The 115,343-nt window shown below is 71.3% G+C and carries 95 protein-coding genes, 1 rRNA gene, 1 other RNA gene and 2 pseudogenes (1 of these 99 running past the window's edge); 39 read left to right on the top strand and 60 right to left on the bottom strand.

The window, feature by feature from the left end:
* The 10 genes and pseudogenes from AB0L75_RS27085 to AB0L75_RS27040 form a co-directional block, all read right to left on the bottom strand.
* A protein-coding gene (locus AB0L75_RS27085; protein WP_365185607.1) for a bifunctional DNA primase/polymerase crosses the window boundary here: on the bottom strand, positions 1–79 show its 5' portion. The gene continues 854 nt to the left of window position 1, outside the view; the window shows 79 of its 933 coding nt (coding positions 1–79); the start codon lies at positions 77–79; the stop codon falls past the left edge of the window.
* A gap of 84 nt (positions 80–163) precedes the next feature.
* Positions 164–958, bottom strand: a complete 795-nt coding sequence (locus AB0L75_RS27080) for a hypothetical protein (RefSeq protein WP_365185605.1) — start codon at positions 956–958, stop codon at positions 164–166.
* Positions 959–1,040: 82 nt separating this feature from the next.
* Complete coding sequence (ssb, locus tag AB0L75_RS27075; protein WP_365185603.1) at positions 1,041–1,487, bottom strand: single-stranded DNA-binding protein; 447 nt, start codon at positions 1,485–1,487, stop codon at positions 1,041–1,043.
* Positions 1,488–1,491: 4 nt separating this feature from the next.
* Positions 1,492–1,662: a hypothetical protein gene (locus AB0L75_RS27070; protein WP_365185601.1), complete on the bottom strand. Its 171-nt coding sequence runs from the start codon at positions 1,660–1,662 to the stop codon at positions 1,492–1,494.
* A gap of 19 nt (positions 1,663–1,681) precedes the next feature.
* On the bottom strand, positions 1,682–2,137 hold the full coding sequence (locus tag AB0L75_RS27065; protein ID WP_365185598.1) for a hypothetical protein: 456 nt from the start codon (positions 2,135–2,137) through the stop codon (positions 1,682–1,684).
* Positions 2,138–2,308: 171 nt separating this feature from the next.
* Positions 2,309–4,357, bottom strand: coding sequence for a plasmid transfer protein TraB (gene traB / locus AB0L75_RS27060; RefSeq protein WP_365185595.1), 2,049 nt, complete (start codon positions 4,355–4,357; stop codon positions 2,309–2,311).
* Positions 4,358–4,370: 13 nt separating this feature from the next.
* Positions 4,371–4,955: a plasmid transfer protein TraA gene (traA, locus tag AB0L75_RS27055; protein WP_365185592.1), complete on the bottom strand. Its 585-nt coding sequence runs from the start codon at positions 4,953–4,955 to the stop codon at positions 4,371–4,373.
* Positions 4,956–4,972: 17 nt separating this feature from the next.
* On the bottom strand, positions 4,973–5,470 hold the full coding sequence (locus AB0L75_RS27050; protein WP_365185590.1) for a hypothetical protein: 498 nt from the start codon (positions 5,468–5,470) through the stop codon (positions 4,973–4,975).
* Positions 5,471–5,692: 222 nt separating this feature from the next.
* Entirely contained in the window at positions 5,693–6,748 is a 1,056-nt protein-coding gene (locus AB0L75_RS27045; RefSeq protein ID WP_365185588.1) for a hypothetical protein, read from the bottom strand.
* A 23-nt stretch (positions 6,749–6,771) separates the two neighbouring features.
* Positions 6,772–7,096: pseudogene (locus AB0L75_RS27040) on the bottom strand (RRQRL motif-containing zinc-binding protein).
* Between the two features lie 134 nt (positions 7,097–7,230).
* On the opposite strand from AB0L75_RS27040, the gene AB0L75_RS27035 reads away from it, so the two are divergent.
* Positions 7,231–7,701 carry a hypothetical protein gene (locus tag AB0L75_RS27035; RefSeq protein ID WP_365185586.1) on the top strand — a complete coding sequence of 157 codons (471 nt, stop codon included), beginning with the start codon at positions 7,231–7,233 and terminating at the stop codon, positions 7,699–7,701.
* A gap of 231 nt (positions 7,702–7,932) precedes the next feature.
* On the opposite strand, the gene AB0L75_RS27030 is transcribed toward AB0L75_RS27035, so the two are convergent.
* Positions 7,933–8,262 carry a hypothetical protein gene (locus tag AB0L75_RS27030; protein ID WP_365185583.1) on the bottom strand — a complete coding sequence of 110 codons (330 nt, stop codon included), beginning with the start codon at positions 8,260–8,262 and terminating at the stop codon, positions 7,933–7,935.
* Positions 8,259–8,552: a hypothetical protein gene (locus AB0L75_RS27025; RefSeq protein WP_365185581.1), complete on the bottom strand. Its 294-nt coding sequence runs from the start codon at positions 8,550–8,552 to the stop codon at positions 8,259–8,261. Before AB0L75_RS27025 ends, AB0L75_RS27030 begins: the two co-directional genes overlap by 4 nt.
* Positions 8,553–9,148: 596 nt before the next feature.
* On the opposite strand from AB0L75_RS27025, the gene AB0L75_RS27020 reads away from it, so the two are divergent.
* Together AB0L75_RS27020 and AB0L75_RS27015 are read left to right on the top strand one after the other, a co-directional pair.
* Positions 9,149–9,916 (top strand): helix-turn-helix transcriptional regulator, encoded by a 768-nt coding sequence (locus AB0L75_RS27020; protein WP_365185578.1) that lies wholly within the window; start codon positions 9,149–9,151, stop codon positions 9,914–9,916.
* The gene (locus tag AB0L75_RS27015; RefSeq protein WP_365185576.1) at positions 9,916–10,389 is read left to right on the top strand and encodes an NUDIX domain-containing protein; all 474 of its coding nucleotides are present in this window, start codon (positions 9,916–9,918) and stop codon (positions 10,387–10,389) included. The genes AB0L75_RS27020 and AB0L75_RS27015 overlap by 1 nt, the downstream gene beginning before the upstream one ends.
* Here AB0L75_RS27015 and AB0L75_RS27010 read toward each other — a convergent pair.
* From AB0L75_RS27010 to AB0L75_RS26960, 11 genes are all read right to left on the bottom strand, one after another.
* Positions 10,377–10,946, bottom strand: coding sequence for an HD domain-containing protein (locus AB0L75_RS27010; RefSeq protein ID WP_365185573.1), 570 nt, complete (start codon positions 10,944–10,946; stop codon positions 10,377–10,379). The genes AB0L75_RS27015 and AB0L75_RS27010 overlap by 13 nt on opposite strands.
* A gap of 11 nt (positions 10,947–10,957) precedes the next feature.
* Positions 10,958–11,395, bottom strand: a complete 438-nt coding sequence (locus tag AB0L75_RS27005) for a GntR family transcriptional regulator (RefSeq protein WP_365185571.1) — start codon at positions 11,393–11,395, stop codon at positions 10,958–10,960.
* A gap of 57 nt (positions 11,396–11,452) precedes the next feature.
* The gene (locus AB0L75_RS27000) at positions 11,453–12,154 is read right to left on the bottom strand and encodes a hypothetical protein (protein ID WP_365185569.1); all 702 of its coding nucleotides are present in this window, start codon (positions 12,152–12,154) and stop codon (positions 11,453–11,455) included.
* Positions 12,130–12,552, bottom strand: a complete 423-nt coding sequence (locus AB0L75_RS26995; protein ID WP_365185567.1) for a RusA family crossover junction endodeoxyribonuclease — start codon at positions 12,550–12,552, stop codon at positions 12,130–12,132. The genes AB0L75_RS27000 and AB0L75_RS26995 overlap by 25 nt, the downstream gene beginning before the upstream one ends.
* 358 nt (positions 12,553–12,910) lie before the next feature.
* Positions 12,911–14,071 carry an SUKH-4 family immunity protein gene (locus AB0L75_RS26990; protein ID WP_365185564.1) on the bottom strand — a complete coding sequence of 387 codons (1,161 nt, stop codon included), beginning with the start codon at positions 14,069–14,071 and terminating at the stop codon, positions 12,911–12,913.
* Between the two features lie 234 nt (positions 14,072–14,305).
* Positions 14,306–16,615: a molybdopterin cofactor-binding domain-containing protein gene (locus tag AB0L75_RS26985; protein WP_365185562.1), complete on the bottom strand. Its 2,310-nt coding sequence runs from the start codon at positions 16,613–16,615 to the stop codon at positions 14,306–14,308.
* Complete coding sequence (locus tag AB0L75_RS26980) at positions 16,612–18,696, bottom strand: 2Fe-2S iron-sulfur cluster-binding protein (RefSeq protein WP_365185560.1); 2,085 nt, start codon at positions 18,694–18,696, stop codon at positions 16,612–16,614. Before AB0L75_RS26980 ends, AB0L75_RS26985 begins: the two co-directional genes overlap by 4 nt.
* A complete protein-coding gene (locus AB0L75_RS26975; RefSeq protein ID WP_365185557.1) occupies positions 18,693–19,586 on the bottom strand; it encodes an FAD binding domain-containing protein in 894 nt (297 codons plus the stop codon). The genes AB0L75_RS26980 and AB0L75_RS26975 overlap by 4 nt, the downstream gene beginning before the upstream one ends.
* Before the next feature lie 258 nt (positions 19,587–19,844).
* Positions 19,845–21,515, bottom strand: coding sequence for a beta-N-acetylhexosaminidase (locus tag AB0L75_RS26970; RefSeq protein ID WP_365185556.1), 1,671 nt, complete (start codon positions 21,513–21,515; stop codon positions 19,845–19,847).
* A 191-nt stretch (positions 21,516–21,706) separates the two neighbouring features.
* Complete coding sequence (locus tag AB0L75_RS26965; protein WP_031225798.1) at positions 21,707–21,994, bottom strand: DUF3039 domain-containing protein; 288 nt, start codon at positions 21,992–21,994, stop codon at positions 21,707–21,709.
* Between the two features lie 29 nt (positions 21,995–22,023).
* Positions 22,024–22,596 (bottom strand): YqgE/AlgH family protein, encoded by a 573-nt coding sequence (locus AB0L75_RS26960; protein ID WP_365185553.1) that lies wholly within the window; start codon positions 22,594–22,596, stop codon positions 22,024–22,026.
* A gap of 276 nt (positions 22,597–22,872) precedes the next feature.
* Here AB0L75_RS26960 and murA point away from each other — a divergent pair, with 276 nt between their 5' ends.
* A complete protein-coding gene (gene murA, locus AB0L75_RS26955; RefSeq protein WP_365185550.1) occupies positions 22,873–24,213 on the top strand; it encodes a UDP-N-acetylglucosamine 1-carboxyvinyltransferase in 1,341 nt (446 codons plus the stop codon).
* A gap of 111 nt (positions 24,214–24,324) precedes the next feature.
* On the opposite strand, the gene AB0L75_RS26950 is transcribed toward murA, so the two are convergent.
* The 6 genes from AB0L75_RS26950 to AB0L75_RS26925 all read right to left on the bottom strand — a co-directional run bounded on the left by AB0L75_RS26950 (position 24,325) and on the right by AB0L75_RS26925 (position 31,686).
* On the bottom strand, positions 24,325–24,606 hold the full coding sequence (locus tag AB0L75_RS26950; RefSeq protein ID WP_014673024.1) for an HU family DNA-binding protein: 282 nt from the start codon (positions 24,604–24,606) through the stop codon (positions 24,325–24,327).
* Between the two features lie 350 nt (positions 24,607–24,956).
* On the bottom strand, positions 24,957–26,381 hold the full coding sequence (locus tag AB0L75_RS26945; protein ID WP_365185548.1) for an NAD-dependent malic enzyme: 1,425 nt from the start codon (positions 26,379–26,381) through the stop codon (positions 24,957–24,959).
* Positions 26,382–26,759: 378 nt separating this feature from the next.
* A complete protein-coding gene (locus tag AB0L75_RS26940; protein ID WP_365185547.1) occupies positions 26,760–29,114 on the bottom strand; it encodes a UvrD-helicase domain-containing protein in 2,355 nt (784 codons plus the stop codon).
* A 294-nt stretch (positions 29,115–29,408) separates the two neighbouring features.
* A complete protein-coding gene (locus AB0L75_RS26935) occupies positions 29,409–30,152 on the bottom strand; it encodes a zf-HC2 domain-containing protein (RefSeq protein WP_365185545.1) in 744 nt (247 codons plus the stop codon).
* Positions 30,153–30,238: 86 nt separating this feature from the next.
* Positions 30,239–30,823: a sigma-70 family RNA polymerase sigma factor gene (locus AB0L75_RS26930; protein ID WP_030167252.1), complete on the bottom strand. Its 585-nt coding sequence runs from the start codon at positions 30,821–30,823 to the stop codon at positions 30,239–30,241.
* A gap of 269 nt (positions 30,824–31,092) precedes the next feature.
* Positions 31,093–31,686: an ABATE domain-containing protein gene (locus AB0L75_RS26925; RefSeq protein ID WP_365185541.1), complete on the bottom strand. Its 594-nt coding sequence runs from the start codon at positions 31,684–31,686 to the stop codon at positions 31,093–31,095.
* 157 nt (positions 31,687–31,843) lie between these two features.
* Between AB0L75_RS26925 and AB0L75_RS26920 the strand changes: the two genes are divergently transcribed.
* The 4 genes from AB0L75_RS26920 to AB0L75_RS26905 all read left to right on the top strand — a co-directional run bounded on the left by AB0L75_RS26920 (position 31,844) and on the right by AB0L75_RS26905 (position 34,039).
* Complete coding sequence (locus AB0L75_RS26920; protein ID WP_365185539.1) at positions 31,844–32,374, top strand: anthrone oxygenase family protein; 531 nt, start codon at positions 31,844–31,846, stop codon at positions 32,372–32,374.
* Between the two features lie 61 nt (positions 32,375–32,435).
* The gene (locus tag AB0L75_RS26915) at positions 32,436–32,870 is read left to right on the top strand and encodes an SRPBCC domain-containing protein (protein WP_365185537.1); all 435 of its coding nucleotides are present in this window, start codon (positions 32,436–32,438) and stop codon (positions 32,868–32,870) included.
* Complete coding sequence (locus tag AB0L75_RS26910) at positions 32,857–33,207, top strand: metalloregulator ArsR/SmtB family transcription factor (protein WP_365185536.1); 351 nt, start codon at positions 32,857–32,859, stop codon at positions 33,205–33,207. The genes AB0L75_RS26915 and AB0L75_RS26910 overlap by 14 nt, the downstream gene beginning before the upstream one ends.
* 64 nt (positions 33,208–33,271) lie before the next feature.
* Complete coding sequence (locus tag AB0L75_RS26905; protein ID WP_365185534.1) at positions 33,272–34,039, top strand: DUF899 domain-containing protein; 768 nt, start codon at positions 33,272–33,274, stop codon at positions 34,037–34,039.
* Positions 34,040–34,067: 28 nt separating this feature from the next.
* Here the strand turns inward: AB0L75_RS26905 and AB0L75_RS26900 are convergent, their stop codons facing one another.
* The 4 genes from AB0L75_RS26900 to AB0L75_RS26885 form a co-directional block, all read right to left on the bottom strand.
* Positions 34,068–35,228, bottom strand: a complete 1,161-nt coding sequence (locus AB0L75_RS26900; protein ID WP_365185532.1) for a uroporphyrinogen-III synthase — start codon at positions 35,226–35,228, stop codon at positions 34,068–34,070.
* 86 nt (positions 35,229–35,314) lie between these two features.
* Positions 35,315–36,706: a nitrate/nitrite transporter gene (locus tag AB0L75_RS26895; protein WP_365185529.1), complete on the bottom strand. Its 1,392-nt coding sequence runs from the start codon at positions 36,704–36,706 to the stop codon at positions 35,315–35,317.
* Between the two features lie 168 nt (positions 36,707–36,874).
* Positions 36,875–37,564 carry a response regulator gene (locus tag AB0L75_RS26890; protein WP_365185527.1) on the bottom strand — a complete coding sequence of 230 codons (690 nt, stop codon included), beginning with the start codon at positions 37,562–37,564 and terminating at the stop codon, positions 36,875–36,877.
* The gene (locus AB0L75_RS26885) at positions 37,564–39,216 is read right to left on the bottom strand and encodes a sensor histidine kinase (protein WP_365185524.1); all 1,653 of its coding nucleotides are present in this window, start codon (positions 39,214–39,216) and stop codon (positions 37,564–37,566) included. The genes AB0L75_RS26890 and AB0L75_RS26885 overlap by 1 nt, the downstream gene beginning before the upstream one ends.
* A gap of 236 nt (positions 39,217–39,452) precedes the next feature.
* Between AB0L75_RS26885 and AB0L75_RS26880 the strand changes: the two genes are divergently transcribed.
* From AB0L75_RS26880 to AB0L75_RS26870, 3 genes are all read left to right on the top strand, one after another.
* Positions 39,453–40,313, top strand: coding sequence for an ABC transporter ATP-binding protein (locus tag AB0L75_RS26880; protein WP_365185522.1), 861 nt, complete (start codon positions 39,453–39,455; stop codon positions 40,311–40,313).
* Entirely contained in the window at positions 40,310–41,188 is an 879-nt protein-coding gene (locus AB0L75_RS26875; RefSeq protein WP_365185520.1) for an ABC transporter permease, read from the top strand. Before AB0L75_RS26880 ends, AB0L75_RS26875 begins: the two co-directional genes overlap by 4 nt.
* Positions 41,189–41,258: 70 nt before the next feature.
* Positions 41,259–42,344, top strand: a complete 1,086-nt coding sequence (locus AB0L75_RS26870) for an ABC transporter substrate-binding protein (RefSeq protein ID WP_365185517.1) — start codon at positions 41,259–41,261, stop codon at positions 42,342–42,344.
* 83 nt (positions 42,345–42,427) lie between these two features.
* Here AB0L75_RS26870 and AB0L75_RS26865 read toward each other — a convergent pair whose 3' ends face one another.
* Positions 42,428–43,399, bottom strand: coding sequence for a LysR family transcriptional regulator (locus AB0L75_RS26865; protein ID WP_365185514.1), 972 nt, complete (start codon positions 43,397–43,399; stop codon positions 42,428–42,430).
* A gap of 84 nt (positions 43,400–43,483) precedes the next feature.
* Between AB0L75_RS26865 and AB0L75_RS26860 the strand changes: the two genes are divergently transcribed.
* Entirely contained in the window at positions 43,484–44,740 is a 1,257-nt protein-coding gene (locus tag AB0L75_RS26860; protein ID WP_365185512.1) for an MFS transporter, read from the top strand.
* A gap of 43 nt (positions 44,741–44,783) precedes the next feature.
* Here the strand turns inward: AB0L75_RS26860 and ssrA are convergent.
* From ssrA to ftsE, 5 genes are all read right to left on the bottom strand, one after another.
* Positions 44,784–45,152: a transfer-messenger RNA gene (ssrA, locus tag AB0L75_RS26855) on the bottom strand.
* A 90-nt stretch (positions 45,153–45,242) separates the two neighbouring features.
* Positions 45,243–45,785: an SsrA-binding protein SmpB gene (smpB, locus tag AB0L75_RS26850; protein WP_365185895.1), complete on the bottom strand. Its 543-nt coding sequence runs from the start codon at positions 45,783–45,785 to the stop codon at positions 45,243–45,245.
* 57 nt (positions 45,786–45,842) lie between these two features.
* Entirely contained in the window at positions 45,843–47,039 is a 1,197-nt protein-coding gene (locus tag AB0L75_RS26845) for a S41 family peptidase (protein ID WP_365185510.1), read from the bottom strand.
* A 67-nt stretch (positions 47,040–47,106) separates the two neighbouring features.
* Positions 47,107–48,024, bottom strand: a complete 918-nt coding sequence (gene ftsX, locus AB0L75_RS26840) for a permease-like cell division protein FtsX (protein ID WP_365185507.1) — start codon at positions 48,022–48,024, stop codon at positions 47,107–47,109.
* 34 nt (positions 48,025–48,058) lie between these two features.
* On the bottom strand, positions 48,059–48,748 hold the full coding sequence (gene ftsE / locus AB0L75_RS26835; protein ID WP_158921335.1) for a cell division ATP-binding protein FtsE: 690 nt from the start codon (positions 48,746–48,748) through the stop codon (positions 48,059–48,061).
* A gap of 237 nt (positions 48,749–48,985) precedes the next feature.
* Here ftsE and AB0L75_RS26830 point away from each other — a divergent pair, with 237 nt between their 5' ends.
* Complete coding sequence (locus AB0L75_RS26830; RefSeq protein ID WP_067048083.1) at positions 48,986–49,177, top strand: hypothetical protein; 192 nt, start codon at positions 48,986–48,988, stop codon at positions 49,175–49,177.
* 93 nt (positions 49,178–49,270) lie between these two features.
* Here the strand turns inward: AB0L75_RS26830 and AB0L75_RS26825 are convergent, their stop codons facing one another.
* The 4 genes from AB0L75_RS26825 to AB0L75_RS26810 form a co-directional block, all read right to left on the bottom strand.
* Positions 49,271–50,269, bottom strand: coding sequence for a hypothetical protein (locus AB0L75_RS26825; RefSeq protein WP_365185503.1), 999 nt, complete (start codon positions 50,267–50,269; stop codon positions 49,271–49,273).
* A 300-nt stretch (positions 50,270–50,569) separates the two neighbouring features.
* Positions 50,570–51,676 (bottom strand): peptide chain release factor 2, encoded by a 1,107-nt coding sequence (gene prfB, locus AB0L75_RS26820; RefSeq protein WP_365185500.1) that lies wholly within the window; start codon positions 51,674–51,676, stop codon positions 50,570–50,572.
* Between the two features lie 76 nt (positions 51,677–51,752).
* A complete protein-coding gene (locus AB0L75_RS26815; RefSeq protein WP_365185498.1) occupies positions 51,753–52,979 on the bottom strand; it encodes a serine/threonine-protein kinase in 1,227 nt (408 codons plus the stop codon).
* Between the two features lie 134 nt (positions 52,980–53,113).
* Positions 53,114–54,817, bottom strand: coding sequence for a serine/threonine-protein kinase (locus AB0L75_RS26810; protein ID WP_365185495.1), 1,704 nt, complete (start codon positions 54,815–54,817; stop codon positions 53,114–53,116).
* Between the two features lie 365 nt (positions 54,818–55,182).
* On the opposite strand from AB0L75_RS26810, the gene AB0L75_RS26805 reads away from it, so the two are divergent.
* From AB0L75_RS26805 to AB0L75_RS26775, 7 genes are all read left to right on the top strand, one after another.
* Positions 55,183–58,749, top strand: coding sequence for an FHA domain-containing protein (locus tag AB0L75_RS26805; protein WP_365185492.1), 3,567 nt, complete (start codon positions 55,183–55,185; stop codon positions 58,747–58,749).
* Between the two features lie 175 nt (positions 58,750–58,924).
* Complete coding sequence (locus AB0L75_RS26800) at positions 58,925–60,304, top strand: ABC transporter substrate-binding protein (protein ID WP_365185490.1); 1,380 nt, start codon at positions 58,925–58,927, stop codon at positions 60,302–60,304.
* A gap of 7 nt (positions 60,305–60,311) precedes the next feature.
* Complete coding sequence (locus AB0L75_RS26795; RefSeq protein ID WP_365185487.1) at positions 60,312–61,655, top strand: sugar ABC transporter permease; 1,344 nt, start codon at positions 60,312–60,314, stop codon at positions 61,653–61,655.
* Positions 61,652–62,491, top strand: a complete 840-nt coding sequence (locus AB0L75_RS26790; protein WP_365185485.1) for a carbohydrate ABC transporter permease — start codon at positions 61,652–61,654, stop codon at positions 62,489–62,491. Before AB0L75_RS26795 ends, AB0L75_RS26790 begins: the two co-directional genes overlap by 4 nt.
* A gap of 156 nt (positions 62,492–62,647) precedes the next feature.
* Positions 62,648–64,885: a bifunctional glycosyltransferase family 2 protein/CDP-glycerol:glycerophosphate glycerophosphotransferase gene (locus AB0L75_RS26785; protein ID WP_365185483.1), complete on the top strand. Its 2,238-nt coding sequence runs from the start codon at positions 62,648–62,650 to the stop codon at positions 64,883–64,885.
* Between the two features lie 152 nt (positions 64,886–65,037).
* A complete protein-coding gene (locus tag AB0L75_RS26780) occupies positions 65,038–67,239 on the top strand; it encodes a CDP-glycerol glycerophosphotransferase family protein (RefSeq protein WP_365185480.1) in 2,202 nt (733 codons plus the stop codon).
* Between the two features lie 6 nt (positions 67,240–67,245).
* Positions 67,246–69,453, top strand: a complete 2,208-nt coding sequence (locus AB0L75_RS26775) for a CDP-glycerol glycerophosphotransferase family protein (RefSeq protein WP_365185478.1) — start codon at positions 67,246–67,248, stop codon at positions 69,451–69,453.
* A 73-nt stretch (positions 69,454–69,526) separates the two neighbouring features.
* Here the strand turns inward: AB0L75_RS26775 and AB0L75_RS26770 are convergent, their stop codons facing one another.
* Positions 69,527–69,940 (bottom strand): organic hydroperoxide resistance protein, encoded by a 414-nt coding sequence (locus tag AB0L75_RS26770; RefSeq protein ID WP_365185476.1) that lies wholly within the window; start codon positions 69,938–69,940, stop codon positions 69,527–69,529.
* Between the two features lie 119 nt (positions 69,941–70,059).
* Between AB0L75_RS26770 and AB0L75_RS26765 the strand changes: the two genes are divergently transcribed.
* Positions 70,060–70,638, top strand: coding sequence for a MarR family transcriptional regulator (locus tag AB0L75_RS26765; protein WP_365185474.1), 579 nt, complete (start codon positions 70,060–70,062; stop codon positions 70,636–70,638).
* Here AB0L75_RS26765 and AB0L75_RS26760 read toward each other — a convergent pair.
* Positions 70,583–72,166, bottom strand: a pseudogene (locus AB0L75_RS26760) (glycosyltransferase family 39 protein); the annotation flags it as partial. The gene AB0L75_RS26765 and the pseudogene AB0L75_RS26760 overlap by 56 nt on opposite strands.
* A 101-nt stretch (positions 72,167–72,267) precedes the next feature.
* On the opposite strand from AB0L75_RS26760, the gene AB0L75_RS26755 reads away from it, so the two are divergent.
* The 4 genes from AB0L75_RS26755 to AB0L75_RS26740 all read left to right on the top strand — a co-directional run bounded on the left by AB0L75_RS26755 (position 72,268) and on the right by AB0L75_RS26740 (position 77,292).
* Positions 72,268–73,536 carry a glycosyltransferase 87 family protein gene (locus AB0L75_RS26755; RefSeq protein ID WP_365185471.1) on the top strand — a complete coding sequence of 423 codons (1,269 nt, stop codon included), beginning with the start codon at positions 72,268–72,270 and terminating at the stop codon, positions 73,534–73,536.
* 44 nt (positions 73,537–73,580) lie between these two features.
* Positions 73,581–75,269, top strand: coding sequence for a glycosyltransferase family 2 protein (locus AB0L75_RS26750; RefSeq protein WP_365185469.1), 1,689 nt, complete (start codon positions 73,581–73,583; stop codon positions 75,267–75,269).
* Between the two features lie 79 nt (positions 75,270–75,348).
* Entirely contained in the window at positions 75,349–76,329 is a 981-nt protein-coding gene (galE, locus tag AB0L75_RS26745) for a UDP-glucose 4-epimerase GalE (RefSeq protein ID WP_365185467.1), read from the top strand.
* A 9-nt stretch (positions 76,330–76,338) separates the two neighbouring features.
* Entirely contained in the window at positions 76,339–77,292 is a 954-nt protein-coding gene (locus AB0L75_RS26740; protein ID WP_365185465.1) for an ADP-ribosylglycohydrolase family protein, read from the top strand.
* Between the two features lie 91 nt (positions 77,293–77,383).
* Here AB0L75_RS26740 and AB0L75_RS26735 read toward each other — a convergent pair whose 3' ends face one another.
* Entirely contained in the window at positions 77,384–78,010 is a 627-nt protein-coding gene (locus AB0L75_RS26735; protein ID WP_365185462.1) for a TetR/AcrR family transcriptional regulator, read from the bottom strand.
* A 210-nt stretch (positions 78,011–78,220) separates the two neighbouring features.
* Here AB0L75_RS26735 and AB0L75_RS26730 point away from each other — a divergent pair, with 210 nt between their 5' ends.
* The 4 genes from AB0L75_RS26730 (at position 78,221) to AB0L75_RS26715 (ending at position 84,026) form a co-directional block, all read left to right on the top strand.
* On the top strand, positions 78,221–79,135 hold the full coding sequence (locus AB0L75_RS26730; protein WP_365185460.1) for an ABC transporter permease: 915 nt from the start codon (positions 78,221–78,223) through the stop codon (positions 79,133–79,135).
* Positions 79,128–79,964: an ABC transporter ATP-binding protein gene (locus tag AB0L75_RS26725; protein WP_365185458.1), complete on the top strand. Its 837-nt coding sequence runs from the start codon at positions 79,128–79,130 to the stop codon at positions 79,962–79,964. Before AB0L75_RS26730 ends, AB0L75_RS26725 begins: the two co-directional genes overlap by 8 nt.
* Positions 79,965–80,118: 154 nt before the next feature.
* Positions 80,119–82,350 carry a CDP-glycerol glycerophosphotransferase family protein gene (locus AB0L75_RS26720; RefSeq protein WP_365185456.1) on the top strand — a complete coding sequence of 744 codons (2,232 nt, stop codon included), beginning with the start codon at positions 80,119–80,121 and terminating at the stop codon, positions 82,348–82,350.
* Entirely contained in the window at positions 82,347–84,026 is a 1,680-nt protein-coding gene (locus AB0L75_RS26715; protein ID WP_365185453.1) for a glycosyltransferase family 2 protein, read from the top strand. Before AB0L75_RS26720 ends, AB0L75_RS26715 begins: the two co-directional genes overlap by 4 nt.
* Before the next feature lie 362 nt (positions 84,027–84,388).
* On the opposite strand, the gene AB0L75_RS26710 is transcribed toward AB0L75_RS26715, so the two are convergent.
* From AB0L75_RS26710 to AB0L75_RS26700, 3 genes are all read right to left on the bottom strand, one after another.
* On the bottom strand, positions 84,389–85,870 hold the full coding sequence (locus tag AB0L75_RS26710) for a hypothetical protein (RefSeq protein WP_365185452.1): 1,482 nt from the start codon (positions 85,868–85,870) through the stop codon (positions 84,389–84,391).
* Positions 85,871–85,880: 10 nt separating this feature from the next.
* A complete protein-coding gene (locus AB0L75_RS26705) occupies positions 85,881–86,372 on the bottom strand; it encodes a GtrA family protein (protein ID WP_365185449.1) in 492 nt (163 codons plus the stop codon).
* A gap of 136 nt (positions 86,373–86,508) precedes the next feature.
* On the bottom strand, positions 86,509–91,446 hold the full coding sequence (locus tag AB0L75_RS26700; RefSeq protein WP_365185448.1) for an NAD-glutamate dehydrogenase: 4,938 nt from the start codon (positions 91,444–91,446) through the stop codon (positions 86,509–86,511).
* Between the two features lie 672 nt (positions 91,447–92,118).
* Between AB0L75_RS26700 and AB0L75_RS26695 the strand changes: the two genes are divergently transcribed.
* Positions 92,119–92,685: a DJ-1/PfpI family protein gene (locus AB0L75_RS26695; RefSeq protein ID WP_365185445.1), complete on the top strand. Its 567-nt coding sequence runs from the start codon at positions 92,119–92,121 to the stop codon at positions 92,683–92,685.
* A 111-nt stretch (positions 92,686–92,796) separates the two neighbouring features.
* Here the strand turns inward: AB0L75_RS26695 and AB0L75_RS26690 are convergent, their stop codons facing one another.
* Together AB0L75_RS26690 and AB0L75_RS26685 are read right to left on the bottom strand one after the other, a co-directional pair.
* A complete protein-coding gene (locus tag AB0L75_RS26690; protein WP_365185443.1) occupies positions 92,797–93,465 on the bottom strand; it encodes an HAD hydrolase-like protein in 669 nt (222 codons plus the stop codon).
* 141 nt (positions 93,466–93,606) lie between these two features.
* Positions 93,607–94,119, bottom strand: a complete 513-nt coding sequence (locus AB0L75_RS26685; protein WP_365185440.1) for a hypothetical protein — start codon at positions 94,117–94,119, stop codon at positions 93,607–93,609.
* Positions 94,120–94,449: 330 nt separating this feature from the next.
* Between AB0L75_RS26685 and AB0L75_RS26680 the strand changes: the two genes are divergently transcribed.
* The gene (locus tag AB0L75_RS26680; protein WP_365185437.1) at positions 94,450–94,959 is read left to right on the top strand and encodes an Rv3235 family protein; all 510 of its coding nucleotides are present in this window, start codon (positions 94,450–94,452) and stop codon (positions 94,957–94,959) included.
* A 79-nt stretch (positions 94,960–95,038) separates the two neighbouring features.
* On the opposite strand, the gene secA is transcribed toward AB0L75_RS26680, so the two are convergent.
* A complete protein-coding gene (secA, locus tag AB0L75_RS26675) occupies positions 95,039–97,849 on the bottom strand; it encodes a preprotein translocase subunit SecA (RefSeq protein WP_365185434.1) in 2,811 nt (936 codons plus the stop codon).
* Positions 97,850–98,101: 252 nt separating this feature from the next.
* On the opposite strand from secA, the gene AB0L75_RS26670 reads away from it, so the two are divergent.
* Positions 98,102–98,671 (top strand): GNAT family protein, encoded by a 570-nt coding sequence (locus AB0L75_RS26670; RefSeq protein WP_365185432.1) that lies wholly within the window; start codon positions 98,102–98,104, stop codon positions 98,669–98,671.
* Positions 98,672–98,733: 62 nt separating this feature from the next.
* Positions 98,734–99,936, top strand: coding sequence for a crosslink repair DNA glycosylase YcaQ family protein (locus tag AB0L75_RS26665; RefSeq protein WP_365185430.1), 1,203 nt, complete (start codon positions 98,734–98,736; stop codon positions 99,934–99,936).
* A gap of 27 nt (positions 99,937–99,963) precedes the next feature.
* On the opposite strand, the gene AB0L75_RS26660 is transcribed toward AB0L75_RS26665, so the two are convergent.
* The 6 genes from AB0L75_RS26660 to mtrA form a co-directional block, all read right to left on the bottom strand.
* A complete protein-coding gene (locus AB0L75_RS26660; RefSeq protein WP_023550070.1) occupies positions 99,964–100,710 on the bottom strand; it encodes a response regulator transcription factor in 747 nt (248 codons plus the stop codon).
* Positions 100,711–100,915: 205 nt separating this feature from the next.
* A complete protein-coding gene (gene raiA / locus AB0L75_RS26655; RefSeq protein ID WP_365185892.1) occupies positions 100,916–101,641 on the bottom strand; it encodes a ribosome-associated translation inhibitor RaiA in 726 nt (241 codons plus the stop codon).
* 279 nt (positions 101,642–101,920) lie between these two features.
* Positions 101,921–102,823, bottom strand: a complete 903-nt coding sequence (locus AB0L75_RS26650) for a ComF family protein (RefSeq protein WP_365185427.1) — start codon at positions 102,821–102,823, stop codon at positions 101,921–101,923.
* Positions 102,824–102,981: 158 nt separating this feature from the next.
* The gene (locus tag AB0L75_RS26645) at positions 102,982–104,820 is read right to left on the bottom strand and encodes an LpqB family beta-propeller domain-containing protein (RefSeq protein ID WP_365185424.1); all 1,839 of its coding nucleotides are present in this window, start codon (positions 104,818–104,820) and stop codon (positions 102,982–102,984) included.
* Positions 104,810–106,924 (bottom strand): MtrAB system histidine kinase MtrB, encoded by a 2,115-nt coding sequence (gene mtrB / locus AB0L75_RS26640; protein ID WP_365185421.1) that lies wholly within the window; start codon positions 106,922–106,924, stop codon positions 104,810–104,812. Before mtrB ends, AB0L75_RS26645 begins: the two co-directional genes overlap by 11 nt.
* A gap of 1 nt (position 106,925) precedes the next feature.
* Positions 106,926–107,615 (bottom strand): two-component system response regulator MtrA, encoded by a 690-nt coding sequence (mtrA, locus tag AB0L75_RS26635; protein ID WP_191870552.1) that lies wholly within the window; start codon positions 107,613–107,615, stop codon positions 106,926–106,928.
* A 248-nt stretch (positions 107,616–107,863) separates the two neighbouring features.
* Here mtrA and AB0L75_RS26630 point away from each other — a divergent pair, with 248 nt between their 5' ends.
* Positions 107,864–108,112: an SCO4226 family nickel-binding protein gene (locus tag AB0L75_RS26630; protein ID WP_365185418.1), complete on the top strand. Its 249-nt coding sequence runs from the start codon at positions 107,864–107,866 to the stop codon at positions 108,110–108,112.
* 112 nt (positions 108,113–108,224) lie between these two features.
* On the opposite strand, the gene mtnA is transcribed toward AB0L75_RS26630, so the two are convergent.
* Positions 108,225–109,367, bottom strand: a complete 1,143-nt coding sequence (gene mtnA / locus AB0L75_RS26625; protein WP_365185416.1) for an S-methyl-5-thioribose-1-phosphate isomerase — start codon at positions 109,365–109,367, stop codon at positions 108,225–108,227.
* 140 nt (positions 109,368–109,507) lie between these two features.
* On the opposite strand from mtnA, the gene AB0L75_RS26620 reads away from it, so the two are divergent.
* The 5 genes from AB0L75_RS26620 (at position 109,508) to AB0L75_RS26600 (ending at position 115,175) form a co-directional block, all read left to right on the top strand.
* A complete protein-coding gene (locus tag AB0L75_RS26620; RefSeq protein ID WP_365185413.1) occupies positions 109,508–110,866 on the top strand; it encodes a glycerophosphoryl diester phosphodiesterase membrane domain-containing protein in 1,359 nt (452 codons plus the stop codon).
* A gap of 73 nt (positions 110,867–110,939) precedes the next feature.
* Complete coding sequence (locus AB0L75_RS26615; protein WP_365185889.1) at positions 110,940–111,683, top strand: DUF4129 domain-containing protein; 744 nt, start codon at positions 110,940–110,942, stop codon at positions 111,681–111,683.
* Entirely contained in the window at positions 111,680–112,876 is a 1,197-nt protein-coding gene (locus AB0L75_RS26610) for a DUF4350 domain-containing protein (protein WP_365185410.1), read from the top strand. Before AB0L75_RS26615 ends, AB0L75_RS26610 begins: the two co-directional genes overlap by 4 nt.
* Positions 112,876–113,865 (top strand): MoxR family ATPase, encoded by a 990-nt coding sequence (locus AB0L75_RS26605; RefSeq protein ID WP_365185886.1) that lies wholly within the window; start codon positions 112,876–112,878, stop codon positions 113,863–113,865. The genes AB0L75_RS26610 and AB0L75_RS26605 overlap by 1 nt, the downstream gene beginning before the upstream one ends.
* A complete protein-coding gene (locus tag AB0L75_RS26600) occupies positions 113,865–115,175 on the top strand; it encodes a DUF58 domain-containing protein (RefSeq protein ID WP_365185407.1) in 1,311 nt (436 codons plus the stop codon). Before AB0L75_RS26605 ends, AB0L75_RS26600 begins: the two co-directional genes overlap by 1 nt.
* An 86-nt stretch (positions 115,176–115,261) precedes the next feature.
* On the opposite strand, the gene rrf is transcribed toward AB0L75_RS26600, so the two are convergent.
* A 5S ribosomal RNA gene (gene rrf / locus AB0L75_RS26595) occupies positions 115,262–115,343 on the bottom strand; the annotation flags it as partial.

Here is a 115,343-nt window from a genome sequence, read left to right as displayed (position 1 = left end):
CGCGCGCGGCAGCGTTGAGGGCGGCGTCCAGCAGGGGCGGACGGCCGCGGACTCGCCGGATGGGGATGGGGTGGGTCATGCTGGGTGGTCTCCTGTTCTGTGGTCAGGACAAGGGAGCCGGGGCGGCCACGGACTTTGGCGAGACGGTGGCCGCCCCGGGCGATCAGGCCGCGTCGAGGGCGGGTTGCTGCCAGGTGGGCAGGGCATCCAGGACGCGGGAGCGCCAGCGCAGTGCGTAGGGCAGGCAGTTGGCGCAGTTCTTGTGCGGGTGGCCGTCCAGCGGCGGTCTGCGGCGGGCGTGGTAGCTCCAGGCCGCGGAGTCGGCGGAGGTCAGCAGGTGGCCGACGCGTTCCAGGCCCAGGGTCTTGAAGCCGAAACCGTGCAGCCGCAGGCCGTGTGCGGCCATGGCGGTGACGATCGCGGCGCCTTCGCGGGTGGACTGCAACCGGCACACCGAGCCGAGACCCACGGTGGGCTCCGGGGCCAGGTCGACGCCGGCGCGCTCGTAAAGCGTCACGCACCGCTCGTAGTCGGCGAGCGTGCGGCCTTGCAGGACCGGCACGATGGGCAGGTCCGGAGCGAGGGAGCGAAGTTCCAGGTAGTTGGCGACGGTGCGGCGCTGGTGGTCGCCCACGCTCAGGTGGGTGCCGACGAAGCGCTGTCCGCCGACGGTGCCGCCGTGGATGATGACGTCCTCGCACATCCAGTCCTGCGGCGCGGCCCAGTCGAACGGGCCCACGCCCTCCCAGATGCGGCGCAGGTCGCCGATGTACTGCCGCGGGGTGCGCGTCCAGCGGCCGTGCCGCTGGAGCTCCGAGAACCCGCCGGAGTCGACCGCGTAGCGGCCCAGCGCGACGGGCAGCGTGCGCGCTGCGGCGAAGTGCTCGGACTTGAGGAACAGCGGCACTCGGGTGCGCGTGACCCAGTGCCGTTTGTGGGTGGTCAGGTAGAACAGCACCGGCTCTCCTGCTTCTGTGGTCAGGACAAGGAAGCCGGGGCGGCCATGGACTTTGGCGAGACGGTGGCCGCCCCGGGCGCATCTAGAACGGCGGTTCGTTGCCCGGCTCGGGTCGGTTGTCGCCGGTGTTCCACGGGTCGCTGGACGGGGCGGCGCCGCTGGTGCGCTTGCCGTTGATCTGAACGGTGGTGAAGCGCAGGGACGCGCCGATCTCGTCGACCTCGACGGCGAGCATCGAGCGGTTCTCGCCCTCCGGGGTCTGCCAGTCGTGCTGACGGATCCGGCCGGACAGCACCACCCGCGAGCCCTTGCCCAGCGACTCGGCGACGTGTTCCGCGAGGGTGCGCCAGGCGGCGCAGCGGAAGAACGTGGACGTGCCGTCCTTCCACTGATTCGACTCGCGGTCGAAGGTGCGCGGGGTCGAGGCGACGGTGAAGCGCGCGAGTGCCTGGCCGGACGTGGTGAACTTCAACTCGGGGTCGGCGGTCAGGTTGCCCATGATGGTGATCGGGGTCTCTCCGAATGACATGTGATCACTCGCTTTCAGGTGTGGCGGGCCGGTGGTCGGCGGTGAAGTAGAGGCGGGTGCGCTTGCCGTCGCGGGTGGGGTACTGGCGTGCCGGGCCGGTGTCGAACGCGGCGACCAGGGCCCGGCTGACGCGGTCGGCGTCGTCCGGCTCGCAGATGACGCGGATCTCGAACACGGGTCACCTGTCTGCGTGGTCAGCCGTGGAAGTGGCTGCGCTTGATGACGGCCTTGCGGATGTTGACCGTGGTCCCGCCGTGGTCGTGGTGGCCGGTGGCGCCGAAGATCTGCACGGCGATCCAGCCGCCGAAGATGACGGCGGCCAGGATGATGAGCTGGGTGATGAACGCGGTCAGGGCGGCGATGAACGAGGTGAGCAGGAACAGGCCGCCGCACACCGCGCCGAACCCGATGCCTCCGAGCGCGATGTTGACCGCCGTCCGCGAGACGGCCGGCCGTGTGTCGACCGGCACCGGGGCGGGCACGGGGGTGAGGGCGTAGCCGGTGACAACGCGGCCGTCGGGCAGGACGATGCTCTGCACGGCCGGCGGAGGGCCAGGCTGCACCGGCACCAGGGGCGCGGTGGGCGGGTGCACGGTGATCGGCTGGGGGTGGTGGACTTCGACGGCCGCGGGCCGCTCGGGGTGGCTCACGGGAACTCCCTTCGGGATGGCCGCGGGCCCGCGCCACCAGGGGTGAGCGCGGGCCCGCGGGAGGGTGTTACGAGCAGGTGTTAGGCCGCGCGACCGGCCGCTGTTAGGGCGGGTAACACGCGTGCCTGCCTAGGGGTTTGGGTGTTAGGCGGCCGTAACGCGTTACGGGTGTCAGGCGGCTGTGAGGGCGGGGATGATGCGCCACCGGCCGGTGGTGTTGGTCGCCTCCAACCGGCCCTCCTGCGCCGCTTCCTTCAGCCGGAGGGAGACCCAGGAGCGGGAGAGGTTGTGCCGGTCGCACCAGTCGGTGAAGTCCTTCGGGCCCACGATCATCCGACCCTCACTCTCGAACTCCGCCAGCGCGTCCGCGAACAGCCGGCGCGCTTCCTCCGGTGACGGCTTACGGCCCGTCTCCTGCCCGAAGATCGGGGCGTCGTCGCCCTCCTGCGACGCGGGGAGATCGGCCTCCGGGTCGATGTCCCGGTCCTCCGGGTCCACCAGCAAGCCGCCCTGCTCCATGTCGTCCTCCTCCTGCTCGACGGCCCGAAGCGCCGTCGGCTGCTCGGTACCGGACGTGGCCCGGCCGGTGTAGGCGCGTCCGGCGACGCTGGAGGCGGCGCCGGCGGTGACGGGGTCGGCGTGCGCGCCGTTGCGCTGTGCCCAGGTGGCGAGCAGTTCCATGACCGGCACCGCCCGGTGCGTGAAGCGCCGGGTGCGGCCCGGGGAGGGGTAGCGGTCCTCCGGGATGCCGGGCGAGACGACGTAGCAGTAGCCCGGACGCCGGTTGCCCCACGCGCCTGGGTGGGCGCCCGCGGCCAAGACCTCGTCCGGCAGTGAGAACCCCTCGTCGCGTGCGTCGCAGCCCAGCGCGATCACCGACGGCAGTGAAGCGCGGGTGCTGGTGGACATCTGGTCGTACGACGGCCGCTGAAGCGACACGATCAGCGAGATACCGGCGGAGCGGGCTTCCTGCGCGATGCCGGTGAACGCGTCGTCCCCCAGCGTGCGCAGGGTGTTGGCGGCCTCCTCGAACCAGGCCACCAGGAACGGCATACCCGCACAGCCACACGGCCGCCCGTCCGCGCGGCAGGTGTGCTCCGGGCTGTTCTGCGCCTGCGCCGCCTCGGGTACCCACTGCCGGTAGCCGTGGGCACCCAGCCAGCGCGTACGCGCCGGGATCGCCGCCTCGACGGACGCCACCATGACTTCGGTGGGCGTGCCGCCCTCGACGCCCCAGTCCAGCCCGGGGCGCAGGGCGGCGAAGTCCTGGAACGCCTTCGGGTCGGAGAACCACACGATCACGTCCCGGCGGGACAGGATCTCGGTCAGCAGGTTCAGGGCAGTGTCGCCCTTGCCGGAGCCGGTCCCGCCTGCCACCAGGACGTGTGTGGAGTTGCGGCCCGCCTCAGGGTCGCCCGGAAGCCAGATCACCAGCGGGGCGCCGTCGTCGTACCGGCCGATGACGAGCGGCTCAGCAATCGAGCCGCCCAGGTTCGATGGCCCCTCCCACTCGACGACTTCGGCCAGCATGTCTTCCGGCACGATGACCAGTTCCCCGCGCCGGGCAGAGCCCGGATCCGGGGTATAGCGGACGGCCGACGTCGGCAGGTCCAGGGCGGAGGCGATGTTCCCCAGTGCCTTGGTCATGTCGTTGTTGGTCTGCACACCGGCTTGCAGCGCGACCGGCGCCGTGACGCGGTTCGGCTCCACCTTCGCATTGCCGATCTGCGCCCTGGCCAGCCCCACCTTCTCCAACAGCCCCTTGTCCGAGCCTTCGCCGGACGCGTCCGGACTGTGCCGCAGCACCATCCGAACGTTCCAGGACAGGGCCAGGGCGGGCCCGCCCATCAGGTACAGGTCTCCGACCGGACTCGCCGTCGGGCCCGCCAGGCATGCCGCGGTCAGCCAGGCGGAGCCCGCGGCCACGGTAATGGCTGAGTGCAGGCGCCGCTGCTGACTGGTGTTCTTGCCGATCAGCCAGGTGGCGCCGGTCAGCACCACCGACCCCAGCGTGAGGCCCACGGCCGCCGGTGCGCTGTCGGCCCACCGCAGATGACCCAGCACCCCGGCCAGGCCGGTCCCGGCCCACCCGAGCCACGGCGGGATGTGCGGCTTGGCCCGGTGCAGCAGGTACTTGCCCACCCCGCCGGCGTCCGAGCCACCCCGGAGCTGAAGTTCCAGCAGCTCAGCAAGCTGATGTTGCGCGTCGCGCTCAACCATCGATGAGACCTCCTTACTGCTGAGCCCAGTTCATGACCGGCTGCTGCGGCCTGCGGGCACGGTGACGGACGCGGTTGATCTCTTCCTCGTACTGCTGCTGAAAGGTCGAGTAGCAGGCCGCGGCGTTCTTCGCGGCATCCCGCAGCGCATCGGCGGACTTCTGCAACTTGCGGGCCACCTTCGCCGCGCGGGCCCGGGAGCCGAACGGGCGCCCCTCCGGGTCCGGGACCGCGGCCAGCACGCCCTTCATGATCTCCGCCCCCATGGCCACCTCGATGGACAGCGTCACGGCGGCCGCGCGCAGGGTGTTGCAGTACTGCCGCACCTGCGCAGGCGAGCCGAACTCCGGAGCCGGGAGCAGGGATTCAGCGCGCGAGCCACCGCCGCGACCACCGGGCGCGCCCGTGCCATTGGTGGTCTTGTTGCCCGCGTTGATGTTGAGGGTGAAGCCCGGAGCGAACGACGCGCCGAAGTTCTTGCTGTTCACTGCACCCTTGGCGTAGGAGCCGTTGGCTCCGTCGATGAGCGGCCGGCCTGCGTGCTGAGCCTCCCGGTAGCGCCGGTTCGCGGCCCGGTTGGCGGATCCGTTGTCTGCCATCTGACAATCTCCTCAGGTCAGTGTGAGCGGACGATGAGCCACGCGGTCTGAGCGACCAGCCAGGCCAGGAGCCAGATCAAGGGCAGCGGGCCAGCGAGCGGCCCGAACCCGGCCGCCAGCGCCAGCCAGACGAACCCGGCCGTGGAGAGCAGAGCCAGACCGGCCCGCCAGACGACCGCAGCGGCGCGCGCCGGTCGGCGAATCTGGACGAAGCCGAGCCACAGCGCCGGGACGGCGGCCAAGGGCGCGATCAGCAGACCGGACCACCAGGCGAGCGCGTGAAGGATCGCGGTCAGCGGCCACGCCAGCAGGGCCAGGAAGGTGGGGGCGAGCGCGCCACGGAAGCGCCACAGCATGCGCCCGAGGAAGCCGAGCGCTTCACGGGTCAGGGAGGGGTGCTCCGGGACGACGACCACGAACGGCTGAGCGCGCCGGCGCCCGCGCTGGCGCGGGATGTGGACGGTGTGGACACCCGCGGCCGTCTTCACCGCGCGGGCGCGTGTACGGCTGGACACAGTGAAACTCCTTGGTCGGAGGGGTGATGGGGGCGGTGCGCTGTTCCCCGGGCGGATGCCGGGGCGGAGCTCACCGGGTCTGCTCGCCGGGTCTGCGAAGGTGCCGCTCGCCGGGGCTCACCGGGTCTGCTTCACTGGTGCGGTCGACTGCTTCCGGCAGTCGCAACGAGGGCCAGCCCACTTCCACTGGGCTGGTCCTCATTGGTGTGTGCCGGAGGCTGATCAGGCTTCGGATTCTTCGTGGGACATCAGCGAGCCCCATGCCTTGCGCACGCGCTGTTCCCCGCCGACGAACCCGCCCTCACGGAAGGCGGTCACGGCCTGGCGGTAGGACAGCGGCGGGTCGTCGGTGTAGCGCAGGTGCCGCAGGACGACGACGAGCTGAGCGTCGGTCAGCGGCTCGCCGGCCTGCGGGGTGGGCACCCCGGCCACGGCCGCGATTTCTTCCAGCGTCACGGGCGGTTCCGCGGGAGGCGTCACGGGCGTGACGGGCTCCGGCGGAACGGTCTCGAATTCGGCCGTGACCTGCGTGTCTTCCGCCGTCACGGAGGGCGTGACGCCCTCCTCCTCCGCGCCCTCGACGGCGGGCAGCTTAGGCGCGGCCGTCACGCCCGTGACGGGGGCCGTGACGGGCAGGGCGAACATGCCCGCGAGCGCGGCGTCCGCGCCGTCCGTCATCCGCTCGCGCTGCACGTCGACCAGACGCGCTCCGAGCAGAGCGTCACCGGTGCCCACCTTCTTGGCGAGCTTCCACGACTCCCGCTCGGAGTCATTGCGGGCGCCCTCGTCGGGGTGGTTCGCGGCGCGGGCCCGGTGGTAGGCGAGCCGCTGCATGACGGCCGCGTTGCGGCGCTGTGCTTCGGCGTCCACGCCGGTGCGGTAGACCACGATGCGGCGGGCCAGCAGGCCCATGCCCTCCGCCGATACGCACATGGCCATCGGGGTGACGGCGAACACCACCGCTTCCGTGGTCGTCGTGGCGACGGCCGCACCGGTCAGGGAGGCCACGGCGGGCAGCGTCCACAGCCCGACCCGCACGGCCGCCGGGGAGGACTGTCCCAGCATGGTCAGCCCCACCAGGACCAGGGCCAGAACGAGCGTCGCGCCCTCACCGGCCGCGACCACACCCAGTGCGGTGGCCGACCGGTGGAACACGGAGGTGATGTTGCTGTAGGTGCCGACCGCGCCCAAGCCGCCGAAGGCGACCATGGGCACTGCGGCGGCACTCAGTACGAGTGCCTGGCCCCTACTCAGGGACCGTTCTCGGGTGTCGTTCATCGGGCCTTCCTGTCTCGATCAGGTCAGGTGGTGCGCTGTTCCTCGGTGACGATGCACATCCCGCAGATGCCGTAGGAGCGCGGGATGCAGTAGCCGACAGCGGGGGCAGGTGCGCCGCGCGAGCATGGCCAGCGCGAGCGCGCCCCACTTGCGGGAGGTCATCGGCCGCACGGGCTTGGCGCGGTCGACGCGGTAGAGGTAGCCGACCCGCACGCCTCCGGCCCGCCGGTTGACCCGCATGACCTGCGCCGCGATCGGCTGACCACCCGGCCGTAAGCCCCGCTCGCGAAGCTGCCGGCGGGTGGCCAAGCCGTCCGGGGCCAGCCGCCACGGGTAGGTGGAAACCAGCGGGTTCGGGGGATCTGGACGGTGGACCGGTGAGAACCCGCTGGGGGTGTGGTGGTTCTGGACGGGGGTACCGCGCGGGTTCCGCTTCGCTGTGTGGGACAAGATGGGGCCTCCGATCTGGAGGGGGCTTTGGGATGGGTTACGACCTGCGAGCAGTGATCGCTGATGGGGAGGCGTTGCGTGGTGCGGCGCGGGACCTGCCTGCCGCTCGGCTGGCGTCGATCGGACAGGGCCTGTCGCTGATGCCGATGACGGACGCCCTGTTCGATTCCGTCGCAGACGGCAGCGGCGTTGGCGCGTTGGGGTTCTGGGGGTTGCCAGGAGGGTTCGAGAAGGCCCTCGCTGCCTGGTCAGCCGGTGGGCCGGTGGCCTACGTGGAAGCTGAGTACTTCGGCGGCGTGGGCGAGCAGCGGGCTGCCGTGTGGGATGGCGGCACCATCGTGCTGGGCCCGCTCCATGTGGAGGAGGGCCAGCCCTTCCCGCCAGCTGGCAGTCCGATCTCTCAAGCGCTGCGGCGGTTGGGCGTAGTGGCAAGCGCCGGCGAGGATGAGTTCTCAGCGGTGGGGTTGGACCGGCATCGACACGGCGAGGCGTGGATTGACTGACGCGCGACTTCCGGATTCCCGCGCTCACGGGCAAGTTCTCGGCTCAGCTCGCGGAATCTGCCCGTAAGCGCGAGAACCTCGTGCGCTCGCTGGTTCGCCCGGTGCAGGGTGCTCACCTGCGTACTTGCACAGATGCGACCGCGGTACGTCTCAAGGAACCCGCGTGAACTCCAGTTGGGATGCCATAGCGGGCGCCGGTCGGGTCGAAGCACTTGCCGAACGCCCCCGACATCAGGCCACCGCTCCCACCAGCGCCTCAGCCGGAATGGGGGCGTAGGCCACCAGCTCCAGCCCAGCGCCCGCGTACTCGACGGACGACCGCAGCACGCGCGTACGGCCGCCGCTCTGCGTGCCGTGGGTCACCGCGTCCGGCGCGATGCCCAGCGCGTCCCGCCAGCCCTCGAACCCGGCCAGGTCGTCATGGAACGCCAGCTCCAGCCGCTCCGGGTAGATCGGGGTCACCCGCACGGCCGGTGCCGACAGGTGCCCGAAGTCCGCGGCCAGCAGGCGCAGCGCCCGCAGCGGCGCGGCCACGTCGTCCAACGTCAGACCCTCGTTCATGCAGCAACCTCCTTGCGCGCCGGGCGACGGCGAGTGGGGCGGACCAGCGGGACCACGTTGAACAGCTCCGGGTTGTCGTCGACGACCCGCGCGGCCAGGCGGATCAGGTCGTCGGGCAGGTCGCGGAACTGGGGGTCGGAGAGGATGTCGCGCGCCGCATCCAGGCGGGCCGCGCGTTCCTCGGCCGTCTCGCCCTCGACACCCAGCCACAGCTCAACCGGGGTGCCCAACGCCAGTTCCGCGAACTCCGCGTCGGTGACGGCCTCATGACCAGCAACGATGTACTTCATCGACGTCTCTCCTCACAGTTGAACGGCCCGAACGGCGGCCCCGGGAGCTCCCCCCGGGGAAGGCGCGAGCCGTGTGCGTCGGCGTCTCGTGTACGAGCGCTCACGGCCACCCGGCACCCACCGCCGCGTACGGCGCCGGTGTCGGGGACCGTGAGCACTGGTGCTCAGCGCGAGCCCGTACGGCCCGCGGAAGGTTCTGTGGTGTCAGATCACGCAATGCCGTCACCGCTCCGGTGAGCGGATCCGGGCAGGTCACCCGGCCCGACATGGGCGGTCGGGGTGGTGACCCGCACCCATCGACCGCCCGTGTTCAGGCGGCTGGGTCGGCACTCTGTTGAGTTCTTCGCAGGACGGAATCCGGGCCTAGCCATCCGGGTCCTGCATGAGGAACATGTATTACGTGTTCCTCATCTTGCAGAGGAAGGTTCGCCCCGTCAAGCCCTTCGGCTTTGTGGAGTTCAGCGAGACCCTCGCGCTCGATGTACCTACAGACTGGCCTCGGCGCCGACGACGAGCGACCCCGTACCTGTACGGCTTGGGTCGCTCTTAGCTAGCGTGAAGTCGTACCAAGTCGTCCCAGTGAGGCGGAGGTTGGCGTGGCGAACGAGCGACTGAGGGGCGCCATAGTGGACTTGGGCCTCACCCTCGATGAGGTGGCCCAACGGCTCGGAGTGGCACCCAAGACGGTCGAACGGTGGATCAACGATCCCGAGCGCAAGCCGTACCGCCGCTTCCAGTACGCGACCGCCTCACTGCTGAAGTGCGAGGTCTCGTACCTGTGGCCGGACGAACGGACGTCCGCAGAGGTCACAGCCTCCGGCAACGCGGAGTTGGTCAGGCTCTATCCGCACCGCTCCGTGGTGATGCAGACCCTTTGGACCGACCTGTACTCCAAGGCGAGGCGACAGTTCGATGTGCTGGTGTACTCCGGGTTCTGGCTAACCGAAGACGCGACGTTCCACCGCATCGTCAAGGAGAAGTCAGCCGAGGGAGTACCGATCCGCTTCCTGCTGGGGGAGCCGGCGTCGCCAGCGGTGGCCGTACGCGGAGACGACGAGGGGATCGGTCCAGCGATGGCGGCGAAGGTCCGGAACGCCCTCGTCAACTACGGCCCGCTCTTCGGCCTTCCCGGCGTCGAGTTCCGCCTGCACGACACGACCCTCTACAACTCGATCTACCGAGCCGACGACGAGATGCTGGCGAACGGCCACATCTACGGCGTTGGCGCCTACATGGCACCGGTGCTGCACCTACGACGCGTGCCGGGTGGCGAACTGTTCGACGCCTACGCTGAGAGCGTGGAACGGGTCTGGGAATCTGCCCGGCCTATCTCCTCGCCCGCCGACTGGGAAGGCAAGCACTGATGAGCCGTATCGACTACTTCCGCGACCCGAACGCCCCGAAGGCCAACTCAGTCGTGCCCTCGGTGACAGCGGTTGTCCGGGACGACTCGGGACGACTTCTTCTCATCCACAAGACCGACAACGATCTGTGGGCGCTGCCCGGCGGAGGCCACGACATCGGCGAGCGCATCCGTGACACGGTCGTCCGGGAGGTCTTGGAGGAGACCGGCATTCAGGTCGAGGTCGACAACATCGTCGGGCTCTACACCGACCCTGAACACGTGCTCGCCTATGACGACGGAGAGGTCCGGCAACAGTTCTCCATCTGCTTCCGGGCCCACCGCGTGGGCGGTTCCCTACGTACGAGCAACGAATCGAAAGAGGTCCGCTGGGTCGACCCAGCGGACCTCGATGGATTGGACATCCACCCGTCGATGATGCTTCGCATCAGGCACGGGCTAGACGAGACGCGGCGAGAGCCCTACATCGGCTGATCGCTCGTAGAGGCTTGCGCCAACCGCTTCCCAACCCGGTCGGCCGCCGCGTGGATCTCCGGGGCGGCACGTTGGATGAACCGCCCCACGATCGTGTCCGGGCCGTATCGCCGCACGATCTCGTCCAGCCGTTCGGTCGGCGTGGTCTGCGTCCCGTCCGGCGTCGTCGTCATGTCGCAGTAGAGGAGTGCGTCGACCAGGTCCGGACGCTCTAGCTGGAACTCGTCCTCCAGCTCCTGCCTCAGTCCCCGTTCTTCTGCTTCCAGGAGAGCGCAAGAGTGATGGGCGACGAGACGCACTACCCGTTCGTCTGCTCGCTCCTGATCCCGAAGGAACCGCGCGCCGTCCAATGGGTGAAAGCCAGTGGTGGCGATGGCCGGCGAGTACCCGACGTCATGCAGCACGGCGGCGGCCTCCAGCAGCTCCGCGTCGTCGCCAAGGATGGGGCTCAGGGAGCGAGCACGCTTGGCGACCCCGAGCGAATGTGCCCAGCGGCGTGGCAGCGGTTCGGACAGCATCGTCTCGGAGAGCCCGTAAGCCCACTCAGTCAGTCCCATGTCGGCCAAGACTACGGCCGCGCGGTGGGAGTCGGGAGGGCACGTACTGTGCGCCCCTTCCCGTGAACGGTAGCGAGCAAGCCGTTCCCTTCCATCTGCGCCAGGACGCGCCGTACAGCGGTCCGGGACGCACCGAACCGCTCGCACAGTTTCGCCTCCGACGGGTACGCGTCGCCCACCGACAATGAATCCTCCGTGATCACATCCACCATGCGTTCATCGAGAGATCGCCGATCGCCGCTCCGTGCCGGGCGCCACCCGATGCCGGGCGCGGACTCAACCACGCCGTCAGCTTCGAGGACCTTGAGCGCGCGACGGATCGTGTTCCGCGAGACGCTGTGCGAACGCATGAGTGCCGCCTCAGACGGCAGGGGCTCGCCCTCCTTGATCTCTTTCCGTAGCGCTTCCGCAATGACCAGAAAGGTTCCGCGCGGACTGGCCTCCGGCACTTCAACTCCTCTCGCGTTGCTCCATCGCTCGATGCCAAGGTTGCCACAGCAGCTTAACTACTCAGCCCCGTTCGCGGATGTCTGCGCCTGGGAAATCTCCGCATTTACCGCCTGTGTCATTTGCATGACGTGACGAATGGTGTCACCGTCGACGACAGCCCCCACTGAAAGCCCGTGGACAATTCCGTTCCTGATAGGCTGGAGTTCACGAATATCGCGATAGATACCCTCCGAGATAAGACCTTCGGAAACCATCTTCTCGGCCATCTGACGGACGCCCATGCGATACAAATTGGAGTCCCCCTCCAAGTGTCGAGCCAGAGTCCATTCCAGCACGGAAAAAGCTAGAACGAACGCAGCCCGCAAAAGTTCCTGGCTCCCAGAAGACTCGGCGGACTCCAGGAGGTCAGAAACCGCTTGGAGCCTCTCCTTGATCTCGGCCGCGTTGGCCAGATGAGGAGCGGGAGGGAGAACAATGACCTCGACATCCCAACCTTTGAACCTATGAAGCAGCTTACGGATCCTGTCAATGCGAGCCACTTTCACCTGAGAGTTGAGAGCCCTCTGGTGAATGACCTCAAAAACGATACCGCTACCGTCTGGCCCCACCGCTACCGCGTCAAACTCCTGCGGACCATCGGCCGGAAAATCATCAGGGAGGAGGTCAGTGCCGACCACCCCGATATACATCACCCATCCAGGAGGAAGCTTTTCCTGGCGTTCGCGCAGCGCCCTCACTGTTGCATCTTGCCAATCCACGGCAACTCCTCCTGCGGCATAGCGCCATATATCGTCACGTAAACAAACGGCTCGCCAGAGACCAGATATGGAAGAATAATCGATGGTGGATTCTTGAACCAGCCGTCCAACATATCTCTTCTAGATGCCGACACGTCTTGAATCTGCGCATCATCCATCATAACTTCCGGATACAGCCCATCGATGATGCGCTTCAAAATGTTGTCGATATCCACATCGGTTGACCCAGTATGGAAGTACGTAACCGATACAGAAACATCACTCAGCAGCGGAAATCCGTCTACTGGAAGCTTCTCAGTGGCGCACGTGCGAACATGCTCGATCCACCGCTGTTTCTTCTTCGCATCTTTCGAGTTAACCGAAAGCGGGATTCCGGGAACCACAAATTCCCATATCATCCAACCATTTCCCCTCCCTGGCTACACATCGTCTCGGCGTCAGCCTACGGGGCCAGCCGCAGCGTCCGCAGCCGTGCCGACTCACGGGCGTGCGAACCACGCACTCTGCGGCGCCGTGAAGGGTAGTGCCCGTCTCAGTTTCCGTCTCGTTCATCGCCGTACGCGGCCGTGCAGAGCCGTCCACCGTATCCCTGCGAAGGCAACTACCGCACGCGTCTGAACACCAGCGAACGACTCCGGATCACACCCCGACCAGCCCGGACAAACCTGCAAAGCGAGTTACGTGGGTTCGAATCCCGCCACGGCCTCTGGCAAGGGCGGTACCCCTCCGGAAGGGACGGGTGCCGCCCTTCGGTGTCTAGAGTGCCCCGCCCGTCTCGTCACGGAGCTGTTCCGTCCAGTAGTGCCAGGGGGTGTCCGGGAGGGTGGCGGTGGGGTCGAGGGTGGTCAGGGTGTGGAGCATGGCCGCGGCCAGTTGGTCGTAGGCGCGGGTCGTCAGTTCACGGCCGAGGTGCTCGTCGATGGTGCGCTCGTGGTGCAGGAGCCAGAGCGTGAAGGCGAGGGTGGAGACGTCGGTGTTGAGGGGGTGGAGCGTCGCCTGCGGCTCGCTGAAGGTCAGCACCGCGCCCGTTCTGCCGTCGACCACCAGGCTGGTGTCCTCGATGAGGCGGCCGAGGCGGATCAAGTGGTCGGCGTGGGCCGGGAGTTCGCCGAGGGGGTGGTCGCCGGCGTACTCGTCGGTGGCGTACTCCCGCAGTGTCGGCAGCGGGACGTCCGTGTCGGCGTGGAAGAGGACCGTCTCCTCCGGCAGGCCGGTCTCGCGCAGGAAGCGCCGGGTCGGCTCGTGCGTGAGCGTCGGCGGGAAGTCGACCTCCTCGAAGCGGGCCACCCGGCCGTGCCCGAACTCCTGGTCCAGCAGGCGGGCCGGGACGTCCAGGGTGAGCCCGGACGCCGGGCCGGGACCCGTGGCGAGGGCGAGCGGGCGGATCAGGGCCGCCGCCTTCCAGTACGGCGGGATCTCGCCGCCCGTGCGCTCCTCGAAGAGGGAGAGCAGCCGGCGGGTCGCCTCGGCCGCCGTCCTTGGGCCGTACTGCCCGGCGAGCGAGGCGAAACGGCCGCGCAGACCGGCCAGTTCCTCGGTGACCGCGGCGAAGCGCAGCAGCGTGTCCAGGCAGGGCGCGAAGGGGCGGGCGCCGGACGGGTCGGAGAGGTAGGCCGTCGTCAGCTCGCCGGTGCCGCCGTCGAGCAGGATGGACTCGCGCGCCATGCCCGCCGGGTTGAGCAGTTCGCCTATCACCAGCCGGTCCCGCAGCTCCTCCGCCACGCGGAACGGGCCGTCCGCGGCGTCGGCGAGCGTGCGCAGGCCGTGCCTGCGGAGCGGGGAGAAGGTCAGCAGGTCGGTGTCCGCGGGCAGTCCGGAGCCGCTGAGCAGGCCGCGCGTCGGCGCGTGCGTGACATAGCGGTCCAGCTCCGCCTCGGTCAGCGTGATCGCCGGAACCCCGGCGTCGGTCGTGCTCATCGCTCCCCCGCGATCTTCCCCGTCGGTGCACACATCAGTCGGTTCGTGTGCGAGTCCATGCGTGGGCGTGCCCCCACTGCTCAGCACACTACGCCGCCCCACTGACAACGGCCCTCACCAGGAAGGACGTCAGGCGCCCCGGGCCCGTTGCGCGTCGGCGGGAATCGCCCGCGCCGTACCTGCGCCGTACCCGGTCCGTACGTGGTCAGCGGTGCCGACGGTGGTGTCGGGGGTTCACTGGGGTGTCACCACCGCTGCCTGCGGGCGGATCGGGAGCCGGTTGACCGGGCGGCCGGTGGCCGCGCGGACCGCGGAGGCGATCGCGGCCGGTGCCGTCACGACCGGGACCGCGCTGACGGACTTGGCACCGAAGGGGGCCACGACGTCGCGTTCCTCGACCAGTTTGACGATCCGGATGTCCGGGGCGTCCAGCGCGGTCGGCAGGGCGTACCCGGTCAGGTCGGGGTGGCGGATCAGACCGCGGGGCGTACGGAGGTTCTCCGTCAGGGCGATGCCCACGCCCTGGGTCACGCCCGCCTCGATCCGGGCGGCCAGCTGGGTCGGGTTGAGGATCCGGCCCACGTCCTGGGCGACCGCCAGCTCCACCACGCGGACCGAGCCCAGCTCGATGTCGACGTCGACCACCGCGCGGATCGCGCAGAAGGCCAGGCCCACGAAGGCGTCGCCCTGGCCGGAGGCGTTCAGCGGCTCCGTGGGATGCGGTCGGCACTGCGCCGTGGCCCACAGCTCCTTGCCGTCCATCGCCTCGGTGACCGTGGTCGACAGCACACCGTCGTACGACGTGATCTTGCCGTCCGTGATCTGGAGCAGCTCCGTCGACATGCCGAACTTGTGGGCGAGGGGTTGCAGCAGCTGGGTGCGGACCATCTTGGCCGCGCGCTCCACCGCGCCGCCCGACACCCAGGTGTGCCGGCCCCGGCAGCCCGCGCCGGCCGGCGGCTGGTCGGTGTCGACCGGGGCGACGTGGACTTCCTCGACGCCGAGGGTCTCCTGGACGATCTGCCGGGCGAGGGTGGTGAAGCCCTGGCCGGTCTCCACCGCGGCGCACAGGACGGTGGCGACTCCGTCGTGGACCTTGACCGTCGCCGTGGACACCTCGTCGGCGCCCTCCGCGCCGAGCATGTGCACCATGCCGAGGCCGTAGCCGACGCCCCGGCGCACCGCGCCCGGTTCGCCCGCGCCCTCGGGCCCGCCGGGCAGCAGCCACTCCTCCTCGGGCGTGTCCTTGGGCAGGGCGGGCAGCGGGAAGTCCCGTACCGCCTGCAGGAGTTCGGCGACCGGGGCGGGGCAGGTCACCGTCTGGCCGATGGGGAGCACGTCGCCGGTCGCCAGGACGTTGCGCAGGCGCAGTTCGGCCGGGTCCAGGCCCAGCTTCTTGGCCAGCTTGTCCATCTGCGCCTCGTAGGCGGCGCACACCTGCATCGCGCCCTCGCCGCGCACATGGCCGGAGGGCGGGTTGTTGGTGCGTACGGCCCAGCCCTCGATGAAGGCGTTCGGGACGACGTAGGGGCCGCACGCGAAGGAGACCGCGGCGGCCAGGGCGTCGGCGGAGGCGTCGGCGTACGCGCCCGCGTCCAGCAGGACCTGTGCCTCCACCTTCACCAACTTGCCGTCGGCGTCCGCGTGGTGGCGGTAGCGCAGCAGGGTCGGGTGACGGTGGGCGTGGCCGAGGAAGGACTCCTCGCGGGTCGCCGTGAGCTTCACCGGGCAGCCGGTCTTCAGCGCGAGCAGGCCGAGCGGCAGCTGGAAGCCCTGGTCCTCGCGGTCGGCGGTGGCGCCCGGCACCCCGGTGACGACGATCTTCACCCGATCCGGGGACAAGCCGTAGCAGGCCGCGGCCGTGTTGCGGTCGGCGTGCGGGTCGGTGGAGGCCAGGTACAGCTCCACGCCGCCGTCGGGACGGGGCACGGCGAGACCTGCCTCGGCACCGATGGGCGCCGGGTCCTGGCGCCCTATCCGGTACAGGCCCTCGACGACGACCTCGCCGGCGGCCTCCGGATCGCCGTGGTGCAGCGGGATGTGCCGGATCAGGTTGCCGTCGGGGTGCAGCGGCTCGGCCTCGAAGGCCTGCTCGGGGTCGGTGACGGGATCGAGTACTTCGTACTCGACGATGACGGCGGCGGCGGCCATCCGCGCGGTGTCCGGGTGGTCGGCGGCGACGGCGGCGATGGGCTCGCCGTGGTGCCGTACGACCTCGGAGGCGAACACCGGCCGGTCGGGGGTGCCCCGGCCGTGGCGCGGGGTGCCGGGCACGTCCTCGTGCGTGATGACGGCGCGTACGCCGGGCATCTCGCGCGCGTGGCTGGTGTCGACGGACAGGATGCGCGCGTGCGCGTGCGGGGAGCGCAGCACGGCCGCCCAGAGCAGGCCCTCGGCCCACAGGTCGGCCGCGTACGGGAAGGTGCCCTCGGTCTTGGCGCGGGCGTCGGCGTGCGGCAGGGAGGCGCCGATGCCGTGCGGCCACGGCTCCGCCTCGGGAGCGGGTTCCGCGGCGGTCGTCGCCGTGGCGGCTTCGTTGCTCACGCCTGGCCTCCGTCCTGGCCGTAGTGCGGGCCGTGCGGGTCGTGCGGCCCCGGGGTGCCGTGCGGCGGCGTGCCGTACGGGTCGGGCGCGCCGTACTGATCGGGCGCGTCGCCGTAGCCGACAGCACCGGCCGGGGGCGTGTCGAACGCGCCCGGCGCCTCGAACGCCGACGGGTTGACGCCGCCGGAGCCGGGGCCCGCCTGGTGGGGAATACGGACCTCGTCCGCGTCCGTCTCGGCGTCGCCGGGGCCGGCGTGGGACGCCTCGCGTTCGGCGACGACCTCCTTGACGGCGTCCAGGACGCCCCGGTAGCCGGAGCAGCGGCACAGGTTGCCGCACAGCGCCTGCCGGGTCTCCAGCTCGGTCGGCGCGGGGTTGCCCTCCAGCAGGTCGTGCACGGTCATCGCCATGCCGGGCACACAGAAACCGCACTGCACGGCACCGCACCGGGCGAGCGCGCGCTGCACGTCGGAGGACTGTCCGTCGACGGCCAGGCCCTCGACCGTACGCACCTCGCTGCCGGCCGCGGTGACCGCCGGGACCAGGCAGGAGGCCACCAGACGGCCGTCGACCTGGACGTTGCAGGCCCCGCACTCGCCCTGCGAGCAGCCGTCCTTGGCGCCCGCGAGACCGAGCCGCTCGCGCAGCACGTACAGCAGCGACTCGCCGATCCAGGCGTCGGTGACGGGCCGGTCGACGCCGTTGACGCGCAGGACGTAGGACGCGAGCGGGTGGTCGTCGTGCGGCGGCAGCGGAGCGGAGTGCTCCTCGGCGGCGGCCGGCTCCGGCCGGGGCGCGGTGGCCTCGGCGGCGTCCTCGGGCGTGTCGTCCTCCCCCGGTGCCTCAACGGCCTGGGAGGCACCCCCGTCCGGTGTGGTCGCCTCGGGCGCGTCGGGCGTGTGCTCCGGTACGGCTGCTGCGGCCGGGGTCCGGGGTGCTGCCGGGGCGGCGGTCGCCGCCGCGTCGGCCGTGACGGGCGTTGTGGCGGCCCGCGGGGCCTCGGTGGGCTCTGGTGTGCCGTCGTGGCCTGCGGGGCCGTCAGCGGGGCGCTCAGGGGCCTGCGCGAGGCCATGGCCGTCGATGTCCGGCACGGACACTCGCTCGGCACCCGGCTCGGCGACCGGCTCCGCCGGCTCGGCGAACTCGCCGGGGTGACCGGCCTCGACGTGCGCGTGCGCGGCGTCGACGGGCCCGGCATCCGGCTGACCGACCGGTTCATGCCCGGCGTCCGCCCGCCCGGGCTCTACCCGCCGGGGCGCCTCCTGACCGGGCATCTCGTGCCCGGCCGCCTCGTGACCGGGCGCCTCGTGGCCGGCGGGACTCTGCCCGTAGCGCTCGTCCGGGGCATGCTGCTCATCCGGGGCGAACTGCCCATCCGCCGCGTACCGCTCGTCCTGCGCATACCGCTCGTCCAGCGCGTACCCCTGCGCCGCCGCACCGCCCGGGGCGGCCGGCTCGGGCGAACCACCCGCGGGATGCGCGTCGGTGTGGTCGGGCAGGACGGTGTGACCGCTGTGGCCGGGGTCCGCGGGCCCGCCCCAGGCGCCGCCCGCCTCCTCGGTCGCCCAGGGCGCGGGCGCGCCGCCGGGCAGCGTGGCCGGCGGGGTGCCGCCCCACTGCTCGACCAGGGAGGACGTGGTGAACTCGCCCGATTCGTCGGGGAGATCGCCGCCGGCGACCGGGATCGACCACTGCCCGGTGACGTCGTGTCCGGGCGCGGCCGGGGCCGCGGGCTCCTCGAAGGTCCACTGCTGGGTCGCGCCGGGCTGGTAGGTGAACCGGTCGTCGGCGGCCTGCGGCTGGGGCGCGGCGTTCGGGTCGGGCCACTGCACGCCGCTCGCGGGCGCGGCCCAGGTGCCGGCCGCGGCGGGGTCGCCGGTGCCGGGGACGGCCGTTATCCGCGGCGGCACATAGCCGTGCCCGGGCGCGGCCAGCGGGCTGTCGCCGTTCAGCAGGGCGTCGATGCCGCCCTCGGGGAGCTTGACGAAGGCGGTGGCGCCGTCGTCGTAGTCGCCCTGGGGCAGCGGGTCCCAGCGTCCGCCGCCCTGGGGCGTGCCCTCTCCGTGCTGGTCGTCGGTCACGACAGCGCCCTCCCCAGTGCTCGTCGGGCCAGTGCGGCGACGGTGCGCCGCAGGTGCAGTACGGCGGGCGGAAGCGGGGGCACCGAGCCGTCGGGCTCGGGTGCCGGGTCCGGGATGCAGGCCGCGGCGACGTACTCGCCGAAGGCGTTCAGCGCCTCGGGGACCAGCGCGCGGTCGTTGTCCCAGTCGATCAGCTGGGCGACCCACTGCTCGGCCTCCAGGGGCCTGAGCGGCATCGGCGCTATGGCACCGACGGCGCACCGCACTCCGCGCCGGGCGGGGTCGAGGACGAGCGCCACGGAGGCCAGCGCGCGGCCGGGTCCGGTGCGTCCGGTCGCCTTCAGGAAGACCTGCGGGGCGTGCAGCAGCGGCACGCGCACGTAGCCGATGAGTTCGCCGCCGCGCAGCATCTCCATGCCGGCCAGCAGGTGCGACACCGGGATCTCCCGGCGGGCTCCGCCCTGGCCCGCGATGATCAGCGTCGCCTCCAGGGCGGCGAGCACCGGCAGCGCATCACCCGTCGGGGCGGCCGAGGCGATGTTGCCGCCCAGGGTGCCCGCGTTGCGGATGTGCGGCGGGCCCGCGGCGCGCGCGGCGGCGGCGAGCGCCGGGATCAGGGCCGCGAAGTCGGGGCGGCCCATGCGTGCATGCGTGAGGCCGGCGCCGAGCAGCGCGTGGCCGTCCTGGTACTGCCAGCCGCGGATCTCGCTGATCCGCCCGAGACCCACCAGGGCGGCGGGCCGGAGCTGTCCGGAGTTGACGGCGGCCATGAGATCGGTACCGCCCGCGACGGGCACGGCGGTGGGCACGGCCGCGAGGGCCGCCACCGCCTCGTCCAGCGTCGTGGGCAGCGTGACGGCCTGCGCCGCCTGCGGTGCGTGCGTGGTCAAACCGGCTGCCCCTTCCCGCTGCCCCACCTGGTCCCACCTGTGTGGCCGTACGGTACGTGCTCACAGGGCGGACGTGGCAACTCTGGCACATCTTCGCAAGGGCCGAACGCGGGGGTCCGCTAGGAGGCATTCGCCCACCTCACCGCAGAGATGGTCCGTTTTCGCCTGGCATCACCGGTGCGCGGCGATTGACACTCTTTGGTGACCCTTGGAGCGGTTTTCCAGCACTTGTTCGGGACAGTCGCCTGGACGGGACGGTCACCTGTCCGGCGGCTGCCCCTCGATCGGGCGGCCGGGAACACCGGGGCGTTTCTGCCACGGGCGGGGACCGGTGGGCGGCCGGTAGGCGACGCCGAGGGCGTCAAGTCGCGCGTAATGGGCGCCCATACGGCGCTCGAAGCCGGCGAAGTCCCGCTGTGCGGGGGCGGGCAGCCGGCTCCAGGCCACCTCGGCGAAGGCCGCGAGCCGCGGGAAGGCCTGGTAGTCCACGCGCGCGGCGTCCTCCAGCACCTCGGTCCAGACGTTGGCCTGAGTGCCCAGCACATGCCGGGCCTCCGCCTCGCTGAGGTCGGCCGGAACGGGCTCGAACCGGTAGACGTCCTCCAAGGTGCGCACGAACCCGATCGGTACCGGCTCGTCCTCGCCCGGGGCCTGACGGTGGTCCAGATACACGTACTGCTCCGGGCACATGACGACGTCGTGTCCGGCCCGCGCGGCCGCGATCCCGCCGCCGTAGCCGCGCCAGGACGACACCGCGGCGCCCTTGGCGAGCCCGCCCTCCAGGATCTCGTCCCAGCCGATGAGCCGGCGCCCCCGCGCGGCGAGCCATGCGTCGAAGTGCCCGATGAACCACGACTGCAGCTCGTCCTCGTCGGCGAGTCCGAGGTCCGCGATCCGGGTCTTGGCGGTCACCGACCCGGTCCACTGCTCCTTGCGGCACTCGTCGCCGCCGACATGGACGAACCGCGACGGGAACAGCTCCAGGACCTCCTCGAACACTCCCTCGTAGAAGCGCAGGGTGGTGTCAGTGGGGGCGAGTACGTTGGCGGAGATCCCCCAGTTGTCCCAGACGTCCAGGGTGGTGGTGTCGATGACATCGGTGTTGCCGAGTTCCGGATACGCGGCGATGGCGGCCTGCGAATGGCCCGGTACGTCGATTTCCGGGACGACGGTGATATGCCGCTCGGCGGCATAGGCGACGATTTCCCGGATGTCGTCCTGGGTGTAGTAACCCCCGTGCGGTTTCTCCTCCCACAAGGGGGACGCGCGGTGACCGAATTTCGACCGTGCCCGCCAGGAGGCGGTTTCGGCCAGTTTCGGATACCGCTTGATCTCCAGCCGCCAGCCCTGGTCATCGGTCAGATGGAAGTGGAAGACGTTGAGTTTGTGCGTGGCCATCAGGTCGAGATAGCGCAGCACACCCTCCTTGGGCATGAAGTGCCGGGCCACGTCGAGGAGAAGACCGCGCCAGCGGAATCGGGGCGCGTCGTGGACGGTGACGGCCGGGAACTCCCACTCGGTCCGCCGGGTGACCGGGGCCCGCCGGAAGGCCTGCGGCCCAAGCAGTTGCCGGAATGTCTGGGCGCCCCAGAACAGCCCGGCCTCACCGGCGCCGTCGATGCAGATGAGACAACCGTCGGCGCACAGGCGGTAGCCCTCCTCGCTGCCGAGTTCGTCCTCCAGGGCGGGGTCGATCCGCAGCAGGATGCGGGAGCCGCTGTCGCGGTGCGGGGCCAGCGGCAGGCCGGTCGCCGCGCCGACGGTCGTCCGCAGCCAGCGTGCGACCCGCTCGGTGCCCTCGGTGGCGTCGATCTCGGTGCCCGCGTCGATGACGAATCCGGTGCCGCCGCCGGGCAGCGAGGCCGACAGGCGGCTCGGCGCGGGGATCAGCGCCGCATCGGGTTCCGGGAAAAGGGGCTGGTCGCTCATGTCGCCGGTGACACCTCCGCACGCACGTTGCACAGAGTGCAACGGCAGTTCCGTTCCGCACGATCCCGTGGGGAGGCTACGGAGTCCGGGAGGCGCCGACAAGAGGTCTCGACCACTTGCGGCGGCACACCGAAGGCCCCGGCGCGCACCGAGCACGCCAGGGCCCGGAGATCAGGCCAGGTGCGGAGCCCCTACTTGTCGCCGCCCTTGCCGCCCTTGTCGTCGCCACCGCTGCCCATGGACTCGTAGATCTCCTTGCACATGGGGCACACGGGGTACTTCTTCGGGTCGCGGCCCGGCACCCAGACCTTGCCGCACAGCGCCACGACGGGGGTGCCGTCGAGGGCGCTCGCCATGATCTTGTCCTTCTGGACGTAATGCGCGAAGCGCTCGTGGTCGCCGTCGCCGTGGGACACCTGTGGCGTCGGCTCTACGAGGGTTCCCGTACCAGTCCCGCGCTCGGGCTCAAGAGTGCTCATAAGCCCCAGGGTACTGAAGCGCACACACATCAGTTGAGTGACGGGTCGTCCGGGTATGTGGCCACCATCGCCAGTTCGTTGCGCTGGCGGCGCAGGACCTCGCGCCAGAGTCTTTCCGGGGCCGGGGAGGAGACGTCCCCGGGCTCCGACTCGACCACGTACCAGGCGCCCTCGACCAGCTCGTCCTCCAGCTGGCCGGGGCCCCAGCCGGCGTATCCGGCGAAGATCCGCAGGGAGCCGAGGGCCGCGGCGAGCAGTTCCGGCGGGGCCTCCAGGTCGACCAGGCCGATCGCGCCGTGCACCTGGCGCCAGCCGAGCGGGGCGAGGTCACCGTTCGCGCCGCCGGGGATGACCGCCACGCCGAGCGCCGAGTCCAGCGAGACGGGGCCGCCCTGGAACACCACACCGGGCTCACCGGCGAGGTCGGCCCAGCCTTCCAGGATGTCGCCGACGTCCACCGGCGTGGGGCGGTTGAGGACGACGCCGAGGGAACCCTCCTCGTCGTGGTCGAGAAGGAGCACCACCGCGCGGTCGAAGTTCGGGTCCGCCAGGGCGGGAGTGGCCACGAGCAGCCGCCCTGTGAGCGAGGACACCTCGGTCATGCCAGACATGATCCCGCATCTTGCCCCGCGGTGGGGAGCCAACAGAGGGGCCGGAGTGAACGCAGCTCAGGGAGCACGGAAGCGCCCTGGGCGCACATCCCCGTCCGGTGACCCCATGTGCCCGAAAGGGAACGGTTCGTGTTGTGACACAGCTATGACGTGGCTGGGTGGCGCTTGGGCTTACGGGCGGGGGGTAATCGGCGATTACCCTGTCTTCCCGGCCCCTGCGCACAGTGATCGGCCGGCCCCTGCCCAACTCATCGGAACGCGAGATACATGACCGTCAACGACGATGTCCTGCTTGTCCACGGCGGAACCCCGCTGGAGGGCGAGATCCGTGTCCGCGGTGCGAAGAACCTCGTACCGAAGGCCATGGTCGCCGCCCTGCTGGGCAGCGCACCGAGCCGCCTGCGCAATGTTCCCGACATCCGTGACGTGCGGGTCGTCCGCGGCCTGCTCCAGCTGCACGGGGTGACGGTCCGTCCGGGCGAGGAGCCCGGCGAGCTGGTGCTCGACCCGACGCACGTCGAGAGCGCCAATGTGGCTGACATCGACGCGCATGCGGGGTCGAGTCGTATCCCGATCCTGTTCTGCGGGCCGCTGCTGCACCGTCTCGGCCACGCGTTCATTCCCGGTCTCGGTGGCTGTGACATCGGCGGCCGGCCCATCGACTTCCACTTCGACGTGCTGCGGCAGTTCGGCGCGACCATCGAGAAGCGCGCGGACGGGCAGTACCTGGAGGCCCCGAAGGGCCTGCGCGGTACGAAGATCCGGCTGCCGTACCCGTCCGTGGGCGCGACCGAGCAGGTGCTGCTGACGGCCGTACTCGCCGAGGGCGTCACGGAGTTGTCCAACGCGGCCGTCGAGCCGGAGATCGAGGACCTCATCTGCGTGCTGCAGAAGATGGGCGCGATCATCGCGATGGACACCGACCGCACGATCCGCATCACCGGTGTGGACAAGCTCGGCGGCTACACCCACCGCGCCCTCTCTGACCGCCTGGAGGCCGCGTCCTGGGCGTCGGCGGCGCTTGCGACCAACGGCAACATCTACGTCCGCGGTGCCCAGCAGCGCTCGATGATGACGTTCCTGAACACCTACCGGAAGGTGGGCGGCGCCTTCGAGATCGACGACGAGGGCATCCGCTTCTGGCACCCCGGCGGCCAGTTGAAGTCCACCGCGCTGGAGACCGACGTGCACCCCGGTTTCCAGACCGACTGGCAGCAACCGCTGGTGGTGGCCCTGACGCAGGCCACGGGCCTGTCCATCATCCACGAGACGGTGTACGAGTCCCGGCTCGGCTTCACCTCCGCGCTGAACCAGATGGGCGCGCACATCCAGCTCTACCGCGAGTGCCTGGGCGGCTCCGACTGCCGTTTCGGCCAGCTCAACTTCCTGCACTCCGCGGTCGTCTCCGGCCCCACCCGGCTGCAGGGCGCCGACCTGGTCATCCCCGACCTCCGCGGCGGCTTCTCGTACCTGATCGCGGCCCTGGCTGCCGAGGGCACGTCCCGCGTCCACGGCATCGACCTCATCAACCGCGGCTACGAGAACTTCATGGAGAAGCTCGTCGAGCTGGGCGCGAAGGTGGAGCTGCCCGGCAAGGCGCTCGGCTAGCAAGGGCCGTACGGCGCCACAACGATGGGGCGGCACCCGGAAGGATCCGGGTGCCGCCCCATCAGTGCTTCACTGCCTCCGTGCCGTCCCGTTGGCCCAGAGGCGGCAAGGTCACTTGCCCTTGGCCGCTTCCTTGAGCTTGGAGCCCGCGGTGACCTTCACGCTGAAGCCGGCGGGGATGTTGATGGGCTCGCCGGTCTGCGGGTTGCGCGCGGTGCGAGCGGCACGGTGGGTGCGCTCGAAGGTCAGGAAGCCGGGGATGGTGACCTTCTCGTCGCCCTTGGCGACGATCTCGCCGACGGTCTCGGCGAACGCGGCCAGCACGGCGTCGGCGTCCTTGCGGGTCACCTCGGCGCGGTCGGCCAGCGCGGCCACCAGCTCACTGCGGTTCATGTTGTTACTCCCGTGTTTTTCTTGCCGTTGGGGTGTGCCACGCGGCGGATCCGCCCGAGGCACTGCGATGCCGATGCGCTCGCGCCCAGGGACGCATCCTGCCCCTACCTGCGGCGGTAAAGCCAATCCGGCACCCGTAGGAGTCGTGAGAACACCCTGGGGAGTCACACGAAAAGCGCCGCTCGGCGTCACCCTAGAGCGCACCCGGCGCCAGCCGGTTCCACGACGCGCCGAATGCGGGGCTGCCGTGGTGATCCTCACAGCCCCTGCACAGTACGGCACTCCGTCACCGGACCGACGCCCGGCCGCCGCTTCTCCTTCACCCGGCCGGGCGCCGCGGTATGGGGTGTCTACTCGTCCGACGCCGACGCGCCCACGGCCTTGGCGGCCTCGCGGACCGCGCCGGCGACCGCGCCCGCGACCTTGTCGTTGAAGACGCTCGGGATGATGTAGTTCGGGTTCAGCTCGTCCTGGCTGACGACGTCGGCGAGGGCCTTCGCGGCGGCGAGCATCATCTCGGTGTTGACGGTGCGGGACTGGGCGTCCAGCAGGCCGCGGAAGACACCGGGGAAGACCAGCACGTTGTTGATCTGGTTCGGGAAGTCGGAGCGGCCGGTGGCCACGACGGCGGCCGTCTGACGTGCGATGGCCGGGTCGACCTCGGGGTCGGGGTTCGCGAGCGCGAAGACGATGGCGCCGTCGGCCATGGCGGCCACGTCGTCGCCGTCCAGCACGTTCGGGGCCGAGACGCCGATGAACACGTCCGCGCCGCGCACGGCCTCCTTCAGGGTGCCGGTGAGGCCCTCGGGGTTGGTGTTGTCGGCGATCCAGCGCAGCGGCGAGTCGGCCGGGGCGTTCACCAGGTCCTCGCGGCCGGAGTGGACGACGCCGTGGATGTCGGCGACGACGGCGTTCTTCACGCCCGCGGCGAGCAGCAGCTTGAGGATGGCGGTACCGGCCGCGCCGGCGCCGGACATGACGACCCGGATGTTCTCGATGGCCTTGTCCGCGACGCGCAGGGCGTTGGTGAGGGCGGCGAGGACGACGATGGCGGTGCCGTGCTGGTCGTCGTGGAAGACGGGGATGTCGAGGGCCTCGCGCAGGCGGGCCTCGATCTCGAAGCAGCGGGGCGCGGAGATGTCCTCGAGGTTGATGCCGGCGAACCCGGGGGCGATCGCCTTGACGATCTCCACGATCGCGTCGCTGTCCTGGGTGTCCAGGCAGATCGGCCAGGCGTCGATACCGGCGAAGCGCTTGAAGAGGGCCGCCTTGCCCTCCATGACGGGCAGCGCCGCCTTGGGGCCGATGTTGCCGAGGCCGAGCACGGCGGAACCGTCCGTCACAACCGCAACCGAGTTGCGCTTGATGGTGAGGCGGCGGGCGTCCTCGGGGTTCTCGGCGATCGCCATGCAGACGCGGGCCACGCCCGGCGTGTAGACCATGGACAGGTCGTCACGGTTGCGGATGGGGTGCTTCGACGCCATCTCGATCTTGCCGCCGAGGTGCATCAGGAACGTACGGTCGGAGACCTTGCCGAGGGTGACGCCCTCGATGCCGCGCAGCTTCTCGACGATCTCCTCGGCGTGGGCCGTGGAGGTGGCCGCGATGGTGACGTCGATACGGAGCTTCTCGTGCCCGGACGCGGTGACGTCGAGGCCGGTGACCGAGCCTCCGGAGGACTCCACGGCGGTGGTGAGCTGCGAGACGGCGGTTCCGCTCGCGGGCACCTCCAGCCGGATGGTCATCGAGTAGGAGACGCTGGGCGCCGTTGCCATGGCCGACTTCCTCTGCTTTCACCGTGTCGCGAGTTGTGCCGTCCGATCGTCGCACCTACCGCGGAGTACGCGGTAGTCGCCTGGGATTGCGGACGTTTTGTTCATGAGCGGTGCTTGATTTCGGAAAAGCACTTCCACCATACGAGAAGCGATCAGGTGGGAGAAGGGGTGCGAACACCAAAGAAAGAGACCCACATCACCTTCGTGATGTGGGTCTTCCACAAGCTCATGACACCGACCCGCCATGCTCGCCTCGCGGCAAGTGGTCCCTCGCAGGGACAAAGGTTGGGCCCGGGGGCTTGGATCGGGCCGGTGCCACACCAAGGCTAACAAACCGATGCGCCACGGCCATTCCCGTCCGGGATGTTCACAGGAAAGTCAGTCCCGCAGCAGGTCCGGCACCCCGGCCGCGTCCGGCTCGTCCCGCTCCCCCGACACCACCGTCAGCTGCTGGGTGGCCCGGGTCAGCGCCACGTACAGCACGCGCAGGCCGGCCGGGGACTCGTCGGCGATCTCCGCCGGCGAGACGACGACCGTCGCGTCGTACTCCAGGCCCTTGGCCTCCAGGCTGCCGAGCGCCACCACCCGGTCGCCGAGCCCGGCCAGCCAGCGCCGGGCCTCCTCGCGCCGGTTCATGGCGACGACCACGCCGACCGTGCCGTCCACCAGGTCCAGCAGCCGCTCGGCCTCGGCCCGCACGGTCCGCCCCAGCGACTCCCGTACGACCGTGAAGCGCGGCTCGACGCCGGTGGACCGCACCGCGCTCGGCGACTCGGAGCCGGGCATGGCCAGCGCGAGCACCTTGGCGGCCAGCTCGGCGATCTCCGCCGGGTTGCGGTAGTTCACGGTGAGCTGGAAGCGGCGCCGGGGCCGGGTGCCGAGCGCCTCGTCGCGGGCCTCGGCCGCCTCGTCCGGGTCGGACCAGGAGGACTGGGCGGGGTCGCCGACGACCGTCCAGGTGGCGTGCCGGCCCCGGCGGCCGACCATGCGCCACTGCATCGGCGTGAGGTCCTGTGCCTCGTCGACGATGACGTGCGCGTACTCGGTGCGCTCCTGCGCGAGCCGCTCGGCCCGCTCCCGCTGGCTCTCCTCGCGCACCGGCATCAGCTCCTCCAGGCCGGTGAGCTGGTCCAGCGGGTCGAGTTCGCGCCGCTTCTTCGGGCGGGCCGGGGCGCCGAGGATCGCCTGCAGCTCGTCCAGCATGGCGATGTCGTGCACGGAGTGGCCGTCCCGCTGCAGGGAGCGGGCGACCTTGCGGACCTCGCCTGGGTTGAGGATCCGGCGGGCCCAGCGGCCGAGCCGCTTCTCGTCGGCCATGGCGGCGAGCACCGCCTTGGGGGTCAGCTCGGGCCACCAGGCGTCGAGGAACGCGATGAAGGAGTCCTCGGTGGTCACGTCCTCGTCGAAGGAGGAGCGCAGCTCGGCGGCCAGCTCGGGGTCGCTGTGCCGGCCGGCCGCTCCGGACTTGGCCCACAGGGCGTCCAGGAGCAGCTTGCGGGCGCGGGGGCGGAGCAGGTTGACGGGCGCGGTGCCGCCGAGGGCGGTGCGGCGGACGCGTTCCAGCTCGGGCGCCTCCAGCTCCAGGCGGCGTCCGAAGGCGACGACACGGAGGCGGGACGGCGGCCCGGCCGGGGCTTCCCGCCCGGCGTCCTCGTCCCAAGCCGCCGGAGCGGCCGGGCCCAGTTCCAGCGCGCCCCGGGCGGCCTTGCGCAGCACCTTCAGCATCCGGTACGAGCCCTTGGCACGGGCCACGGACGGGGAGTCGTACAGCGTGGCCTCGGCGCCGTCGACGAGCGAGCCGATGGCGCGGATCGCGACCTGCCCCTCCTCGCCGAGCGAGGGGAGCACGCCCTCGGTGTAGGCGACGAGCAGGGGGGTCGGGGAGACGATGAGGATGCCGCCCGCGTATCTGCGTCTGTCCTGGTAGAGCAGATAGGCGGCGCGGTGCAGGGCGACGGCGGTCTTGCCGGTGCCGGGCCCGCCCTCGACATGGGTGATGGAGGCGGCGGGGGCGCGGATGACCAGGTCCTGCTCGGCCTGGATGGAGGAGACGATGTCCCGCATGGTGTGGCTGCGGGCCTGGCCGAGGGCGGCCATCAGGGCGCCGTCGCCGATGACGGGCAGCGTGCGGCCGTCGAGGAAGGCCGTCAGCTCGGGCCGCATCAGGTCGTCCTCGACCCCCAGCACCTGGCGCCCCTTGGACCGGATGACCCGGCGTCGTACGACCCGTCCCGGGTCCACGGGCGTGGCCCGGTAGAACGGGGCGGCGGCGGGCGCCCGCCAGTCGATGACCAGCGGCGCGTAGTCCTCGTCGAGCACGCCGATACGCCCGATGTGCAGGGTCTCGGCGATGTCTGCGGTGTTGTCGTCCCGCACGGCGCCCTCGGCCGGTTCAACGGCGGTGTAGGCCCCGTCCGGCCCCTTCTTCCCGTCCTTGCCGAGAAGGAGGTCGATCCGCCCGAAGAGGAAGTCCTCGAACTCGTTGTTGAGCCGGTTCAGGTGGATGCCGGCCCGGAAGACCTGCGCGTCCCGCTCGGCCAGCGCGCCCGGGGTGCCGACCTGGCCGCGCTTGGCCGCGTCGTTCATCAGGAACTCGGCCTCGTGGATCTTCTCTTCCAGCCGCCGGTACACCCGGTCCAGGTGTTCCTGTTCGACGCTGATCTCCCGGTCACGGACGGAATCGTGTGCGTCGTGTACCGAGCCGACCGCGGACTGCTGAACCTGAGCGGCCACCGGGCCCCCTTCTGACGTGCTGGGCAGCCGTCAACCGTACGCGAAGGAAGCCCCTCAAAGCTACGGGAACGCAGCTCCCCGGGGGGCGCGGGGCCGTGTCTGGTATGCGGCTGCCGCCGCGACGGGGGTCCCCCGGGTTCGAGCGAAGCCGAGAACTCGGGGGAGCGATCGGCCGCCACGCCCCCGCACCCGACACCGGGCGCGCCGAATCCCGCCGGGGCCTGGGGGGGCGCAGCCCCCAGGAAGCGGCACCCCCAGCCCGTCGCACCCGTCCCGGCCGGGCCGCCGCAGGCGCTATGCGTTGACCTGCACCAGCTTCTTGCCGTCGAAGGTCACGACCTCGAAGTGGTCGATCTCGTTCGGCTTGAAGGCTGCCGCGCCGCCGATGTAGAGCGGCTTCTTGGCCTCCTCGGTCTTCGCGTCCGGGATGCCGTAGCCCCAGTTCGGCACGGACCAGGAGGACATCGTCACGCGCTGGCCGTTCTTCGCGACGAGCACCAGGGAGCACTTGATCGGACCCTTGGCGTTCTTCAGCTCCAGGACCGTCTGGGTGCCCCAGTCCTTCTGCTGCATGCCGACGGTGGCGCTGATGTGGGACGAGGGGTCGACGGCCGACCTCTTGTCCTGCATGGCCTCGAAGGTGGTCTGCGCGGACGCGGTGACCTGTCCTCCGCCGCCGCCCGAGCCGCCGTTCACCGCCACCGCGGCCAGCGGTCCCGCGATGATCAGCGCGGCCGCCGCCGCGATCATGTAGAAACCGCGCCGCCGCTTCTGGGCGCGCTTCTCGGCGACCTCGTCGACCAGCTTCTCCACCAGCCGTGGGCTGGGCCTGGCGGACAGCGAGTCGCCGAGCGCCGGGGTGCTGCCGGAGCCCGGCAGGTCCGCGAGCGCGGCCAGCATGGGCTCCATTCCGGCCAGTTCGTCCAGCTGCTGGGCGCACCACTCGCAACCGGCGAGGTGCGCCTCGAAAGCGGTTGCCTCGGCATCGTCGAGAATCCCGAGGGCGTAGGCGCCGACGGTCTCGTGCTCGCTCGGCACCGAAGATCCCGAATGGGGGCTCATAGGCCCAGACATACCCGGACCACCAGCACCGAATCCCTGCATTCCTCCGTAACCACTGCTCATCACGCCGTCACCCCCCGCTCCTCCAGTGCCAGCTTCATCGATCGCAGGGCGTAGAACACCCGAGAGCGCACCGTGCCGCTGGGAATACCCAGCGTCTCGGCCGCCTCATTGACCGTACGCCCCTTGAAGTACGTCTCGACGAGCACCTCCCGGTGGGCCGGGGTCAGGTCGTCGAGCGCGTCCGACAGCGTCATCAGCCACAGCGCCTTGTCGATCTCGTCCTCCGCGGGGATGACCTCCAGCGGCGACGGATCGACCTCCTGCGGCCGGGCCTGCCGGCTGCGGTGGCCGTCGATGACGATGCGGCGCGCGACCGTCACCAGCCAGGGGCGTACCGAACCGGTCGCCCGATTGAGCTGACCGGCGTTCTTCCAGGCACGGATGAGCGTTTCCTGCACGACGTCCTCGGCGCGCTGCCGATCACCGGCGACCAGCCGCAGGACATACGCGAGCAGAGGTCCGGCGTGCTCTCGATACAGCGCACGCATCAGCTCCTCGTCTGGTTCCGAGGGCTGCGAGGACATGCGATGTCGGGCCCTCGATCCACGTTCATTGGCCACGGCCGCATCCTTGCGCACGCCCACCTCCGGTGTCCGGGGGTTCCCCCAGTCGGTCGCTCGCCCACCCGTACGGAAACGAGCGTTGAGGTGTTCAAACGGAGGTGACAGTTTTCTTCGGGGTGACGTGACGACAGGGACATGCGAGCACATTCCCCCCGCATGATCTTTACATTTCCGACACATCGGAGAGGGTCCGGCCGGGACGGCAGAGCTGCCCGGCCGGGACGGTCGAGAAACCGGGTGTTACGCAAATCACGCTCGGGCGGGTCGGGTTGAGGAGGGTCGGGGCCGGCTCAGGCCCGCGCGAGCGCGGCGCGCCGTCGGTGCCGGGCCACCCGCTCGCGGTTCCCGCAGACCTCGCTGGAGCACCAGCGCCGGCGCCGCCCCCGGGACGTGTCCAGGTACACCAGCGGGCAGTTGTCCCCTTCGCACTCCCGCACGGCCGCCCGCGCGACGGGGTCGGTGAGCAGCTCGACGGCGTCCCGGGCGACGAGCGCGAGCAGCCCCGCGCACGTCGGCGGGTCGGCGAACTGCCTGGTCAGCCCGCCGCCTTCAGCGGGCACGGCACGCGGCGCCGGGGTCGCGGCCCGGGCCAGGTCGTTGACCAGCCCGAGCGCCCGCGCGTACGACGGCACGTCCGGCACATGCGTGTGCCGCACCAACGTCCCGATGTGCGCGCGCAGTTCCCGGAACCCGACGAGCCAGGGGCCGTCGGCGTGCCCGAGCGCCGTGCCGTCCGGCACCAGCCCCGCCCCGCCGATCCACGCGCACAACGCCTCGACGGAGTCCAGCCGTTCGACCGGATGCGTGGTCGCGAGGAGATCGAGGCAGATCCGTCCGGCGTCGAAGCGCAGCTCGTACGAGGGCGTGGCCGTACCCAGTGCCATGTGCCTGTCACCGCCTAGGCAGGAAGCGTGGGGCTTTCCCTTCACAGTGCCCGCCCGGGGCCCCGGCCGGAACCCCTCGTACCGGCTGGACGCACGCGTATGCGCACGCGCGCCTCGACGATGTCGTCCGGGCGGGGTCTCCCGGTTGCCTGAAGACATGACGAACACGGCGAACACGACGCACACGACGCACACGCGGAAGGCGAGGACCGAGGCGGCCGTCCTGATCGCGGCGACCATCGCCACGGGGCTGAGCGCCGGGGTCTTCTACATCTTCGCCTGCGCGGTGATGCCGGCCCTGGCCCGCAGCGACGACCGGACGTACGTCGAGGTCATGCGGAACATCAACACCGTGATCCAGAACCCGGTGTTCCTGCTGGGCTTCATGGGGGCGCTGGTACTGACGGGGCTGTCGGCCTGGCAGCTGCGCGGGACGCCGTGCGGGAGATGGGCCGGGGCCGCGCTGCTGGCGTACGCCCTGGTCTTCCTCGTCACGACGGCGTTCAACATCCCGCTGAACAACGCCCTGGCGGCGAAGGGCACGTCGTCCGCCCTCCGCGAGCACTTCGAGGGCCCCTGGGTGGCCTGGAACATCGTCCGCGCCCTGGGCTCGACCCTGGCCCTGGGGCTTCTGGGCCGGGCACTGCTGCTGTACGACCGCCCCGACCGCGCGCGCCGGTCCATTTGACGCAACCATCGGGTTGCCATAGTGTAGCAATCAGATGGTTGCGACACTCATGGAGGCAGTGATGGCATTCCCTGATCGCATCGAGCGGACCGTGGAGATCGCGCACCCGCCGGCCAAGGTGTGGGCAGCGCTCACCACGGCCGAGGGACTGAGCGCCTGGTTCGGCGACAAGGCCGGGATCGACCTGCGCCCGGGCGGCTCGGCCTGGATGACATGGGAGGGCGGCCACTCCGCCGACATGCGGGTGGAACGGGTGGAGGAGCCGACGGTGTTCGGCTTCACCTGGCGCATGGCCGGACTGCCCGAGGACGATGCGCGACGCACCTATGTGGAGTTCACGCTCGAACCGGTCGACGGCGGCACCCGGCTGACGGTGGTCGAAACCGGTTTCGCCCAGCTGCCGGACGACGTCCACCGCGAGGAGTACGCCGGCCACACCGAGGGCTGGGCCCGCGAGCTGGGCGAACTGGTCGACCACCTCGATGCCGCGAGCTGACGTCGAGGCGATCGCCGAACAGGTCTTCGCCGCCCTGGCCGACCCGAGCCGGCGCGCCATCCTGGCCGCGCTGGCTTCAGGGGGGCCGGCGACGGCCACGGACCTGGCCGGCCGGCTGCCGATCACCCGGCAGGCGATCGCCAAGCATCTGGCCCTGCTGGCCGAGGCCGGCCTGGTGACAGCGGAACAGGGTGAGCGGCGCCGGGTGCGCTACCGGCTGCGGTCCGCGCCGATGCAGGTGGCCCAGCAGTTCCTGGCCGCGCTGGCACGCGACTGGGACAGGCCGCTCGACGCGCTGCGGGACCATCTCGACGAGCAGGCGCGCGGATCCGCGTGACGCCGGCAGGACACAGGGAGGGAAGAAGGAAGAAGAGGCCGAGAACGAGACAAGGAGGCGGACGATGACCAGTCACAAGACGGGGACGCGCGAGGAATGGCTCGCCGCGCGGCTGGAGCTGCTCGCGGCGGAGAAGGACCTGACCCGCCGCGGCGACGAGCTGGCCCGGCGACGGCAGGAACTGCCCTGGGTCCGGGTGGACAAGGACTACCGCTTCGAGACCGACGAGGGAACGGCGTCGCTCGCCGACCTGTTCCAGGGACGCTCGCAGCTGCTCGTCTACCACTTCATGTTCGGGCCCGACTACACCGCCGGATGCCCGTCCTGCTCGGCGATCGCCGACGGCTTCAACGGCTCCGTGGTCCACCTCGCCCACCACGACGTCATGTTCTGGGCGGTGTCGCGGGCCCCGCTCGCACAGCTCGACGCGTACCGGCGGCGGATGGGCTGGACCTTCCCCTGGGCGTCGTCCCACGGCAGCGACTTCAACTTCGACTTCGGCGTCGCGCACACCGAGCAGGAGTGGGAGGCGGGAGTCGTCGCGTACAACTTCGGCGAGGAGGACATGCGGCCGGCGACGGCCGACGAGAGGAGTTCCCGCGACGCCTTCACCCGGTCGATCGTCGGCACGGACTGGGAGACCTACCGCCGGGAAGGCCCCGGCATGAGCGCGTTCGCCCTGCAGGACGGCACCGTCCACCACACCTACTCGACGTACGTGCGCGGCCTGGACGCCCTGTGGGGCATGTACCAGTGGCTCGACCGCGCCCCCCTCGGCCGCAACGAGAGCGGCTTCTGGTGGCGCCGCCACGACGAGTACGACAACCGGTGAGAGACCAGCCGGTGAGAGACCCGGCGCGCTACGCGTCCGCGTACTTCGCGTCCGTCGCCGGGTCCAGGGCCAGGCGGTAGCCCCGCTTCACCACGGTCTGGATCAGCTTGGGCGCCCCCAGGGCCGTACGCAGACGAGCCATCGCCGTCTCCACCGCGTGCTCGTCACGGCCCGCGCCCGGCAGCGCGCGGAGGAGGTCCGCGCGGGGCACCACCCAGCCGGGGCGGCGGGACAGGGCCCGCAGCAGCGACATGCCCGCCGGAGGGACCGGTTTCAGGGCGCCGTCCACCAGGACCGCGTGGCCCCGGATCTCCACCCGGTGGCCGGCGATGGGCAGCGCGCGGGCCCGGGCCGGGAGTTCCTGGCACAGGAGCTGGACCAAGGGGCCGAGACGGAAGCGTTCCGGCTGGATCGTGTCCACGCCCTGCGCCTGGAGGGGGAGCGCGGTGACCGGGCCCACGCAGACCGCGAGGACGTCATGGGAGAGGGCCGAGAGCAGGTCGGGGAGCAGGCCCCGGTCCTCCGCCCGTGACAGCAGGGACGCTGCCGCCGGGGCGCTGGTGAAGGTCAGGGCGTCCAGGGAGCGGGAGACCGTCGCGTCCAGGAGGCGGTCCAGCGGGGTGATGTCCTCCGGGGGCATCCAGCGGTACACCGGCACCGGGACCACCTCCGCTCCCCCGGCCCGCAGGGACTCCACGAAGCCCGGCAGCGGCTCGCCGTGCAGCTGTACGGCGATACGGCGGCCGTCCACGCCCTCCTCCAGGAGGCGGTCCAGCACCTCGGCCAGGGACTCGGACGACGGGGACCACTCCTCCGTGAGGCCGGCCGCGCGGATCGCGCCCTTGACCTTGGGACCCCTGGCCAGCAGTTCGGCGCCGCGCAGCCGTCCGAGCAGCCGCTCGCCGAGGCCCCAGCCGTCGGCGGCCTCGATCCAGCCCCGGAAGCCGATCGCGGTGGTGGCCACGACCACGTCCGGCACCTGGTCGATGATCCCCTTCGTGGCGGCGAGGAGTTCGCCGTCGTCGGCGAGCGGCACGATGCGCAGGGCGGGTGCGTGCAGGACGGCGGCACCGCGCCGCTGCAGCAGGGCGCCCAGCTCCTCCGCCCGGCGCGCGGCGGTGACACCCACGGTGAATCCGGCGAGCGGACCGTGCTCGACCGCTCCGGGACGCTGCTCTTCGTCGTACATGGGCTCTCCTAGCTGACCGGCACGCCGAACGAGCCTGTCAACGGCGCGTGACAGGCTCGGTTCGGCTTCATTGCGCCGGTGTTACGTCACACTTCCGCGTAGCTGAGCTGCGGCTTTGTCTCCGCTGTCGCCATGGTCACAGACTGCCCCGCCGGACGGCGAAGGTATACGGCCCATGTCACCGCGAAGCACACACCGTAGAAGGCGAGGAAGGTGACGAACGCGCCGGTGCCGGAGCCGTAGGAGAGGAAGGACTGGCGGAAGGCGAGGTTGATGCCGACCCCGCCGAGCGCGCCGACCGCGCCGATGAGGCCCATGGAGGCACCGGACAGCCGGCGGCCGTGGGCCACGGCCTCCTCCCCCTCCAGCCCCTTGGCCAGGGCCTTTGCCTGGAAGATGCCGGGGATCATCTTGTACGTCGAGCCGTTGCCCAGGCCGCTGAGCACGAACAGCACCACGAAGACGCTCACGAACAGCGCCAGCGACTTCTGCTGGCTCGCGACGATCAGTACGGCGGTGGCGGCGGCCATGGCGACGTAGTTCCACAGGGTGATCCGGGCGCCGCCGTACCGGTCGGCGAGCCGGCCGCCGAGGGGCCGGATCAGGGAGCCGAGCAGCGGGCCGATGAAGGTGAGGTAGGCCGCCTGCAGCGGGGTGCGGCCGAACTGGATGGTCAGGACCTGGCCGAAGGCGAAGCTGTAGCCGATGAAGGAGCCGAAGGTGCCGACGTAGAGGAAGGACATGATCCAGGTGTGGCCGTCCCTGGCGGCGTCCTTGGCCGCGCCGGTGTCGTTCTGCACCGTCGCCAGGTTGTCCATGAAGAGGGCCGCCAGCACCGCGGCCACGACGATCAGCGGGATGTAGATGCCCAGCAGGACGCGCGGGCCGCCGCTCGCGCCGATGACCGCGAGGGCGACGAGCTGGATGACGGGCACGCCGATGTTGCCGCCGCCCGCGTTGAGGCCGAGCGCCCAGCCCTTCTTCCTCAGCGGGAAGAAGGCGTTGATGTTGGTCATGGAGGAGGCGAAGTTGCCGCCGCCGATGCCGGCCAGCAGGCCGACCAGAAGGAACGTGGTGAAGGACGTTCCCGGTTCCATGACCATGAAGGCCGCGATCGTCGGGATGAGCAGCAGGCTCGCCGAGATGATCGTCCAGTTGCGGCCGCCGAAGACGGCCACGGCGAAGGTGTAGGGGACGCGCACGACGGCGCCGACGAGGGTGACCATCGAGGTCAGCAGGAACTTGTCGGCGGGAGTAAGGCCGTACTTCGGCCCCATGAAGAGGACGAGGACCGACCACAGGGTCCAGACCGAGAAGCCGATGTGCTCGGAGAGGACGGAGAACCAGAGGTTCCGGTTGGCGATCCGTTCCCCGGTCGCCGTCCAGAACCCTTCGTCCTCCGGGTCCCAGCGCTCGATCCAACGGCCACTGCGACGGGTTGGGACTGAGGGGGCTGGGGTTGGGGCTGGGGCTGTCATCACGCCTCCACGGGGCTCCGGCTGCTCGGTCTGCCGTCGACCTGCCATCGACTGACTCAGCCCGAAGGTAGGGAGGGCGCGTTTCCTGCCTGTGGCTGTGAATGACCGGAAGGGAACGTTGCTCTCACGCACGGGGAGGCGGACCCGTGAGGGCAAGCAGCCGGGGCCTCAGGACGCGATCCGGTACCGGTGCTCCGGACGGCCCGTCGCCCCGTAGCGCAGCACCAGGCGGACCATGCCCTCCTTGACGAGGTAGGAGAGGTAGCGCTGGGCCGTGGCGCGGGAGACGCCGGTCAGTTCCGCGGCCTCGGCGGCGGACAGATCGCCGCGGGCGGCGCGCAGGGCCTGCTGGACGAGGGCGAGCGTGGGCGCGGAGTGGCCCTTGGCCGGCACCCGGGGGACGGCCGGCGGCCGGACCGCGCTGAACAGGGCGTCCACATCGGCCTGTTCGGTGTCCGTGGTCTCCCCGAGGGTGTCGACGCGGTGCTGGAGTTCGCGGTACGAGGTGAGCCGCTCGGCCAGGTCGGCGGCGCCGAAGGGCTTGACCAGGTAGCCCACGGCGCCGAGTTTCATGGCGGTGCGCACCGAGGCGATGTCCCGGTCCGCGGTGATCATGATGGCGTCGGGGCGGGCGCCGCCCGCGTCCCCGGTGAGCCGCCGCAGGACGTCCAGTCCGCTGCCGTCGGGCAGGAAGCCGTCGAGGAGGAGCAGGTCGGGGCGGAGGTCGTGGGCCGCCGCCAGTGCCTCGGCCACGCTCGCCGCCTCGCCCACCACCTCGTAGCCCCGGACCCGGGACACGTAGTCGCAGTGGATGTGGCTGACCCGGAAGTCGTCGTCCACGACCAGGGTGCGGATCATCAGCGGTCGCCTCCCACGGGCAGCGCCTTCGTGAAACGTTCCTCCCCCGCCGGCGCGGGAGCCGGCAGCTGTACCGTGAACACCGCGCCCGGCCCCTCGCTGACGGCGACCGTGCCGCCGTGCCGCGTCACCAGGCGGTGGACCAGGGCGAGGCCCAGGCCGCGCCGCGCGGTACCCCGCTCGGGCCGGGTCGACCAGCCGTCCTCGAAGATCGACTCGCCGGCGCCGGGCGGGATGCCGGGTCCGGTGTCCGCCACCCGTACGGTCGTGCCTTCCGCGTCCTCGGTCAGCGCGAGCGTGACGGCGCGTCCCCCCGGCGGGGGCGGCCCGTCGCCCGCCGCGTCGATCGCGTTGTCCAGCAGGTTTCCGGCGATCGTCAGCAGCCGGCGCAGATGCGGCGGGTCCTCGCCCAGCGCGGAGCCGTCGTCGAGGACGACCCGCACCCCGCGTTCGGCGGCGACGGTGGTCTTGGCCACGACCAGGCCGACCATCAGCGGATTGCCGATCCGCCTGCGCACGGACTCGGTGAGCGCCTGCCCGGCACCGGCCGACTCCACGGCCAGCTCGTACGCGTCGTCGTACGCCCCGATGTCCAGCAGCCCCGCGAGCGTGTGCAGACGGTTGGTGAACTCGTGCTGCTGCGCCCGCAGCGCGTCGGTCAGCCCGCGCACGGAGTCCAGCTCCCGCAGCAGTCCGACCAGTTCGGTGCGGTCGCGGACGGTCACCACCGCGCCCAGCTCGCGCCCGCGCAGGGTCACCGGCATCCGGTTGACGACCAGACAGTGCTCGTCGGTCAGCACGCTGATGTCGGTGCCGGTCACCGTCCCGTCCAGGGCCCGGCGCAGCCGTCCGTCGGGCAGCACCTCGGCCAGGGTGCTGCCGAGCGCGGTGCCGAGGCCGAGCAGCCGGCGGGCCTCGTCGTTCACCACCGTGATCCGGCCGTTCGGGGCGAAGGCGAGCACGCCCTCGCGGATGCCGTGCAGCATCGCCTCGCGGTCCTGGAGCAGCCCGGCGACCTCCTCCAGCTCCAGCCCGAACGTGATCCGCTTCAGCCGCCTGGCCAGCAGATACGCGGCCGCCGAACCGAGCGCCGTGGCGATCGCGGCGTACACGGCGAAGGTGGGCAGCTCGCGCCACAGCTCGCCGAGGACGTCGTTCTCCGGGATGCCCACCGACACCTCGCCGACCAGCTCGCCCGTCGGCCCGTACAGCGGCACCCTGCCGTTGGCGGAGCGCCCGGTGGCGCCCTGGTCGGTGCCGACGTGCGGGCGGCCGTCCCGCGCCACGATCGGCTCGGTCACCGGCGAGCCGACCAGCTGCGGCATGGGGTGCGAGTGGCGGATGCCGTGCAGGTCGATCACCACGACGTACGACGCCCCCGAGGCCCGGCGGATCCGCTCGGCGACGCTCTGCACCACGTCCCCGCCGCCGTCCTGCATGGCCCGCCGGATCTGCGGGTCCGCGGCCGTCGTCTGCGCGAGGGCCACGGCCCGCTCCTCGTAGGTGCGGTCGAGTGCGGAGCGCTGCGCGAAGGCGAACAGGCCGAATCCGATCACGCCCGTGAGCGCCAGGATGACGAGCTGGCTGGCCAGGATCCGCGCGGACAGTCTCCCCCTCCCGCCGCGCCCGATCCGTATGCGGATGGGTGTCACAGGTGCCTCATCGCCCCTGTTCTGGATGGTGCCGGGCCGGCCCTGCGCCGGACCCGTGGTGGCGTGATTGTGCCTGATGGCCGATTTTCTGCCCACCCCCGTATCGCTGAGCAGAACGAGCAGAACCCCGGTTTACGCGGCTATCGCGGGATACCTGGGAAACAGCGACGTAACAGCCGGTGGCTTCTAGCGTCTGCCTTCACCTCGATCCCCGAGGGCGAAAGGAGACGGCCCCCATGGCTTCGCGAAACGATGTCGCGACGAGCCCGATCGCCGCTGCGGCGGAGCGTGCGGACGCACGCATCGAGATCTCCGGGCTCACCAAGCGATTCCTGACTCCTGCCGGTGAGGTGTTCACGGCGCTGCAAGGCGTTTCGTTCACCGTGGAGCCGGGCCAGTTCTGCGCCGTGGTCGGCCCCACCGGCTGCGGCAAGTCGACCACGCTGGGCATGGTGTCCGGGCTCGACCGGCCCAGCGAGGGCTCGGTGAAGGTCGGCGGCCGCGAGGTGGACGGCATCACCGACGGCGTCAGCTTCATGTTCCAGGCCGATGCGCTGCTGCCCTGGAAGACCGTCCTCGGCAATGTGCTGATCGGCCCGGTCTTCCGGGGCGTGCCCAAGCAGCAGGCACAGGCCTCGGCCCGTGACTGGCTGCGCCGGGTGGGGCTCTCGGGGTTCGAGGACCGCTATCCGCACCAGCTCTCCGGCGGTATGCGCAAGCGCGTCGCGATGGCCGCCGCGCTGATCAACGAACCCAAGATCCTGATCATGGACGAGCCGTTCGGCGCCCTGGACGTGCAGACCAAGGCGATCATGTCGACCGAGCTGCTGGGCCTGTGGGAGCAGATCCGCCCGTCCGTCATCTTCATCACCCACGACCTCGACGAGGCCGTGGCGCTCGCCGACCGGGTCGTCGTGATGACCTCCGGCCCCGGCTCGGTCAAGGCGGTCTTCGACATCGACCTGCCGCGCCCGCGCGGCTCCGTGCAGGAGATCCGCTTCCAGCCCCGCTTCATCGAACTCCAGCAACAGATCTGGGAAACGCTGCGCGAAGAGGTCGAGCGCGCGTACGCACGCACCGCAGGAGGCACGGCATGAGTACGACGTCCACCGCATCCGCCGCGCCGCTCACCGGCGGCGGGCAGACCTCGGCGTCGGCCGCCGCCAAGCGGGCCGCCCGGGGGCGCGTCCTGCGGGTGTGGGCGGGCCGCATCGGCATCGCGGCCTTCGTCATCGGCGGCTGGCAGGCCTTCACCGCCTGGGGCATCGTCGACCCGTTCTTCTTCGGCCAGCCCTCCGGAATCTGGCAGCGGCTGATCGAACTCTTCCAGAACGGCACCGAGTTCGGCTCCTTCTACGCGAACATCTGGACCACCATCCAGGAGGCGCTCATCGGCTTCGCCGCCGGTTCCGTCGCCGGAGTCGTCTTCGGTGTGGCGCTGGGCCAGAGCCGCTACCTGTCCGACGTCCTCGGGCCCTACATCAAGATGGTCAACGCGATCCCGCGGATCGTCCTCGGCTCGATCTTCATCGTCGCCTTCGGCATCGGCGTGACCCCGAAGATCCTGCTCGCCGCCGTGCTGGTGTTCTTCATCGTCTTCTTCAACGCCTTCCAGGGCGTCCGCGAGGTCGACCGCAACATCCTCGCCAACGCCCGGGTGCTCGGCGCCTCCCAGCTGCAGATCATCCGGCACGTCATCGTGCCCTCCGCGCTCACCTGGATCATCGCCAGCCTGCACAGCGCGTTCGGCTTCGCCATCGTCGGCGCGCTGGTCGGCGAGGTGCTCGGCGCGCAGAGCGGCCTCGGCCTCGTCATCAAGACCGCGCAGAACAACTTCGACCCCAACGGTGTGTTCGCGACGATGCTCGTCATCGCGGTCATCGTGCTGGGCGCGGAGTGGCTGATCGGCAAGCTCGAACACCGGCTGCTGGCCTGGCGTCCGCCGGCGCCCTCCGAGGCGAACTCCCTCTGATCACCTCCCCCTTGGTCCAGCCCCTCCGCGTCCCCTCCGCTTTCCCCGTCCCGCAAACGAAAGAGCCGCCATGTTCAAGAGAACCCTCACCGCATCGCTCGTCACCGTCCTCACCCTCGGCGCGGCCACCGCGTGTTCCAGCAGCTCCGGCAGCTCCGGTTCGGGCGGTTCCGGCGGCACCCCGACCGTCAAGCTCATGGTCGGCGGCATCGACAAGCAGATCTACCTGCCGTTCCAGCTCGCCCAGAACCTCGGCTTCTACAAGAAGTACGGCGTCGACGTCGTGCTGAGCACCGAGCAGGACGGCGGCACCGGCGCCGAGGACGCCATGGCCTCGGGGCAGGTGGACATGGCGGGCGCCTGGTACAACCACACGATCGACTTCCAGGTGAAGGGCAAGGCGGTCGAGGACATCGTCCAGCTGTCCGGCGCGCCGGGCGAGCGGGAGATGTGCGCGACGAAGAGCGGGGTGCACTCGGCCGCGGACTTCAAGGGCAAGACGCTCGGCGTGACCGACCTGGGCTCCGGCACCGACACCCTCACCCAGTTCCTGGCGGCCAAGAAGGGCGTCAAGACCAGCGACTTCCACCGGATCGGGGTGGGCGCGGGCTCCACCGCCGTCGCCGCGCTGCAGAACGGCAAGGTCGCCTGTGTGATGACGACGCAGCCGACGGTCGCCGCGATCCAGAAGAAGGGCATCGGCTACTCGGCGGTCGACGTGGCCACCACCGAGGGCGCCACGGCGGCGACGGGCGGTGCCTGGCCGGCCGCCGGTGTCATCGCCCGCAGCGACTGGGTCGACTCGCACAAGGACGCGGCCCAGAAGGTCGTCGACGCGCTCGTGGCCACCCTGCACTGGATCAACACGCACAGCGCGGCCGACATCGCCGACAAGCTGCCGCAGTCGTTCGTGCAGAACCAGCTCGTGACCAAGGCCGACTACATCGCGGCCCTGAACCAGGACAAGGGGCAGTTCCTGCCGGACGGCATCATGCCGGCGGGCGGCCCGAAGAACGTCCTCGCCACGGAGGAACTGGTCGGCCACGCCACCTCGAAGGTCGACCTCGGCACCACGTTCACCAATGACTTCGCCCTCGCGGCCAACAAGAAGGAGGGCCTCACCACGAAGACGGCACCGGCGGGTTCGGCGGGCTGATCCGCGACACGCGCAGGCACAAGGCCGCCCGGGTGACCATGACCCAGGCGGCCCCGTGCCGTGAGCGCATCACCGCCGGACCGTCACCGCCGGACCGTCATCACCGTCGCGTCCGCCTCCGGGATCCAGCTCCCGCCCGGCCGCCGCAGCCAGCCCTCCGCCTCCGCGATCTCGGCCGCCGCCCTCCGCAGCGCGTCCAGTCCCGGATGCATCAGCCCCTTGCGCCACACCAGGGACACCGGTGACAGCGGGACGGGGTCGACGAGGGGCCGGCGCACCGTGCGGGGCATGGCCGGAAAGTCCACCACGGCCAGCACCGGGTGGCGGTTCTTGGCCATGATCCGCTCGAACTCCTCGTCCCCCACGGCCGGCGGAAGGGGCGGGGCCGAGCGGATGCCGCGCCCCGCGAAGAGCCGGCACGCCAGATCGGTCCACTCCGGCGTGCTCGGGTTCCCGGCACCGGCGTACACGGTCTCGCCGGCCAGCGCGGCCAGCGGCACCTCCGCACGCGCGGCCAGCGGATGATCCTCGGGCAGGACGACGGCCATGGGCTCGTAGCGCACCGGCTGCTGCGCGAGACCGGAGCGCAGCGCCGGGTCCAGGCCGGCGAAACGGCCGAAGGAGGCGTCCAGCCGGCCTGCCAGCAGCTCGGCGGCGGCACCGGTCAGACCGCTCTCGTAGCGGGCCATCAGCTCGCAGTCGGGGGCGAGTTCCCGGGCCCGGTGCAGCACGCGTCGGCCGGTGGCCGGGCCCGGGAAGTTGAGGTCCACGAGCAGGGGGCGGGCCGGACCGAAGGCGGCGAGCAGCTCGTCCTGGGCGGTGAGCACGCGGCGCGCGAGCGGCAGCAGGCGCTCGCCGTCCGCCGTCAGCGTCACCTGCCGGGTGGTACGGACGAACAGCTCGGCACCCAGCTCCCGTTCCAGCCGCCGTACGTCCCGGCTGAGCGCCTGCTGGGCGATGTATAGACGGGCGGCGGCCCGGGTGAAGTGCAGCTCCTCGGCCACGGCGACGAAGGCGCGCAGGAGGCGGGGTTCCATGTCGGTGCGGACGGCCATGCCCGCGAACTTACAACGCGGGTGCGTGAATCGGCGCCGAGAAGGTGTTGGACCCCGTGATCCACTCCGGGCGAGGGTGGATCCATGCCCCCGGTCATATCCACCACCAGCGGCTACCGCCGCCTCTTCGCCCTCCCCGGAACCCGCGCCTTCACCGCCGGCAACCTTCTCGCCCGGCTGCCCATGGGCATGTTCAGCGTGAGCGCCGTCGTGATGATCGCCGGCTCGCGCGGCTCGTACGCCCTCGCCGGTGCCGTCACCGCCGCCGGGCTCGCGGCGACCGCGCTGGCCGGGCCCTGGATCGCCCGGCTCGTGGACCGCCACGGGCAGGCCCGCGTCGCCGTACCGGCCACGCTCGCCTCCGTGCTCGGCAGCCTCGCGCTGCTGCTGTGCGTGCGCTACGACGCCCCCGACTGGACCCTGTTCGCCGCCTACGCCCTCACCGCGGCCACCCCGAACATCGGCGGCCTCTCCCGCGCCCGCTGGGCCCATCTGCTGCGCGACGACCCCGGCACGCTGCACACCGCGAACTCCTTCGAGCAGGCCGCCGACGAGCTGTGCTTCATGCTCGGGCCGGTCCTCGCGTCCTTCCTCACCGGCACCTTCTTCCCGGAGGCGGGCACGCTCACGGGCGCGGCGCTGCTGCTCGCCGGCATGCTGCTGTTCACCGGGCAGCGGGCCACCGAGCCGCCGCCGCGGGGCCGTTCACGGGCCCGGTCGCCGCTGCGCAGCCGGGGCATCCCGCCGCTGCTGGCCTGTTTCACCGCGACCGGCGCGGTGTTCGGCTCGATGGAGGTCGTCACGATCGCCTACGCCGACGCCCATGGCCATCGCGCGGCGGCCGGTGCCGTGCTCGCGCTCCAGGCGGCGGGCTCGTGCGCCGCGGGCCTGCTGTACGGCGCGTGGAGACCGGCCGGGCTCGGGCTGGGGCACTGTCTGGCGGGGATGGCCGTCCTGATGACGCTGCCGTGGGCGGCGGCCGGCGCCACCGGTTCGCTCTGGGTGCTGGCGGGCGCGCTGCTGGTGGCGGGCATGGCGACCGCGCCGACCATGGTGACGGCGATGACCCTGGTGCAGCGGCGCACCCCGGCCGACCGTCTCAACGAGGGCATGAGCCTGGTGGTGACGGCACTGCTCACGGGGATCGCGTGCGGTTCGGCGACGGGGGGCTGGGCGGTGGAGCATCTCTCGCCTGTGTCCGCGTACGCGGTACCGGCCACGGCCGCGTCGCTCGCCCTGGGCCTCGCTTCGCTCACCCGCGCCGGCGGGGTGCGGCAGGAAGCCGACAGCGCTGCGACGCCCCTCACGGCGCCGGCCCATGGCAAAGGCCCCGCCGCTTGAAAGCGACGGGGCCTTGCCCACATGGGGTACCCCCGAAGGGGCGTCGTGGAGATGGCGGGAATCGAACCCGCGTCCAACGGTGCGGAATCAGGGCTTCTCCGTGTGCAGTTCGCTTCGCTTTTCTCGGCCCCGGCGATCACGCGAACAAGTCGCCGACGGGCTCAGTCACTGTTTGGTTTCCCTCTTCACCCCGTGACCGGGATCAAGGTTTAGTCCCCTAGCTGATGCCAGGATCCGGGTCGGGAACAGCCCCGGGCTGACACTTCGCAAGTCGCTACTTAGGCAGCGAGGGCGAAGGAATCGCGCTTGGTGTTGGCGATTATTTTTTGCGACATATGGTTTACGAGATCATTGCCGCTTCCTCGACACGCTTCCCCTGCTTCGACAGCCGCTGTCGAAACCGATCATCCCCATGTTGTGTTTTCAATGCACACACCGGGTTCAACCGGTGTTGGCACCATCGTACGTGACCAACGCACGCCGATGCCAGCGTATTCCCGGGCTACGCGCCGCGCTGCCTCCGCTTCGCCGCCGCGATCGCGCGGTCCGACTCACGCCGGTCCTGCTTCTCCCGCAGGGTCTGGCGCTTGTCGTACTCCTTCTTGCCTCGTGCGAGCGCGATCTCGGCCTTCGCTCGGCCGTTGGTGAAGTACAGGGCGAGCGGCACGATGGTGTGACCCGTCTCCTGGGCCTTGGACTCCAGCTTGTCGATCTCCTCGCGGTGCAGCAGCAGCTTGCGCTTGCGGCGCGCGGAGTGGTTGGTCCAGCTGCCCTGGTGGTACTCGGGGATGTGGGCGTTGTGCAGCCACGCCTCACCCCGGTCGATCTGGACGAAGCCGTCGGTCAGCGACGTCCGTCCCTCGCGCAGCGACTTGACCTCGGTGCCGGTGAGCACGAGCCCGGCCTCGTAGGTGTCGATGATCGCGTAGTCGTGCCGGGCCTTCTTGTTCTGGGCGACGATCTTGCGCTTGCCGCCCTTCTCGCCGTCCCTGGCCTTGCCGGCCCCGCCGCCCTGCTTGGGCTGGGACTCCTTGGGTACGTACATTCCCTTGCTCATAGTGCCGTCCATTTTCGCACTACGGAGGGGTCTTGCGGCCAGCCCTTAATCGGCGTCGCCCAGGCCGCTGAGTACGGTCTCGGCCCGCTGGACGGCGGCCTGCCCGCCGGTCTGCCCCTCGGCCTGCCCGACATCCAGGTCAGGGGTGATACCGCGACCGTCGACACTGTGGCCGGAGGGGGTGCGGTAGTGCCCGACGGTCAGTTCGGCGACGGACCCGCCGGGCAGCGTGGTCGGCATCTGGATGGAGCCCTTGCCGAAGGTGCGCGAGCCGATCACCACCGCGCGGCCCCGGTCCTGCAGCGCCCCGGTGAGCATCTCGGCCGCGCTCATCGTGCCGCCGTCGACCAGGACCACCAGCGGCCGGGAGGTGTCGCCGCCGGGGTCGGCGTGCAGGGAGCGCGGGGCGCCGTCGACGTCGTAGGTGGCGACCAGGCCGCCGTCGAGGAAGGCGGACGCGGTCTCCACCGCCTCGGTGACCAGGCCGCCGGAGTTGCCGCGCAGGTCCAGGACGATCCCGGCGTCGGCCGGGGCCTGCCGCAGCACGGCGCGCACGGCGTCGCCGGAGCCCTTGGTGAACGCGGCGATCTTGATCACGCTGACCCCGCCGGCCAGCCTGCGCTCGGTGACGGAGTCGGTGGACAGGCTGGCCCGGCGCAGCTTCTCGCTCCACGCGCGCGTGCCGCGCTGAAGGCCGAGCGTGACCGTCGTACCGGCGGCCGCGTCGTCGGCGTCGCCGCGCAGCAACGAGACCACCTCGGTGACCGGGCGCCCGTCGACCTCGGTGCCGTCGACGCTGCGCAGCCGGTCGCCCCTGCGGATCCCCGCCTCGGCGGCCGGCGAGCCGGACCGCACCCCGGTCACCTCGATCCGGCCGTCCCGGGTGCGCCCCGCCCACAGGCCGACGCCGGTGTACCGGCCGTCGAGGGCCTCCTGGAACTCCTGGTACTCGCCCTCGGTGTACACCGCGCCCCAGCGGTCCCCGCTGCGGCTCACGGCCCGCTCGGCGGCCTCCATCGGGGACTTCCCGTCGGCCATCGCCTCGGCGGCCGCCTTCTGGACGTCCTCGTGCCGGGTGGCCCTGGGCGCCGGCGGTCCGACGGCGGCCCTGCGCGCGGTGGCGTCGGGCTCCGGGAAGGAGCCGGTCGCGGCGCCGGTGACCAGGACGCCGGCGAAGACCAATGTCAGGGCGGCCCCGCGGCGGATGCGACGGGGCTGGCAGAACAGGTCTCGGCCTGACATGGCGGTGAGTCTAGGACAAGGCGAAGGGCCGTACGGCCGGATGTCCGTACGGCCCTCTTGGGATGCGTCACACCTTCAGGTACTTGCGCAGCGCGAAGAACGCCGCCAACGACGGCATCAGCACGCTCGTGGCGAGGATCAGCGGCAGCTTGGTCAACACCGCGTCCCAGCCTACGAAGTTGATGAGCGTGAGCTTGTGGGAGAGGTCCATGCCGTGGTCGATGGTGAAGTACCGGCCGACCACCAGGGCCACACAGGCGAGGCCGCCGCCGATGAGCCCGGCGACCGCGGCCTCGGCGATGAACGGCGCCTGGATGTAGAAGCCCGAGGCACCGACCAGGCGCATGATCCCGGTCTCGCGCCGGCGGCTGAACGCCGAGACGCGCACCGTGTTGACGATCAGCAGCAGCGCGACGATCAGCATCATCGCCATCACGCCGAGCGCGCCCCGGTTCATCAGGTTCAGCAGCTGGAAGAGGTTGTCCAGGATGCCCTTCTGGTCCTGCACGGACTGCACACCGGCGCGCCCGTTGAAGGCCGACGCGATGACCTGGTACTTCTGCGGGTCCTTCAGCTTGATCCGGTACGACTCCTGCATCTGGTCCGGCGTCAGCGAGCTGGCCAGCGGAGAGTTGCCGAACTGCTCCTTGTAGTGCTTGTACGCCTCGTCCTGCGACTCGTACGCCACCTTCTCGACGATCGGCATGTTGTGCAGGTCGCTGAGGATCTGCTTCTTCTGGTCCTCGGTCACCGCGCCCTTGGCGCAGTTCACGTCCGAATCGGCGTCGTGCTTGTTGCACAGGAAGATCGAGACGTTGACCTTGTCGTACCAGTAGCCCTTCATGGTGCTCACCTGGTCGCTCATCAGCAGCGAGCCGCCGAAGAGCGCCAGGGACAGGGCGACGGAGACGATGACGGCGAAGGTCATCGTCAGATTGCGGCGGAGACCGACACCGATCTCCGACAGGACGAACTGGGCGCGCATGGCGTCTGGTCGAGCCTTTCCGTCGTGAACTTGCTTAGTGCTGGTAGCCGTAGACGCCGCGGGCCTGGTCGCGGACGAGGCGGCCCTTCTCCAGCTCGATGACGCGCTTGCGCATCTGGTCCACGATGTTCTGATCGTGCGTCGCCATGATGACGGTGGTGCCCGTCCGGTTGATGCGGTCGAGCAGCTTCATGATGCCGACGGAGGTCTGCGGGTCGAGGTTGCCGGTGGGCTCGTCGGCGATGAGCAGCTTGGGCCGGTTGACGAAGGCCCGCGCGATGGCCACGCGCTGCTGCTCACCTCCGGACAGCTCGCCGGGCATCCGGTCCTCCTTGCCGCCGAGCCCGACGAGGTCGAGCACCTGCGGCACGGACTTGCGGATCTCGCCGCGGGACTTGCCGATGACCTCCTGGGCGAAGGCCACGTTCTCCGCGACGGTCTTGTTCGGCAGGAGCCGGAAGTCCTGGAACACCGTCCCCAGCTGGCGGCGCATCTGCGGCACCTTCCAGTTGGAGAGGCGCGCGAGGTCCTTGCCCAGCACGTGCACCTGTCCGTGGCTGCATCGCTCCTCGCGGAGGATGAGCCGCAGGAAGGTGGACTTTCCGGAGCCGGAGGACCCCACGAGGAAGACGAACTCGCCCTTCTCCAGCTCCAGGGAGACATCCCTGAGTGCGGGGCGGGTCTGCTTGGGGTAGACCTTGGAGACGTTGTCGAATCGGATCACGGATGCACCACGGGTCGCCGGGGGTAGATGAGCGTGACCATACGCGAACCGGGTGCGCAAGTGCAGTCGCAGGTCGAGGTTGGGTAAGGGTTGTGCGTTTTTGTACCGCGGACTGCCGCCCGCTCCGCCGCTGGAGACCCGGCGCGGGCCGCACGGGAACCTGGCACAGTGGAGGGGGAACGTTCTCGTTCCCGTAAGCGTTGTACGAGTGATGGCCGGTGCGAGGAGGGCGACCGCATGACGTACGACCGGTTGGTGTGCGCGAACTGCGCGGCGCCCGTGAGCGAGGGCCGGTGCCCGGTGTGCCGCGCCAACCGCGAGCGACTGCAGCAAGAGGGTCTTCTGGGCGGGGTGAACCCGATGGCGCTGATCGCGCTGCTGGCGGTGCTGATCGCCGCGGTGGCGCTGCTGGCGCACCAGACCGCGTAAGAAAAGCCCCAGAAACCCGTCAGGGCCCGGAGCGCCGAGCTCCGGGCCCTTCCGTGTGCGTGTCGGGCGCACTGCGTGACCGTACGGCTACGCTCAGGCGGCCGCGCCACCCCGGCCGTTGACCAGTCGCGGCAGAACGCGGAAGCCGATGCCGCCCGCGATCATCGTCGCGGCACCGATGACCAGGAACGCGGTCTGGCCGGCACCGGTCTCGGCGAGCTGCTTGCCGCCGCCCTGGGGCTTGCTGTCCGAGCCCGTGTCGGTCAGGGCCGAGGAGCCCTGGTCCTGCGTGGCGGGGCCGTTGCCGCCCTGGGGCTTGTCGTTGCCGCCGGTGGTGGAGCCACCGGTGGTGCTGGAACCGCCCGTGGTGGTGGAGCCACCCGTGGTGGTGGAGCCACCCGTGGTGCTGGAACCGCCCGTGGTGCTGGAACCACCGGTGGTGCTGGAACCGCCCGTGGTGCTGGAACCACCGGTGGTGCTGCCGCCCGTGGTGCTGGTGCCGCCGGTGGTGCCGTTGTCACCGCCGTTGCCGTTACCGCCACCGGTGGTGCCGTTGTCACCGCCGTTGCCGTTACCGCCACCGGTGGTGCCGTTGTCGCCACCGTTGCCGTTGCCGCCGGTGTTGCCGTTGTCACCGCCGGTCGTGCCGCCGCCGATGACACCGCCGATGGTGACGTCCCCGCCGGTGGTGGCGGCGCCGCCCGTGGTAGCGTCCCCGCCCGTGGTGCCGTTGTCACCGCCGGTGGTGGCGGTACCGCCCGTGGTGGCGTCGCCACCCGTGGTCGCGGTGCCGCCGGTGGTGGCGTCGCCACCCGTGGTCGCGGTGCCGCCGGTGGTGGCGTCGCCGCCCGTGGTGGCGGTACCGCCGGTGCCGTTGGTGCCGCCGTCGGTGGTGCAGACGGCGATCGGGCAGCCGCCGTCGGTGCCGCCGTCGTCGCTGCCGGCGTTCGTGTGCACGCCCAGGCTGACCGGGCCCGCCTGGACACCGAGGTCCAGGGCGGAGGCCGCGCCGGCGGCGGTCAGGGACGCACCGCCCGCGATCACGGCGCCCGCGGCTATCCGCGCGACCCGGATCCGCGTCTTCTTCGTCATGTGGTTGCTACCCCCAGTAGCTGTTCGTCAATGAGGCGGCGCATGGGGCGTTGCCGTGATCGACGGGAGGCAGCCGGTGACGAAGACCGCGTCAACTCATTCCCCCGGTTCACATGCGCCCCTTTAAGTACGCATGCCGCGTGTCACCCTTCCGATTTTTCAAAGCAACGTCAAGGCCGTTGCGGGCGCATTGTCCCTTGGGGGTGCGTTTGCGGGGAGTTGAAGCCTGTGAGTGTGATGTAAAACCCAGACAAAAGACAAACTGCCGCCTCCCGGGCGGCAGTTGTCATGTCGACAAAGTTACTTCTCCTGCTGCTTGCGCCAGCGAATACCGGCCTCCAGGAACCCGTCGATCTCGCCGTTGAACACGGCCTCCGGGTTACCCACTTCGAACTCCGTCCTCAGGTCCTTGACCATCTGGTACGGGTGCAGGACGTACGAACGCATCTGGTTGCCCCAGGAGTTGCCGCCGTCGCCCTTGAGGGCGTCCATCTTGGCCTGCTCCTCCTGCCGGCGGCGCTCCAGCAGCTTGGCCTGGAGGACGTTCATCGCCGTGGCCTTGTTCTGGATCTGCGAGCGCTCGTTCTGGCAGGAGACCACGATGCCGGTGGGGAGGTGCGTGATCCGGACCGCGGAGTCGGTCGTGTTCACGCCCTGGCCGCCCGGCCCGGAGGACCGGTAGACGTCGATCCGCAGCTCGCTCTCGTCGATCTCGACGTGGTCGGACTGCTCGACGACGGGGAGGACCTCGACACCGGCGAAGGAGGTCTGGCGGCGCCCCTGGTTGTCGTAGGGCGAGATACGCACGAGGCGGTGCGTGCCCTGCTCGACGGAGAGGGTGCCGTAGGCGTACGGCGCCTGGACGGAGAAGGTGGTCGACTTGATGCCGGCCTCTTCGGCGTACGACGTCTCGATCAGCTCGGTCTTGTAGCCCCGCTGCTCGGCCCAGCGCAGGTACATGCGCTGCAGCTTCTCGGCGAAGTCGGCGGCGTCGACGCCACCGGCCTCGGCGCGGATGTTGACCAGCGCCTCACGGGAGTCGTACTCGCCGGACAGAAGGGTGCGGACCTCCATCTCGTCCAGCGACTTCTTCACCACGGCCAGCTCGGACTCGGCCTCGGCACGGGTGTCCGGGTCGTCCTCCTCCTCGGCCATCTCGAAGAGGACGGCGAGATCGTCGATCCGGCCGCGCAGCGCCTCCGCCTTCCTGACCTCGGCCTGGAGGTGGGAGAGCTTGCTGGTGATCTTCTGCGCCTCGTCCGGGTTGTCCCAGAGGGACGGCGCGGCCGCCTGCTCCTCGAGCACGGCGATGTCTGCCCTCATCGTGTCGAGGTCCAGGACGGCCTCGATCGACTCCATGGTCGAGGAGAGGGACTTCAGCTCTTCGGATACATCGACGACTGCCACCCTTCAAGCGTAACGGCTGTGGCAACCGACCTGGGCCGTGCGGCACCGGGTACCGCGGTGGCCGTCCCCGGGCGGGTCACGGGGTCGACGTGCTGTGGGTGTCCTGCGGTGCCTGCGAGTCGCCGTCGGACGAGGCCAGCCACGCGCCGACGCCCACGACGGCCGCCACGACCACCCCGGCCACCCCCAGCGTCACCCTGCGCCGCCGTACCGCCGCCCGGTGCTTGGCCGAGCCCGGCCTCGGCGCACCGGTGGGCCGGGGAGCGCGAGCGGTCCCATGGGCGCCGCCCGCCAGCTCGTCCGGGCCCGGCACCCGCATCGACGTATGCGTGTCCCGGTTGGAGTCCGGCTTGGCGCCGGGCACCAGCGACACCGCCCCCCGCCGCCGTACCGGCTCACCCTCCGGCGCGGCCGTCGGCGCGGACTCCTCCGCCTCCTCCTCGGTCAGCTCGGGCTCGTCCACGTCCAGCGGCGGCATCCCGGCCAGCGTCGGCAGCTGCTCGCGCAGCCGCGCCGCCAGCTCCGAGGCGCGCAGCCGGGACGCGGGCGCCTTGGCCAGGCACTGCACGATCAGCTGCCACAGCTCCTCGGGGATCCCGGGCAGCGGTACGACGGTCTCGGTGACGTGGCGCCGTAGCACCGCACCCGGATGCCCGCCGCCGAAGGGGGTGAAGCCGGCCAGCAGCTCGTACAGGACGGTCGCGAGGGCGTAGATGTCGACGGACGCGCGCGGGGGCAGCCCCTCGACGATCTCCGGGGCCAGATAGTCCGGCGTACCGATGATCTTCGTGGCGCGGGTCCGCTTCGGCGAGTCGATCAGCTTGGCGACGCCGAAGTCGGTGAGCAGCGCGGGGTGCGAGCCGCCCGGCCCGAGCGGGCCCTGCATGTCGAGGAGGACGTTCTCGGGCTTGACGTCGCGGTGGACGACCCCGGCCGCGTGGGCCGCGGCCAGCGCGTCGGCGACGTCGGCGACGATCGCCACGGCCGCCTCGGGGGCGAGCCGGCGCTCGCGCTCCAGTCGGGTGCGCAGGTCGGTGCCGCGCACGAGGTCCATGACCAGGGCCAGGTCATTGCCGTCGACGACCAGATCGCGCACGGTGACGATGTGCGGGTGCTCCAGGCCGAGCAGCGCGGTGCGCTCCTGCACGAAGCGTCCGACCAGCTCCTGGTCGGAGGAGAGGTCCTCGCGCAGCAGCTTGACGGCGACGGGGCCCTCCGGCCCCTCGCCCAGCCACACCGTGCCGGCGCTGCCCCGCCCCAGGATCTGGTTCGCGGTGTACCGGCTGCCGATCTTCCGTGCCAAGACTGCTCCTACAGACGCGTGTTGTCGCTAAAACTACGCGTCCGGCGAGCCAACCTTCACCGCGGAGACGGAAATCACCCGCCAGATGTCGACAAATCCGCAAACTCGCGGCCAGTTACCGCGGGTACGCGCGGTCAGTTGCCGCCGCCCGACGAGCCGCCCAGCTCCTTGATCCACTTCCCCGCCTGGTTGACCCAGTGGGTCACCTCGTGCCAGTAGCTCCGGCCCTGGCCGATCCAGGTGTGCAGCGGAGTCAGCTCATAGACCAGCCAGCTCGCCACGACCAGGATGATGATCGTGAACAGGCAGCCCTTCAGGCAGCCGAGCCCGGGGATCTTCATCGGGTTGGCGCTGCGCTGCCGCGGCGCGCGGGGCTCGCGCGCGGGCCGCCGCGGCTCCGGGGCGGGCGGCGCGTACTGCTGCGGCTGCTGCGGGGCGTACTGCTGAGGCTGGTGCTGGGGCTGCTGCTGCGCATAGCCGTACCCCTGCTGGTATCCCTGCTGCCGGCCGCGCGGCTGCGGCTGCTGCGGGCGGGCCTGCGGGGCCTGGCGCGGCTGCTGCTGCGGCCGGGCGACCTGCCGCTGCGGCCGGTGGCGCAGCGGGTCGTCCTCCGGCGACAGGTACTGCATCTGCATCTGCGTCTGCTCGTTGCGGTCGCGGGCCGCGCGCAGCTGGGTCTGCCAGGGGTGCGGCTGCTCGGGCTGCTGCCCCTGCGGGCCCGTGTTCGGCAGCACCGCCGTGGGGTCCGCGGCGCCCGTGTTCGGCAGTACGGCGGTGGGGTCGGCGGCGCCGGCGGGGCCACCGGTGTGCGGCAGCATGCTCGTCGCCGCGTTCGGGTCGTTCTGGCCGTACGCCCCCTGGGGCGCGTTCGTCGGCAGCACCTGGGTGGGGTCGGCGGCGCCGGGCACGCCCGGTACGGCGGTCGGGGCCGGGTCCGGGGCCAGCAGCGCGCCGACGCCCTCGGCGGCGGCGATCTGCGCGGCGTTGGCGTGCACACCGATGCCCTCGGCGACGACCCGCAGGCCGCGCGCGAGGTTCTCGGCGCTCGGCCGCTCGTCCGGGTTCTTGCGCAGGCAGCGTTCTATGACCGTCCACAGCGGGTCCGGGACGGTGGAGGGGCGGCGCGGCTCGGCGCTCAGATGCTGGTGCAGGACCTCCAGGGCCGTGCTGCCGGCGAACGGCGGGCGGCCGGTGACCAGCTCGTACAGCAGGATGCCGGCGCCGTAGATGTCCACGGCGGAGGTCTGCGGGCGGCCCTCGGCGGACTCCGGTGCCACGTACGCGGGCGTGCCGACGAACTCCTGGGTGCGGGTCAGGCCCGGGGAGTCGGCGAGGCGGGCGATGCCGAAGTCGGTCAGCATCGGGTGCATCCGGCCGTCGAGCTGCTGGAGCAGCACGTTGGCGGGCTTCAGGTCGCGGTGGACGACGCCGTCGGCGTGGCTCGCGGCGAGCGCGTCGGCGACCTGCGCCGTCATCAGCGAGGCGGCGACCGGCGTGAGAGAGCCGTTCTCGCGCAGGTAGCGGTGCAGGTCGGGGCCGTCGACGAGGTCCATGACCAGCGCCAGCAGATCGCCCTCGACGACCAGGTCGCGGACCCGGACGATGTTCGGGTGGGTCAGGCGGAGCAGGACGGAGCGCTCGCGCAGGAAGCGCATCACGATGTCCGGATCGCTCGCCAGCTCCTCCTTGAGGACCTTGATCGCGACCGTTTCGCCGGGCTGTCCCTGTACGGCCGCCTCGGCGCCCGCGGTCTCGCGCTGGCGGGCACGCCAGACGGTGCCTGTGGCGCCGCGTCCGAGCGGCTCCTCAAGCAGGTACTTGCTGCCGACTGGCCGCACGTCACGCGCTCCCTGCTGCTTGCTGATGCTTGCTTGGCTGCATTCCGGTTGTCATTCCGGTTGTCCGCCCCACTGTAGTGCCGCCTCTGCGGGCACCACGTGTCGTCCGAAAGACGCGCGTCCCGGTCCGCTGGTTGCCGGAGCCGGACGTGACCGATCTCAAGTGATCGGCCGAGCACAACCGGTCAGGCACTTTTGGGGTCAGAGCCGACCAATCAAGATCACTTGTCACCGGGTTCCGGGCGCGTTGTCAGCGGCAGGTGCGAGGATGCTGTCCAGTACTGCCAGTACTGGCCGATGTGCTCGTGTGGGGTGGGGGGAAGTCCGTCCCGCGCAGACCCGCGCAGAAGGGACCGCTGACGCCGATGCAGATCCGGCTGACCGTCGTAGACCCGCTGGGCCCGTCCTCGCCGCGGGGCCGCGCCGCGAGCCGCGACGTGCTGGTCACGGCGCCCACCGGCACGGACCTGGCCGCGGTCGCGTCGGCGCTGGCCGGGGCGGTCACCGGGGAGAGCGGCGCGGGCCGCGACACCGGCGGCGCGCCCGTGGTGCTGTACGCCGGCACCGAGCGCCTCGACCCGCGCCGCTCCACCCTCGGCGAGCCTCCGCTGATCGACGGCGCCGTGCTGTCCCTGGGCGCCCCGGCGGCCGCCGAGCCGCATCCCGAGCTGGACGAGGCGCCCACCCAGCTGCATGTCGTCGCCGGCCCGGACGCGGGCGGGGTCCATCTACTGCACGGCGGCCGGATCACCGTGGGCCGCTCGGACGACGCGGACGTGCCGCTGGACGACCCCGACGTGTCCCGGCTGCACTGCGCGGTCACCGTCGGCGCGGACGGCCGCGTCTCGGTCGCCGACCTCGGCTCCACGAACGGGACGGCGCTGGACGGGGTGCGGGTGGGCGAGCGTCCGGTGCGGTTCCCTGCCGGGGGGCTGCTGCGGATCGGCGAGTCGGCGCTGCGGGTCGCTCCCGTCGGGGGCGTGGGGGCGCGGGTCGTCTCCGACGGGGAGGGGTGCGTCCGGGTCGTTCGGGATGCGTCTTCGGATGCGTCTTCCGATGCGGATGCGGGTGCGGGTGCGTTGGGGGGCAGCCGGCCTTCGGCCGGGTCCGGGTTCCCACCCGCACCACCCGCACAACCCGTACAGCCATCGTCGGCGGCTGCGGGGGGCTCCCATGGGGCTTCCGCGGGGCCCGTCGGATCGGCCCAGCACGGGTATGGGGCCGACGGGTGGGGGGCCTTCGGGGGCGGGGGGCTGGAGCATCGGCGGGCCGAGTCGGGCGTGGTGCCGGGGCAGGGCGGGGCGCCGTCGATCGAGAACCGCGGCGGCGGGAACACCCACGCCGGGCGCCTCGGTGTCGGCGGATCGAACCCGACGGCCGCACAGCCGCACGCCGGCGCCGCGGAACACGGGCACATCGGCGAGGTCCCGGAGTCCGGCGAGGATCCGCGAGCGTACGGCGGGCGGCGGCGGGGGCTCGGCGCGTGGGCGCGGCGGCTGGCCGGCGGGCGCGGGGAGCAGCCCGTCGCCCCCGAGGCGTACAGCGGCACCGCGGCCCGCCCCGACGCCGCCCCGGCGGCCTTCGCCCCGCAGCAGCCCGAGACCTGGCCGGATCCCGCCGCGCTGCTGCTGACGGCGCTCGGGCCCGGGCCCCGGCTGTGGGAGCGCGGGCCGGGGCACGCGGAGGCGCTGACGGTGCGGCTCGGCACGGCCGACCGGAGCGCGCCGGACGGCTCCGGCCTGCTGCCCGCGGTGCCCGTGACGGCGGCTCTGCGCGAGGCCGGTGCGCTGGGCCTGGCCGGTCCGCGCCCCCGGCTGTCCGGGCTGGCCCGCGCGGTGCTGGCCCAGCTCGCCGCGCTGCACTCCCCCGACCTGCTGGAGATCGTGCTGATCAGCGCCGACCGCTCGCGTCCCGTGGAGGAGCGCACGGCCGAGTGGTCCTGGCTGGGCTGGCTCCCGCACGTCCGGCCGGGCCACGGCCAGGACTGCCGGCTGCTGCTGGCCTACGACCGCGAGCAGGCGGCGGCCCGCACGGAGGAGCTGCTGCGCCGGGTGGACGACCACGCGGCGACCGGCAGAAGCGCGGCCCACCCGGCTCGCGCCACAGCACTCGGCTCCCGCCCGGACGCCGTTGCCCAGGCCTCCCCCTCGGGCACGACGGCCCAGGGCGCCGCTGAGGCAGTCGGCACGCCGGTCGGCACGCCCTCCCCGGGCCCGACCGCCTACGACCACGGCGACCACGGCGCCTCCGCCACCCCGGGCACCCCCACCCAGGGGCTCGTCTCCGGCCACCCCGCCCACTCCGCCCCCGGGCACCCCAGTGGCCCCGCACCCGTTCCCGCCGCCCGTCGCCCCTCCTGGGCCAAGAGGGATGGTGAGGCCGGTGGGATCAGTGGTTTCGGCGGGCCCTACACCGTCGTCGTCGTGGACGGAGACCCAGGCGGCAGCGGGCTGCGCGAGGCCGTGGCGCGGCTCGCCGTGGCCGGGCCGCGAGCCGGGATCCATGTGATCTGTCTCGCCGAGACCGAGCCCGCCTCGCCCGCCTCGCCCGTGGCGCTGACGTACGAGGCCGCGTGCGCGGTGACGCCGACGTTCCGGCACTGCGGTGCCGTGGCGCTGCTCAGCGGTGATGTGGCGACCGCGCTGCATCTGATGCGGGTGGCGCCGAGCGGGCCCGTCGGGCCGGGCACGCTCGCCGCCGTGGACGCCGTCTCCCCCGCCTGGGCGGAGCGGTTCGCGCGGGCGCTCGCGCCGCTGCGGCCGGACGGCCCGGCCGGGGAGCGCGACACGCGCGTGGCCACGCCGTTGCCGCAGTCGGCGCGGCTGCTGGACGAGTTGGGGCTGGCCCGGGCCACCCCGGCGTCGCTGATGGCGCGCTGGGCGGATGCGGCCGATGACGCTCAGGCGCTGGGCGGGCGGGCGCGGGCCGTGCTCGGTGCCGGGCCGCGCGGGCCGCTCACCGCCGATCTGGTGGCCGACGGACCGCATCTGCTGATCGAGGGCCCGGCCGGCAGCGGTCGTACGGAGTTGCTGCGGGCCGTGGTGGCGTCGCTGGCCGCCGCCGAGCGGCCGGACCGGCTGGGCGTGGTGCTGGTCGACGGCCGGGACGGCACCGGTACGGGCGCGGCACACGGCGAGGGACTGCGGATGTGCACCGACATACCGCATGTCACCACACACCTGATCGCCAACGACCCGGTGCGCATGCGGGAGTTCGCCCAGTCGCTGGCGGCCGAGCTGAAGCGGCGGGCGGAGCTGCTGGGCCGGACGGACTTCGCGCAGTGGCACGCGGGGCAGGCGGTGCCGGGCCGGATCGTGGCGCAGCGCACGTCCGCGAGCGGTGACATAGAGGCGCCGCCCAGCACCACGCTGCGGCTGCGGCCGGGGGCGGCCGCGCGGCAGCGGGCCGAGGCGGCGCCGCCGTTGCCGAGGCTCGTGGTCGTCGTCGACGACCTGGACGCGCTGGTCGCGCCCTCGCTGGGCTCGCCGGGCCGGCCTGCTGCCGGGTCGGTGATGCGCGCGCTGGAGGCGGTGGCCCGGGACGGCGAGCGGCTCGGGGTGCAGCTGGTGGCGGCGGCCGGGATCGGCGGCCGTACGGCGGAGACCGAGCCCGCGCGGCGGGCGGCCCTGCGGGTCGCGCTCGACGCGCCCCAGCAGGGTCCGGACGAGCCGGCGCCGGGACGCGGGAAGCTGGCGTACGCGGACGGACGGGTCGTCGGTTTCCAGAGCGGCCGGGTGACCGGCCGTATCCCGCGCACCGCGACCCAGCGGCCGACGGTCGTCCCGCTGGACTGGCAGCGCATGGGCGACCCGCCGGCCCGCCGGCCCGTGCGGGAGCTGGGCAACGGCCCCACCGACCTGGCTCTGCTGGCGAGCGCGGTGGAGCGGGCGGCCCGGGAGGTGTCGGCGGCGGAGGTGCCATCCCTCCTCTGAGCGGAAATCGGCCGCTCTGAACGGAATCGGCCGCATACACTCCCGGTCACGAGCCGGTCACGATGCGCCGCTTGACACCGCAGGCGCTCTTGCCCGCCCTGAGCGGCCCGGCGTACACCGGACCGCACGGGACACGCTCGACGACGTTCAATGGAGAACGACGAACGGGGAAGTGATGCGGATCAAGAGCAGCACCATCCGGACAGACAGGGCCGTCACCACACTCGCCGCGCTGCTCGCGGGAGCCCTCGCGCTCACCGCCTGCTCCAGCAGCGACAACGACAAGAAGGGCAGCGGCGAGAGCAGCGGCGCGGCCACCGGCTCCACCGTCACCCTGCCGAAGCTGAACGGCGCCCATCTGGAGGTGGCCGCCGTCTGGACCGGCGCCGAGCAGGCCAACTTCAAGAAAGTCCTCGCCGAGTTCGAGAAGCGCACCGGCGCGACGGTCACCTTCGTGCCCGCCCAGGATCCGATCATCAACTTCCTCGGTTCGAAGATCGCGGGCGGCCAGCCGCCGGACGTGGCGATGCTGCCGCAGCCCGGCGCCATCAAGCAGGCCGTGCAGCACAAGTGGGCCAAGCCGCTCGGCCCGGACGCCCTCAAGGAGCTGCGCAAGAACTACTCGCAGGGCTGGCAGGACATCGGCAAGGTCGACGGCGGACAGTACGGCGTCTACTACAAGGCCGCCAACAAGTCGCTCATCTGGTACAACGCCAAGGTCTTCGCGAACGCGGGCGCCCAGGAGCCGAAGACCTGGAAGGACCTGCTGACCGCGACGCGGGCGGTGTACGACTCCGGTGTCACGCCGTTCTCGGTGGCCGGAGCGGACGGCTGGACGCTGACGGACTGGTTCGAGAACGTGTATCTGTCCCAGGCGGGACCTCAGAAGTACGACCAGCTCGCCCAGCACAAGATCAAGTGGACGGATCCGTCGGTCAAGCAGGCCCTGACGACGCTCGCGCAGATCTGGGGCAAGAAGGACTATCTCGCGGGCGGTCAGGACGGCGCGCTGCAGACGGAGTTCCCGGCCTCGGTCACCCAGACCTTCACCGGTGGCGACCAGCCGAAGGCGGCGATGGTCTACGAGGGCGACTTCGTCCAGGTCAACATCGGTGAGACCAAGGCGAAGGTGGGCACGGACGCGAAGGTCTTCCCGTTCCCCGCCGTCGGCTCCACCGCGCCCGTGGTCACCGGCGGTGACGCGGCGGTGATCCTGAAGGACTCCAGGGCGGCCCAGGCTCTGGTCACCTTCCTCGCCTCCCCGGACGCGGCGACGATCCAGGCGAAGCTCGGCGGCTATCTCTCGCCGAACAGGAGCGTGCCGGTCTCGGCGTACCCGAACGCGGTGCAGCAGAAGATCGCCAAGGCGCTGATCGCGTCCGGTGACGACTTCCGCTTCGACATGTCCGACCAGGCCCCGCAGGCCTTCGGCGGCACCCCGGGCAAGGGTGAGTGGAAGGACCTGCAGGACTTCCTGAAGAGCCCGGCGGACGTGGCGGGCACCCAGGCGAAGCTGGAGAAGGACGCGGCGGCCGCGTACGGAAGCGGGAGCTGATCCGGCGATGGCATCGGCAGCGGCGGCCGGGGCCCCACCGAGTCCCGCCGCACCCCGCAGTCGCAAGAGCGTGACCGGCACCCGCAAGACCGTGGCAGCGCTGTTCCTGCTGCCCGCCCTGGTGCTGCTCGGCGCGCTCGTGGTCTACCCGATCGGGTACTCGGTCATCCGCAGCTTCCTCGGCGCCTCCGGTGACGGCTTCGCCGGCGTCGACAACTACAAGACCCTCTTCACGGACGACAGCATCCGCACCGCCCTGAAGAACAACGTCATCTGGGTGGTGTTCGCGCCCACGGTCTCCACCGCGCTCGGTCTGGTCTTCGCGGTGCTGACCGAACGGGTGCGCTGGGGCACGGCGTTCAAGCTGGTCGTCTTCATGCCGATGGCGATCTCGATGCTGGCGGCCGGGATCATCTTCCGGCTGGTGTACGACCAGGATCCACACAAGGGGGTCGCGAACGCGGTGTGGGTGGGTGTGCACGACACCTTCGCGCAGTCGTCGGCGTTCCCGAAGGCCCACCCGGGCCGCCGGTCGCCGCTCGAACCCGACCACGGCGGGTTCATCACCTCGGCGACCGTGCGCACCGGGCAGCCGGTCGCCCTCCCGCTCGTCGGTGTCGCCCCGGACCGGATGCCGGACGGCGCGAAGAGGGCCGTCGCCGCCCGGCCCGAGCCGGGGAAGATCACCGGCACCGCCTGGCAGGACTTCACGCGCGGCAAGGGGGTGGGGCGGCTCGGCGTGCCCGACCCGTCCGAGCTGGGCTATGCCGGGATGCGGATCGAGGCGGTGAAGGACGGCAGGGTGGTCGCCTCGACGAAGGCGGCCGGCGACGGCACCTTCGCCCTGCCCGCCGCCGCCGACGGTGCCCGGCTGCGGCTTCCGGCGGGCAATTTCCGGGAGCCGTACAACGGTGTCGAGTGGCTCGGTCCGACGCTGGTCACCCCGGCGATCATCGGGGCGTATGTGTGGATGTGGGCGGGCTTCGCGATGGTGCTGATCGCGGCCGGGCTCGCGGGCGTGCCCCGGGAGCTGCTGGAGGCGGCGCGGGTGGACGGCGCCACCGAATGGCAGGTGTTCCGCAAGGTCACCGTGCCGCTGCTGGCACCGGTCCTCGCGGTCGTCACCGTCACGCTGATGATCAACGTGCTGAAGGTGTTCGACCTCGTCTACATCATCGCGCCGGGCTCCTCCCAGGACGACGCGAACGTGCTCGCCCTGGAGCTGTACCGCAAGGGCTTCGCGGAGGACCGGCCGGGCGTGGCGAGCGCGATCGCGGTGCTGCTGCTGGTCCTGGTGATCCCGGTGATGGCGTTCAACATCCGTCGGCTGAGGCGGGAGGTCCGGCGATGACCTGGCTGCTGGAAAAGATCAACAGTGGTCTGGTGCGGGTGTTCCTCATCCTCGTGGGCCTGTTCTGGCTGGTGCCGACGATCGGTCTGCTCATCTCCTCGCTGCGCGCGCCCGAGGACATGAGCGCGAGCGGCTGGTGGACGGTGTTCAGCAAGCCGTCCCAGCTCACCTTCGGCAGCTACCGCAAGCTGCTGGAGAACGGCGACATCACCCACTCCCTGCTGAACACCGTGCTGATCACGGTCCCGGCGACGGTGCTGGTCGTCGTGATCGGCGCCCTCGCGGGCTATGCGTTCGCCTGGATGGAGTTCCCGGGCCGGGACTGGTGGTTCCTGGGCGTGGTGAGTCTGCTGGTGGTGCCGGTGCAGGTGGCGCTGATCCCGATCGCCGAACTGTTCGGAAAGATCGGCCTGTTCGGGACGATCCTCGGGGTGATCCTGTTCCACACCGGTTTCGGTCTGCCGTTCGCGGTGTTCCTGCTGCGGAACTTCTTCGCCCAGATCCCGAGGGAGCTGCTGGAGGCGGCCCGCCTGGACGGCGCCGGTGAACTGCGGCTGTTCGCACGGGTGGTGATGCCGCTCGGCGGGCCGGCGATCGCGAGCCTCGGCATCTTCCAGTTCCTGTGGGTGTGGAACGACATGCTGGTGGCGCTGGTGTTCACCAAGTCGAGCACCCAGCCGATCACGGTCGCGCTGCAGACGCAGGTGCGGCAGTTCGGCAACAACGTCGATGTGCTGGCGCCCGGCGCGTTCATCTCCATGGTGATCCCGCTGGCGGTGTTCTTCGCGTTCCAGCGGCAGTTCGTGTCCGGGGTGATGGCGGGCGCGGTCAAGTAGCGGCACACGGTCGAGGGGTGGGCCTCAACGGGCTCACCCCTTGTCGTTCGCGTGCGTCCGCTGTCCCCCACATGCCGTACGGGCCCGTAACCAATTCACTCCATCGGCCGTTCCCGGTCAAAGCCCCCGCGCCGAGCGACGACCCTTGGATGTCCCTTGCCCAGGTTCAGTGTCATTGTCCCCGCGTACAAGGTTCAGGCGTATCTCTCCGAGTGCCTGGACTCGGTGCTCTCGCAGTCGTATCCCGATCTGGAACTGATCGCCGTGGACGACTGCTCACCGGATGCCTGCGGCGCGATCATCGACGAGTACGCGGTCCGTGACGCGCGTGTGCGGCCCGTGCACCTGGCCGAGAACCGGGGGCTCGGCCGGGCCCGGAACGCGGGCATGGCCGAGGCGAGCGGCGACTATCTGGTCTTCCTGGACAGCGACGACACGCTCACCCCGGACGCGCTGCGCTCGATCGCCGACCGGATCAAGGAGTCCGGCGAGCCGGACGTCCTGGTGTACGACTACGCGCGCACGTACTGGGACGGCCGGACGGTGCGCAACCAGCTCGCCGCCGAGCTGGTCGAGCAGGGCCCGGCGCCGTTCCGGCTGGAGGACCGGCCCGGGCTGCTCAGCGTGCTGATGGTGGCCTGGAACAAGGCCTACCGGCGGGAGTTCGTCGAGGAGCACGGCTTCGCCTTCCCGCAGGGCTACTACGAGGACACCCCCTGGACCTTCCCGGTGCTGATGACGGCGGGGTCGGTCGCCACCCTGGACCGGGTGTGCGTGCACTACCGGCAGCGCCGCCAGGGCAGCATCCTCGGCACCACCAGCCGTCGGCACTTCGATCTGTTCGAGCAGTACGACCGGGTGTTCGCGTATGTCGAGCGGCATCCCGAACTGTCGCGGTGGCGGCCGGAGTTGTTCCGCCGCATGGTCGACCACTACGCGACGGTCTTCACCAGGCGGGGCCGGCTGCCGCGCGGAAGCCATGGCGAGTTCCTGCGCCGGGCCCGTGCCCACTGCCGCCGCTACCGCGTCCCGGGGGCCCGGCTGCGGCCGCGGCACATCCTGGTCCGCTTCGGTCTGCACCGCACGTTCCGGGTGCTGCGGCTGGCCTCTGCCGGGCGCCGGCGCCTGCTGAAGGGGGCCGTGAAGCTGGCCCGTGCGCTGCGCACCGGCGCGCTGCGGCTGCACTACCGGATCCAGCTGCGGCTGCCGGTCCGCGCCGACCGGGCGGTGTTCGCCTCCGGCGCGGGCCGCGGCCACGGCGGTGACCCGGGCGCCCTGGAGGAGGCGTTCCGCGCCCACGCCCCGCACATCCGCACCGGGTGGATCGCCGCTCCCGAGCACCGGCACACGGTCCCGCCCGGCACGCGCGCGCTGCGGCCCGGCAGCGCCGCCTACTGGACGGCGCTGGCCCGCTCCCGGTATCTGGTCACCGACGACGCCCTGGACCGGGCCGTTCGCAAGCGGCCCGGGCAGCTGCTGATCCAGACCCGGCAGGGCACCCCGCTCAAGCACATGGGCCTGGACCTCCAGGAGCGCCCGGCGGCGGCCCGCGGCACCGACTTCGCCGAGCTGCTGCGCGGCGTCGACCAGTGGGACCTCGTCCTGTCGGGCAACCGGCACTCCACGCTCGTCTGGGAGCGGGCCTTGCCGGGCGGCTACACCACACTGGAGTACGGCGCCCCGCGCAACGACGTCCTCCAGCGGGCGACCTCGGCGGACGTGACCCGGCTGCGTGAGTCGCTGGGCATCCCCGAGGGCGCGGTCGCGATCCTGTACGCGCCGACCTTCCGCGACCATCGGCGCACCCAGCTCCCGCTGCTGGACCTGGAGCGGATCGCGCGCCGCCTCGGCCCGCGCTTCGTGATCCTGGCCCGCCCCCACCCGGTGCACGGCGGTCCGCTCGGCGCGGGCAACCGGGTCATCGACGTCGGCGGCCACCCGAACGTGCAGTCCCTCTGCCTGGCCTCGGACGCCCTCCTGACCGACTACTCGTCGATCATGTTCGACTACGCCGGCCTGGACCGGCCGATCGTCGTGCACACCGGCGACTGGCAGGCCTATCAGGCGTCCCGCGGAACCTACTTCGACCTGCGTGTCTTCCCTCCGGGCGCGGTCGCGCGCAGCGAGGACGAGCTGATCGACATCTTCGCGACCGGCCACTGGCGCGGCTCCCGCTCGGCCCAGCTGCGGGCGGCGTTCCGGGAGCGGTTCTGCCCGTACGACGACGGACGCGCCGCCGAGCGGGTCGTACGGCATGCGGTGTTCGGGGAGCACGGGCTGCCGTCGGTGGTGCCGCTCGCGGAACGCGCTCCGGTGCCGTCGGCGTGCGAGCGCTCCCCGCTGGCCACCGTGGAGCAACCTTCCGGTTCCCGCCCCGTCACCGAGAGGCGTTGAACCCCGTTGATCCCTCCGGGAGTTCCCCTGCTCCTCGGCTCGACGCGGCCCACCCCGAGCCGGCCGTCCACCTGGCGTCCGGCGGGACGGCCCGGCCGGGTGGCAGACCTCGTCCGCAGGACACGCGTTCGCAAGACGACAGAAAGAACAGAATGCCCCGCTTCAGCATCATTGTCCCGTCCCATGGGGTCGCCGCCCGGCTGTCCCAGGCGCTGGACTCGGTTCTCGGCCAGTCCTTCGGCGATCTGCAGCTGATCCCGGTCTGCGACACCCCGGACTCCCCGGCCGCCGCGGTGGCCGCCGGATACGCGGAGCGGGACTGCCGGGTGACCCCGGTCGACTCGCCGCCGTCCGCCGGCCCGGGCGGGGCGCGCAACGCCGGGATGCGGGCGGCGACCGGTGCGTATGTGCTGTTCCTCGACGGCGACGACCTGCTGCTGCCGGGCGCGCTCGCGGCGCTGGACGCCCGGCTGACCGAGACCGCCGGCGTGGATGTGCTCTATGTCGAGCACGAGCGCGCCCCCTGGTGGGAGGGCGAGCCGACCAATCCGGCCGCGCCCCTGCTGGCCAAGGCCCCGCGGGACGCGTTCGCCCCGGACGAGCTGCCGGAGCTGACCGGCGTCCAGCTCCCGGCGTGGAGCGCGGTCTACCGCCGCACCTTCCTCACCGAGCACGGGCTCACCTTCCCCGACAGCCACTTCACCGACCTCGGCTGGGGCGGGCTGACCACCGTCGCGGCCGGGCGGATCGCGGTGCTGCGCCGGGTCGTCGTACGGCACCGGCTGCGCCGGCAGGGCAGCCGGCTCAATCTGCCGGGGCCGCACCAGCACACCGTGCTCGACCAGGTGGACCTGGTGCTGGCCCGGGCCGTCGAGCGCGCGCTGCCCGCCGAGCGGATCCGGCCGCTGTTCGAGCAGCTGTTCACGTATGTGCTGAAGACGGCGTCCCGGCCGGAGCGGCTGCCCTCCGGGCACCGGGCGTTCTTCCGCCGCGCGGCCCGCCTCTACCGGCGCCACCGGCCGGCCGGTTACCGGGCACCGGGCGGCAGCCTGGGGGTGCAGCACCGGCTGCTGGCGACGGGCGCGTACCTCGCCTTCCGTTCGCTGCGCGGCGCCAACCAGGTCACCGCGAAGGCCACCGAGCGGCTGCCGCGCCCGCGCATGCTGCGCACCCGGCTGCGCTACGCCCTCGACCTGCGCCGCCCGCTCGACCCGAACCTGGCCGTGTACTGCGCCTACTGGGGCCGGGGCTACGCCTGCAACCCGGCCGCGATCCACGCCAAGGCCCGCGAACTCGCCCCGCACCTGCGCTCGGTGTTCCTGGTCGAGGCCGACCAGGCGCATGCGATGCCGAAGGACGTGGAGCACGCGGTGATCGGTTCCCGCCGCTACTGGGAGGTGCTGGCCCGCGCCACGTACCTGGTCAACAACGCCAACTTCGCCGAGGGAGTCGTCAAGCGGGCCGGCAGTGTGCATCTGCAGACCCAGCACGGCACCCCGCTGAAGACGATGGGCGTGGACCAGTCGACGCATCCGGTGGTGGCCGCCCGGTCGGGCAGCTTCACCAGGCTGCTGGGCCGGGTCGACCGCTGGGACTTCAACCTCTCCGCCAACCGCCACTCCACCCAGATGTGGGAGCGCGCCTTTCCCGGCTCGTACGAGCACCTGGAGTACGGCTATCCGCGCAACGACGTCTACTACACGGCGACCGGCGAGGACGTGGCCCGCATCCGGCGCGAGCTGGGGGTCCCGCAGGGCAGCACGGCCGTGCTGTACGCGCCGACCCACCGCGACCACCACACCGGGTTCGAGCCCGGCCTGGACCTGGAGGCGTTCTGCGCGGCGGCCGGCGAGGACGTCGTCGTGCTGCTGCGCGCCCACTACTTCTACGACCGGGGCGGTCTCCAGGGCTCGGACCGCGTCATCGACGTCACCGCGCACCGCTCCTCGGAGGATGTGTGCCTGGCCGCGGACGCGCTGGTCACCGACTACTCGTCGATCATGTTCGACTACGCCAACCTGGACCGTCCGATCGTCGTCTACGCCGACGACTGGGACGTCTACCGGCAGACGCGGGGCGTCTACTTCGACCTGATGGCCGAGCCGCCCGGCCCGGTCGTGCGCACCCCCCAGGAGCTGGCCGCCGTCTTCCGCGACGGCTCGTACGCGGACGCCGGGTCCGCGGCGCTGCGGGCCGCGTTCCGGGAGCGGTTCTGCGAGTTCGACGACGGCCGGGCCGCCGAACGGGTCGTACGGCGGGTGCTGCTCGGTGAGCCGCCCGAGGCGCTGCCGCCGGTGATCCCGCTCGCGGAGCGCGTCCCCGCCCCCGCCGCCGCGACTCTCGTGAGGAGTTGACCCGCCGTGCCCCGCTTCAGCCTGATCGTGCCCTGCTTCAAGGTGCAGGGCTTTCTGCGCGAGTGCCTGGACTCGGTGCTGCTGCAGTCCTTCAACGACTTCGAGCTGATCGCCGTGGACGACCGCTCCCCGGACGGCTGCGGCGCGATCCTCGACGAGTACGCCGCGCGCGATCCGCGGGTGAGGGTGCTGCACCTGCCGAAGAACGTGGGCCTCGGCCGGGCCCGCAACGCCGGGATGCCGCACGCCACCGGCGACTACCTCTTCTTCCTGGACAGCGACGACACCCTCACCCCGGGCGCGCTGCGCTCGATCGCCGACCGGCTGGCGGAGGCCAGGGACCCGGACGTGCTGGTCTTCGACTACGCGCGCACCTACTGGTGGGGCGGGACCCGGCGCAACGTCCTTTCCGAGGTGCTCGCCGAGGCCGGCCCGGAGAACTTCACGGTCGAGGAGTACCCGCGCATCCTCGACCTGCTGATGGTGGTGTGGAACAAGGTCCACCGGCGGGAGTTCGTGGCGGCGCAGGGCTTCGCGTTCCCGCCCGGCTACTACGAGGACACCCCCTGGACCTTCCCGGTGCTGCTCAGCGCCCGCCGGATCGCCGCGCTGGACCGGATCTGCGTCAACTACCGGCAGCGCCGGCAGGGCAGCATCCTGTCCACCACCAGCCGCAAGCACTTCGACGTCCACGACCAGTACGAGCGGGTCTTCGCGTTCGTCGACAAGCGCCCGGAGCTGGCGCACTGGCGGCCGTATCTGCACCGCAAGATGGGCGAGCACTGCCTGGACATCCTGGCCAAGCCGGACCGGCTGCCGCCCGCCGACAAGGCCGAGTTCTTCCGGCGTACGGCGCGGATGTTCCACACGTACAAGCCCGAGGGCGTCCTGGTCGACGGCGAGGCCGGCCTGCTGGAGGGCTCCTGGGCGGCGTACCGGATCCGGCGGCAGACAGCGCGGGCCGGACAGGAGACGGCACGGCGGGCCGGCCTGGCCGGCGACGCGGTGGCCGCGCGGGTCCGCTCCGGCTGGGCGTCCCTGCACGCGCACCGCCCGCTCGACCCGCAGCTGGTCGTCTACTCGGCGTCCTCGCACCGGGGTGTGCTCGGCGACCCGGCGGCCGTCCATGCCAAGGCCCGGGAGATCGCGCCGCAGCTGCGCGGGGTGTGGGTGGTGCGGGACGCGGAGACCGCGGCCGGGCTGCCGCCGGACGTGGAGCACGTGATCGTGGGCTCCCGCCGCTACTGCGAGGTCACCGCGCGGGCGAACTTCTTCGTCAACGACGTCAACTGGCCCGGCACGCTGGCCAAGCGGCCCGGCAGCGTGCACATCCACACCCACCAGGGCACCCCGCTGAAGTACCTGGGCGCCGACCTGCTGGACAAGCCGGGCGCCCGGCTCGGCTTCGACGTGCCGCAGATGCTGCGCCGGGCCGACCGCTGGGACTACAGCCTGGTGGCCAACCGCCACTCCGAGCTGGTCTGGGAGCGGGCCTACCCCTGCCACTTCACCTCGCTGCGCACCGGCAGCCCGCGCAACGACGTGCTGGTGAACGGCGGCCCGAGCGGCTTCCGCGAGCGGCACGGCATCCCGGCGGACCACACCGTCGTGCTGTACGCGCCGACCCGCCGGGACTACCGCCGCACCGGGCACGTGGACCGGATCGACCTCGTGCGGTTCGCGACCGACCTGGGCGCGGGGCACACGCTGGTGGTCCGGCTGCATCCGTCGCTGGCCGACGGCCCCGCGCGCGGGATGGGCCTCGGGGAGCTGGCCCGGCGCGGGATCGTGGTCGACGCGAGCGACGAGCGGCACATGGCGGACGTGCTGCTCGCGGCGGACGTCCTGGTCACCGACTACTCGGCCGTGATGTTCGACTACGCCCTGCTGGACCGGCCGATCGTGGTGCACGCCGACGACTGGGACGTGTACCGCGCGAGCCGCGGCGTCTACGTCGACATCACCGCCGAACCGCCGGGCCATGTCTCGTACTCCTACCGGGAGCTGGCCTGGCTGTTCGCCTCGGGGTGCTGGCGGGACGAGGAGTCGGCGCGGCTGCGGGCGGACTTCAGGGCCCGGTACTGCGAGTTCGACGACGGCCGGGCCGCCGAGCGGGTCGTACGGACGCTGCTGCTGGGCGAGCCGATGCCGGAGCCGGGCGCGGTACGGATCCCCGGGCAGGCGACGGGACGGGACGCGCTGACGTCGGCGTGAGAAGGCGTGGACGCAAAAAGGGTGCCGGCTCCCCGCTGACGGGGGCCGGCACCCAGGTGGATCGCTCAGCCGGTTACTCGATGACGAGGTCGACGTCGATGTTGCCGCGGGTGGCGTTGGAGTAGGGGCAGACCTGGTGGGCGGTCTCGACGAGCTTGCGGCCGGTCTCCTGGTCCACGGTGTCGGGCAGCTCGACGCGCAGCGTCACCTGCAGCCCGAAGCCCTCGCCCTGCTTGCCGATGCCGACCTCGGCCGTCACCGCCGCGTCGCTGACGTCGACCTTCGCCTGCCGGCCGACGAGGCCGAGGGCGCTGCCGAAGCAGGCGGCGTAACCGGCGGCGAAGAGCTGCTCGGGGTTGGTGCCCTGGCCGTCGCCGCCCAGCTCCACCGGCGGAGCCAGCTTCAGGTCGATCTTGCCGTCGGAGGAGATGGCACGGCCGTCCCGGCCGTGGGTGGCGGTGGCGACTGCGGTGTAGAGCGCGTCCATGGTGACCCGTCCTTCTCGATCTTCTCGTGCTTCTCGCTGCGGTGTCCCTTGCGAACACAAGTAGAGCACACAATTAAGTTGTGCACAACTAAATGGGCCGCAAGAGCTACTCTGGAGCCATGACCGCCTCACCCTCCTCCCCCGCCGGCGCCGAATGGCTCCGCCTGGACCGCCAGATCTGCTTTTCCCTGCACGCCGCGTCCCGCGCCTTCAACGGCGTCTACCGCGTGATCCTCAAGGACCTCGGGCTCACCTACCCCCAGTACCTGGTGATGCTGGTGCTGTGGGAACAGGGCGACCTGCCGGTCAAGAAGCTCGGCGAGCAGCTGCGCCTGGACTCGGGCACGCTCTCCCCGCTGGTCAAGCGGCTGGAGGGGGCGGGCCTCGTACACCGGGAGCGCAGCGCGCAGGACGAGCGCTCGGTGCAGGTCCGGCTCACCGGGGAGGGCGCCGCGCTGCGCGAGCGGGCCCTTCAGGTGCCGCGCCGCATCATGGGGGCGACCGGCTTCGACCTGGAGGAGATCGCCGACCTGCGCGAACGCCTCGACCAGCTCACGACCGCCCTGGACGCGGCGGCCCTGGCGGAAGCGGCGCGCGAGGCGGACCAGCCGACGCGGGCAGCGGATGGGCGGGAACCGGACCACGCACGTAGAGCCGTACGGTCGCCCCGCCCCGCAGGATCCCCTCCCGCCCGGTGAACTCCCGCCGCAGCACGGCGAGTTTGGCCAGCTCGGCGGGATCGCGGGGGGTCCAGCGCCCGGCGAGCAGATCCGGGTCCGCCACGACCCACACCCGCCTTAGCCGCCCCAGCCTCCGCCGCACCTCGCGTGCCCCGGCCTCCCGCCCGTACAGCGTCCCCGACCCGGCGGCCCCCTTCACCAGCGCCGCGTCCCGCACCCCGCGGAACGCCCGCGGATAGGCGAGGGCCACGTTCCGCATACTCGCCGGCAGGAACAGCACCGGCTCCCCCGCCCCCAGCCCCCGCCCCACCACCCGCGAAACGGCCCCCAGATCATCGGGCCGGGCACCGGGATCCCGATCGGCCCGCAGCAGGGGCAACTGGTCGAAGAAGGCGAGCGCGACGGCGAGGACACCGGCGACCGCGGGAAGAGAGGAATGCGCCACCGGGCGCCTTCCACCGGCACACAGTCGCCCCACCACCCCCGCCACCCGCTCAGCCCCCGCCGCGACCACCAACGGCGCCCCGCTCAACGCGTACAGCACATACCGGTCCACATAAAGCGGCGACAGCTGGGACGCCAGCATCAACACCGCAGGGGGGACCACCGTCAACGGCAGCGCCACCCCCGCGAGAGTGACTTCCCCCCGCCGCCCCACGATCCCCGCCAGCCCGGCCAGGGCGAGCGCGAGACACACCCAGTACACCCCGTCCGCAGGCCCGAGGAACCCCCGCAGCAGCCCCTGCGCCGTCTGGGCCGTAGGCCTCCGCAGCCACGCCACCTGCGCCGCCTGCCCCCGCGACACGAGCACCATCGGCAGCAGCGCGAGCCCGACGCCGCCCGCCGCACACCCCCAGCCCCGCCACACCCGCGCCCCGGCCCGGGCCAGCGCCAGCGACCCCGCGTGGGCGCACAGCAGCAGCACCGCGAACTCATGCAGCCAGCAGGTGAGGCCGAGGACCGTGCCGTACGCCCACCAGATCCCCCGCGATCCGTCCCGTACGGCCCGTACGAACAGCAGCGTCGCGCCCGTGGCCCCGGCGGCGACCAGGGCGTACGAGCGGCCCTCCTGCGCATAGTGGCCGGCCATCGGCGCGACGGCGTAGAGCAGCCCGGCCCACAGCCCGACGCGCGGCCGGGCCAGCCGGGTGCCCAGCGCCGCCACCAGCGCGGCCGTCGCCGCCGCCGCGCACACCGAGGGCAGCCGCAGCACGACCTCGTCGGGGTGCACGGCGAGCACGGCGTGCACGAGGAGGTAATACAGACCGTGCACGGCGTCCACGCCGTGCAGCAGCAGCCAGATCTGCGGCACCGTGCGCCGCCCGACCTGGAAGCTCACGGCTTCGTCGCGCCACATCCCGCCTCGGTCGAGCCCCCAGAGCCCGACCACGAGTATCACCAGCGCGGGCACGCCCACCGCGACCCGGCGGCGGACCCTGGCCCGCCGGCTCTCCGGCAGGTGCGGCGGCCCGCCGGCCGGTACGACGGCTGTGGCGGCAGCCGCCTTGCGCGACTGCGGTTTCAGGAGAAGCCCGACGTTCACCATGGCCCGATCTATTGGGATCTATTGCGATTAACCAATCTTTTAACGCGCATGACGGCGTATCGGCACGGATACACCATCCGCGCGGCTTAGGCTCCCATGCGATGAACCGCCTCCGTGTCACTTCCGGCCCGGTCCACGCTCTCGCCGCCCTCTGGCTCACCACGCGCGGGCTGATGCTGTGGCTGCTCGTCCACGACAGCACTCCGCTGCTCGGCGGGGGTTCCGTGACACGTGAGGTGTCGCAGCTGTACTTCCGCTGGTACGGGGTTCTCGCGCACGGCTCCTTCCCGACGCACGACACGCTGTGGCAGTACCCGCCGGCCGCCGGCGCGGTGCTGCTGGCGCCGGGTCTGCTGCCGTGGCTGACGTACTTCCAGGCGTTCGTGGTGCTCACGCTGGCCATGGACGCGCTGGTCACGGCGGCACTGACCCGCACCGGCACCCGGCCCGGGCGCAGCCTGCTCGGCGCGGCCCTGTGGACGGGCGGCCTGCCGCTGCTGCTGCACCTCCCGCTCGCCCGGTACGACGTCCAGGTCACCGCCCTGGCCGTGCTCTCCCTGCTGGCGCTCGGCCGCTCCCCGCGCGCAGGCGGCGTCTACGCGGCGCTGGGCGCGCTGGTGAAGGTGTGGCCGGCGCTGGTGCTGCTGGGCACGCCCCGGGGGCGGTCGACGCGCGGGGCATGGGGGTGGGCGCTGGCCGCCGGGGCCGCCTCGCTCGGCTTCTTCGCCGTGTCGTTCGACCATCCGCTGTCCTTCGTGCGGGAGCAGGGCGGGCGCGGGGTGCAGATCGAGTCGCTCGGCGGTACGGCGCTGAACCTCGCGCGGCACGCGGGCTGGCCGGGCGGGGCCCGCTACCAGTACGGCGCCGTCGAGCTGGTCGGCCCGCAGGTGCGCGCCGCGGCCACCGCCTCGCTGACGCTGACGGCGGTCTGCTTCGCGCTGCTGGTGCTGTGGCGGGTGCGGGCGCGGCGCTGGAGCGAGGCCACGCCGTGCGACGCGGCGCTGTGCGCGGTGCTGCTGTTCACGGTCACCAGCCGGGTGATCAGCCCGCAGTACATGATCTGGCTGGTCGGTCTGGCCGCCGTCTGCCTGACCTCGCGGCACACCAGCCAGCGGCCGGTCGCCGCGTTGGTCCTGGTGGCGACCGCGCTGAGCACCCTGGTCTTCCCGATGCACTACGGCGATGTGATCGACGCCACCTGGTCCGGCTGCCTGTTGATGCTGGCCCGCAACCTAATCCTGGCGGCCGCCGCTGTAGTCTCGTTCACCCGGCTGTGGCGAGCGGCACGGCCGGAAAGTAAGAGCGTGCACACGACGGAACCCCGACCCGCTTCCCACTGTCTTCCGGAGCGAGCGCTAAACCTCTCTTAATAGAGTATTACCGAATATTTCTACGCTCCCGGCCCGTGGACCCGATGCGACCAGACCCATCCGACACCCTCGATCCTGACACTCCCGATACAGCGAGTAGCGCAGCGAGCACCGCCGAGTCGCCCCGCGCGGCGCGGGTCGCTGTCGTCGTCATCGGCTACAACGACCGCGCCCATGTGGCCGATGCCGTGCGATCGGCCCTGGCCCAGGGGCCGGCGGTCGCCGAGGTCATCGCCGTGGACGACTGCTCCACGGACGGCAGCGCCGAGCTGCTGGACCAGCTGGCCGCCACCGAGCCCCGGCTGCGGGTGCTGCGCCGTGACGTGAACAGCGGCGGCTGCGGCAGCCCGCGCAACACCGGCATCGACGCGGTGACGACGCCGTACGTGATGTTCCTGGACAGCGACGACATCCTGCCGCCCGGTGCGGTGGACGCGCTGCTGTCGGCGGCCACGGAGGCGCACGCCGAGGTCGCGAGCGGGCTGTGCGTGCGCCGGGAGCTGCCCTCGGGGCGCGAGCAGCCCTGGCAGGCGCCCCTCTACACGGCGCGCGCCGTCCTCGCGCGCCCTTCCCAGCGCCCGCGCCTGGTCCACGACACGCTGTGCGTCAACAAGCTGTACCGCACCGACTTCCTGCGCGAGCACGGCATCCGCTTCCCCGAGGGCCGCTTCCTCTACGAGGACATCGTCTTCACCGCGCGCATGCTGGCCGCCGGCCCGCGCATCGCGCTCGTTCCGGACCGTGTGTACGTGTGGCATGTACGCCGGTCCGCCGAGCAGCTCTCGCTCTCGCTGGACCGCGACCGCATCGACAACTGGCAGGCGCGCATCCACGCGTGCGCGCTGGCGTACGACATCCTGCTGGGCGCCGGACAGAAGGAGCTGGCGCGGGCGGAGCGTGCCAAGTTCCTCGAGCACGAGGTGCGGATGTACACGCGCGAGCTGGGGTTGCGCGACGCGCAGTACCAGCGCGCATGGTGGGCGCACACCCGTGAGTTCCTCGCGCACTACGACGACGCCGACTGGGAGCTGAACCCCGGCGCTCCGGGCCGGCTGCTCGCGCGGGTCATCCAGGAGTCGCCCGAGCCGTGCGACCTGCCCCGGCTGCGTGAACTGGCCGCACGCCCGGCGCGCCTGCTGCCGCCGCACGCCCGCACTCCCGACGGCGTCCCCGTCTGGTCCGCCGACCTCCCCCAGGTCACCCTCGCGCCGCTGCTGACCCGCCCGACCGCCCTCCTCCCGCTCGCCGTCGACGCGGAACTGCGGCCACGCGCGCGTGCCTCGCTGCTGCGCCTGCGGCTGCACGAGCTGTACGGCAGGGTGGCCGAGGCAGGTCCGCGCGAGGTGGACGTGGAGTGGCGGTCCCGGGACGACGAGCGCACACGCGGGCGCACGACCGTCCCGCTCACGCCCTCCAACGCGGAGACGGACGCGGAGACGGGTGCGTCCGGCTGGTCGGCCGAGCTGCCCGTCGACCTGGCCGCGCTCGGCGCGGGCACCTGGGACCTGCGGCTGACCGTGCGCTTCGCGGACGGCGCGCAGCGGGACATCACGGCGCACGCCCTGACGGGCGTCGGCCGGCTGAGCCGGCGCGCCGTCCCGAGCGTCCGCTACGGCGTGCTTCTGATACAGCCGTACGCCACGCACTCCGGCGCACTCGCCGTGCGCGTGGCGACCGGCGTGCGCGGGGGCGTACAGGTGGTGCGCAGCCGGATGCGCCGCCTGCTTCACTGAGACACCCCCAGCTTCACTGAACGATGCCCGCTGCGCCACCGAGCGGCCGGACGGGCCAACTGAGGAGGAGACGGCCGCAATGACCTGGCTGATCACCGGCGGTGCCGGATACATCGGGGCACACGTCGTACGGGCGATGACCGAGGCGGGCGAGCGCACGGTCGTCTACGACGACCTGTCCACCGGCGTCGCCGAACGCCTGCCGGCGGAGGTCCCTCTGGTCCGTGGCTCCGTCCTGGACGCGGACCGGGTGGCCCGCACGCTCGCCGAGCACGAGATCAGCGGGGTCGTGCATCTGGCGGCGAAGAAGCAGGTCGGCGAGTCGGTGGAGCGCCCGCTGCACTACTACCGGGAGAACGTGGAGGGCCTGCGCACCCTCCTGGAGGCGGTCACGGCGGCGGAGGTCCCGTCCTTCCTCTTCTCCTCCTCGGCGGCGGTCTACGGCATGCCGGACGTCAACCTGGTGACGGAGGAGACCCCCTGCGTCCCGATGTCCCCCTACGGCGAGACGAAGCTGGTCGGCGAATGGCTGGCCCGCGCGACGGGCAAGGCCACCGGCCTCGCGACCGCGTCGCTGCGCTACTTCAACGTGGCGGGCGCGGCGTGCCCGGAACTGGCCGACACGGGCGTGTTCAACCTGATCCCGATGGTCTTCGAGAAGCTCACCGAGGGCGCGGCGCCGCGCATCTTCGGCGACGACTACCCGACGCCGGACGGCACCTGCGTGCGCGACTACATCCACGTGGTCGACCTGGCCGAGGCCCATGTCGCCGTCGCCCGCGCCCTGGCCTCCTCCCCCGGCACCGACCTGACCCTCAACATCGGACGCGGCGAGGGTGTCTCCGTCCGCGAGATGATCGACCGCATCAACGCGGTCACCGGCTACGACCGCGCGCCGACCGTCACCCCGCGCCGCCCCGGCGACCCCGCGCGCGTCGTCGCCTCGGCCGACCGCATCGCCACCGAACTGGGCTGGCAGGCCAAGTACGACGTCCAGGACATGATCACCTCGGCCTGGGAGGGCTGGGTCCACCACCACCCGGAGGCGGCCCGCTCGTAGGCTGCGCCGATGGACGTACCGGGAGCTGTTGAACGCGCCATCGGCGCCGTACTCGGCTCCGCCGTCGGTGACTCCCTCGGGGCACCCTTCGAGTTCGGCCCCGAGGGCGCCTTCTCCGCCCGCTTCCCGCACCCGGGCCACGGCGACGAGATGTGCGGGGGCGGCGGCTGGAACCCGGGCGAGGCAACGGACGACACCCAGATGGCAGTCCTGACCGCCGAGTCCCTCCTGGACTGCGGCGGGCTGGACCTGCCGGACGTCTTTCGCCGCTTCCAGCGCTGGGCGGCGTCCGACCCGAAGGACATAGGCCTGCAGACGGAGGCGGTCCTGACCAGCGGGGATCCATGGGACACGGCCGCCGCACTCCACTTCCAGGTCAGCCAACGGGCCGCCGGCAACGGTGCTCTGATGCGGGCGGCCCCTTCGGCGGTGCGCTTCGCCCGCCACGGCCGCGAGTCCACCATGAACGCCGCCCGCCGCCTCTCCGCCCTCACCCACGGCGACCGCGCGGCATGGGAGGGCACCGCGGCGCTGCACGAACTGATCCGCGTGGCCCTGACCGGGGGCAACCCGCTCAGCGCCGTACCGACGACCCTGGCCGCCCTCCACCCCGACCACCGGCCGCGCTACGAAACGGTCCTCTCCCCCGGCTGGCATCCCGACCGGGCGACCGAGTTCAACGGCGCGGTGTGGCCGTGTCTCGGCTCGGCGGTGTGGGCGCTGCGGACCACGGCGTCCTACGAGGAGGCGGTCCGCGCGGCCATCGACCTCGGCGGTGACACGGACACGGTGGCGGCGGTCACAGGGGCGCTGGCCGGAGCGGTGTACGGGGTCGACGCGATACCGCCGCGCTGGCTCGGGCCGCTGCACATACCGCTGCCGGGCTTCGACGGGCGGGTGCTGGACGCGCAGGACATGGCGCGACTCGCCGAGAAGCTCCTCGAGAGGCCCGGCGACGGGTAGTCGGTGGCCAGGCCGCGGCCACGCGGCGGAGGCCGCATGTCGTTGCGGCCACGCGCCTCTCAGGGAGCTGCCGCGCCGTCGGCTGTGGCGCTCACAGCGCCTTCAGGGCCCCCGCTGCCGCGCGGGCCAGGTTTTCCAGGTAGCCCTTCGGGAGCTTCGGGGAGCGGATCACCACCGCGCGCCAGTACAGCGGCCCGGAGATCAGGTCGAGCGCGAGATCGGCGTCGACGCCCGCGCGCACCTCCCCGCGCGCCTCCGCCGCAGCCACGATCTTGCTGGCCACGCCCTCCTGACCGTCCCGCAGGGCCTTCTGGAAGGCGTCGGCGATGTCGGGATTGCGGGCCGCCTCGGCCTGCAGGTCGGGGATGATCTGCGAGGCCACCGGGTGGCGCAGGGCGCGGGACGTGACCTCGTACAGCAGGCGCAGGTCGCCTTCCAGGGAGCCCGTGTCGGGGACCGGGAGCCCGAGCACCGCCATCGCCGAGACCACGTCCAGGACCAGGTGCAGCTTGGAACGCCACCGCCGGTACACCGCGGTCTTGCCGACGCCCGCGCGCCGCGCGATGCCCTCGATGGACATCCGGGCATAGCCCACCGCCGCGAGTTCCTCGAAGACCGCCGCACGGATGGCGTCGGTCACGTCCTCCCGCAGCACGGCGGCCCCGGCGGGGGTCCGGCGGCGCGGACGCGTCGGCGGGTCGTCGGCGTTCGTCGTCATGACGCACAGCATAGGCACGTTACGACGATACGGTTGCGTTCCGACGTCGATTGGTTCTACTCTCGCCGTTGCGACGATACGGTCCCGTTCCGACGTAAGAGAACGTGAAGAGAAGCGTAAGGAAACGAACGCCAGTCGGACGACGGACCACCGACGCGTCCCGGCCGCTGCCGGGCGCGGCATCCCTCCCCCCGAGCGAAAGCAGCGGATGTGAGCCAGGTCCTCGACACACCGCCCCCCACCCAGGCCTCGGCCGACGACGACCTCGCGGCGCTGGCCGCCCGGCACGGCCTGTCGGTCAGTGGCGCCCGCCCCTCCCTGCCGGAGTACGTCCGCCAGCTGTGGGCCCGGCGCCACTTCATCACCGCCTTCGCCACCGCCAAGCTCACCTCGCAGTACAGCGAGGCAAAACTCGGCCAGATCTGGCAGGTCATGACCCCGCTGCTGAACGCGGCGGTCTACTACTTCATCTTCGGCGTGCTCATGGGCACCAGCCGCGGTGTGCCGAACTACATCCCGTTCCTGGTCACGGGCGTGTTCATCTGGACGTTCACCCAGAGCTCGATCATGGCGGGCACCCGCGCGATCTCCGGCAACCTCGGCCTGGTCCGCGCCCTGCACTTCCCGCGCGCCGCGCTGCCGATCTCCTTCTGCATCCAGCAGCTCCAGCAGCTGCTGTTCTCGATGACCGCACTGTTCGTGATCATCCTGTCCTTCGGCATCCCGGTCACCCCGCACTGGCTGCTCGCGTTCCCCGCCCTGCTCCTGCAGTTCGTGTTCAACGCCGGCGTGTCGCTGATCATGGCGCGCTGGGGCGCCAAGACCCCGGACATCGCCCAGCTGATGCCGTTCGTGCTGCGCACCTGGATGTACGTGTCCGGCGTGATGTGGAGCATCGAGAAGATCACCAAGAAGGACCACCTGCCGCACCTTCTCATTCTGGCGCTGAAGACCCAGCCGGCCTCGGTCTACATCGACCTCATGCGGTACGCCCTGATCGACAGCTTCCACTCCAAGCAGTTGCCCCCGCATGTGTGGCTGGCGGCCACCGGCTGGGCCCTGCTCGCCGGCATCGGCGGCTTCATCTACTTCTGGAAGGCTGAGGAGACGTACGGCCGTGGCTGAGCAGACCCCCGCGAACACCGCGCACAGCACCAAGATCCCCACCGTCGTCGTCGACGAAGTCGACATCGTCTACCGGGTCAACGGCACCGGCGCCGGCCGCGGCTCCGCCACCGCCGCCCTCAACCGCATCATGCGGCGCAAGCAGGCCGAGCAGGCGGCCGGGGTGCGCCGGGTGCACGCGGTGAAGAAGGTGTCGTTCGTCGCCTACAAGGGCGAGGCGATCGGCCTCATCGGCACCAACGGCTCCGGCAAGTCGACCCTGCTCAAGGCGATCGCCGGCGTGCTCCCCGTGGAGAGCGGCCACATCTACACCGACGGCCAGCCCTCCCTGCTCGGTGTCAACGCGGCGCTGATGAACGACCTCACGGGTGAGCGCAACGTCTATCTCGGCGGCCTCGCCATGGGCATGTCGCGGGAGCAGGTCAAGGACCGCTACCAGGACATCGTCGACTTCTCCGGGATCAACGAGAAGGGCGACTTCATCACCCTGCCGATGCGCACGTACTCCTCCGGCATGGCGGCCCGGCTGCGGTTCTCCATCGCCGCCGCCAAGGACCACGACGTCCTGCTGATCGACGAGGCCCTGGCCACCGGCGACCGCAGGTTCCAGATGCGCTCCGAGGACCGGATCCGCGAGCTGCGCGAGCAGGCGGGCACGGTCTTCCTGGTCAGCCACAACAACAAGTCGATCCGCGACACCTGCGAGCGGACCCTGTGGCTGGAGCGCGGCGAGCTGCGCATGGACGGGCCGACCGAGGACGTCATGAAGGAGTACGAGGCCTTCACCGGCGACAAGGGCGACAAGAAGGCAGGTAACAAGGCGGCATAGAAGTTGCCGCGCGGGAAACCGCAGGTGGCGGAACTCCGTCTTCCTACTAGAGTTCTCTTCCTGCCCCACGAGCGGTTATCCATTTCATCCGCTTAGTGACAGTATGTTATGAAGGATCCTTACCCCATTGACAACCCATAAGGAGTCCACAGCGATGCCCCAACTCAGCGTCATCGTCTACGGACCGAACGCACAGGGGCATCTGACAGAGTTGCTGGACTCCCTGGAGGCCCACCCGCTCACCGACGCCGAGGTGATCGTCGCCGCGGTCGGCGACTGGGCACGGGAGGCCGCCGCGGGTCACGCTCCCGAGACGGTCGTCGTACCGCTGCCGGACGGCACCGGTGACGCGGCGGCCCGGGCCGCCGGCGCCGCCCGCGCGAGGGGCCGCTGGCTGCACTTCGTCCACGCCAAGGACAGCCTGCCCGCCGGCACCCCCCGGCTGATCACCGAGCGGACCGCCGAACTCGACGCCGCGGACGGCGACGACACCCCGGCGGCCGCGCACGCCGCCGTGGACGTCCTCCTCCTCGACCACGTCACCACCACCTGGCAGAGCGCCGCCCGCCCCTCCCGCGACGCCCGCTTCCTCGCCGCCGTCGGCCGCGCCGGCCTGCCCCTGGACGAGGCCGCCGACCTGCTGCGGCTCACCCCGCTGCTCGGCAACCGCGTACTGCGCGCCGACTTCTGGCGCGCGCACGAAGACCTCCTCACCAACGACGACGAACCGCACGCCGCCCAGGCCGTCCTGCTGCGCGCCGACCGCGTCGCCTGCCTGAACCAGGTGGCCTACGAGCACCGCGAGCTGCGCCCCGAGAGCCTGCCGCCGCGCGCCCCCGAGGACCGCTTCGCGCTGATCGAGCGCTACGAGTCGCTGCTCGCGCTCGCCCGGGACCGCCGCGCCGCCCGCGCGGTGCTGTACGACCTGATGATGCGCGACCTCGTGCGCACCTTCGCCGGTGAGAACCTGCCCGACGCGGTGGCCCGCGAGTTCTTCCGCCGCGCCTCCCTCGCCGCCGTCCGCTGGCGCCCCGAGAACCACGAGCGCCCGGCGGGCGTGGAGGGCGTACGGCACGCGCTGCTGGAGGAGGGCGCGTACACCAAGTACCGCGCGTTCCAGGCCGCCAACCGCACCCGCCGCGCCGCGAAGAAGGCCGTACGGACGCGTAAGAAGCAGGTCGGCGCCAAGCTCCGCGACCAGCAGTACCACCGCGCCCTGAGCCGCCCGATCGACCCGAACCTGGCCGTGTTCGCCGCCTACTGGGAGCGCGGGGTGGCCTGCAACCCGGCCGCGATCGCCGCCAAGCTCGCCGAACTCGCCCCGCACATCCACCCGGTGTGGGTGGTGGCGAAGGAGAACACGGCCCTGCTGCCGCCCGGCACCGACCATGTGATCCCCGGCACCCGCCGCTACTGGGAGACCGTGGCCACCGCCAAGTACCTGGTGAACAACGTCAACTTCGCCAACGCGGTGGTCAAGCGCCCCGGCTCGATCCACCTCCAGACCCACCACGGCACCCCGCTCAAGCGCATGGGCCTGGACCAGATGGAACACCCGGCCGCCGCCAAGGGCCTGGACTTCGCCGCGCTGCTGTCCCGCATCGACAAGTGGGACTACAGCGTCAGCGCCAACAGCCACTCCACCCGGATGTGGGAGCGCGCCTACCCGGCCCGCTACACCTCCCTGGACTACGGCTATCCGCGCAACGACGTCTTCTACACGAGCGACGCACAGGCGGTCCGCGCGGCCCGCGAACGGCTCGGCATCGCCCCCGGCAAGACGGCCGTCCTGTACGCCCCCACCCACCGCGACTACGAGGCCGGCTTCACCCCGCGCCTGGACCTCGCCGAATTCGCCGACCGGCTCGGCGAGGATACGGTCCTGCTGGTCCGCGCCCACTACTTCTACGGCGGCGCGGCCTCACCGCTGACCGGTCTGCGCCGCTCCGGCCGCATCATCGACGTCTCCTCCTACGACCCTGTCGAGGAGCTGTGCCTGGCCGCCGACGCGCTGGTCACGGACTACTCGTCGATCATGTTCGACTACGCCAACCTGGACCGTCCGATCGTCGTCTACGCCGACGACTGGGAGACCTACCGGACCACCCGCGGCGTCTACTTCGACCTGACGGCCGAACACCCCGGCCAGGTGGCCCGCACCCAGGAGGAGCTGACGGAGATCTTCGTCTCCGGCGCCTGGCGAGACGACAGCGCGAAGAAGGCGCGGGCCGCGTTCCGGCGCCGGTTCTGCGAGTACGACGACGGCCACGCCGCCGAGCGGATCGTACGACGGGTGTTCCTGGGCGAGCCGGAGGAAGCACTGCCACCGGTGATCCCGATCGAGGAACGCACCCCCGCCCCGACCCCTCAGGAGGCCACGGCATGACGACCACGACGACCACGACCCCCGATGTCACGGTCACCGTCATCGTCTTCAACGACGCGGCCCGCCTGCCCCGGGCGGTGGCTTCGGCGCTCGCCCAGACGCACGCGAACATCGAGGTCATCATCAGCGATGACCACTCCACCGACGACACCCCCGCGGTGGCGCGCCGGCTGGAGGCCGAGAACCCCCGCGTCCGCTATCTGCGGCTGCCGGAGAACAGCGGCGGCTGCAGCGCCCCGCGCAACCGGGCCATCGAGATCGCCCGGGCGCCGTACCTGATGTTCCTCGACAGCGACGACGAACTCCCGCCCCGCGCGGTCGAGTTGCTCCTCGCCGCGCACCGCGAGCGCGAGGTGGACTTCACCATGGGCGCCTGCCAGCGCCTCCGGGTGGACACCGGCCACCGCTCCACCTGGATGCCGAACCTGTTCGCCGAGCGGCGCACGGTGGAGAACATCGAGTCGGAGCCGGGCCTGCTCTTCTGGCCGCTGTCGACGAACAGGATGTACACCGCCGACTTCCTGAACCGTCACAACCTCCGCTTCCCGGAGGGCGTCCACTACGAGGACCAGCTGTTCTCGATCCAGTCGTACTGTCTGGCGAAGGCGTTCACGATCATCCCGGACCCGGTGTACCTCTGGTACATCGAGCCGTTCGCGGCAGCGGACACGGCCACGATCTCCAACCAGCGGCACAAGATCTCCAACGTCGAGGACCGCATCCGCGTACACCGGATGATCGACGAGTTCCTGGCGGGGAGCGAGCACCCTGGGCTGCGCGAGGACAAGGACTTCAAGTTCCTCAAGCACGACTTCCGGCTGTACGCCAGCGATCTGCCCTACCGGGACGCGGAGTGGCTGGACGCCTTCGCCGAGATCATGAACCCGTACCTGGACACGCTGACCGACGGCGCCTACACCCGGCTGCCGCGGGCCGACCGGGTGGTGCTCGAGCTGCTGCGCGAGGGCCGCCTGGCCGACGCCCAGCTCGCGGCGCGCAGTCTCGGTCATCCGGTGGCACCGCGGCAGATCACGGCCGACGAGTCCGGCACACCGCACTGGGGCGAGACGCTGCCGTCCACCGAGCGCGGCCGCCGTGAACTGGACGTGTCCGACCTGGAGTTGGACACCCGTCCGTTCCCGAGCGCGCAGTTCCGCCATGAGATCACGGAGCTGACCCCGGGCCCCGGTGCCTCCCTCACCCTCGCCATCCGCACCTACGACCCCGGTCTGCGCCTGCCGGTCGGCCCGCAGCGCGCCAGCCTGATCCTCTCCCCCGGCAACCGCCGGATGACGATCCCCTTCCGGCTCGACCCGGTCCGTCCCAGCGTCTTCGAAGGCACGGTCCGTATCGACCTGTCCACCGCCCCGCTTCCCCTCCAGGGCTTCGCGGGCATGCGGCACCCGGTGGTCCGACTCCAGCAGCAGGGGCTGTCCAACTCCGGCCTCCTGCTGGCGCCTCCCACCTTCCCCACGCTCACGGCCCGTGTCGACTACCGCTCCGGCGTGACCCCGCACGAGCTGACCGTGGAGCCGGAGGGCCGCAACCCCGGCCGCCTGCAGCTGCGCTGGCAGCCGGTGGGAGTCACGGCCCGGGTGATCCGTCCGGTGGTCAAGCGCGTCGCCCGCCCCCGCATCCGCAAGGCGGCGAAGCTGCTGTCCAGCGTGCTGAGGTAGAAGGCCGGGTCGCGGCGCCGTTGTACCCAGGGGCGCGGGAGCGACTGCGGATCCACCGTGGCGGATCGCGCAGTTCCCCGCGCCCCTAGGCGTTGCGGTCGACCTGGTGCCCCGGCAGGCAACGTCTGCCCTTGAGGAGCGGCGTCCGGTGCGTGCTCCGGGGGTCCCCCCGGCCGTGGCTGGGGGAGTGCCGGCCGGGAGCCCTCGTACTGGGCGTACGTGGGCTTTCGGCCGGTGCGGCGAGAGTGGGGGTACCTCCCACGCCCTTAAGGCAGTGGGGGAGTGCCGGGCGTCGCGACGGGGCGAACGTTGCCTGCCGGGGCACCAGCTGGGGGCGAGCGAAACCCCGCCCCCAGCGGCAGCTAGCGCACCACTCGGTACAGGGTCTCGTCGCCCGGGCCGTCGGTCACCTTCCGGAGGCCCGGACCGGCCAGTCCACCCGGCCCCACGACCCACCGCACGCCGTACTCCCGCGCGATCCGCGCCCGCTCGGCCGCGGACGTCCCCGAGGCGAAGTAGCGCTCGACCGCCGCCTCCCTCTTCGCCGAATCCGGCAGGAAGACATCCGGATACCCGGGCGCCACGGTGTACGGCCCATACGCGGGGATCTGCCGCGCGGGCGTCTCCGAAGCCATCACCACGTCCCCGTACTTCACCCACGGCGTGATCCAGTGGTACCCCACCCACGGCGTCTGGTACTTCGCGGCGACCACCGAAGGCAGCGGGCCCTTCCCCGTCACATAGCCGAGCGTCCCGACCTGCGTCCACGCCCCGACGAGCAGCGCGGCTCCCAGCACGCACGCCCACCCGGCCCGCACCGCGCGCCGCCCGGCCGCGACGACCTCCAGCGCGGCTGCCAGCTGCGCCGGGATCAGCGCGGCCGGCATGGCCCGGCCCCAGGAGTAGTGGCCGGTCAGCCCGCCCGCGGCGAACATCAGCGACCCGAGGACGAAGAACAGCACCAGGGGGTCCCAGCGGTCGCGCCGGAAGCGGAGCGCCAGCGCCGCCACCCCGAGCAGCACCAGCCCGAACCGCACGGTCAGGTCGTCGTACAGCGGCTTGTGGATGGCCTCCAGGTCCGCGCCCGCGGAGAAGAGCGAGAAGAAGTCGTAGTACGGCCACAGCCAGAGCAGGGCCATGCCCAGAGCCAGGGCGGCAGCCAGGCGCAGCAGCAGCGCGCGCGACGGCCGCGCCGCGATCACCATCGCCAGCGCCCCCAGCGACGCCACGACGCCCGTGAACTGGTGGCACAGCAGGATCAGGGCCCACAGCGCTCCGAGCCACAGCCACCTGGCCCACGCGGCCTCGTCCCGCGCCGCCCGCGTCAGCCAGGCCCAGAAGTGGAAGGTGAGGCCGAGCGCGAGGGCGCTCGGGTACGCCACCGTCAGCGCCAGGGAGTTCAGACCCAGGAAGCCGGACCAGGTGAACAGCTGCGGGCCCCAGAGGAAGAGCAGGCTCAGCAGGGCCAGGGCGGGCGCCGCACGGTGCGCGGTCAGTGTGCGTACATAGCGCCAGACCCCGGTGACGAGCAGCGTCAGCCCGGCGAGCGCGCCGATCCGCAGCACCATGAACACCGGCAGGCCGGTAACCTTGGCGACCACGCCCAGCACCAGCATCCACGGCGAGTAGTAGGGGCTCGGCGTGTCCGCGTCGACCAGCGGATTGCCGGGATGGACCAGGTTGTGGCTGAGGCGCTGGATGGTGGCGGCGTGCATGCCGAGATCGCCCGCCCACGGCAGGCGGACGATCACCAGGAGCAGCAGCACCACGACGAGCGCGGCGGCCACCTGCGGCAGTGCCCGACCGGCCCGCGCGGCGCCGGACGGCGTGTGCGTGCGACTCACCGGTTCGATGTCAGACGGTGCGGTGTGCATCCTGCTGGAACACCCAGGTGCGATAGACGACGAATCGGAAGGCGGAGGCGAGCACGATCGACAGTGCCTTCGCCACGTTGGATTCCAGCAGACTGTTGAGGCCGAGTCCGTGGTACCCGACCCAGAACAGGCCGATCTCCATGACTACGCCGAGACCGCTGAAGACGAAGAACAGCATGATCTGACTGCGGGTGCGCGAGGCCCGGTCGCGATAGGCGAAATAGCGGAAACCCAGGTAATTGGTCGCCATCGCGACACAGCTGGCCAGGACCGTCGCCGTCATCGCCTGCCCACCCAGGCCGTGCAGCAGCAGGTTGAAGATCAGGAAATTGACGAGGACGCCGCTGCCGCCGACGATCCCGAATTTCACGACCTCCAGCACGACGCGCGTGACGGGCCGGGCCGGCGCCGGCGCCGGCGTGGGGGGCGCCGCCGGGCGGGTCTCGGTGATCTCGGTGAGTTGAACAGTCACACCGCCGACCCTATCCGAAGGACACTGATTAGCAGGAAACGGTAAATCCACTGATCATTTTTTGCCAAGGGTCGGCAAGAAGCGGAACGCCCCGGTCCGATCTCACGTCGGCCCGGGGCGCCCCGCTGTCGTACGGCTACGAGTGGGTGCGCAGCAGCGTCCGCATCGTCCGCATCGCCACCGAGAGGTTGGCGAGGTCGAACGTCTCCGAGCCGCGGATCTCCTCCAGTGTGGTGCGCGCCCGGCTCAGGATGGGCGCGTTCTTCTGCTCCCAGGCCTTGAAGCGCTGCTCGGGAGTGGAGGTGCCGTTGCCGGCCGCGAAGACATCCGCGGTGAGCGCCGCGTGCGCCGCGTACAGGTCCTCGCGGATGGAGGCGCGGGCCATGGACTGCCAGCGGTCGGCACGGGGCAGCTCGATGATGCGGTCCATCAGCTGGGTGATGTTGAGCCGGTCGGCGAGGTCGTAGTAGATCTCGGCGACGTCGAGCGGCTCCCTGCCCATGCGGTCGGCCACCGACACGATGTCGAGCGTCGGGAAGGCGGAGGAGAACCCGGCCACGCGCGTGGCGAGTTCCTCCGGGACGCCGGCCTCGTTCAGCTCCTCGTACACATGCTGGTACCACTCCAGGTCCGCGCCGCGCAGCAGCTTCGGCAGCTCCTGCCAGACCCGCTCGACCCGCTCGGCGAAGAACTCGACCGTCTCGGCCAGCTCCAGCGGCTGCGGCCGGTTGTTGAGCAGCCAGCGCGTGCCGCGCTCGACGAGCCGGCGCGAGTGCAGCCGGATCCGGGTCTGCACGGCCGCGTCGACCTTGTTGTCCAGCGCCTCCACCGCGTCCCACACCGGTGCCGAGCAGAAGATCGCGCGGGCCGCGGTCTGGGCCCGGACGATCTCCTCCAGGGAGGCGCCGGTCTCCTCGCGCAGCCGGTGCAGATACGTCGTACCACCGGTGTTGACCGTGTCGTTGACCAGCACGGTCGTGGTGATCTCGCGGCGCAGCGGGTGGTTGTCGATCGCGTCGACGAACCGCTCGCGCAGAGCCGTCGGGAAGTACGCGTGCAGCAGGCTGCGCAGATACGGGTCGTCCGGCAGCGAGGTCGCCAGCAGCTCCTCGGCGACCGTGATCTTCGTGTACGCCAGGACGACGGCCGTCTCCGGGCCGGTCAGGCCATGGCCCTGGGTGAGGCGCTCGCGGATCTGACGGTCGGTGGGCAGGAACTCCAGCGCCCGGTCCAGGTGGCCCTCGCGCACCAGGTGGCGCAGGAACCGCTGCTGGGCGTGGAGCATCGCGCCCGCCTGGGAGAGGGCGTTGGCCAGGGCGGTGTTCTGCGCGTAGTTGTTGCGCAGGACCAGCGCGCCGACCTCGTCGGTCATCTCGGCGAGCAGCTTGTTGCGCTGCTTGACGGTCATGTCGCCCTCCGCGACCAGGCCGTTCAGCAGGATCTTGATGTTCACCTCGTGGTCGGAGGTGTCCACGCCGGCGCTGTTGTCGATCGCGTCGGTGTTGATCTTGCCGCCGTGCGTGGCGAACTCGATCCGGCCGAGCTGGGTCAGGCCCAGATTGCCGCCCTCGCCGACGACCTTGACCCTCAGGTCCTTGCCGTCGACGCGGATGGCGTCGTTGGCCTTGTCGCCGACGTCGGCGTTGGACTCCGCCGACGACTTCACGTACGTGCCGATGCCGCCGTTCCACAGCAGGTCGACCGGCGCGTGCAGGATCGCCTTCATCAGGTCGGCCGGGGTCATCTTGGTGACCTTGTCCTCGATGCCGAGGGCCTCGCGGATGTGGGCGTTGACCGGGATCGACTTGGCGCTGCGCGGGAAGATCCCGCCGCCCGCCGACAGCAGCTCGGTGTTGTAGTCGGCCCAGCTGGAGCGGGGCAGCTCGAACAGGCGGCGGCGCTCGGCGTACGAGGTGGCCGCGTCCGGGGTGGGGTCGATGACGATGTGCCGGTGGTCGAAGGCGGCGACCAGACGGATGTGCTCGGAGAGGAGCATGCCGTTGCCGAACACGTCACCGGACATGTCACCGATGCCGACGACCGTGAAGTCCTCGGTCTGCGTGTCCACGGCCAGCTCGCGGAAGTGCCGCTTCACGGACTCCCAGGCGCCGCGCGCGGTGATGCCCATGCCCTTGTGGTCGTAGCCCGCGCTGCCGCCGGAGGCGAAGGCGTCGCCGAGCCAGAAGTTGTATGTGTTCGCGACGTCGTTGGCGATGTCGGAGAAGGTCGCGGTGCCCTTGTCGGCCGCGACGACCAGATAGGTGTCGTCCCCGTCGTGCCGGACCACGTCCTGCGGCGGTACGACCTCGCCGGCGACCATGTTGTCGGTGATGTCGAGCAGCGCCGAGATGAACGTCTTGTAGCTGGCGATGCCCTCGGCCAGCCACGCGTCGCGGTCCTTGCCCGGGTCCGGCAGCTGCTTGGCGACGAAACCGCCCTTGGCACCGACCGGCACGATGACGGTGTTCTTCACCATCTGCGCCTTGACCAGGCCGAGGATCTCCGTGCGGAAGTCCTCACGCCGGTCGGACCAGCGCAGGCCGCCGCGCGCGACCTTGCCGAAGCGCAGGTGCACGCCCTCGACGCGCGGCGAGTACACCCAGATCTCGTACGCCGGGCGGGGCGCCGGCAGGTCCGGGATGGCCTGCGGGTCGAACTTCATGGAGACGTAGTCGTGCGGCTTGCCGCCGTGCGCCTCCTGGAAGAAGTTCGTGCGCAGGGTCGCCTTGATGACGGTGAGGAACGACCGCAGGATCCGGTCCTCGTCCAGGCTCGCCACCTGGTCCAGGGCCGCGTCCAGCTCCTCCAGCAGGGCGTCCGTGATCTCCAGCCCGGCCTTCTGCCGGTCCGGCGACATCCGCGCCTCGAACAGCGAGACGAGCAGCCGGGTGGTGTGGACGTTGTTGCGGAGGGTGTCCTCCATGTAGTCCTGCGAGAAGGTCGAACCGGCCTGCCGCAGGTACTTGGCGTAGGCGCGCAGCACCATGGCCTGCCGCCAGGACAGCCCGGCGCTCAGCACCAGCGAGTTGAAGCCGTCGTTCTCCGCCTTGCCGGTCCAGGTGGCGGCGAAGGCCTCCTGGAAGCGCCCGCGGGCGTCGTCGCCGAGGTACTCCCCGCCGCCGACCGCCTTCGGCACGCGCAGGCCGAAGTCGTAGATCCAGGCGGTGGTGCGGTCCGAGCAGCGCAGCTCGTACGGCCGCTCGTCGGTCACCTCGACGCCGAGGCGGCTGAGCACCGGCAGCACGTGCGAGAGGGAGACCGAGCCGCCCTTCTGGTAGATCTTGAACCGGCGCTCCTCGGGGCCCGCGCCCACCGGCTCGTACAGGCTCAGGCTGAAGGTCTTGTCCTCGCTGAGCTGCTCCAGGTGGACCAGGTCGGCGACCGCGGCACGCGGGTTGTGGTCGGCCTTGTAGCCCTCGGGGAAGGCGTGGTTGTAACGGCGCAGCACCTCGGCCGCGCGCTCCTCGCCGCACTCGGCGGTCAGCGCCTCGGCGAACGCGTCCGCCCAGGAGCGGGCGGCCTCGACCAGGCGGGCCTCGATGCGGTCCTTGTCGGCGTCGGACAGCTCGGGCAGCTCGGTGCCCGGCGGGACGCGGACGACGAAATGCAGCCGGGACAGGATCGACTCGGTGTTCCAGGCGGTGAAGTCGACGCTGACACCGCCCAGCTCCTCCTTCAGGATGTCGATGATCCGCAGCCGGACACCGGTGGTGTAGCGGTCGCGCGGGAGGTAGACGAGGGCCGAGTAGTAGCGCCCGTACTCGTCCTGCCGCAGGTAGAGCCGCAGCCGGCGCCGCTCCTGCAGGTAGAGAACGCTCGTGACGATGGACTGCAGTTCGGCGACGGGCGTCTGGAACAGCTCGTCGCGCGGGTAGGTCTCCATGATCTGGAGCAGGTCGCGGCCGTCGTGGCTGTTGGGCGAGAACCCGGCGCGGCGCAGCACCTCGTCGACCCTGCGGCGGATGACGGGGACCCGGCGCACGGACTCGGTGTACGCGGCGGAGGAGAACAGCCCGAGGAACCGCCGCTCCCCCACGACGTTCCCGTCCGCGTCGAACTTCTTGACGCCCACGTAGTCCAGGTACGACGGACGGTGCACGGTGGCGCGGCTGTTGGCCTTGGTCAGCACGAGCAGCTTGTGCTCGCGGGCCTTGGCGCGGGCGTCGGCCGTCAGCCGCTCGAAGGAGGGGCTGACCGGGTGCTGGTCGTCCTCGGCGTGCTGCGGGTCGGAACGCAGGATGCCGAGGCCGGTGCCGGGCACGGCGGCGAGCGTGTCGTCCTCGCGCAGCTGGTACTCGCGGTAGCCGAGGAAGGTGAAGTGGTCGTCGGACAGCCAGCGCAGCAGCTCGCGGGCCTCCTCGACCTCGGGCCGGGGCAGGTCGCCAGGAACGGGCTCGCTGTCCAGGTCGGCGGCGATCCGGATCGCCGCGTCCCGCATCTTCTCCCAGTCCTCGACGGCCTCACGGACGTCGGAGAGCACGCGCAGCAGATCGGCCGTGATCTCCTTCAGGTCGGCGCGGTCCGTCTCCCGGTCGATCTCGACATGGATCCAGGACTCGAAGTGCGCGTCGTGCGGGAGGTCGCCGCCCGGCGGGGTTGGCAGGACCTCGATCAGCTTGCCGGTCAGGTCGCGCCGGACGACGAACTGCGGGTGGACGACGACATGGATGCCGCGACCGCGCCGGGTCAGCTCATTGGTGACCGAGTCCACGAGGAAGGGCATGTCGTCGGTGACGACCTCCACGACCGAGTGGCTGCAGGTCCACCCGTTCTCCTCCACGGTCGGGGTGTGGACCCGCACGTTCGCCGTGCCCTGGGGGCGCATCTCGGCGAGACGGTAGTGCGAGACCGCGGCGCCGAAGACGTCGACCGGGTCGCGGTCGGCGAGGTCTTCCGGGGCGGTGTGCAGGTAGTAGCGCTGGAGGAACGCGAGTACGGACTCGCTGTCCGGGGTGTCCGGGGAGCCCTTGTCCGCGGTCCCGGTCGGTAGGTGCCCCCCGACCGGGCTGTTCTCAGCTACCCGGGCAGCCCTCTCGAGCAGCTCGGCCTTGGCTTCGTCCAGCTTGGTCTGCATTGTCCTCTGACTCCTGTCGCGCGCCGTTGCGTGACGTAGAAGGAAGTACGGTCTCTTTCCCTCCGGCTCGACGCCACGGCCCGGGGTGTCCGGTCCGCATCGACGCTATGCCTCGAGGTGAGATACGCGGGGGGAATTCGGCCATTGTCGACACGCCTGTCGGGTGTGACGCTGCTCTCGGCGCCGCCGTGTCCAGGGTTGCCCTCGGCGTCCCGGGGGCTTCTGGTGCCCCGTCCCGCCCGCGAAGACCAGCGACTGCCGCCCGGTCACGGAGGTGCTCCGTGCAACCCGGGCGCAGGGCGGGGACAGGAACGCCCCCGCGAGATATCGCGCTGATCACGCCACAAGGCTATCGCTCCCTACCCCGGGCCCGTCATGAGCCGTATGTGTACAAAACCGAGGGGTGAAGTTTGACGTTCTGCACAGCGGCGGGTTGGGGGGTGGTGACGTATTCGGCGGAAGTGGCGGCGGGGGCGTCCGGTCGCGCAGGGAGACCCGTGACCGCACTCTGAGTACAGGGCACTCTGACACCGGTGGGGACTCGCCGCCCGGAGGCGGGCCGGAACCGCGAAGGCCCTCTTGGCAAGCAGGCCCGGTGTTGGCACCTTGCCCAGGGACAGTGCGTCCCGCCCTGGAGTACAGGAGCACCTCGGAGCACCCGGAGGAGCCGACATGCCCGCGAAGATCCTGATCGTCACCGGCGACGCGGCGGAGTCCCTGGAAGTCCTCTACCCGTACCAGCGCCTGCGCGAGGAGGGCTACGAGGTCCATATCGCGGCCCCCTCCCGCAAGACCCTGCGCTTCGTCGTCCACGACTTCGAACCCGGCTACGACACCTACACCGAGAAGCCGGGCTACACCTGGCCCGCCGACCTGGCCTTCTCCGACGTGGACCCCGGCGAGTACGTGGCCCTCGTCATCCCCGGCGGCCGGGCCCCCGAGTATCTGCGCAACGACCCCGAGCTTCGCAAGATCCTCAAGGCGTTCTTCGACTCCGACAAGCCCGTCGCCCAGATCTGCCACGGCCCACTGCTCACCGCGGCGATCGACAGCCTGCGCGGCCGCCGCGTCACGGCGTACCCGGCGCTCGAACCGGACATGCAGGCGGCCGGAGCGGGCTTCCAGGACACCGAAGCGGTGGTCGACGGCACCCTCGTCTCCTCCCGAGCCTGGCCGGACCACCCGGCCTGGATGCGCGAGTTCCTGAAGATCCTGCGAACCACGGCACCAGCGAACTGAAGCTGCTCCGAGGCGGCGCGCACACAGCAGCGGGCCAGGATGCCCCGTGGCCGCGGGCACCGGCCCACCAGAACCCGGCACCCGCACCGGCACCCGCACCCGCACCCGCGGCTACGCCGCTATGCGCTGCGCTTCCTCCACCGCCTCGGCCAGCGTGTCCACCACCGGCACCCCCGCTTCCTCCAGGCTGGCCCGGCTGTGCGAACCCCCGGTGTACAGCACGGCCCGCGCCCCCGCTTCCCGCGCCGCGACCGCGTCATCCGCCGCGTCCCCGATCACCACGGTCCGCGCAGGCTCCACGGCCCCGCTCAGCGCCTGCAGATGCCGCACCATGTGCTCCGCCTTGCTGCCCCCGGACGGCCCCGTACGCCCGTCGACCCGCAGAAAGTGCGTCTCTATCCCGAAGCCCCGCACGAGCGGCACCAGTTCCTCGTGCACATACATGCTCAGCAGCGACTGGCTGTGCCCCGCCGACCGCCACCCCACGAGCAGCTCCGCGGCCCCCTCGGTCAGCCCGCACAGCCCCCGATACTCGGCGTAGTGCCGGTGGAAGACCCCGTCCATCAGCTCCCACTCGGCGTCGGTCGGCAGCCTGCCGATCAGCCGCTCGTAGAACTTCGGCACCGGCACGCAGTACAGCGACCGGTACTGCTCCAGCGTGAGCGGCGCGAGCCCCAGCTCGGCGAAGGCCGCGTTCGTCGCCCCGATGATCGCGTCATTGTCATGGAACAGCGTGCCGTTCCAGTCCCAGACGATGTGCGCGTTTCCGTGCATCCCCATGCCAAAGACCGTACCCGCCACCACTGACATCGACCGCCGCCGACCGAATCGAGCAGGTCAGGCCAGGTCAGGTGGGGCAAAGTCAGGTCGGATCAGCCAGCGGATCAGCCAGGTCGGGCCGGGCGGCCAGAGGCGGCCGGCTCAGGCGAGCCCGATCAGGTTGGGGATCTCCTGGGTGGCGTACCACAGCAGCTCGTGATCGTCGGCGCCGTCCACGACGAACTGCGCGTCGTCGTCCCCGCCGTCGGCCGCCGCCAGCGCGTCCGCCGCCGCGGCCACGTCCCGCTCCGCGTCATCGGCGTCGACATGCACCGCGGCCGCCTTGGCGAGCGGCACGGTCGCCGTCACGGTCACCTCGCCGAGGGCGGACGGGTCGAGCCCGCGGTCCGGGTCGACGCTCACGGCGCCGTCGGCCACGTCCACGGCGACCACGACCCGGCGCCGTACCGCGCCCGGCTCCGCCGCCAGCAGCCGCAGGGAGGCCAGCGCGGCCCGGCTGAGCGCCGCGTACTCCAGCTCCTCGATGTCCTCGGAGAGATACCACTCGCGCAGCGCGGGCGTGACGGCGTACGCGACGAAGGGGCCACTCCCCAGCTCACCCGTCTTGTGCGCCTCGGCGAGACCGGGGAGGGTCAGGGGGACGTAGACGCGCATGCTGGCCGCTCTTTCCTGTTCAAAGGCTCCGCTGGGGCCCCGGGAAAGCCGGCTGCCGCGTCTCCCGGAGGGCCTTCAGGATACGTGCGCGGGTCCCCTTTCGGGTCTGTACCCACACCCGGGAAGCCGTCCACTCCGGGCCACGGATTCACCCGGCGCACCCCGGGGATCTCGGGGATCCGCACCCTCCGCCTCCCTCGGATAGGTGAACATCCGAGCCCCTTCCGAGGCCTCGCCGCCGTCCTTGCCACCCCGCCGCCGGCCCCCGTACAAGATCCCCACCAGTGAGTTACCGCCCGGTATCGACCGGGCCCGCCGAACGGGGACCCCATGAACAAGGTCATGAGCCGCACCGCCCAGCAGCCCCGCCCGCGCCACCGTCCGCCGACCCGCCACGACACGCGACGCCCGGGCGGCGCCCCGCCCCGGAAGCCGTCGATCAGGGGCAGGCGGGACATGCCGGAAGTCGCGGCCCGGAAGGCGAGCACGGCCCTCACAGCGCCCGAGGCGGCCCTGCCGCCGGTACGCCCCACCGATCTCTTCGCAGAGCGCCTGCTGGCCGTCCTGAGCGGTCAGCGGCCCGTCCACTGGATGCTCCGGCACACCGCGGGCCGCGCCTACGACGACCTGGCCCGCCTCGCCGAACACGGGCCCCTGCGCACCCGGGGATCCAGTCCCGTGGTCCACGACATCGGCTACTACGTCCCCAGCCAGGGCGCCCTGGAGGTCTTCGCCCGTATCGGCGCCGGCGACCAACTCCGTGCCCTGGCCTTCCGCCTGGAACTGGGCCAGGACCTCCGCTGGCGCTGCACGGCAGTGGAAACCGGCCCCCGCACCTGAAAACACCGCCGCAGGCAGAAGGGCCGGGTCCCGACGGGAACCCGGCCCTTCTCAACGGCCAACTCGCCGCGGCGGCACGCTACTTCTTGCGGCGTCGTCCGCCCTTGGCCTGGCGCCGGCGCTCAGCCCGTGTCAGCCCGTCCGACTCGGACCGCACCGGCTCGTCGTCCTCGAGGTCGCGCTCCACGATGCCGCCCTCGCCGTCCACGGTCGGCGCCGAGAAGTGCAGATCCCGCCGCTGCGGAACGTCCAGCCCCTTCGCGCGGATCTCCGGACGCGCCCCGGCCTGCGCCGGCACGGTCTCCTGGACGCCCTCGCCGACCGGCTCCGCGGCCTCCACCGGGACCTCCTCGACCTGCTGCTCGACCTGGACCTCCAGGTTGAACAGATAGCCGACGGACTCCTCCTTGATGCCCTCCATCATGGCGGTGAACATGTCGAAGCCCTCGCGCTGGTACTCGACCAGCGGGTCCTTCTGCGCCATCGCGCGCAGGCCGATGCCCTCCTGGAGGTAGTCCATCTCGTAGAGGTGCTCACGCCACTTGCGGTCGAGGACCGACAGCACGACCCGGCGCTCCAGCTCGCGCATGATCTCGGAGCCGAGCTGCGCCTCCCGCGCCTCGTACTGCTCGTGGATGTCTTCCTTGATGGACTCGGAGATGTACTCGGCGGTCAGGCCGGCCCGGTCGCCGGCGGCCTCCTCCAGCTCCTCGATGGTGACCTTCACCGGGTAGAGCTGCTTGAAGGCGCCCCACAGCCGGTCCAGGTCCCAGTCCTCGGGGAAGCCCTCGGCGGTCTCCGCACCGACGTACGCGTCGATCGTGTCGTCCATGAAGTGCTGGACCTGCTCGTGCAGATCCTCGCCCTCCAGCACACGGCGGCGCTCGCCGTAGATGACCTCACGCTGCCGGTTGAGGACCTCGTCGTACTTCAGAACGTTCTTACGGGTCTCGAAGTTCTGCTGCTCGACCTGCGACTGCGCGGACGCGATCGCGCGCGTGACCATCTTGTTCTCGATCGGCACGTCGTCCGGGACGTTGGCCATGGACATCACGCGCTCGACCATCTGGGCCTTGAACAGGCGCATCAGGTCGTCGCCGAGCGACAGGTAGAAGCGGGACTCGCCCGGGTCGCCCTGTCGGCCGGAACGGCCGCGCAGCTGGTTGTCGATGCGGCGCGACTCGTGCCGCTCGGTGCCCAGCACATACAGCCCGCCGAGGTCCTCGACCTCTTCCTTCTCGGCCTTGACGGCCTGTCCGGCCTTCTCCAGGGCGGCGGGCAGCGCCGCGGCCCACTCCTCGATGTGCTCCTCGGGGTCGAGGCCGTGCTGGCGCAGCTCGGCCTCGGCGAGGTCCTCGGGGTTGCCGCCGAGCTTGATGTCCGTACCACGGCCGGCCATGTTGGTGGCCACCGTCACGGCGCCCCTGCGGCCGGCCTGGGCGACGATCGTCGCCTCGCGCTCGTGCTGCTTGGCGTTCAGCACCTCGTGCTGGATACCGCGCTTGCTGAGCTGCTGCGAGAGGTACTCCGACTTCTCGACGGACGTCGTGCCGACGAGGATCGGCTGGCCCTTCTCGTGCTTCTCCGCGATGTCGTCGACGACCGCCTCGAACTTGGCGACCTCGGTGCGGTAGATCAGGTCCGACTGGTCCTTGCGGATCATCGGCTTGTTGGTCGGGATCGGGACCACACCGAGCTTGTAGATCTGGTGGAACTCGGCGGCCTCGGTCATCGCCGTACCGGTCATGCCGGAGAGCTTGCCGTAGAGGCGGAAGAAGTTCTGCAGGGTGATCGTGGCGAGCGTCTGGTTCTCGTCCTTGATGTCCACCCCTTCCTTCGCCTCGATCGCCTGGTGCATGCCCTCGTTGTAGCGGCGGCCGGCGAGGATACGGCCGGTGTGCTCATCGACGATCATGACCTCGCCGTCGATGACGACGTAGTCCTTGTCGCACTTGAAGAGTTCCTTGGCCTTGATGGCGTTGTTCAGGTAGCCCACGAGCGGGGTGTTCACCGACTCGTAGAGGTTGTCGATGCCCAGCCAGTCCTCGACCTTGGTGACGCCGGACTCGTGGATGGCGACCGTGCGCTTCTTCTCGTCGACGTCGTAGTCGCCGGTCTCCTCGACGCCCTTGAGCGGGTTGCCGGCCTCGCCCTTCTTCAGACGCGTGACCAGCTTGGCGAAGTCGCCGTACCACTTGGTGGCCTGGTCGGCCGGGCCGGAGATGATCAGCGGCGTACGGGCCTCGTCGACCAGGATGGAGTCGACCTCGTCGACGATGGCGAAGTTGTGGCCGCGCTGCACCAGCTCGTCCTGGGACCATGCCATGTTGTCGCGCAGGTAGTCGAAGCCGAACTCGTTGTTCGTGCCGTACGTGATGTCGCACTCGTACTGCTCGCGGCGCTGGGCCGGCGTCATGTTGGCGAGGATGCAGCCGACGCTCAGGCCCAGGAACTTGTGGACGCGGCCCATCATCTCGGAGTCGCGCTCGGCCAGGTAGTCGTTGACCGTGACGATGTGGACGCCGTCGCCGGACAGGGCGTTGAGATACGCGGGCAGCGTGCCGACGAGGGTCTTGCCCTCACCGGTCTTCATCTCGGCGACATAGCCGAGGTGGAGGGCGGCGCCACCCATCAGCTGCACGTCGTAGTGCCGCTGGCCGAGGGCGCGCTTGGCGGCCTCGCGGACGGTGGCGAACGCCTCGGGGAGCAGGTCGTCCAGGCTCTCACCATCGGCGTACCGCTGCTTGTACTCCTCGGTGAGGGCCCGCAGCTCGGCGTCGGAGAGGTCGACGAAGTCCTCTTCGATGGAGTTGACCTGGTCCGCGATGCGGTGCAGCTTGCGCAGGATCTTGCCTTCGCCTGCACGCATGATCTTCGAGAGGACGGACACGGGGGTTTGTCTCCTTGCCGGTCGGGCCTGGGACGGTCGGTTTCCATTTGACTTACTGAGCAACGGCCATCGTATGCGAGGACCAGGCTGGGCCGGGAGGCCTGGCGGCCCGACGGCTGCTTCATCCAGGACAACGGACGGGCCACGGCGATAGTGCCGCATCGGCGCGAGGAATTGCGCGAAATGTGATCACGTGCTCACACACAGCGAAAAACGATGGCCGCCGGGCCGTCGAGCGAGCACAATCGGCCGATGGAGCCCGTCACCCTCACCACGGACCGCCTGGTCCTGCGCACGGTCGGCCCGCACGACACCCAGGCGGTGTACGACGCCGCGCAGGATCCCGACATCCAGCGCTGGACCACGGTGCCCTCACCGTATCTGCCCGAGCACGCCGACGGCTTCACCGAGCAGCTGGTCCCCGACGGCTGGGCGCAGGGCTCGATGTTCACCTTCGGCGTCTTCCTCGCCGACGGGGAACTCGCGGGCATACTCGGGCTCACCATGCGTTCGCTCGGCGTGGCGGAGGTCGGCTTCTGGGCGGCCAAGGAGCACCGCGGCCGTGGCTACGTCACGGAGGCCACGCTCACGGCCTGCCGGTGGATCTTCACCGAGGTCGGCGTCGACCGGGTCGAATGGCGTGCCGAGGTCGGCAACCACGCCTCCCGCGCCGTCGCCGAACGCGCGGGTTTCACGATCGAGGGCACCCTGCGCTCCGCGATCAACAACAAAGGGGTGCGCCGGGACTGCTGGGTCGGCTCCCTGCTCCCCTCGGACCTGGGCCTGCCGTCCACGGCGCCCTACCTGCCCGCCCGTTCCTGACCTCCGGGAGCGTTTGCGCAGGTCACCGCGGACTGTCAGTGGGGCCCTCTATCGTCCGGGGCATGACGACCCTGCCGCGCCCGACCACCACCCTCACCGCGGACGACGCCCGCCGTATCGCCCTGCGGGCCCAGGGCTTCCTCGGCGCGCCCGACCGGCGGGCCGGTGTCCGCGGGGTGCTGCGCCACCTCGGCGCGGTCCAGCTCGACACGATCTCCGTGCTCGCCCGCTCCCATGAACTCGTTCCGTACGCCCGGCTCGGCGCGGTCGGCCGCAGAACGGTCGAGGCCGCCTACTGGAAGCCTTCGTCGATCGGCGTGTCACCGGCCCGCCCGCACGCCTTCGAGTACTGGTCGCACGCGGCATGCATCCTCCCCGTCGAGGAGTGGCCGCACTTCGCCTTCCGCCGCCGCGCCTACCGCGACCGCCCGCACTGGAACCACGAGCTGCCCGAGGGCGCCTACGACCAGGTCATCAAGCAGCTGCGCGCGGAAGGCCCGCTGACCTCCACGGAGCTGGGCGGCGCGAAGAAGACGAACGAGTGGTGGGACTGGTCCGGCACCAAGGTCGCCGTGGAGCGCGCGCTGATGTACGGCGAGGTGGTGTGCGTCGAGCGCCGCGGCTGGAAGCGGGTGTACGACCTGGCCGAGCGCGCCGTCCCGGACGCACTGCTGCACGACGAGCTGGACGACACCGAGTGCCTGCGCCGCCTGGTCCGGCTGGCCGGCGAGTCCCTCGGTGTCGGCACGCGCGCGGACATCGCCGACTACCACCGCCTCAAGGGCGAGCAGGTCGACGCGGTGATCGCCGACTCGGGTCTGGTCCCGGTCGAGGTCGAGGGCTGGGGCAGGGCGGCCTGGGCCGATCCGGCGGCGCTGGCGACACCGCCGCGCGGCCGTCACCGCACCACGCTGCTGTCGCCGTTCGACTCGCTGATCTGGGAGCGGGCGCGCACGGAGCGGATCTTCGGCTTCGCCCATCGCCTGGAGGCGTATGTGCCCAGGTCTAAGCGGGTCCACGGCTACTTCGCGATGCCGGTGCTCGCGGGCGGCCGGCTGGTCGGACGGGTCGACCCGGCGCGCGAGGGGCACACGCTGGTGGCCAAGCAGGTCACGGTGGACGGGCCGAAGGCGGTACCGGCGGTCGCCCAGGCCCTGATCGAGGCGGCCACCTGGGTGAACTGCACGGACGTCCGCGTGGAGCGGGTGCACGCCCCCGACCTGCGCGAGCCCCTGACGAGAGAACTGGCCCGCACTCTGGGCTAGCCCTCTCCGACCGGACCGCTCCGGCCGTTACCGGATCTCCAGGATCTTCTCCCGCATCGCGTAGACCACGGCTTCCATCCTGGAGTGCAGCTGGAGCTTCTCCAGGATGTTGCGGACATGGTTCTTCACGGTGTTCTCGGAGATGAACAGCTCCTTGGCGATGTCCCGGTTGTTCATCCCGGTCGCGACGAGCTTGAGGACCTCCAGCTCCCGGTCGGTCAGCCGCGGCGCGGGCACCAGCCGGCGCTCGTCGGTGCGCTGGATCATCGACTTGAACTCGGTGAGGAGCTTCGACGCCATGGACGGGCTGATCTGCGACTGCCCGTCGGCCACCGCGCGAATGGCGGTCGCCACCTCGTCCGTGGAGATCTCCTTGAGGAGGTATCCGGTCGCACCCGCCTTGATCGCGTCGTAGAGGTCGGCCTCCTCGTCGCTGATCGTCAGCATGATGATCTTGGCGCTGGGGGCGACCTCCTTGATGGACGTACAGGCCTCGATCCCGCCGCGCTTGGGCATGCGGACGTCCATCAGCACGATGTCGGGCAGCAGATCGGCGGCCTTGTCCACGGCCTCGGCGCCGTCACCGGCCTCGCCGACGACCTGGATGTCCTCCTCCGCCGCGAGCACGATCTCCAGTCCGCGCCGGAAGAGGGCGTGGTCGTCGACGACCAGGACTCTGATCGGCTCCGCCCGTACGGAGCCGGCGTCCGGGCCCATGCCGATGACACCGTCGTCGCCATCCTCGTCCCGCATCGGTCCGAAGGTGTCCGCCATCGTTCCTCCCCCTGAAGGCTGTGGCCTGTGGTCCTGTGCCATCGCCAACCCAAGGCAGCGGCCCACCGGTTGGGCCGGTCCGGCCATGATTTCATGCCCGGGCGACACCGAGGTGACGTCCGGGGCGTGAAGTGGTCGCACACAGGTGCCCCTGGGGGCGCACACGCGCGTCCAGGGGCACCGGCTCGACTTCGCCCGGGTGGGTTCAGCCGCCGAGCGTGCCCCCCGCCTCGGGGGACTGCGCGTTGGCGACCATCGGGTCCGAGTTGAGGTGGATCACGCCGTAGTCGTAGGCGTGGCGCCGGTAGACGACGCTCGGTTCCTTCGTCTCTGCGTCGACGAACAAGTAGAAGTCGTGGCCGACCAGTTCCATCTCGTAGAGGGCCTGGTCAAGGCTCATCGGTGCGGCGACATGGGTCTTCTCGCGGACGACGAGGGGGCCCTCGCCCTTGATCTCCAGCGAGCCGATCTTCTTCGTCGGCACTCCGTCCGCCTCTTCCTCGTGGACGGGGAGGCCGTTGCCGTTCAGCGTGGCCGCGCCCGGGACGTGGTCGGGAACCTCGGCCGCCGAGACCCGCCGTGCGCCACGGCGCGAGAACCGCTTGTCGTGCTGCTTGCGCAGCCGGGCGTCCAGTTTGTCCGCGGCCAGGTCGAGTGCCGCGTACGGGTCGCTGGCCGCCGCCTCCGCCCGGATCACCGGACCGCGGGAGCGGAGGGTGATCTCCACTCGGTCACAGCGGTCGGCCTGTCGGGGGTTGGGCTCCTTGGACACCTCGACGTCGAGGCTGATCACCTTGCCATCGAGCTTCTGGATCTTCTCCAGGTTCAGCTTCTCGGCCACGTGCTTGCGGAACCGCTCGGGCACCTCGGTCTTGCGGCCTTTGACGACGATGTCCACGCAGAACTCCGTTCCCGGATCGCTCCGCTCCAGCGGCGGAGCATCTCCCTTTTGCACCAGGTCCGGTGAGCACCGGACCTCCGACTCGGTGACTTCCACCTCCTCCTCCCCCGACGGCGAGATCTCCACCCCACCCGCACGGGTCAATGAGGAAAACCCGTGGCACGGCATTCCGATATGAGAGGTGTGGCCTGCGCCTTTCCTCACAACCGAACATATCTCGCCCGGACGGATGTCGTCACCCTCTACTCCGGCGTACCTCCGTTCAGGTGAATTACGCCTCTCGCTACCTGCAACGATGCAAGTCAGCAGTCAGTTCCTGTTTATTTCAAAAGAATCCCACGGAGCGGCGATCACGGCCGCATGGAGCGCATGCCCGAGCGTGTTCACCACCGCCTTTTCCGGTGCACCATGCACCCACTTCCCGCTCTCCGGCCGTGCCCCGATCCGTCGTTCATCCCTTCCTTCCCGAGTTACGGCCCCGTACACAGCCGTTCTCACCACGGTTCGCTCTTCTGCCACCTCCCGTACGACTCGCGCCGCCTCCGCGAGGCTGGCGCCCGTAGTGATCAGGTCGTCGACGAGCACGACGTGTCCGGCACCGAGTAGCCGGTCACCGCCCGCACTCACCTCCAGCGCGCCCGCGAGGTTCGCGAGGCGCCGCCGCGCGTCGAGCCCGGCCTGGTCCGCCACGCCCCGCCGCTGGCGCAGCACGGCCGCCACCCTGGCCGGCGTCCCGGTGCGCCGCAGCTCCCCCGCCGCCGCGAGGGCCATCCGCCGCACCGGATCGTGACCGCGCGCCCGCACGGCCCACCGGGCGGAGGGCACGGGGACGAGCAGCACGGGCCGGAAACCGGGTGCGCCACCCCGTCGGCTGCTGGAACCGGCACCGGCATCGGCAGGACCGGCACCGGCACCGCTCTCGCCCAGGCCCGCTCGCACGGCCCCCGCCAGAGCCGAACCCAGCGGTCCCGCGAGGGCCAGCGCACCCCGCTCCTTGTGCGCGAGAAGCAAGGTGCGCACCTCCTCCGCGTACGGAGCGGCCGCGTGGACCACCGGCAGCCCGGCAGGCTCCGGCACCGGCCGCACCTGCCGCGGCGCACGTCCGTGCAGCGCGGCCCGGCATCGCGGGCAGAGCACCGTACGAGGTGCTCCGCAGCCCGCGCAGTCGGTCGGCAGCACCAGGTCGGTGAGGTCCCGCCACCACCCCCGCATGTGCACCACTGTGCCAACGCCGGAGCGACTCGGCCACCCCTGTGGAAAACCCCTTGTGGACAAGCCTCTGTGGACAAACTCCGTGGACCAGCCCGGGGAGACCGCACACCCCCCGCCCGTCGCTCACACGAGGGCAGGGGCGGTGCGCGACACGACGCTCAGCCCGGATAGACCGGTGCCGTCCCGTCCTTGTCCACCTTCTGCCACTGCGCCCCGGACGGCAGCCGTACGATCCCGTCGTCCGAGGAGTAGGCCACCAGCGGTACCCGCTCGTCCTCGGACGCGGCGATCGCCTTGACGCCGGGAAGCCCGCCCGGCGCCGGACCGTCGAGCGCGGAGCCGTCGACCTGGACGTAGCGCATCTGCAGCACGCCGCCCTGCTCCCGGCCGACGACCAGCAGCCTGCTGTCCCCGGCCCACGACAGGGCGCTGACCTGCTCCAAGTCGGGCGCAGCCGACCGCAGTTCGACCACCGAAGTCCCCTGCCCGGTCCCGTTGTCACGCTGGATACGGCCGATGAGCAGGGACTGCTTGCCGTCCTTCTCCACGACCAGCGCGATCCGCACGCCGTCGGCCGCCACCCGCGCGTCCGTGATGTGGCTGGACAGCTCCGGCACCGCGACCTGCTCCGGTTTGGCAGCGCCCTGCTGCAGGACGTACAGCCCCGGACGGCGCGGGTCCCGATCGGCCACCCACAGGTCGCCGCGGGCGTCCCAGCTCGGTGTCGTCAGCCGGTCGGCCGGGGTCACGCCCTGGCTGGTCACCAGCGCGCCCCCGACCGAGGCGCCCGACGTCAGCGACGTCACGTACAGCGATCTGCCCTGGTCGCCGACCCCGGCCGCGTTGTGCTCGTCCCGTGACACCGCCACCGACTCGAGCGCCTTGGCGCCCTCGCCCAGCGGCCCCGGCACCGGAAGGGCGCTGGTGGTGGTACTCCCCGTCGGCATCCGCACCAGGCGGTGCTTGCCGTCGAGGTAGTACAGGTTGTCGGGGGTCTTGGCCGACCCGTGCCAGGCGGCCGACTCGGCGCGCTCCTCGCTCAGGTCGCACAGTCGGTGGCCGCCCGCGCCCTGCAGTTCGACGGACTCCAGCGTCGGCGCCAGGTTCCGCAGCGTGAACAGCACCTGCGTCGCCATTTCGGTGCACTTGACCGCCGTGACCTGGGACTCCTTCAGGTTCAGCGGCACGGTCAGCTTGTTCTGGTCGTCCGGTGCCAGGCCCGACGCGTCCTTCTGCAGGGCCGTGCCGGTCGGGAAGCTGGACCTCACGACCGGACCGAGCCAGCGGCTGGGCCCGCTCAGCAGCGAGCGGACCATCTGCGTCATCGGGTCCACCTTGCTGCGCACGAACACCGGATCGGCGACCGCCACCGGCTGCCCCGTCGCCCCGACCGTCGTGTCGGAGGCGAAGTAGTACTTGTCGACGGACGTGTAGTTGCGCTGGAAGTCCGACTTGCCCATGACGACACCGTCGGGCAGTTCGTCGATGCGCCACTGCCCGTCCTTCGGGCTGCGCGTGAGGCGCACCTTCTTGCGGTAGGAGCCGTCGGCCGGCTGGTACGCCTGCTGCCCGTCCACGGTCGCGACCCGGCTGCCGGCCAGGACGCAGGTGATGCTGCTGGGCAGGTCCGGGCTGCCGCCCGCCCGGCAACCGGGCTCGATGCTCGGCCCGCCCGCGAGGACCGTGGTCGACTGCTCCGGCCGCCAGGTACGCGCCGCGTCGGACGTCAGGTACTTGCGGGCCGTGTCGTACCCCGGGTCGTCGCTGGTCAGCGCCTCCAGGAAGCCCTGCATGATCTCGGCGGGCCCGGCGCCCTCGGCCGGCGGCATGGCGAACACCCGCACCCCGGTGTCCTGTCGCGGCGTGGACTCCACGTTCTTCAGGTCCCCGCTGTCGGGCATCGAGGCGCACCCGGCCAGCAGTACGGCCCCCAAGGCGGCGTACGCCACCGCGCGTCCAGGCCTGGGCCGGGCGCCCCCCTTGCGGTCAGCGCCCACGAAATGCCTCCCCTGGCTCCGTCGAGTCTTGCGCCCCGGACGTGTCCGGCCGGGCCCCGCCCGCGTCGGGCGCCGGGTCCGTAGCGGCCCCCTCGTCCGGGCGCCGGGCGCCACCGGTGGGCCGGGGCACCACGCGCGCACCGTTGCCGTTGCCGGGCAGTGCGGCCGGGTCGGCGGCAGGTGCGATGCCGGACAGCCGCGGCGCGATCGGGGCGCGCGTCGGCAGCGCGGGCGCCTGGGCGCCGCCCTGCTGCACGGGAACGGTCGCCCGCTTCTCCTCGGCCCCGCCGGGCAGACCGGCCTCGTCCAGGCCGCGGTTGCGGCGCGAGTCCTTGGGCTCCAGCGGTATCGGCGAGCCCCGTAGCGGCTCGTCCGCGGTCCTGGGCAGCGTCAGGCGGAACTGGGAGCCGCCGCCCGGCTCACCCCAGGCCTGCAGCCAGCCGCCGTGCAGCCGCGCGTCCTCCAGGGCGATCGACAGCCCGAGGCCCGTACCGCCGGTGGTACGCGCGCGTGCCGGGTCCGCCCGCCAGAAGCGGCTGAAGACACGGGTCGCCTCGCCCGGCTTGAGTCCCACGCCGTAGTCGCGCACCGCGACGGCGACCGCGCCGCCCGCCGCGGCGAGCTTGACGACGACGTCCTTGCCCTCGCCGTGCTCGACGGCGTTGACGACGAGGTTGCGCAGCACGCGCTCCACGCGCCGGGCGTCGGCCTCGGCGACGACGGGCTGCTGATCACCGATCACGCGTATGTGCGTGCCCTTGCGCTCCGCGAGCGGCTCCGCGCCGCTGACCACGCGCCGGACGACCTCCCTGAGGTCTATCGCCTCGGCCTCCAGTGCCGCCGCGCCCGCGTCGAAGCGGCTGATCTCCAGCAGGTCGGCGAGCAGCGACTCGAACCGGTCCAGCTGGTCGGCGAGCAGCTCGGCCGAGCGCGCGGTCACCGGGTCGAAGTCCTCGCGCGCCTCATGGATGACATCGGCGGCCATGCGCACGGTCGTCAGCGGCGTACGCAGCTCGTGCGAGACGTCCGAGACGAACCGGCGCTGCATCCGCGACAGGTCCTCCAGCTGCTGGATCTTCACCTGGAGGTTCTGCGCCATCTTGTTGAAGGCCTCGCCCAGGCGCGCGATATCGTCCTCGCCGGTGACCTTCATCCGCTCCTGCAGCCGCCCGGCGGACAGCCGCTCCGCGATCCCGGCCGCCATCCGCACTGGCGTGACGACCTGCCGCACCACCAGCCAGGCGATGGCGCCGAGCAGCACGACGACGAACAGCCCGGCGGTCGCCAGCGTGCCCTTGACCAGGCTGAGGGACTTCTCCTCCTGCGTGAGCGGGAAGAGGTAGTACAGCTCGTACGGCCGCCCGTTGGGGTCGTTGACCTGCTTGCCGATGACCAGCGCCGGCTGCGGCTCCTTGCCGTTGGAGTAGACGATCCGGGTGTAGCTCTGCGCGGCCGTCGTACCGCTGTTGATCCGCTCGCGCAGATCCGCGGGCACGCTGGAGGTCGGGTTGACGTACCCAGAGCCGCGCGGACTGCGCCCGCCGCCGCTGTCGTCACCGACGGGCAGCGTGACGACGTCGAAGGCGCCCGCGCCACCGCTGGACAGGGACTCCACGAGGTCGCTCATCCACGGGATGACGTTCTGCGACTGGCGGCCGTCCGTGGTCGACGTGCCGTCGGCGGTGCCGATCCCGGTGGCCGCTCCGGTGGCGGCGCCGCTGGCCGCCTCGTCGGCCTTCTGCTTGGCCACCGCGAAACCACCCGTGGCCTGGCTCTGCGAGGCCTTCACCTTCGCGTCCAGCAGGCCGTTGCGCACCTGCCCGATCACGACGAAACCGAGTAGCAGGACGACGCCCAGCGACATCACCAGCGTCGTGGCGACGACCCTGAGCTGGATGTTGCGCCGCCACAGCCGCATCACCGGCAGCAGCGGTCGGCGCACCCAGCGCAGGAACAGCCTGAGGACCGGGCTGCCCTGGACCCCGCCCTCGAGCAGCCCGCCCTCGAAGAGACCCCTCAACCGTGCACCCGCCGTCCGGCCGACAGGCCGCCCAGGACGGCCCCCGGACCGGCCGGGAGCCGAAGCGGCGCTGTCCCCGGACATGTCAGCTCGGCCCGGCCTTGTAGCCGACGCCACGGACGGTCACCACGATCTCCGGCCGCTCCGGGTCCTTCTCGACCTTGGAACGCAGCCGCTGGACGTGCACGTTGACCAGCCGGGTGTCGGCGGCGTGTCGGTAGCCCCACACCTGCTCGAGCAGCACCTCACGCGTGAACACCTGCCACGGCTTGCGGGCGAGCGCGACCAGCAGGTCGAACTCCAGCGGGGTCAGCGCGATCGACTGCCCGTCCCGCTTCACCGAGTGCCCGGCCACGTCGATGACCAGGTCACCGATGGTCAGCTGCTCCGGCGCGGGCTCCTCGGACCTGCGCAGGCGCGCACGGATCCGGGCGACCAGCTCCTTCGGCTTGAACGGCTTGACGATGTAGTCGTCGGCGCCCGACTCCAGGCCCACGACCACATCGACGGTGTCGCTCTTCGCCGTGAGCATCACGATCGGCACCCCGGACTCGGCCCGGATCAGCCGGCACACCTCGATGCCGTCCCGTCCGGGCAGCATCAGGTCGAGCAGCACCAGATCGGGTTTGGTCTCCCGGAAAGCGGCCAGCGCCTTGTCGCCGTCGGCTACGAAAGACGGCTCAAAACCTTCACCACGCAGCACGATGCCGAGCATCTCGGCCAGTGCGGTGTCGTCGTCGACGACAAGGACTCGTCCCTTCATAAACGACATCATCCCATTCTCGTAACAGTGACAGAGGCGCTGGTGAGCGAGGTCACTGGCCGGTGACCTTAGTCGTACTGGGCCGTCACTGTCTGCCCCTGTCCGCCGACGTCGATGTCAGTCGCGGATGTCGGCTCGGCGTCGCTCCACTGCTGACCGCGGGCGCCGGTCGCCATCGACGCCGTACAGGCACAAGATGGACATGACGGACCTGGCGAGGCACGCGCCGGGACGCGACAGCCGGAAGGAGGCGCGGCGCCATGCCCCAGTTCATGGATGTCCACCACGGGATGAATGGCATCACGGCCGACCAGCTGATGCAGGCCCACAGAGCCGATCTGGCCATCGAGAAGGAGGAAGGCGTCCACTTCGAGAAGGCCTGGGCCGACCCGGAGTCCGGCACGGTCTACTGCCTCTCGGAGGCCCCCTCGGCTGAAGCGGTCCAGCGCATCCACGAGCGCGCTGGGCACCTGGCCGACGAGATCCACCCGGTCCCCCTGACCACGTGACCGAAGACGCCGGCCAAGACCGTGGAGCGGTGAAGTCGGGCCGCACCCGTGGACACCGAGCGCGGCCTCGTCCAACCGGCAAACCCCTCCCCTGCTCCTTGATGTCAGCCCATTAGCCAGTCGCCACCTGGCCTGACCTGGCACACAGCTCGGCAAGAGCCTCGGCCGTCACAGGTGAGACGGCTCCCTCCTCGGTGACGATGGCCGTCACCAGCTCGGGCGGCGTCACATCGAACGCCGGGTTGTACGCCTGGGTCCCCAGGGGTGCCACCGGAATCCCGCCTCCTGCCCCCGGCACCGGCACCTGGGGTGCCGTGACCTCGGTCACCTCGAAGCCGGGTCGCTGCTCGACCTCGATGGACGCCCCGTCAGGGGTGTCCGGGTCGACCGTCGTCACCGGCGCCACCACGATGAACGGCACATGGTGGTACCGCGCCAGCACGGCGAGCGGATAACTCCCCACCTTGTTCGCCACCGAGCCGTCGGCCGCGATCCGGTCCGCCCCGATCAGGACCGCGTCCACCTCGCCCGCCGCGAACAGGGAACCCGCCGCGTTGTCGGTGAGCAAGGTGTACGCCATGCCGCTGCGAGCCGCTTCGTATGCCGTCAGGCGAGCGCCTTGCAGCAACGGACGCGTTTCGTCCACCCACAGCCGCCGCAGCCGCCCCTCTCGGTGCGCCGCGAGGGCCACCGCGAAGGCCGTACCCTCACCGCCGGACACCAGCGAACCGGAGTTGCAGTGGGTCAGGACCCGGTGCCCGCCACCGGGCAGCAGCTCGTCCAGGAGCGCCAGACCATGGGCCGCCATCCGGGCGCTGGCCTCGGCGTCCTCCCGGTGCAGCGCCCGTGCCGCGGCCAGAGCCGCCGCGGCCGCCTCGGTGGGATCGCCGGTCTTCGCCAGCGCGGCCCGATGCGCGGCCTCGGCCCGGCGCACGCCGACGGACAGGTTCACCGCGGTGGGCCGGGCGCCCTCCAGCGCTCGTGCCGCCTCCGCCACGTCGAAGCCGCGCGCGGCGGCGAGCGCGACACCGTACGCCCCCGCGATCCCGAGCAGCGGCGCCCCGCGCACGGCGAGCGAATGGATCGCCTCCACCAGCGCCGGCGCGTCCGTGCACACCAGCTCGACCTCCTCGGCCGGCAGCCGCGTCTGGTCGAGAAGCACCAGCACAGGGCCTTCGGGCGGTTCCTTCCATCGGATCGCAGGTATCTCGGTCGGCCGCTTGTTCCCGTCGATTTGCGCCTGCTGATCAGCCATGCCGTCAGTCTGCCCCGGATCCGGCGGACAATTGAAGGTATCCAGCCCCCACCGCGGCCGGTCCCCCGGTGACCACCCCATGACACGATGGCTGCCAACCTGCCGCCGCGACCGCGGAAGGGCACCGAGAAGGAGCTCCGATGACAGACTCTCCGGGCTGGGCCTCGCCCGGATCCGCCCCGTCGAACGAGGGGCGGGAACCCGGCGCGTCGGGTCCCGCCGAGCCTGCCGACCGCCCCGGCGACAGCGCGTCCGCACCGCAGCCGGACGCGAACGCACAGCGCCCGGGCGTGAAATGGTCCAAGGAGCAGCCGCCACCCGGCCAGTGGTCCGCGCCCACCGGTGCCCCCAGCCCGAACCAGGCCCCGCCGCCCCCGCCGCCCGGCCCGGGCTGGGGCCACCAACCGCCCGGCGGCCACGGAGGTCCGACCCCGGGCTACGGCGCCCCCGGCGCCCCCGGCGGCTACGGAGCCTGGGGCAGCGGCTGGGGCGGTCCCCCGCCCGCGGCCAAGCCCGGCGTCATCCCGCTGCGCCCGCTCGGCGTCGGCGAGATCCTCGACGGCGCCGTCTCCACCATGCGCACGTACTGGCGATCGGTGCTCGGCATCTCGCTGGTCGTCGCCCTGTTCACGGCAACCACCCTCGTCCTCGTGCAGGGCTTCGTCCTGAACGACGCTCTCGCACAGGTACAGGTCAACAATCCCGACGCCAACCCGGACGACGTGTTCCGTGCCATGCCGGACCTCATGCTCGGCACCGGCATCGTCACATCGATCTCCGGCATCGCCGTGATCATCGCCACCGCCCTGCTCACGACCATCACCAGCCGCGCCGTTCTCGGTCGGCCGGTCAGCATCGGCGAGGCCTGGCGAGACGCACGCCCGCAGCTTCCGAAGCTGTTCGGCCTGCTCATCCTGCTGGCTCTGATCGTCGTCGGCGTGGTCGCCGTCGGTGCGTTGCCCGGCATTCTCGTCCGGGTCGTCGGCGGCGACAGCATCGGAGGGGCCGCGTTGCTGGCCCTGGGCGTCCTCGGCGCCGCCGTGGTCTCGGCCTGGCTGGTGATCCGCTTCTGCCTGTCGACGCCCGCCCTGATGCTCGAACGGCAGACCATCGTCAAGGCCATGAGCCGCTCCGCAAAGCTGGTGCGCGGTTCCTGGTGGCGCACTTTCGGCATCCTGCTGCTCACCGGCCTCATCGTCAGGATCGTCGAGGCGCTCGTCAGCATCCCCTTCGCCGTCATCGGGGCCGCCGTGAGCGGCGACGGCATGAACAACCTGCTCGGCACCAGCGGCGGGCACGTCGGCTGGACGACCCTGATCATCCAGGGAATCGGCGCCCTGGTGGGCACCGCGCTCACTCTGCCGATCAGCGCGGGCGTCACCGTGCTCCTCTACATCGACCAGCGCATCCGCCGCGAAGCCCTCGACCTCGAGCTGGCCCGCGCCGCCAGTGTCCAGGGCGCCGGCACCGGCGCCGCCGGTGCCGTCCCAGGGAGCTGACGCGGTGAGTCTCACGGGGGGAGTGCTCGCGGCAGCGGTCCCGTCGGGCACCGGCGGCACGGTCGTACGAAGCCTGCTGCGCACGGCGGACACAGCCGCCCGTGCGACAGGCGGCTCCGAAAGCGAGCCACCGGTGACCATCCCGCGTGACCCCGCGCGGGAGGCGGCTCGCCGCGAGCTGTCCAAGCGGATGTACCACGAGAACGACCCCGGGCTGTTCCAGCGCGCGCTGAAGGCGCTCTGGGACTGGCTCGACCGGCTGCTCAACTCGGCCGCCTCGGCGACCCCCGGCGGCACGGTCGGCCTGATCGTCGTGGTCCTGTTCATCGTCGCCGTCCTGGCCGCCCTGTGGTGGCGCCTCGGGACCCCGCGCCGACAGCCCTCCTCCGCCATCGCCCTGTTCGACGACCGCCCCCGCAGCGCCGCCGAACACAGGGCGGCTTCCGAGGCACACGCGGCCCAGGGCCACTGGAACCAGGCCGTGCAGGAACGCATGCGGGCCATCGTCCGCTCTCTGGAGGAGCGGACCCTGCTCGACCTCCGCCCCGGCCGCACCGCCGACGAGGCGGCCGCCGACGCCGGCCGGGCCCTGCCCGCACACACCGACCGACTGCGGGCCGCGGCCCGCGAGTTCGACGACGTCACATACGGCGGACGCAGTGCGACCGAGCAGTCGTACGATCGCATCGCCGGACTCGACCGCGACCTGGAACGGACCAGGCCCGCCCTAGCCCACAGCAGCACCAGCACCAGCACCAGCACCAGCACCAGCACCAGCAGCACGGCACGCAATACCCGCCAGGGGGCCGCCCAGTGACCGCCGAGGCCACGCTGCCGACGACCTCCACCGCGCCCACCGCCCGCCAGGTGTGGACCCGCGCCCGGGGCATCGCGCTCGCCGCCGTACTGATCCTGGCGGCGGCCGTCGCCATGGCCGCCGTACGCTCCACCGCCCGGCACGGCGAACTGGACCCACGCTCCGCCGACCCCTACGGCAGCCGCGCCGTCGCCCAACTCCTCGCCGACCGGGGCGTCTCCACGCGCGTCGTCACCACGCTCGACGCGGCACGCGCCGCCGCCGGGCCCGGCACCACCCTTCTGGTCGCCGTGCCCGACCTGCTGACGAGCCGTCAACAGAACCAGCTGCACAAGGCCATCGCAACCTCCGGCGGGCGCACCGTCCTCGTCGCCGCCGGCAGCTCCTCCGTCGAGCGACTCGCCCCCGGGGTCACCGCGGACCCCGCCACCAGCACCGGCACCACACTCGCCCCCGACTGCGCCCTGCCCGAAGCCCGGCGCGCGGGCAGCGCCGACACCGGCGGCATCCGCTACACCACCACCCACCTCGGCGCGGACGCCTGCTACCCCAGCGAGCGACTCGCCACCCTGCTGCGCATCCCCGAGACATCCGGGGGCGGTGACACCGTCGTACTCGGCGCGCCCGACATCCTCTATAACGACCGCCTCGACGAGCAGGGCAACGCCTCCCTCGCCCTCCAACTCCTCGGCTCCCGCCCCCATCTGGTCTGGTACCTCCCCTCGCTGTCCGACACCTCGGCCACCGGCAACGGCGACCAGAAGAACTTCCTCGACCTGCTCCCCTCGGGCTGGCTCTGGGGCACCCTGCAGCTGTTCATCGCAGCGGTCCTCGCCGCCTTCTGGCGGGCGCGCCGCTTCGGCCCGCTCGTGCCCGAAAGACTCCCCGTGGCGATCCGCGCCTCCGAGACCGCCGAAGGCCGCGCCCGCCTCTACCGCAAGGCCGACGCCCGCGACCGCGCGGCCGCCGCTCTTCGCTCCACGACCCGCACCCGCCTCGCCCCTCTTGTCGGCGTCCCCGTCCCCCAGGCGCACACGCCCGAGGCTCTGCTCCCCGCCCTGTCCTCTCACCTCGCACGGGACGGACAGGACCTGCACTCCCTCCTCTTCGGACCGCCGCCCGGCGACGACGCGGCCCTCATCGCACTGACCGACCAACTCGACGCCCTCGAAAGAGAGGTACGCCGTTCATGATGGACCCGACCACTGACAACGCCGGGACCACCGGTGACGCGGGCGCCGCCCGCGCCTCCCTGGAAGCCCTGCGCGCCGAGATCGCCAAAGCCGTGGTCGGCCAGGACCCCGCCGTGACCGGCCTCGTCGTCGCCCTCCTCTGCCGCGGACACGTACTACTAGAAGGAGTCCCCGGAGTCGCCAAAACGTTGCTCGTCCGTACCCTCGCGTCCGCACTCGAACTGGACACCAAGCGCGTCCAGTTCACCCCGGACCTGATGCCGAGCGACGTCACGGGCTCCCTCGTCTACGACACCCGCAGCGCGGAGTTCTCCTTCCAGCCCGGACCGGTATTCACCAACCTCCTCCTCGCGGACGAGATCAACCGCACCCCGCCCAAGACCCAGTCCGCCCTCCTCGAAGCCATGGAGGAACGCCAGGTCACAGTCGACGGCACCCCACGCCTGCTCCCCGAGCCCTTCCTGGTCGCCGCGACACAGAATCCGGTCGAGTACGAGGGCACCTATCCCCTCCCCGAAGCCCAACTGGACCGTTTCCTGCTCAAACTGACGATCCCTCTGCCCTCCCGGCAGGACGAGATCGACGTCCTCACCCGCCACGCCTCCGGCTTCAACCCGCGCGACCTGCGCGCCGCCGGCGTACGCCCCGTCGCAGGCCCCGCCGACCTGGAAGCGGCCCGCGCCTCCGTCGCCAAGACAGCCGTGTCCCCCGAGATCACCGCCTACGTCGTCGACATCTGCCGCGCCACCCGCGAGTCGCCCTCCCTCACCCTCGGCGTCTCCCCCCGCGGAGCCACCGCCCTCCTGGCCACCGCCCGTGCCTGGGCATGGCTGACCGGCCGCGACTACGTCATCCCCGACGACGTGAAGGCCCTCGCCCTGCCCACCCTGCGACACCGGATCCAGCTGCGCCCCGAGGCGGAGATGGAAGGCGTGACAGCGGACTCCGTCATCAACGCCATCCTCGCCCACGTCCCGGTGCCCCGCTGATGGCGCTCACCGGACGCGCCGCCCTCCTCGCGGCCCTCGGCTCGATCCCCGTCGGCATCCTCGAACCCGGCTGGTCGGGCATCCTCGCGGTCAACGGCCCGCTGGCCCTCGCCTGCGCCTGCGACTACGCCCTCGCCACCCCCGTACGACGCCTCGTCCTGTCCCGGTCCGGCGACACTTCCACGCGCCTGGGCGAAACCGCCGACGTCACGCTCACGATCAGCAACCCGTCCCGCCGCACCCTGCGGGCACAGCTGCGGGACGCCTGGCCACCGAGCAGCTGGCAGCCCGGCACCGAGATCGAAGCCTCCCGTCACCGTCTGACCGTTCCTCCGGGCGAACGCAGACGCGTGACGACCAGGCTCCGTCCCACCCGCCGCGGCGATCGCCAGGCCGACCGCGTGACGATCCGCTCCTACGGCCCCCTCGGCCTGTTCTCCCGTCAAGGCGCCCACAAGCTGCCCTGGTCAGTACGGGTCCTGCCCCCGTTCACCAGCCGCAAGCATCTTCCGTCGAAACTCGCCCGATTGCGTGAACTCGACGGCCGCACCAGCGTGCTGACCCGCGGCGAGGGAACGGAGTTCGACAGCCTGCGCGAGTACGTCCCCGGCGACGACACCCGCTCGATCGACTGGCGAGCCACCGCCCGCCAGTCCTCCGTGGCCGTGCGCACCTGGCGCCCCGAGCGGGACCGACACATCCTCCTGGTCCTGGACACCGGCCGTACCTCCGCCGGCCGCGTGGGTGACGCACCACGTCTCGACGCCTCCATGGACGCAGCGCTCCTCCTTGCCGCACTCGCCTCCCGAGCCGGCGACCGCGTGGCACTCCTGGCGTACGACCGTCGGGTACGTGCCCTGGTCCAGGGCCGCTCGGCAGGAGACGTACTGCCAGGCCTGGTGAACGCGATGGCCGCGTTGGAACCGGAACTCGTCGAGACCGACGCCCGCGGGCTAACCGCGGCCGCCCTGCGTACGGCACCTCGCCGTTCGCTGATCGTGCTGCTCACGACCCTCGACGCGGCCCCGGTGGAACAGGGGCTGCTCCCCGTACTTCCGCAGCTCGCTCAACGACACACTCTTCTGGTCGCCTCGGTGGCTGACCCGCACATCGCACGTATGGCTGAGGCCCGCGGAAACGCAGAGGCGGTCTACGAGGCGGCGGCAGCGGCTCAGGCACAGAGTGAGCGTCAGCGCACGGCCGAGCAGCTCCGTCGTCATGGAGTGACGGTCGTGGACGCGACTCCGGAGGATCTGGCGCCGACTCTGGCGGACGCGTATCTGGCTCTGAAGGCGGCGGGCCGGCTCTGACCGGCCCGGGCTCCCCCGCCCTTCGGGGGCCCTGAAACGCAGAAAACCCCCGCACCGTTCCCGGTGCGGGGGTTTTCTCAAAATTTGTTCGGCGGCGTCCTACTCTCCCACAGGGTCCCCCCTGCAGTACCATCGGCGCTGTGAGGCTTAGCTTCCGGGTTCGGAATG

It is taken from the genome of Streptomyces sp. NPDC052101 (assembly GCF_040680235.1).
Taxonomy (GTDB): Bacteria; Actinomycetota; Actinomycetes; order Streptomycetales; family Streptomycetaceae; genus Streptomyces.
Note: the sequence above shows the minus strand (reverse complement) of the source record. Positions and strands in the feature narration are given on the sequence as shown.

Excerpts from the sequence above, each read along its gene's own strand:
- AB0L75_RS27045 (WP_365185588.1), bottom strand. The coding sequence starts at position 6,748 with ATGAACGACACCCGAGAACGGTCCCTGAGTAGGGGCCAGGCACTCGTA.
- AB0L75_RS26600 (WP_365185407.1), top strand. The coding sequence starts at position 113,865 with ATGGCGCTCACCGGACGCGCCGCCCTCCTCGCGGCCCTCGGCTCGATC.
- AB0L75_RS27015 (WP_365185576.1), top strand. The coding sequence starts at position 9,916 with ATGAGCCGTATCGACTACTTCCGCGACCCGAACGCCCCGAAGGCCAAC.
- ftsX (WP_365185507.1), bottom strand. The coding sequence starts at position 48,024 with ATGCGCGCCCAGTTCGTCCTGTCGGAGATCGGTGTCGGTCTCCGCCGC.
- AB0L75_RS27025 (WP_365185581.1), bottom strand. The coding sequence starts at position 8,552 with ATGAAGTACATCGTTGCTGGTCATGAGGCCGTCACCGACGCGGAGTTC.
- AB0L75_RS26685 (WP_365185440.1), bottom strand. The coding sequence starts at position 94,119 with ATGCGCGTCTACGTCCCCCTGACCCTCCCCGGTCTCGCCGAGGCGCAC.
- AB0L75_RS26620 (WP_365185413.1), top strand. The coding sequence starts at position 109,508 with ATGACAGACTCTCCGGGCTGGGCCTCGCCCGGATCCGCCCCGTCGAAC.
- AB0L75_RS26805 (WP_365185492.1), top strand. The coding sequence starts at position 55,183 with ATGCAGATCCGGCTGACCGTCGTAGACCCGCTGGGCCCGTCCTCGCCG.
- mtrA (WP_191870552.1), bottom strand. The coding sequence starts at position 107,615 with ATGATGTCGTTTATGAAGGGACGAGTCCTTGTCGTCGACGACGACACC.
- AB0L75_RS27030 (WP_365185583.1), bottom strand. The coding sequence starts at position 8,262 with ATGAACGAGGGTCTGACGTTGGACGACGTGGCCGCGCCGCTGCGGGCG.
- AB0L75_RS26670 (WP_365185432.1), top strand. The coding sequence starts at position 98,102 with ATGGAGCCCGTCACCCTCACCACGGACCGCCTGGTCCTGCGCACGGTC.
- AB0L75_RS26695 (WP_365185445.1), top strand. The coding sequence starts at position 92,119 with ATGCCCGCGAAGATCCTGATCGTCACCGGCGACGCGGCGGAGTCCCTG.
- mtnA (WP_365185416.1), bottom strand. The coding sequence starts at position 109,367 with ATGGCTGATCAGCAGGCGCAAATCGACGGGAACAAGCGGCCGACCGAG.
- AB0L75_RS26780 (WP_365185480.1), top strand. The coding sequence starts at position 65,038 with ATGCCCCGCTTCAGCATCATTGTCCCGTCCCATGGGGTCGCCGCCCGG.
- AB0L75_RS26905 (WP_365185534.1), top strand. The coding sequence starts at position 33,272 with ATGACCAGTCACAAGACGGGGACGCGCGAGGAATGGCTCGCCGCGCGG.
- AB0L75_RS26865 (WP_365185514.1), bottom strand. The coding sequence starts at position 43,399 with ATGGCCGTCCGCACCGACATGGAACCCCGCCTCCTGCGCGCCTTCGTC.
- AB0L75_RS26925 (WP_365185541.1), bottom strand. The coding sequence starts at position 31,686 with ATGGCACTGGGTACGGCCACGCCCTCGTACGAGCTGCGCTTCGACGCC.
- AB0L75_RS26970 (WP_365185556.1), bottom strand. The coding sequence starts at position 21,515 with ATGAGCGACCAGCCCCTTTTCCCGGAACCCGATGCGGCGCTGATCCCC.
- AB0L75_RS26765 (WP_365185474.1), top strand. The coding sequence starts at position 70,060 with ATGACCGCCTCACCCTCCTCCCCCGCCGGCGCCGAATGGCTCCGCCTG.
- AB0L75_RS26630 (WP_365185418.1), top strand. The coding sequence starts at position 107,864 with ATGCCCCAGTTCATGGATGTCCACCACGGGATGAATGGCATCACGGCC.
- AB0L75_RS26680 (WP_365185437.1), top strand. The coding sequence starts at position 94,450 with ATGAACAAGGTCATGAGCCGCACCGCCCAGCAGCCCCGCCCGCGCCAC.
- AB0L75_RS26880 (WP_365185522.1), top strand. The coding sequence starts at position 39,453 with ATGGCTTCGCGAAACGATGTCGCGACGAGCCCGATCGCCGCTGCGGCG.
- AB0L75_RS26700 (WP_365185448.1), bottom strand. The coding sequence starts at position 91,446 with ATGCAGACCAAGCTGGACGAAGCCAAGGCCGAGCTGCTCGAGAGGGCT.
- AB0L75_RS26665 (WP_365185430.1), top strand. The coding sequence starts at position 98,734 with ATGACGACCCTGCCGCGCCCGACCACCACCCTCACCGCGGACGACGCC.
- AB0L75_RS26965 (WP_031225798.1), bottom strand. The coding sequence starts at position 21,994 with ATGAGCACTCTTGAGCCCGAGCGCGGGACTGGTACGGGAACCCTCGTA.
- AB0L75_RS26945 (WP_365185548.1), bottom strand. The coding sequence starts at position 26,381 with ATGGCAACGGCGCCCAGCGTCTCCTACTCGATGACCATCCGGCTGGAG.
- AB0L75_RS26735 (WP_365185462.1), bottom strand. The coding sequence starts at position 78,010 with ATGACGACGAACGCCGACGACCCGCCGACGCGTCCGCGCCGCCGGACC.
- AB0L75_RS26830 (WP_067048083.1), top strand. The coding sequence starts at position 48,986 with ATGACGTACGACCGGTTGGTGTGCGCGAACTGCGCGGCGCCCGTGAGC.
- AB0L75_RS27035 (WP_365185586.1), top strand. The coding sequence starts at position 7,231 with ATGGGTTACGACCTGCGAGCAGTGATCGCTGATGGGGAGGCGTTGCGT.
- AB0L75_RS26875 (WP_365185520.1), top strand. The coding sequence starts at position 40,310 with ATGAGTACGACGTCCACCGCATCCGCCGCGCCGCTCACCGGCGGCGGG.
- AB0L75_RS26895 (WP_365185529.1), bottom strand. The coding sequence starts at position 36,706 with ATGACAGCCCCAGCCCCAACCCCAGCCCCCTCAGTCCCAACCCGTCGC.
- galE (WP_365185467.1), top strand. The coding sequence starts at position 75,349 with ATGACCTGGCTGATCACCGGCGGTGCCGGATACATCGGGGCACACGTC.
- AB0L75_RS26795 (WP_365185487.1), top strand. The coding sequence starts at position 60,312 with ATGGCATCGGCAGCGGCGGCCGGGGCCCCACCGAGTCCCGCCGCACCC.
- AB0L75_RS26790 (WP_365185485.1), top strand. The coding sequence starts at position 61,652 with ATGACCTGGCTGCTGGAAAAGATCAACAGTGGTCTGGTGCGGGTGTTC.
- AB0L75_RS26720 (WP_365185456.1), top strand. The coding sequence starts at position 80,119 with ATGCCCCAACTCAGCGTCATCGTCTACGGACCGAACGCACAGGGGCAT.
- AB0L75_RS26915 (WP_365185537.1), top strand. The coding sequence starts at position 32,436 with ATGGCATTCCCTGATCGCATCGAGCGGACCGTGGAGATCGCGCACCCG.
- AB0L75_RS26605 (WP_365185886.1), top strand. The coding sequence starts at position 112,876 with ATGGACCCGACCACTGACAACGCCGGGACCACCGGTGACGCGGGCGCC.
- AB0L75_RS26890 (WP_365185527.1), bottom strand. The coding sequence starts at position 37,564 with ATGATCCGCACCCTGGTCGTGGACGACGACTTCCGGGTCAGCCACATC.
- murA (WP_365185550.1), top strand. The coding sequence starts at position 22,873 with ATGACCGTCAACGACGATGTCCTGCTTGTCCACGGCGGAACCCCGCTG.
- AB0L75_RS26660 (WP_023550070.1), bottom strand. The coding sequence starts at position 100,710 with ATGGCGGACACCTTCGGACCGATGCGGGACGAGGATGGCGACGACGGT.
- ssb (WP_365185603.1), bottom strand. The coding sequence starts at position 1,487 with ATGTCATTCGGAGAGACCCCGATCACCATCATGGGCAACCTGACCGCC.
- AB0L75_RS26870 (WP_365185517.1), top strand. The coding sequence starts at position 41,259 with ATGTTCAAGAGAACCCTCACCGCATCGCTCGTCACCGTCCTCACCCTC.
- AB0L75_RS26995 (WP_365185567.1), bottom strand. The coding sequence starts at position 12,552 with ATGATATGGGAATTTGTGGTTCCCGGAATCCCGCTTTCGGTTAACTCG.
- AB0L75_RS26690 (WP_365185443.1), bottom strand. The coding sequence starts at position 93,465 with ATGGGGATGCACGGAAACGCGCACATCGTCTGGGACTGGAACGGCACG.
- mtrB (WP_365185421.1), bottom strand. The coding sequence starts at position 106,924 with ATGTCCGGGGACAGCGCCGCTTCGGCTCCCGGCCGGTCCGGGGGCCGT.
- AB0L75_RS26845 (WP_365185510.1), bottom strand. The coding sequence starts at position 47,039 with ATGTCAGGCCGAGACCTGTTCTGCCAGCCCCGTCGCATCCGCCGCGGG.
- AB0L75_RS26770 (WP_365185476.1), bottom strand. The coding sequence starts at position 69,940 with ATGGACGCGCTCTACACCGCAGTCGCCACCGCCACCCACGGCCGGGAC.
- AB0L75_RS26825 (WP_365185503.1), bottom strand. The coding sequence starts at position 50,269 with ATGACGAAGAAGACGCGGATCCGGGTCGCGCGGATAGCCGCGGGCGCC.
- AB0L75_RS26800 (WP_365185490.1), top strand. The coding sequence starts at position 58,925 with ATGCGGATCAAGAGCAGCACCATCCGGACAGACAGGGCCGTCACCACA.
- AB0L75_RS26715 (WP_365185453.1), top strand. The coding sequence starts at position 82,347 with ATGACGACCACGACGACCACGACCCCCGATGTCACGGTCACCGTCATC.
- AB0L75_RS26920 (WP_365185539.1), top strand. The coding sequence starts at position 31,844 with ATGACGAACACGGCGAACACGACGCACACGACGCACACGCGGAAGGCG.
- traB (WP_365185595.1), bottom strand. The coding sequence starts at position 4,357 with ATGGTTGAGCGCGACGCGCAACATCAGCTTGCTGAGCTGCTGGAACTT.
- AB0L75_RS26900 (WP_365185532.1), bottom strand. The coding sequence starts at position 35,228 with ATGTACGACGAAGAGCAGCGTCCCGGAGCGGTCGAGCACGGTCCGCTC.
- AB0L75_RS27010 (WP_365185573.1), bottom strand. The coding sequence starts at position 10,946 with ATGGGACTGACTGAGTGGGCTTACGGGCTCTCCGAGACGATGCTGTCC.
- AB0L75_RS26990 (WP_365185564.1), bottom strand. The coding sequence starts at position 14,071 with ATGAGCACGACCGACGCCGGGGTTCCGGCGATCACGCTGACCGAGGCG.
- AB0L75_RS26960 (WP_365185553.1), bottom strand. The coding sequence starts at position 22,596 with ATGACCGAGGTGTCCTCGCTCACAGGGCGGCTGCTCGTGGCCACTCCC.
- AB0L75_RS26650 (WP_365185427.1), bottom strand. The coding sequence starts at position 102,823 with ATGCGGGGGTGGTGGCGGGACCTCACCGACCTGGTGCTGCCGACCGAC.
- traA (WP_365185592.1), bottom strand. The coding sequence starts at position 4,955 with ATGGCAGACAACGGATCCGCCAACCGGGCCGCGAACCGGCGCTACCGG.
- AB0L75_RS26860 (WP_365185512.1), top strand. The coding sequence starts at position 43,484 with ATGCCCCCGGTCATATCCACCACCAGCGGCTACCGCCGCCTCTTCGCC.
- smpB (WP_365185895.1), bottom strand. The coding sequence starts at position 45,785 with ATGTACGTACCCAAGGAGTCCCAGCCCAAGCAGGGCGGCGGGGCCGGC.
- AB0L75_RS26755 (WP_365185471.1), top strand. The coding sequence starts at position 72,268 with ATGAACCGCCTCCGTGTCACTTCCGGCCCGGTCCACGCTCTCGCCGCC.
- AB0L75_RS26950 (WP_014673024.1), bottom strand. The coding sequence starts at position 24,606 with ATGAACCGCAGTGAGCTGGTGGCCGCGCTGGCCGACCGCGCCGAGGTG.
- AB0L75_RS26910 (WP_365185536.1), top strand. The coding sequence starts at position 32,857 with ATGCCGCGAGCTGACGTCGAGGCGATCGCCGAACAGGTCTTCGCCGCC.
- AB0L75_RS26750 (WP_365185469.1), top strand. The coding sequence starts at position 73,581 with ATGCGACCAGACCCATCCGACACCCTCGATCCTGACACTCCCGATACA.
- AB0L75_RS26740 (WP_365185465.1), top strand. The coding sequence starts at position 76,339 with ATGGACGTACCGGGAGCTGTTGAACGCGCCATCGGCGCCGTACTCGGC.